The organism is Desulfosporosinus hippei DSM 8344, assembly GCF_900100785.1.
Classification (GTDB): domain Bacteria; phylum Bacillota; class Desulfitobacteriia; order Desulfitobacteriales; family Desulfitobacteriaceae; genus Desulfosporosinus; species Desulfosporosinus hippei.
The window spans coordinates 1-115,343 of record NZ_FNCP01000009.1 but is presented as its reverse complement, the minus strand read 5'-3'; the positions used below and the strand labels follow the sequence as shown (position 1 = coordinate 115,343).

General features: G+C 40.5%; 121 protein-coding genes and 1 tRNA gene (1 of these 122 running past the window's edge). 104 read left to right on the top strand and 18 right to left on the bottom strand.

All coding sequences use genetic code 11. From position 1 onward, the window contains the following. The 18 genes from dxs to BLS16_RS09845 all read left to right on the top strand — a co-directional run. A protein-coding gene (gene dxs, locus BLS16_RS09925) for a 1-deoxy-D-xylulose-5-phosphate synthase (RefSeq protein WP_092332815.1) crosses the window boundary here: on the top strand, positions 1–54 show its 3' portion. The gene continues 1,833 nt to the left of window position 1, outside the view; the window shows 54 of its 1,887 coding nt (coding positions 1,834–1,887); the start codon falls outside the window, past its left edge; the stop codon is at positions 52–54. A 32-nt stretch (positions 55–86) separates the two neighbouring features. Continuing rightward, positions 87–896, top strand: coding sequence for a TlyA family RNA methyltransferase (locus BLS16_RS09920; RefSeq protein ID WP_092332813.1), 810 nt, complete (start codon positions 87–89; stop codon positions 894–896). A gap of 5 nt (positions 897–901) precedes the next feature. After that, on the top strand, positions 902–1,720 hold the full coding sequence (locus BLS16_RS09915; protein WP_092332811.1) for an NAD(+)/NADH kinase: 819 nt from the start codon (positions 902–904) through the stop codon (positions 1,718–1,720). A gap of 105 nt (positions 1,721–1,825) precedes the next feature. Further along, positions 1,826–2,278: an arginine repressor gene (gene argR, locus BLS16_RS09910; protein ID WP_092332809.1), complete on the top strand. Its 453-nt coding sequence runs from the start codon at positions 1,826–1,828 to the stop codon at positions 2,276–2,278. A 10-nt stretch (positions 2,279–2,288) separates the two neighbouring features. Next, positions 2,289–3,962, top strand: coding sequence for a DNA repair protein RecN (gene recN, locus BLS16_RS09905; protein WP_092332807.1), 1,674 nt, complete (start codon positions 2,289–2,291; stop codon positions 3,960–3,962). A gap of 257 nt (positions 3,963–4,219) precedes the next feature. After that, positions 4,220–5,464, top strand: a complete 1,245-nt coding sequence (gene spoIVB / locus BLS16_RS09900) for a SpoIVB peptidase (RefSeq protein ID WP_092332888.1) — start codon at positions 4,220–4,222, stop codon at positions 5,462–5,464. A gap of 148 nt (positions 5,465–5,612) precedes the next feature. After that, positions 5,613–6,491 carry a sporulation transcription factor Spo0A gene (gene spo0A, locus BLS16_RS09895; protein ID WP_014901985.1) on the top strand — a complete coding sequence of 293 codons (879 nt, stop codon included), beginning with the start codon at positions 5,613–5,615 and terminating at the stop codon, positions 6,489–6,491. Between the two features lie 221 nt (positions 6,492–6,712). Beyond that, positions 6,713–7,246 carry an NUDIX domain-containing protein gene (locus BLS16_RS09890; protein WP_092332805.1) on the top strand — a complete coding sequence of 178 codons (534 nt, stop codon included), beginning with the start codon at positions 6,713–6,715 and terminating at the stop codon, positions 7,244–7,246. Positions 7,247–7,337: 91 nt separating this feature from the next. Further along, complete coding sequence (locus BLS16_RS09885) at positions 7,338–7,937, top strand: stage II sporulation protein M (RefSeq protein ID WP_092332803.1); 600 nt, start codon at positions 7,338–7,340, stop codon at positions 7,935–7,937. Positions 7,938–8,154: 217 nt separating this feature from the next. Next, positions 8,155–8,340 carry a hypothetical protein gene (locus BLS16_RS23560; protein WP_176786122.1) on the top strand — a complete coding sequence of 62 codons (186 nt, stop codon included), beginning with the start codon at positions 8,155–8,157 and terminating at the stop codon, positions 8,338–8,340. A gap of 2 nt (positions 8,341–8,342) precedes the next feature. After that, entirely contained in the window at positions 8,343–9,458 is a 1,116-nt protein-coding gene (ald, locus tag BLS16_RS09880; protein WP_014901989.1) for an alanine dehydrogenase, read from the top strand. A 174-nt stretch (positions 9,459–9,632) separates the two neighbouring features. Next, positions 9,633–9,833, top strand: coding sequence for a hypothetical protein (locus BLS16_RS09875; RefSeq protein WP_092332801.1), 201 nt, complete (start codon positions 9,633–9,635; stop codon positions 9,831–9,833). A gap of 67 nt (positions 9,834–9,900) precedes the next feature. Then, positions 9,901–10,809: a site-specific tyrosine recombinase XerD gene (xerD, locus tag BLS16_RS09870; protein ID WP_092332800.1), complete on the top strand. Its 909-nt coding sequence runs from the start codon at positions 9,901–9,903 to the stop codon at positions 10,807–10,809. 8 nt (positions 10,810–10,817) lie between these two features. Then, the gene (locus BLS16_RS09865) at positions 10,818–11,999 is read left to right on the top strand and encodes a phosphopentomutase (protein ID WP_092332798.1); all 1,182 of its coding nucleotides are present in this window, start codon (positions 10,818–10,820) and stop codon (positions 11,997–11,999) included. Between the two features lie 4 nt (positions 12,000–12,003). Continuing rightward, on the top strand, positions 12,004–12,834 hold the full coding sequence (locus BLS16_RS09860; RefSeq protein ID WP_092332796.1) for a purine-nucleoside phosphorylase: 831 nt from the start codon (positions 12,004–12,006) through the stop codon (positions 12,832–12,834). Positions 12,835–12,874: 40 nt separating this feature from the next. Further along, positions 12,875–14,176, top strand: coding sequence for a pyrimidine-nucleoside phosphorylase (locus BLS16_RS09855; protein ID WP_092332794.1), 1,302 nt, complete (start codon positions 12,875–12,877; stop codon positions 14,174–14,176). A 69-nt stretch (positions 14,177–14,245) separates the two neighbouring features. Then, positions 14,246–14,740: a CoA-binding protein gene (locus tag BLS16_RS09850; RefSeq protein ID WP_092332792.1), complete on the top strand. Its 495-nt coding sequence runs from the start codon at positions 14,246–14,248 to the stop codon at positions 14,738–14,740. 130 nt (positions 14,741–14,870) lie between these two features. Then, entirely contained in the window at positions 14,871–16,019 is a 1,149-nt protein-coding gene (locus BLS16_RS09845) for a D-alanyl-D-alanine carboxypeptidase family protein (protein WP_092332790.1), read from the top strand. A gap of 24 nt (positions 16,020–16,043) precedes the next feature. On the opposite strand, the gene sigF is transcribed toward BLS16_RS09845, so the two are convergent. From sigF to spoIIAA, 3 genes are read right to left on the bottom strand one after another with little or no spacing between them, the layout of a single operon-like run. Beyond that, entirely contained in the window at positions 16,044–16,853 is an 810-nt protein-coding gene (sigF, locus tag BLS16_RS09840; protein WP_092332788.1) for an RNA polymerase sporulation sigma factor SigF, read from the bottom strand. Positions 16,854–16,866: 13 nt separating this feature from the next. Then, complete coding sequence (spoIIAB, locus tag BLS16_RS09835) at positions 16,867–17,304, bottom strand: anti-sigma F factor (protein WP_092332786.1); 438 nt, start codon at positions 17,302–17,304, stop codon at positions 16,867–16,869. A gap of 1 nt (position 17,305) precedes the next feature. Then, positions 17,306–17,650 carry an anti-sigma F factor antagonist gene (spoIIAA, locus tag BLS16_RS09830; RefSeq protein WP_014901999.1) on the bottom strand — a complete coding sequence of 115 codons (345 nt, stop codon included), beginning with the start codon at positions 17,648–17,650 and terminating at the stop codon, positions 17,306–17,308. Between the two features lie 195 nt (positions 17,651–17,845). On the opposite strand from spoIIAA, the gene spoVAC reads away from it, so the two are divergent. From spoVAC to lysA, 8 genes are all read left to right on the top strand, one after another. Continuing rightward, the gene (spoVAC, locus tag BLS16_RS09825) at positions 17,846–18,313 is read left to right on the top strand and encodes a stage V sporulation protein AC (protein WP_092332784.1); all 468 of its coding nucleotides are present in this window, start codon (positions 17,846–17,848) and stop codon (positions 18,311–18,313) included. Positions 18,314–18,379: 66 nt separating this feature from the next. Next, positions 18,380–19,387 (top strand): stage V sporulation protein AD, encoded by a 1,008-nt coding sequence (spoVAD, locus tag BLS16_RS09820; protein ID WP_092332782.1) that lies wholly within the window; start codon positions 18,380–18,382, stop codon positions 19,385–19,387. A gap of 17 nt (positions 19,388–19,404) precedes the next feature. After that, on the top strand, positions 19,405–19,767 hold the full coding sequence (gene spoVAE, locus BLS16_RS09815) for a stage V sporulation protein AE (protein WP_092332780.1): 363 nt from the start codon (positions 19,405–19,407) through the stop codon (positions 19,765–19,767). 81 nt (positions 19,768–19,848) lie between these two features. Next, a complete protein-coding gene (locus tag BLS16_RS09810) occupies positions 19,849–21,327 on the top strand; it encodes a spore germination protein (protein WP_092332778.1) in 1,479 nt (492 codons plus the stop codon). A 96-nt stretch (positions 21,328–21,423) separates the two neighbouring features. Then, complete coding sequence (locus tag BLS16_RS09805; protein ID WP_092332776.1) at positions 21,424–22,539, top strand: acyl-CoA dehydratase activase-related protein; 1,116 nt, start codon at positions 21,424–21,426, stop codon at positions 22,537–22,539. After that, the gene (locus tag BLS16_RS09800) at positions 22,481–23,620 is read left to right on the top strand and encodes an acyl-CoA dehydratase activase-related protein (protein WP_092332774.1); all 1,140 of its coding nucleotides are present in this window, start codon (positions 22,481–22,483) and stop codon (positions 23,618–23,620) included. The genes BLS16_RS09805 and BLS16_RS09800 overlap by 59 nt, the downstream gene beginning before the upstream one ends. Next, positions 23,607–24,635 carry an acyl-CoA dehydratase activase gene (locus BLS16_RS09795; RefSeq protein ID WP_092332772.1) on the top strand — a complete coding sequence of 343 codons (1,029 nt, stop codon included), beginning with the start codon at positions 23,607–23,609 and terminating at the stop codon, positions 24,633–24,635. The genes BLS16_RS09800 and BLS16_RS09795 overlap by 14 nt, the downstream gene beginning before the upstream one ends. 163 nt (positions 24,636–24,798) lie before the next feature. Continuing rightward, the gene (gene lysA, locus BLS16_RS09790) at positions 24,799–26,115 is read left to right on the top strand and encodes a diaminopimelate decarboxylase (RefSeq protein ID WP_092332770.1); all 1,317 of its coding nucleotides are present in this window, start codon (positions 24,799–24,801) and stop codon (positions 26,113–26,115) included. A 54-nt stretch (positions 26,116–26,169) separates the two neighbouring features. Here lysA and BLS16_RS09785 read toward each other — a convergent pair whose 3' ends face one another. Continuing rightward, entirely contained in the window at positions 26,170–26,595 is a 426-nt protein-coding gene (locus BLS16_RS09785; protein ID WP_092332768.1) for a hypothetical protein, read from the bottom strand. Positions 26,596–26,822: 227 nt separating this feature from the next. Between BLS16_RS09785 and BLS16_RS09780 the strand changes: the two genes are divergently transcribed. The 9 genes from BLS16_RS09780 to scpB all read left to right on the top strand — a co-directional run bounded on the left by BLS16_RS09780 (position 26,823) and on the right by scpB (position 35,033). Further along, positions 26,823–28,040 (top strand): LCP family protein, encoded by a 1,218-nt coding sequence (locus BLS16_RS09780; RefSeq protein ID WP_345788522.1) that lies wholly within the window; start codon positions 26,823–26,825, stop codon positions 28,038–28,040. An 89-nt stretch (positions 28,041–28,129) separates the two neighbouring features. Then, complete coding sequence (locus BLS16_RS09775) at positions 28,130–28,471, top strand: hypothetical protein (protein ID WP_092332766.1); 342 nt, start codon at positions 28,130–28,132, stop codon at positions 28,469–28,471. 155 nt (positions 28,472–28,626) lie between these two features. After that, positions 28,627–29,085: a PspC domain-containing protein gene (locus tag BLS16_RS09770; protein WP_092332764.1), complete on the top strand. Its 459-nt coding sequence runs from the start codon at positions 28,627–28,629 to the stop codon at positions 29,083–29,085. Then, on the top strand, positions 29,082–29,381 hold the full coding sequence (locus tag BLS16_RS09765) for a LiaI-LiaF-like domain-containing protein (RefSeq protein WP_092332762.1): 300 nt from the start codon (positions 29,082–29,084) through the stop codon (positions 29,379–29,381). Before BLS16_RS09770 ends, BLS16_RS09765 begins: the two co-directional genes overlap by 4 nt. An 84-nt stretch (positions 29,382–29,465) precedes the next feature. Beyond that, positions 29,466–32,024 (top strand): CBS domain-containing protein, encoded by a 2,559-nt coding sequence (locus BLS16_RS09760; protein ID WP_092332760.1) that lies wholly within the window; start codon positions 29,466–29,468, stop codon positions 32,022–32,024. A 4-nt stretch (positions 32,025–32,028) separates the two neighbouring features. Then, a complete protein-coding gene (locus tag BLS16_RS09755; protein WP_242876248.1) occupies positions 32,029–32,679 on the top strand; it encodes a site-2 protease family protein in 651 nt (216 codons plus the stop codon). A 53-nt stretch (positions 32,680–32,732) separates the two neighbouring features. After that, positions 32,733–33,707 carry a tryptophan--tRNA ligase gene (gene trpS, locus BLS16_RS09750; protein ID WP_092332756.1) on the top strand — a complete coding sequence of 325 codons (975 nt, stop codon included), beginning with the start codon at positions 32,733–32,735 and terminating at the stop codon, positions 33,705–33,707. Then, complete coding sequence (locus tag BLS16_RS09745) at positions 33,708–34,475, top strand: segregation and condensation protein A (protein ID WP_092332754.1); 768 nt, start codon at positions 33,708–33,710, stop codon at positions 34,473–34,475. Positions 34,476–34,481: 6 nt separating this feature from the next. Then, complete coding sequence (gene scpB / locus BLS16_RS09740) at positions 34,482–35,033, top strand: SMC-Scp complex subunit ScpB (protein WP_092332885.1); 552 nt, start codon at positions 34,482–34,484, stop codon at positions 35,031–35,033. Positions 35,034–35,127: 94 nt separating this feature from the next. Here the strand turns inward: scpB and BLS16_RS09735 are convergent, their stop codons facing one another. Continuing rightward, the gene (locus BLS16_RS09735; RefSeq protein ID WP_092332752.1) at positions 35,128–36,036 is read right to left on the bottom strand and encodes a DUF4474 domain-containing protein; all 909 of its coding nucleotides are present in this window, start codon (positions 36,034–36,036) and stop codon (positions 35,128–35,130) included. Between the two features lie 366 nt (positions 36,037–36,402). Then, positions 36,403–36,528, bottom strand: coding sequence for a hypothetical protein (locus BLS16_RS24550; RefSeq protein ID WP_282433730.1), 126 nt, complete (start codon positions 36,526–36,528; stop codon positions 36,403–36,405). Positions 36,529–36,723: 195 nt separating this feature from the next. On the opposite strand from BLS16_RS24550, the gene BLS16_RS09730 reads away from it, so the two are divergent. From BLS16_RS09730 to BLS16_RS09700, 7 genes are all read left to right on the top strand, one after another. Continuing rightward, positions 36,724–37,368, top strand: a complete 645-nt coding sequence (locus tag BLS16_RS09730) for a DUF2953 domain-containing protein (protein WP_176786121.1) — start codon at positions 36,724–36,726, stop codon at positions 37,366–37,368. Positions 37,369–37,375: 7 nt separating this feature from the next. Continuing rightward, entirely contained in the window at positions 37,376–37,819 is a 444-nt protein-coding gene (gene ytfJ, locus BLS16_RS09725; protein WP_034597104.1) for a GerW family sporulation protein, read from the top strand. Positions 37,820–37,918: 99 nt separating this feature from the next. Beyond that, on the top strand, positions 37,919–38,500 hold the full coding sequence (locus BLS16_RS09720; RefSeq protein ID WP_034597102.1) for a nucleoside recognition domain-containing protein: 582 nt from the start codon (positions 37,919–37,921) through the stop codon (positions 38,498–38,500). Further along, entirely contained in the window at positions 38,497–39,036 is a 540-nt protein-coding gene (locus BLS16_RS09715) for a spore maturation protein (protein ID WP_092332748.1), read from the top strand. Before BLS16_RS09720 ends, BLS16_RS09715 begins: the two co-directional genes overlap by 4 nt. 52 nt (positions 39,037–39,088) lie before the next feature. Further along, positions 39,089–39,889: a glycosyltransferase gene (locus BLS16_RS09710; RefSeq protein ID WP_092332746.1), complete on the top strand. Its 801-nt coding sequence runs from the start codon at positions 39,089–39,091 to the stop codon at positions 39,887–39,889. Then, positions 39,874–41,277 (top strand): phospholipid carrier-dependent glycosyltransferase, encoded by a 1,404-nt coding sequence (locus BLS16_RS09705; protein WP_092332744.1) that lies wholly within the window; start codon positions 39,874–39,876, stop codon positions 41,275–41,277. Before BLS16_RS09710 ends, BLS16_RS09705 begins: the two co-directional genes overlap by 16 nt. 25 nt (positions 41,278–41,302) lie before the next feature. Then, positions 41,303–42,073, top strand: coding sequence for a pseudouridine synthase (locus tag BLS16_RS09700; RefSeq protein WP_092332742.1), 771 nt, complete (start codon positions 41,303–41,305; stop codon positions 42,071–42,073). Here the strand turns inward: BLS16_RS09700 and BLS16_RS09695 are convergent. After that, positions 42,068–42,580, bottom strand: a complete 513-nt coding sequence (locus BLS16_RS09695; RefSeq protein WP_092332740.1) for a hypothetical protein — start codon at positions 42,578–42,580, stop codon at positions 42,068–42,070. The two genes, BLS16_RS09700 and BLS16_RS09695, sit on opposite strands and share 6 nt — an antisense overlap. 205 nt (positions 42,581–42,785) lie before the next feature. Here BLS16_RS09695 and BLS16_RS09690 point away from each other — a divergent pair, with 205 nt between their 5' ends. From BLS16_RS09690 to BLS16_RS09645, 11 genes are all read left to right on the top strand, one after another. Then, positions 42,786–43,253, top strand: coding sequence for a hypothetical protein (locus tag BLS16_RS09690; protein ID WP_014902027.1), 468 nt, complete (start codon positions 42,786–42,788; stop codon positions 43,251–43,253). Positions 43,254–43,313: 60 nt separating this feature from the next. Next, on the top strand, positions 43,314–45,014 hold the full coding sequence (locus BLS16_RS09685; protein ID WP_092332738.1) for a LytS/YhcK type 5TM receptor domain-containing protein: 1,701 nt from the start codon (positions 43,314–43,316) through the stop codon (positions 45,012–45,014). Then, positions 45,011–45,769 (top strand): LytR/AlgR family response regulator transcription factor, encoded by a 759-nt coding sequence (locus BLS16_RS09680; RefSeq protein WP_092332736.1) that lies wholly within the window; start codon positions 45,011–45,013, stop codon positions 45,767–45,769. The genes BLS16_RS09685 and BLS16_RS09680 overlap by 4 nt, the downstream gene beginning before the upstream one ends. A 147-nt stretch (positions 45,770–45,916) precedes the next feature. Further along, positions 45,917–46,105, top strand: coding sequence for a hypothetical protein (locus BLS16_RS23150; RefSeq protein WP_143015520.1), 189 nt, complete (start codon positions 45,917–45,919; stop codon positions 46,103–46,105). A 165-nt stretch (positions 46,106–46,270) separates the two neighbouring features. Beyond that, positions 46,271–46,990 (top strand): FadR/GntR family transcriptional regulator, encoded by a 720-nt coding sequence (locus BLS16_RS09675; protein WP_092332734.1) that lies wholly within the window; start codon positions 46,271–46,273, stop codon positions 46,988–46,990. A 192-nt stretch (positions 46,991–47,182) separates the two neighbouring features. Next, a complete protein-coding gene (locus BLS16_RS09670; protein WP_092332732.1) occupies positions 47,183–48,916 on the top strand; it encodes an L-lactate permease in 1,734 nt (577 codons plus the stop codon). A gap of 257 nt (positions 48,917–49,173) precedes the next feature. Beyond that, the gene (locus tag BLS16_RS09665) at positions 49,174–50,823 is read left to right on the top strand and encodes an L-lactate permease (protein ID WP_092332730.1); all 1,650 of its coding nucleotides are present in this window, start codon (positions 49,174–49,176) and stop codon (positions 50,821–50,823) included. A gap of 190 nt (positions 50,824–51,013) precedes the next feature. After that, positions 51,014–52,402 (top strand): FAD-binding oxidoreductase, encoded by a 1,389-nt coding sequence (locus BLS16_RS09660; protein ID WP_092332728.1) that lies wholly within the window; start codon positions 51,014–51,016, stop codon positions 52,400–52,402. Positions 52,403–52,404: 2 nt separating this feature from the next. Then, positions 52,405–53,694: a (Fe-S)-binding protein gene (locus BLS16_RS09655; RefSeq protein ID WP_092332726.1), complete on the top strand. Its 1,290-nt coding sequence runs from the start codon at positions 52,405–52,407 to the stop codon at positions 53,692–53,694. Between the two features lie 122 nt (positions 53,695–53,816). Next, a complete protein-coding gene (locus BLS16_RS09650) occupies positions 53,817–54,530 on the top strand; it encodes a FadR/GntR family transcriptional regulator (protein ID WP_092332724.1) in 714 nt (237 codons plus the stop codon). A 185-nt stretch (positions 54,531–54,715) separates the two neighbouring features. Beyond that, positions 54,716–55,795 (top strand): 4Fe-4S binding protein, encoded by a 1,080-nt coding sequence (locus BLS16_RS09645; RefSeq protein ID WP_092332722.1) that lies wholly within the window; start codon positions 54,716–54,718, stop codon positions 55,793–55,795. Positions 55,796–55,829: 34 nt separating this feature from the next. Here the strand turns inward: BLS16_RS09645 and BLS16_RS09640 are convergent, their stop codons facing one another. Further along, the gene (locus tag BLS16_RS09640) at positions 55,830–56,099 is read right to left on the bottom strand and encodes a hypothetical protein (protein WP_092332720.1); all 270 of its coding nucleotides are present in this window, start codon (positions 56,097–56,099) and stop codon (positions 55,830–55,832) included. 129 nt (positions 56,100–56,228) lie between these two features. Between BLS16_RS09640 and BLS16_RS09635 the strand changes: the two genes are divergently transcribed. The 5 genes from BLS16_RS09635 to aroF (BLS16_RS09615) all read left to right on the top strand — a co-directional run bounded on the left by BLS16_RS09635 (position 56,229) and on the right by aroF (BLS16_RS09615) (position 59,906). Beyond that, a complete protein-coding gene (locus BLS16_RS09635) occupies positions 56,229–57,476 on the top strand; it encodes a BaiN/RdsA family NAD(P)/FAD-dependent oxidoreductase (RefSeq protein WP_092332883.1) in 1,248 nt (415 codons plus the stop codon). A 102-nt stretch (positions 57,477–57,578) separates the two neighbouring features. Continuing rightward, positions 57,579–58,019 (top strand): hypothetical protein, encoded by a 441-nt coding sequence (locus tag BLS16_RS09630; protein WP_345788521.1) that lies wholly within the window; start codon positions 57,579–57,581, stop codon positions 58,017–58,019. Positions 58,020–58,245: 226 nt separating this feature from the next. Further along, positions 58,246–58,662 (top strand): HutP family protein, encoded by a 417-nt coding sequence (locus BLS16_RS09625; RefSeq protein WP_092332881.1) that lies wholly within the window; start codon positions 58,246–58,248, stop codon positions 58,660–58,662. A gap of 13 nt (positions 58,663–58,675) precedes the next feature. Then, a complete protein-coding gene (gene aroH, locus BLS16_RS09620; protein ID WP_092332716.1) occupies positions 58,676–59,053 on the top strand; it encodes a chorismate mutase in 378 nt (125 codons plus the stop codon). Then, entirely contained in the window at positions 59,049–59,906 is an 858-nt protein-coding gene (gene aroF, locus BLS16_RS09615) for a 3-deoxy-7-phosphoheptulonate synthase (protein WP_345788524.1), read from the top strand. The genes aroH and aroF (BLS16_RS09615) overlap by 5 nt, the downstream gene beginning before the upstream one ends. Before the next feature lie 83 nt (positions 59,907–59,989). Here the strand turns inward: aroF (BLS16_RS09615) and BLS16_RS09610 are convergent, their stop codons facing one another. Further along, a complete protein-coding gene (locus tag BLS16_RS09610; RefSeq protein WP_092332712.1) occupies positions 59,990–60,694 on the bottom strand; it encodes a response regulator transcription factor in 705 nt (234 codons plus the stop codon). A 19-nt stretch (positions 60,695–60,713) separates the two neighbouring features. Beyond that, positions 60,714–62,393 carry an ATP-binding protein gene (locus tag BLS16_RS09605; RefSeq protein ID WP_092332710.1) on the bottom strand — a complete coding sequence of 560 codons (1,680 nt, stop codon included), beginning with the start codon at positions 62,391–62,393 and terminating at the stop codon, positions 60,714–60,716. Positions 62,394–62,774: 381 nt separating this feature from the next. Here BLS16_RS09605 and BLS16_RS09600 point away from each other — a divergent pair, with 381 nt between their 5' ends. From BLS16_RS09600 to BLS16_RS09560, 9 genes are all read left to right on the top strand, one after another. Further along, entirely contained in the window at positions 62,775–65,351 is a 2,577-nt protein-coding gene (locus tag BLS16_RS09600; RefSeq protein ID WP_092332708.1) for a molybdopterin-dependent oxidoreductase, read from the top strand. Positions 65,352–65,369: 18 nt separating this feature from the next. Then, a complete protein-coding gene (locus BLS16_RS09595; protein ID WP_092332706.1) occupies positions 65,370–65,948 on the top strand; it encodes a 4Fe-4S dicluster domain-containing protein in 579 nt (192 codons plus the stop codon). A 3-nt stretch (positions 65,949–65,951) separates the two neighbouring features. After that, positions 65,952–66,794 carry a dimethyl sulfoxide reductase anchor subunit family protein gene (locus BLS16_RS09590; RefSeq protein WP_092332704.1) on the top strand — a complete coding sequence of 281 codons (843 nt, stop codon included), beginning with the start codon at positions 65,952–65,954 and terminating at the stop codon, positions 66,792–66,794. Positions 66,795–66,823: 29 nt separating this feature from the next. Continuing rightward, the gene (locus BLS16_RS09585; protein WP_092332702.1) at positions 66,824–67,501 is read left to right on the top strand and encodes a TorD/DmsD family molecular chaperone; all 678 of its coding nucleotides are present in this window, start codon (positions 66,824–66,826) and stop codon (positions 67,499–67,501) included. Positions 67,502–67,907: 406 nt separating this feature from the next. Continuing rightward, positions 67,908–68,945, top strand: coding sequence for a 3-deoxy-7-phosphoheptulonate synthase (gene aroF, locus BLS16_RS09580; protein ID WP_092332700.1), 1,038 nt, complete (start codon positions 67,908–67,910; stop codon positions 68,943–68,945). After that, a complete protein-coding gene (locus BLS16_RS09575) occupies positions 68,935–69,855 on the top strand; it encodes a prephenate dehydrogenase (RefSeq protein ID WP_092332698.1) in 921 nt (306 codons plus the stop codon). The genes aroF (BLS16_RS09580) and BLS16_RS09575 overlap by 11 nt, the downstream gene beginning before the upstream one ends. A gap of 84 nt (positions 69,856–69,939) precedes the next feature. Next, positions 69,940–71,226 carry a 3-phosphoshikimate 1-carboxyvinyltransferase gene (gene aroA, locus BLS16_RS09570; RefSeq protein ID WP_092332696.1) on the top strand — a complete coding sequence of 429 codons (1,287 nt, stop codon included), beginning with the start codon at positions 69,940–69,942 and terminating at the stop codon, positions 71,224–71,226. A gap of 4 nt (positions 71,227–71,230) precedes the next feature. After that, positions 71,231–71,980 carry an AzlC family ABC transporter permease gene (locus BLS16_RS09565; protein WP_092332694.1) on the top strand — a complete coding sequence of 250 codons (750 nt, stop codon included), beginning with the start codon at positions 71,231–71,233 and terminating at the stop codon, positions 71,978–71,980. 29 nt (positions 71,981–72,009) lie between these two features. Then, positions 72,010–72,330 (top strand): AzlD domain-containing protein, encoded by a 321-nt coding sequence (locus BLS16_RS09560; RefSeq protein ID WP_092332692.1) that lies wholly within the window; start codon positions 72,010–72,012, stop codon positions 72,328–72,330. A 77-nt stretch (positions 72,331–72,407) separates the two neighbouring features. On the opposite strand, the gene cls is transcribed toward BLS16_RS09560, so the two are convergent. Next, complete coding sequence (gene cls, locus BLS16_RS09555; RefSeq protein ID WP_092332690.1) at positions 72,408–73,943, bottom strand: cardiolipin synthase; 1,536 nt, start codon at positions 73,941–73,943, stop codon at positions 72,408–72,410. Between the two features lie 165 nt (positions 73,944–74,108). Here cls and BLS16_RS23555 point away from each other — a divergent pair, with 165 nt between their 5' ends. Next, complete coding sequence (locus BLS16_RS23555; RefSeq protein WP_176786120.1) at positions 74,109–74,270, top strand: hypothetical protein; 162 nt, start codon at positions 74,109–74,111, stop codon at positions 74,268–74,270. Between the two features lie 81 nt (positions 74,271–74,351). Here BLS16_RS23555 and BLS16_RS09550 read toward each other — a convergent pair whose 3' ends face one another. After that, complete coding sequence (locus tag BLS16_RS09550) at positions 74,352–74,543, bottom strand: hypothetical protein (RefSeq protein WP_092332688.1); 192 nt, start codon at positions 74,541–74,543, stop codon at positions 74,352–74,354. Between the two features lie 92 nt (positions 74,544–74,635). On the opposite strand from BLS16_RS09550, the gene BLS16_RS09545 reads away from it, so the two are divergent. Continuing rightward, positions 74,636–75,289, top strand: a complete 654-nt coding sequence (locus BLS16_RS09545) for an HAD hydrolase-like protein (RefSeq protein ID WP_092332686.1) — start codon at positions 74,636–74,638, stop codon at positions 75,287–75,289. 34 nt (positions 75,290–75,323) lie between these two features. Here BLS16_RS09545 and BLS16_RS09540 read toward each other — a convergent pair whose 3' ends face one another. Then, entirely contained in the window at positions 75,324–75,581 is a 258-nt protein-coding gene (locus BLS16_RS09540; RefSeq protein WP_092332684.1) for a hypothetical protein, read from the bottom strand. A 91-nt stretch (positions 75,582–75,672) separates the two neighbouring features. On the opposite strand from BLS16_RS09540, the gene BLS16_RS09535 reads away from it, so the two are divergent. The 19 genes from BLS16_RS09535 to BLS16_RS09445 all read left to right on the top strand — a co-directional run bounded on the left by BLS16_RS09535 (position 75,673) and on the right by BLS16_RS09445 (position 94,668). Then, positions 75,673–76,398: a CPBP family intramembrane glutamic endopeptidase gene (locus BLS16_RS09535; RefSeq protein ID WP_092332682.1), complete on the top strand. Its 726-nt coding sequence runs from the start codon at positions 75,673–75,675 to the stop codon at positions 76,396–76,398. Positions 76,399–76,409: 11 nt separating this feature from the next. Next, positions 76,410–77,090: a (d)CMP kinase gene (gene cmk / locus BLS16_RS09530; RefSeq protein ID WP_427846373.1), complete on the top strand. Its 681-nt coding sequence runs from the start codon at positions 76,410–76,412 to the stop codon at positions 77,088–77,090. A gap of 3 nt (positions 77,091–77,093) precedes the next feature. After that, entirely contained in the window at positions 77,094–77,690 is a 597-nt protein-coding gene (locus BLS16_RS09525) for a lysophospholipid acyltransferase family protein (RefSeq protein WP_092332680.1), read from the top strand. Between the two features lie 82 nt (positions 77,691–77,772). After that, positions 77,773–79,755, top strand: a complete 1,983-nt coding sequence (locus BLS16_RS09520; protein WP_092332678.1) for a bifunctional 4-hydroxy-3-methylbut-2-enyl diphosphate reductase/30S ribosomal protein S1 — start codon at positions 77,773–77,775, stop codon at positions 79,753–79,755. A gap of 150 nt (positions 79,756–79,905) precedes the next feature. Continuing rightward, on the top strand, positions 79,906–81,060 hold the full coding sequence (gene ftsW, locus BLS16_RS09515; protein WP_092332676.1) for a putative lipid II flippase FtsW: 1,155 nt from the start codon (positions 79,906–79,908) through the stop codon (positions 81,058–81,060). Positions 81,061–81,110: 50 nt separating this feature from the next. Further along, the gene (locus tag BLS16_RS09510) at positions 81,111–81,737 is read left to right on the top strand and encodes a hypothetical protein (protein WP_092332674.1); all 627 of its coding nucleotides are present in this window, start codon (positions 81,111–81,113) and stop codon (positions 81,735–81,737) included. Positions 81,738–81,854: 117 nt separating this feature from the next. Further along, the gene (locus BLS16_RS09505; RefSeq protein ID WP_092332672.1) at positions 81,855–83,186 is read left to right on the top strand and encodes a DUF512 domain-containing protein; all 1,332 of its coding nucleotides are present in this window, start codon (positions 81,855–81,857) and stop codon (positions 83,184–83,186) included. Then, a complete protein-coding gene (gene der, locus BLS16_RS09500) occupies positions 83,179–84,510 on the top strand; it encodes a ribosome biogenesis GTPase Der (protein ID WP_092332670.1) in 1,332 nt (443 codons plus the stop codon). The genes BLS16_RS09505 and der overlap by 8 nt, the downstream gene beginning before the upstream one ends. Positions 84,511–84,518: 8 nt before the next feature. Then, positions 84,519–85,106, top strand: a complete 588-nt coding sequence (gene plsY / locus BLS16_RS09495) for a glycerol-3-phosphate 1-O-acyltransferase PlsY (protein ID WP_092332668.1) — start codon at positions 84,519–84,521, stop codon at positions 85,104–85,106. A 191-nt stretch (positions 85,107–85,297) separates the two neighbouring features. Then, a complete protein-coding gene (locus BLS16_RS09490) occupies positions 85,298–86,311 on the top strand; it encodes an NAD(P)H-dependent glycerol-3-phosphate dehydrogenase (protein ID WP_092332666.1) in 1,014 nt (337 codons plus the stop codon). Positions 86,312–86,556: 245 nt separating this feature from the next. After that, positions 86,557–88,041 (top strand): stage IV sporulation protein A, encoded by a 1,485-nt coding sequence (gene spoIVA, locus BLS16_RS09485; protein ID WP_092332877.1) that lies wholly within the window; start codon positions 86,557–86,559, stop codon positions 88,039–88,041. Positions 88,042–88,222: 181 nt separating this feature from the next. Further along, complete coding sequence (locus BLS16_RS09480; protein ID WP_092332664.1) at positions 88,223–89,041, top strand: EFR1 family ferrodoxin; 819 nt, start codon at positions 88,223–88,225, stop codon at positions 89,039–89,041. 562 nt (positions 89,042–89,603) lie between these two features. Continuing rightward, positions 89,604–90,182 (top strand): biotin transporter BioY, encoded by a 579-nt coding sequence (locus BLS16_RS09475; protein ID WP_242876247.1) that lies wholly within the window; start codon positions 89,604–89,606, stop codon positions 90,180–90,182. A 14-nt stretch (positions 90,183–90,196) separates the two neighbouring features. Continuing rightward, complete coding sequence (locus BLS16_RS09470; protein WP_092332662.1) at positions 90,197–91,081, top strand: energy-coupling factor transporter ATPase; 885 nt, start codon at positions 90,197–90,199, stop codon at positions 91,079–91,081. Beyond that, positions 91,074–91,850: an energy-coupling factor transporter transmembrane component T family protein gene (locus BLS16_RS09465; protein ID WP_092332660.1), complete on the top strand. Its 777-nt coding sequence runs from the start codon at positions 91,074–91,076 to the stop codon at positions 91,848–91,850. The genes BLS16_RS09470 and BLS16_RS09465 overlap by 8 nt, the downstream gene beginning before the upstream one ends. Positions 91,851–92,017: 167 nt before the next feature. Further along, positions 92,018–92,464 carry an ACT domain-containing protein gene (locus tag BLS16_RS09460; RefSeq protein ID WP_092332658.1) on the top strand — a complete coding sequence of 149 codons (447 nt, stop codon included), beginning with the start codon at positions 92,018–92,020 and terminating at the stop codon, positions 92,462–92,464. 770 nt (positions 92,465–93,234) lie between these two features. Then, a tRNA-Pro gene (locus tag BLS16_RS09455) sits at positions 93,235–93,311 on the top strand. Positions 93,312–93,440: 129 nt separating this feature from the next. After that, entirely contained in the window at positions 93,441–94,361 is a 921-nt protein-coding gene (locus tag BLS16_RS09450) for a tyrosine-type recombinase/integrase (protein WP_092332656.1), read from the top strand. Positions 94,362–94,416: 55 nt separating this feature from the next. Then, entirely contained in the window at positions 94,417–94,668 is a 252-nt protein-coding gene (locus tag BLS16_RS09445; RefSeq protein ID WP_176786119.1) for a type II toxin-antitoxin system PemK/MazF family toxin, read from the top strand. A 128-nt stretch (positions 94,669–94,796) separates the two neighbouring features. Here BLS16_RS09445 and BLS16_RS09440 read toward each other — a convergent pair whose 3' ends face one another. Beyond that, positions 94,797–95,654 (bottom strand): ATP-dependent DNA ligase, encoded by an 858-nt coding sequence (locus BLS16_RS09440; RefSeq protein WP_092332652.1) that lies wholly within the window; start codon positions 95,652–95,654, stop codon positions 94,797–94,799. Between the two features lie 191 nt (positions 95,655–95,845). Between BLS16_RS09440 and BLS16_RS09435 the strand changes: the two genes are divergently transcribed. Beyond that, positions 95,846–97,099 carry a DNA polymerase Y family protein gene (locus BLS16_RS09435; protein ID WP_092332650.1) on the top strand — a complete coding sequence of 418 codons (1,254 nt, stop codon included), beginning with the start codon at positions 95,846–95,848 and terminating at the stop codon, positions 97,097–97,099. Positions 97,100–97,284: 185 nt separating this feature from the next. Further along, positions 97,285–98,022: an HNH endonuclease gene (locus BLS16_RS09430; RefSeq protein ID WP_207649743.1), complete on the top strand. Its 738-nt coding sequence runs from the start codon at positions 97,285–97,287 to the stop codon at positions 98,020–98,022. Positions 98,023–98,291: 269 nt separating this feature from the next. On the opposite strand, the gene BLS16_RS09425 is transcribed toward BLS16_RS09430, so the two are convergent. From BLS16_RS09425 to BLS16_RS09415, 3 genes are all read right to left on the bottom strand, one after another. Beyond that, on the bottom strand, positions 98,292–99,032 hold the full coding sequence (locus BLS16_RS09425) for a hypothetical protein (protein ID WP_092332646.1): 741 nt from the start codon (positions 99,030–99,032) through the stop codon (positions 98,292–98,294). Between the two features lie 224 nt (positions 99,033–99,256). Then, positions 99,257–101,113, bottom strand: a complete 1,857-nt coding sequence (locus BLS16_RS09420; protein WP_092332644.1) for a DUF2075 domain-containing protein — start codon at positions 101,111–101,113, stop codon at positions 99,257–99,259. 66 nt (positions 101,114–101,179) lie between these two features. After that, positions 101,180–101,542 (bottom strand): nucleotide pyrophosphohydrolase, encoded by a 363-nt coding sequence (locus tag BLS16_RS09415; RefSeq protein ID WP_092332642.1) that lies wholly within the window; start codon positions 101,540–101,542, stop codon positions 101,180–101,182. Between the two features lie 324 nt (positions 101,543–101,866). Here BLS16_RS09415 and BLS16_RS24870 point away from each other — a divergent pair, with 324 nt between their 5' ends. From BLS16_RS24870 to BLS16_RS09355, 12 genes are all read left to right on the top strand, one after another. Next, on the top strand, positions 101,867–102,166 hold the full coding sequence (locus BLS16_RS24870) for a DUF5658 family protein (RefSeq protein WP_092332640.1): 300 nt from the start codon (positions 101,867–101,869) through the stop codon (positions 102,164–102,166). Between the two features lie 173 nt (positions 102,167–102,339). Further along, positions 102,340–103,068, top strand: a complete 729-nt coding sequence (locus tag BLS16_RS09405; protein ID WP_092332638.1) for a helix-turn-helix domain-containing protein — start codon at positions 102,340–102,342, stop codon at positions 103,066–103,068. 240 nt (positions 103,069–103,308) lie between these two features. Next, positions 103,309–103,935: a hypothetical protein gene (locus BLS16_RS09400; RefSeq protein ID WP_092332636.1), complete on the top strand. Its 627-nt coding sequence runs from the start codon at positions 103,309–103,311 to the stop codon at positions 103,933–103,935. Positions 103,936–104,038: 103 nt separating this feature from the next. After that, a complete protein-coding gene (locus BLS16_RS09395; protein ID WP_143015519.1) occupies positions 104,039–105,559 on the top strand; it encodes a DEAD/DEAH box helicase family protein in 1,521 nt (506 codons plus the stop codon). 170 nt (positions 105,560–105,729) lie between these two features. After that, positions 105,730–105,909 carry a hypothetical protein gene (locus BLS16_RS09390; RefSeq protein ID WP_092332632.1) on the top strand — a complete coding sequence of 60 codons (180 nt, stop codon included), beginning with the start codon at positions 105,730–105,732 and terminating at the stop codon, positions 105,907–105,909. 526 nt (positions 105,910–106,435) lie between these two features. Then, positions 106,436–106,918: a hypothetical protein gene (locus BLS16_RS09385; protein WP_092332630.1), complete on the top strand. Its 483-nt coding sequence runs from the start codon at positions 106,436–106,438 to the stop codon at positions 106,916–106,918. 51 nt (positions 106,919–106,969) lie between these two features. Beyond that, positions 106,970–107,404, top strand: a complete 435-nt coding sequence (locus tag BLS16_RS09380; protein WP_092332628.1) for a hypothetical protein — start codon at positions 106,970–106,972, stop codon at positions 107,402–107,404. 44 nt (positions 107,405–107,448) lie between these two features. Continuing rightward, entirely contained in the window at positions 107,449–108,156 is a 708-nt protein-coding gene (locus BLS16_RS09375) for a hypothetical protein (RefSeq protein ID WP_092332626.1), read from the top strand. Between the two features lie 43 nt (positions 108,157–108,199). Beyond that, complete coding sequence (locus BLS16_RS09370; RefSeq protein ID WP_092332624.1) at positions 108,200–108,892, top strand: hypothetical protein; 693 nt, start codon at positions 108,200–108,202, stop codon at positions 108,890–108,892. 30 nt (positions 108,893–108,922) lie between these two features. Further along, a complete protein-coding gene (locus BLS16_RS09365; RefSeq protein WP_092332622.1) occupies positions 108,923–110,017 on the top strand; it encodes an HNH endonuclease in 1,095 nt (364 codons plus the stop codon). A gap of 139 nt (positions 110,018–110,156) precedes the next feature. Then, positions 110,157–110,390 (top strand): DUF7662 domain-containing protein, encoded by a 234-nt coding sequence (locus BLS16_RS09360; RefSeq protein ID WP_092332620.1) that lies wholly within the window; start codon positions 110,157–110,159, stop codon positions 110,388–110,390. A 76-nt stretch (positions 110,391–110,466) separates the two neighbouring features. Then, complete coding sequence (locus BLS16_RS09355) at positions 110,467–111,519, top strand: hypothetical protein (protein WP_092332618.1); 1,053 nt, start codon at positions 110,467–110,469, stop codon at positions 111,517–111,519. Positions 111,520–111,620: 101 nt separating this feature from the next. On the opposite strand, the gene BLS16_RS09350 is transcribed toward BLS16_RS09355, so the two are convergent. Beyond that, complete coding sequence (locus tag BLS16_RS09350) at positions 111,621–112,493, bottom strand: tyrosine-type recombinase/integrase (protein ID WP_092332616.1); 873 nt, start codon at positions 112,491–112,493, stop codon at positions 111,621–111,623. Between the two features lie 912 nt (positions 112,494–113,405). Between BLS16_RS09350 and BLS16_RS09345 the strand changes: the two genes are divergently transcribed. Both BLS16_RS09345 and BLS16_RS09340 read left to right on the top strand, forming a co-directional pair. Next, positions 113,406–113,843, top strand: coding sequence for a hypothetical protein (locus BLS16_RS09345; protein ID WP_207649742.1), 438 nt, complete (start codon positions 113,406–113,408; stop codon positions 113,841–113,843). Further along, positions 113,840–114,844: an LVIVD repeat-containing protein gene (locus BLS16_RS09340; RefSeq protein WP_092332612.1), complete on the top strand. Its 1,005-nt coding sequence runs from the start codon at positions 113,840–113,842 to the stop codon at positions 114,842–114,844. Before BLS16_RS09345 ends, BLS16_RS09340 begins: the two co-directional genes overlap by 4 nt. The last annotated feature ends 499 nt before the right edge of the window (positions 114,845–115,343 follow it).

Genomic DNA, 115,343 nt, shown 5'->3' with positions numbered 1-115,343 from the left:
ATTATGCAAGCTGCTGAACGGCTAAGGCTATTTCGCAACGTTGCTCAGTCGTAAAATTTCTGCTCAAGGTTAAAGGACGGGATACAGTGGCTAAAGGAAAAGAACGAATTGATGTGTTAATGGTCAAGAACGGCTTGGCAGCCAGCCGTGAGAAGGCTAAAGCAATGGTAATGTCAGGAATTGTTTTTGTAGCCGGACAACGTGTAGATAAACCAGGGGTAGAAGTTTCTCTAGAAGCTATAATTGAGTTAAAAGGGGAGATCCTGCCCTTTGTTTCGCGGGGAGGATTAAAACTGGCCAAAGCACTGGAGGCTTTTCCGATCTCATTTAAGGACAAAGTAGTCGTAGATATAGGAGCTTCGACGGGAGGGTTTACGGATTGTGCTTTACAAAACGGTGCCAAACGAGTATATGCAGTTGATGTCGGGTACGGGCAGTTAGACTGGAAACTGCGGACAGATCCTCGCGTTGTCTCCATGGAGCGAGTAAATGCACGTTATCTCTCTAAGGATACCTTGCCGGAGAAAGTTGATTGGGTTGTCACGGATGTTGCTTTTATTTCAGTTACTAAAATTTTTGGAGCAATGATAGCAATCCTTAAAGATGGTGGACAAGTAGTAGCTCTGATCAAGCCTCAATTCGAGGCAGGGCGAGAGCATGTGGGAAAAAAAGGCGTTGTAAGAGATAGCGGCGTTCATAAGCAAGTTATTGCGACAGTTCTAAGTCAGGCAGAAGGTATAGGATTTCGGGTCTTAGGGTTAAACTATTCACCAATTCGTGGACCAGAGGGAAATATTGAATATTTAGCTTGGTTAGGTTTGCAAAATGAAGAGGGAATAGATTGGCATTCAGAGCTGGAACTTGTAGTTCAAAAGGCTCAGAAAGAGACGGAATAGTATCTATGCAAAAAATTGTTGGTTTGTGGCGTAATATGAGTAAACCGGAAGCCCTGACCTTGGCGGTTAAGATTGAGGATTGGTTTCAAGCTCGTGGTTGGCAGGTTTTAACCGAGTGGGAAGATATTATTAAGCATAAAATAGAGTTTCTAATATCCCTGGGAGGGGATGGTACTCTTCTTCAGGCTGCCAGAGAAGCTTCAACCTATGGAATCCCTGTGATGGGAGTGAATTTCGGAAAACTGGGTTTTCTCTGTGAAATTGAACGGGAAGAAGTCTACAGCGCTTTGGAAAAACTTCTGCGGCAAGAATATCAAATTCAAGAGCGTTTGATGTTTAATGTAGTTATTAACGGCGGCGGTCAAGACGGTGCTTCCTACAGGGTATTAAACGATGTGGTTTTCTCCAGAGAAGGCAGTGATGGAATCATTACATTGCAAGCAAACCTTTCCGGAGAACCTTCTGTCAGTTATCCTGCCGACGGCTTAATAATCTCTACGCCAACAGGATCCACAGCCTATTCACTTTCTGCCGGAGGGCCAATTGTCAGTCCAAATGTTCAAGCAATTTTATTGACCCCTTTAGCTGCACATTCTTTATCTGCTCGGCCTATGCTTGTTTCAGATGAAGAAGAAATCAAAATCCTCTTGGCTAATGGAGAAAAATGTGTAGTGACCTTTGATGGCAGACAAAGCACCTTAATTTATGCCGATCAAGCAGTTGTCATCAAAACAGCGCCAACAAAAGCATTATTGATTCGAATAGGCACTCGTAGTTTCCCTCAGGTCGTTCGAGAGAAGTTAAGAGATCGTTGGCATGATTAAACATCAAGGTGCGATGTTGATGCTCCAGGCATAAATTCAGATAGTATAAGCGGGGTTGGAGGTTGCGTTAAGCAACCTCACACTTTCGTGAAAGGAGGCTAGAGTATGAAAGCACGTCGCCAAATGAAGGTTCAAGAACTAATTACTAAGGAAATTATTCATACTCAGGAGGATCTTGCTGAAAGACTACGTTTAGCAGGCTTTGATGTTACCCAGGCAACCGTATCTAGAGATATCAAAGAAATGGGCCTAATAAAAGTCCCCAGCCAAGGAGAAGAGTATCGTTATGCAGTTGCAAGCGAAGCTCATCCGGCAAACTTACAAGATCGTTTAAAGAGGTTGTTAAGAGAAGCTATGGTGTCTATTAATGACACAGATAATCTTATTGTAATACGAACGATACCCGGAAACGCCCATGCCTTAGCAGCAATTATGGATAACAGTAACTGGGAAGAGCTTATTGGCACTGTTGCAGGAGATGACACAATTCTTTTGGTAATTAAGCCAAAGGAGGCCGTTCAGACGGTTCTTGAAAGGATAAGCGCCTTGCTGGGATAGGAGGTATTTTATGCTCGCGGAGCTTCATGTGGAGAATTTTGGACTTATGGAGACTGTTCGAATGGATTTTTGTCGTGGCCTAACAGTGTTTACGGGAGAAACCGGCGCAGGAAAATCAATGCTGATCGACGCGTTGGGAGTTCTGTTAGGTGGGAGAGCCAGCATCGATTTCATCCGGCATGGGGAATCCCGGGCACGGATTGAAGGTGTCTTTGAGGATCTTGCCCCAGAGTATTTACTTAGGCTCGAAGAAGCTGGCTATCCTGTTGAAGATGGACAGCTATTTCTTTTTCGAGAAATAAACTCTACAGGAAAAAACGTCTGCCGTGTTCAAGGCCGGTCAATTCCGTTAACTCTCTATCGTTCACTTTGTGTAGGGCTTGTAGATATTCACGGTCAAATAGAACATCTTTCTCTATTTCGCCCTGAAACACACCAAAATCTTTTAGATGCCCTTGGAGGCCTTCAAGGTGATGTTGATTTAGTGAGTAAAGCAGCCAGAGCCTACCAAAAGATTCTTCGCAAAGAACGCGACTTATCTATCTCAGAAGATGAACGACAAAAGCGGGAAGAGGTGCTTGCGTTTCAAATTGAGGAGATTGAACGGGTTAATCCGGTTCCTGGCGAAGAAGAAAATCTCTCTCAAGAAAGGAAACGACTCAGCAATGCAGAGAGAATTTCAAGTTTAGGCACTGAGGCTTATGAGACGCTTTATGAAGGCTCTTCTGGTAAGCCATCAGTCTTTGATATGCTAGGCCGGGTGCGTAAAGCCCTGCAGGAACTGAATCGCTTAGATGAGAGTTTAAATGTCTATGACCAAATCGAATCTATCTATTACTCCTCCGAAGATCTGGCTGAACAAATCCGGGCATATCGTGATAATTTTGAGTTCGAACCTAGTAGGCTCGACCAGATTGAAGAGAGACTGATTCTTCTCAAAAAGCTAAAGAGATTTGGAACTACAATTGAAGAAGTTTTAGTTAAGCGGGATACTATGCTTCAAGAACTGGATCAGATAACCCATGTTCAGGAACAATTTGAAACAATTAATCAAGAAAAGCGAGAAGCCCTCAAAGCTTATGAAAAAGTAGCAAAACAGCTGAGCTTAAAACGTCATGAAATTGCTAAGAACATTGAAAACGGACTGGCGCTTGAATTTGCTGATTTAGGTTTAGAGAAAAGTCGTTTTGAAGTCCGATTTACACCTAATGACGAGCCTACTACAGGTGGGTTTGAAACAGCAGAATTTTATTTTTCGGCTAATTTGGGAGAACCCCCCAAACCCTTGGCAAAAGTTGCTTCAGGTGGAGAAATGTCTCGTTTGATGCTTGCCTTAAAGAGTTTGCTGGCTAGAGTCGAAAGTGTAGGCACTTTTATCTTTGATGAGGTAGACAGTGGAGTCGGAGGCAGAACGATTCACCGAGTTGGTGAAAAATTGGCCAAGATTGCTCAAAATAAGCAGGTTTTCTGTATTACACATGCAGCTCAGGTCGCGGCTTTTGCCGAAGCTCATTATGGTATCGTAAAAGAAGTAACTGGGAAAAGGACTCGGACTCGAGTTGATATATTATCCGAGAATGAGCGTATTGAAGAACTTGCCAGAATGCTCGGAGGCGGAGAAATAGAGATAGCTCGTAAACATGCCCAAGAATTATGGCAGCGATCAGGACGAGGGTTAACCTAAGGTACGAGGCATGGGTACATTCTTCGATTTTTTTGAGATTGCGTAATTATAATTATGCAATCTTTTTATTTTGTCTAAACTGGAATTGTTTTAGTGAATCTGGAACACATTTGTCAGGATGAAAAAGAAGTGATTTGGATAATTTAAGATTAGAATTTCGAAACAACAACTTCACTAACTTATTATATTGACCGCTCTATAAACGAGGAAAAAAGGGGAGATTAAATGGGGAGAATAGAGTGGAGGATGATAAGAGAGTGAAAAAAAGAAGTGTATTATTAGTGATCAGTCTCTTGTATTGCACCTTCCTTCAACTATTAGTAGAATTGCCTCAAATGCATCAAGCTCAAGTTAATCAAGTAGAGCCAAGCCTCAGTGGAATTTGGTCAAAAGTTATTCAAATTGAAAAAACTTCATCAGTTTCCGCTTCTTCTTCTAGTTTATCTAATTCACAGGTTTCTCAAAAGCTAGATATAGCTTATAAGCTTTTTGGTATCTTTCCCTTAAAGACGGGAGAAGTTGAAGTAATGAGTCCTATGTCATTAATTCCTGGAGGCCAATCGATTGGTGTTACCTTGCAAACAAAAGGTGTTATGGTTGTAGGACAGGCTCCGGTAGTTGATAAGAATGGAAAGAATTCCTTTCCTGCCAAAGATGCTGGGATTCAAGTAGGGGATATTTTATTAAAAATTGAAAACCAAGAAGTTAAAACAGACCAGGAGGTATCCAATGCAATTGATGCTGCAGGTAAACAAAAAGGAACCGCAACTGTATTGTTTAAACATCAAGACCAAATGGTTGAAAAAGTAGTCACACCTATTTATTGTGTTGAAACCGGAAGATATAGAATGGGCTTATTTGTTCGCGATGAAGCTGCAGGTGTCGGAACCTTATCCTTTATAAACCCGGCAAATAATTTATATGGTGCGTTAGGTCATGTAATTACCGATGCAGATACTAATCAGAAGATCGAAGTTTATAACGGTAAGGTAATTGCCTCAACAATTTACGCAATTGAAAAAGGGAAACGTGGTCATCCGGGTGAGAAAATCGGTTCCTTTGTTCCCAACTCTAGTTTTAGTGGAACTATCGAAAAAAATACTATGACAGGTATTTTTGGTAAAATGAATGGACAAGTTGAAAATCCTTATTTCAAGGAAGCCATTCCGGTTGGATGGGAATCAGAAGTGAAAGTCGGTCCCGCTAAAATATATACGGTAATAAAAGGAGAAAAGATTGAGGAGTTTACTGTTAATATCGATCGAGTTATGCATAATCGAACAGATAGTAAAAATATGATTATTAGAGTAACCGATCCCAGACTGCTTGAGGTTACAGGTGGCATCATTCAAGGAATGAGCGGAAGTCCGATTGTGCAGGACGGAAAGCTTATTGGAGCAGTAACTCATGTCTTTGTGAATGACGCACAACGAGGTTATGGAGTGTTTATTCAGAACATGATCAATGACAGCTCTATGCCCGGTAAACAGGAAGCGGCTTAAGTAATTGAATATTTTTAGAGCAGCCATTTCGGCTGCTCTGATTCAATTTCGAAATAAAAAGTTAAATTTCTTGCTTGAAAAGCAGGAGTATTAAAACAGTTGTCGAAAATATAAACTGAAAGAGGCAGAATGAGGGGGATCCTGGGAAATGCAAAGGCCTATACGTGTCTTATTGGCAGATGACAACCGAGAATTTGTCGAGGTGGTCAAGGAATATATTGAACGGCAGGAGGATATGAGCCTTGTAGGGGTAGCATATCATGGAAATGAGGCTCTAGAATTAATTTCTCGGGAAGAACCTCATGTTGTGCTATTAGATATCATAATGCCCCATTTAGATGGATTAGGTGTATTGGAAAAACTTCAGAATGCATCCCTTAGACCTAAGATTATTATCTTGACTGCTTTTGGGCAGGAATCGATGACTCAGCGGGCAGTCAGTCTTGGTGCAAATTATTACATTTTGAAACCCTTTGATTTAGAGATTCTGGGGAAACGAATTCGTCAATTACAAGATGATTTTTCTAGTACCCTAAATAGTGCTTCCAATGGCAACAGAGCAGGTGCCATGAATTCGAGCGCTACTACAAATCCTAATATTAATACAGCGTCTAACAATAATCTAAATTTAAGTTCAAGTTCACAGATTTCCACCGGAATTTTACCACCTACTTCGAAAAATCTTGAAGTAGAAGTTACAAGAATGATTCACCAAATGGGTGTACCAGCCCATGTCAAAGGGTATCAGTATTTACGAGATGCAATTGTTAATGTAGTTACTGATGTATCCCTGCTGGGGGCGGTAACCAAAGAGCTCTATCCAATGATTGCCGTAAAATATCAAACAACTCCTAGTCGAGTTGAACGAGCTATTCGTCATGCCATCGAATTGGCTTGGGATCGCGGAAATGTGGATTTCATGAATCGCTTTTTTGGCTATACTATTAATGTGGATCGGGGTAAACCAACAAATTCAGAGTTTGTGGCAATGGTTGCTGACAAACTACGGATGTCGATAATGTACTAGAAGGAAGAAAAAGTAAATAATGGGTAAATAATTGACATGAGAGAATACTAAATCATTTTAAACTTTAGTTTAAAGAGAGTTAGTATTTTTCTTATTCAAGATGGTCTATAAAGCATTTGGAGAGAATCAAACAGATGCTTATAATGTCTTTAACATGTTGAATTTTCTCTAAGATATAGGGTAAGATGGAATTAAAGGAACTAAGAGAGGGAGAGTAATTATTGGAAAAGGACGATTTACAGGAAGAATACCTGGAAGGGGAAGTTATACTAGAGGGGCGCATAATTCGAGTTGAACGGGATTCTGTGCGCTTGCCAAATGGGCTTGTGTCAACGCGTGAGGTGGTTAGACATCCAGGCGCAGTGGGGGTAATTGCTGTATTGGATCAAGAAATACTTTTGGTACGTCAATATCGATATGCAATTGCTCAAGAGACCTTAGAAATCCCTGCAGGAAAACTAGATGCTAATGAATCTCCCCTGGAATGTGCTGAACGGGAACTTCAAGAAGAAACAGGTTATAGAGGCAGCATGGAAGGAGTTAGTACCTTTTATACCACACCAGGGTTTACGGACGAGGTTATGCATTTATTCTTGGCTCGAGATTTAATTTGGGATCCCCTAAAACCGGATGAAGACGAATTTTTACGAGTAGAAAGAATTCCCTGGGATAAAGCAGTGCAAATGGCGCGGCAGAACCTGTTCAAAGATGCCAAAACTATCCTTGGGATACTGCTTCTTCAAGGTCAAATTTGAGGGTCTTTGCAGACTATTTGGCAGAGTTGTGGACATACTTTCCCATCCTATGGAATAAAATCTTTTAGGGGCTAGGGGAGGGATATTAAGTATGTGGAAACAGCTTGGCGAACACATTCGGCAATATTGGGTTATTTATCTTACGCTTTCCAGTGTTTATCTTGCAGGTATGGTTTTTGGGGGAGTAGGGGTTAATGCTTTAGGAGTTTCCGAAACCTCTCAATTAGGAAATTTTTTGGAGACGCTTTTGAAAAGCCAACCAACAACATTTGAGCCTGCCTTTCTAGGACAGTTGGCCAGGGATATGTTCATTATGATGGCTGGAATTTGGATCTTAGGGCTTACGATTATTGGTGCGCCATTAATCTATTTGATTGTTTTTACTCGAGGATTCATTTTAGGCTTTACAATTAGTTTTATTATTGGTGCCAAAGGTACGCTAGGAATCGCTCTGGTATTAACGACTATGTTTGTACCAACAATATTCGCTATTCCTTTATTGCTTCTTGGGGCGGGGTTAGCTACAATCTTTTCGTTTCTATTACTCCGTGGTAAAGCTAGAGGAGAATCTTTAAGAAGGGAGTTTTTATATTATACTGCAGCCGCTGCCTTTGTTTCTGTGGGGGCTGTTGCCGTGGGAGTTGCGCAAGGGTATTTTTCAATCCTTGGTTTGCGCTTTTTCCATCTTTAAGTGATTATTATTAGATACCAAGGTTAACATATGGGCAATTCTAGGAAGCTGCAGATTTCAAGGCTTGCTATCGGGACAAGAGTTGCATTATAATACAACTATCAAGTGATTCTTAGCTTCAGATAGAGTTTGCCAAAGAGGAATACTTACTCCATCCGAAGCTTAGAAGAACTTATCCAGGGACGTAGCAGCCCTTATCTCATCCTCACCGCTAAAGTTGTTCTGTGTAGTTTGCGGTTCGGCGAAAGAAACCTGCGTCGTTATGCTTTTCTTTGGAGCAGGCGGCTTGGGCGAAACCCTCACCCGGGTTTCGTCACTGGATGCTTTCGTACTTATAGAAGATGGGAGTCTTACGGCTGGTAGTCATCGGATAAAAGTGCTAATGAGTGAGATGGAGGTTTAATCATGCTGATTGGAGTACCGAAAGAGGTTAAAAACAATGAGAGTCGTGTAGCTATTACTCCGGCAGGAGTCCACGCGTTTACTTTAACTGGGCACAAAGTATTCGTGGAAAAGGAAGCTGGAGAAGGAAGTGGCATTACCGATCAACAGTATATGGATGCTGGTGCTCAGATCGTTGATTCAGCCGAAGAAGTTTGGACAGCTGATATGATCATTAAGGTTAAGGAACCGGTTCAGGAAGAATACGGGTATTTTAAAAAGGGACAAATCTTATTTACTTATTTGCATCTAGCTAAAGAACCCGAATTAACCAAGATGCTCATGGAGAAACAAGTGGTCGCCATAGCCTACGAAACCATTCAATTAGATAATGGGTCACTGCCTTTGCTTATTCCGATGAGTGAAGTAGCAGGTCGTATGTCAATACAAATTGGAGCTGAATTATTAGAAAAACCCAAAGGTGGCAAGGGAGTCCTACTAGGAGGAGTTCCTGGGGTAACCCCTGCTAATGTAACCATCATTGGAGGGGGAATTGTTGGAACGAATGCAGCCAGGATGGCAATAGGCCTAGGTGCAGGAGTTACAATTGTGGAAAAGAGTACACAAAGACTAAGAGACATTGATGAAATGTTTAACGGCAGAGTTAGAACTTTAGCGTCTAACCCGTTCAATATTGCCAACAGTGTTGCTAAAGCCGATTTGCTCGTTGGCGCTGTACTTATACCAGGTGCCCGTGCGCCGCACTTAGTTACTGAAGATATGGTTCAAGCAATGTCACCAGGCAGTGTTATCGTTGATGTTGCAATTGACCAAGGGGGAAGTATTGCGACTATTGATCGTGTTACAACTCATGATGATCCCACTTTTATTAAATATGGTGTTGTTCATTATGCCGTTCCCAATATTGCCGGAGCAGTTGCTCGAACATCAACCTTTGCTCTGACTAATGTAACCCTTGGGTATGCACTTGAGATTGTTAATAAGGGGTATTTTAAAGCGATTCAAGAAAATAGATCCTTACGTAAAGGGGTCAATGTCATTAATGGTAAGTTGACCTATAAAGCTGTCGCTCAATCACTCAACATAATGTATACCCCCTTAGAAGAAGCCCTCCTCTAATTGATATTAGATCAATAGAATAATAGCTAAAGAGTTCGATTATTGTTTATCGAGTGGAATCCGTAACGGAGTTTCACTCGATTTTTATTTGGACCGATTTAATATGCGGTCCGTCTTTTTTTAGGATAAGGACAATCCGGAAGCGCATAGGTTTTAGAGATGGGGGGGAGCGTGATGCTACCAACAAGACACTGGTTGGATTTTTTTCTATATATCGGAAGAGTTTTTTTGCTTTTAATTTTACTTGCGGTGCTGCTGCCCAAGCTAGTCGCAGTGTGCAATAGCTTAATGTCAACCCTGTTACATAATGATCAGAATCCACATGGAAATCCTTTAAGGGTAGAAACAATTCTTTCCAGAGAGTTACATGTTTGATAGAATCCCTAAGAACAAGGAAAATCCCCTGCCTGTGTAGAACAATGTAAGAAAGGGGGGATAATAAGTGACCTCCGAAGAAAAGCTATTAAAAAAGTTCTTAACATATCTTCAGGTTGAGCGTGGGCTTTCGGAGAACACAAGGCAGGCGTACGAACGCGATTTGCGCCAGCTAAGGATTTATCTAAAGGAGCGGGGAACAGACCTTCTGGCATGTGAGGGAAATGACTTATTCTTATTTCTGTTACTATGTAAAGAAAATGGAAAATCACCTCGAACTATTGCACGTTGTAATGCAACTATACGAGGATTTTTTGCTTTTTTACTAGACGAAGGGCTACGCCAGGATAATCCAACGACCTATTTAGTAACTCCAAAGTTAAATCAACAACTACCAAAGGTGTTGTCAGAAGTGACGTTGGACAAACTACTAAAATCAGAGGAGGAATCGGATCTTTCACTCCGGAATCTGGCCCTCTTAGAGGTTCTCTATAGCTGCGGACTTCGAGTCTCAGAATTGATTGGATTACGTTTGTCAGATGTTTCATTGGATGTTGGCTATGTACGTTGTATTGGTAAAGGAAATAAGGAACGGATTGTACCTTTAGGCGAACAGGCTATTCAAGTATTGGAGCGTTACTTAAGTGGATCACGAAAACGTTTGTGTGGAAAAAAAACTACGGATATTCTTTTTTTGAACGTTCATGGTCGAGCTCTAACGCGACAAGGAGTGGTTTATATTCTAAAAAGATGGGGAAAAGAACATAATCTTGAGCAATCAATTTCCCCTCATATGTTTCGGCATAGTTTTGCAACTCATCTTCTGGATCACGGAGCTGATCTGCGTTCTGTTCAAGAAATGCTAGGTCATGCGGACATTGCAACTACTCAAATTTATACCCATTTGACAAGGCGCCGCTTGTTAGACGTTTTTCAAAAAGCTCATCCACGAGCGGATTATAAGCTTAAGGAGTGAAGGAAGGCATGCCTCGGAGAGTAATAATAATTGTTTTAGACAGTGTGGGAATTGGAGAAATGCCTGATGCAGCGAATTATGGTGATGTGGGAAGCTACACCTTGGGTAATATTGCTCGTCAGCGCGGGGGACTTAATCTACCCCATCTCCAAAAACTCGGTCTCGGGAATATTAATTCTATCACAGGGGTTCCGGCTACCCCTAGTCCTTTGGGAAACTATGGGAAGATGGCGGAACAATCCTTAGGTAAGGATACAACAACTGGCCATTGGGAGATGGCAGGGGTAATTTTGGAGAGAGCCCTTCCGACCTTCCCCAAAGGTTTTCCTAAAGAGTTTATTGACAGTTATGAGAAAGCTATCGGGAGAAATGTAATCGGGAATGAAGTTGCCTCCGGAACAGAAATTATTCAGCGCCTTGGGGATGAGCATGTTCGGACAGGAAAACCCATTGTCTATACCTCAGCAGACTCAGTTTTTCAAGTGGCTGCCCACGAGGAAATCATTCCTTTACCGGAGTTAATGCGCATTTGTCAGATTGCCAGGGATATGCTAACCGATGAATTACAAGTAGGACGTGTGATAGCGCGACCGTTTCTGGGTAAACCCGGAAACTTTTATCGAACCACAAATCGGCATGATTTTGCCATTGAACCTCCCCATAAGATATTGTTGGAATATATCAAGGAACGTGGGTTGGAAGTTTCTACGGTAGGAAAGATCAAGGATATTTATGCTGGTCGGGGCGTTACCAGCTCTGTACTTACCAAAGGGAATATGGATAGTGTCAATAAAATCTTGGAGTTTATGTCTAAGACAGAGAATGGCCTAATTATGGCTAATCTCGTTGACTTTGACATGTTATATGGACACCGCAATGATGTTGAGGGTTATGCCAGAGCCTTAGAGGAATTTGATGAGCGTTTGCCCAAAATACTTCAAGAATTGCGTTCAGAGGATATGCTGGTTATTACGGCTGATCATGGGTGTGATCCAACTCACCCTGGAACAGATCACACAAGGGAATATGTACCGCTCTTAGTTTTGGGGCCTAATTTGTCTAGAGGAGTTAATCTTGGTGTGAGGTCGACTTTCGCAGATCTAGGAGCCACCGTTACAGAATACCTAAATAGTGAACCGTTACTTAATGGAAAAAGTTTTTATGAAGAGATAGGGAATATAGGAGGATGATTCAATGATTTCCGAGAAGGAATATAATTCGAAATTAGACGAAGTGCGTAAATATATTACAGATAGAGTTTCCTCAAAACCTGAGCTTGGAATAATTTTAGGCTCGGGATTAGGAGCTTTTGCAGATTTGGTCAAAGATAAAGTGACAATCAGCTATAAAGATATTCCCCATTTTCCTGTTTCGACAGTAGAGGGACATGCCGGGCAATTAGTTTTTGGCAAGGTTGAAGAACGGGAAGTCGTGATAATGCAAGGGCGTTTTCATTATTACGAAGGTTACACTATGCAAGAAGTGACCTTTCCGGTTCGAGCAATGCAAGTTTTAGGAGTAACCGGACTGATTGTTACTAATGCTGCGGGTGGTATTAATCAGGAATTCCGGCCAGGGGATCTGATCATTATTAAAGATCATCTCAACATGTTAGGGGATAATCCTTTACGTGGTTCGAATCTATCGAATTTAGGGCCTCGCTTCCCAGACCTTAGTGATGCCTATAATTCCGAGTGGCGTAAAAGAGCCTTATCGATTATGCAGGAATATGATATTCAGCCTCACGAAGGGGTATATGCGGCAATGAGCGGGCCCAGCTATGAAACCCCTGCCGAGATTCGTCATTTGAGAGTGAGTGGTGCTGATATGGTTGGCATGAGTACAGTTCCCGAAGTCATTGTTGCCAATCATGGCGGAATGAAAGTTTTAGGGATTTCGTGTGTAACGAATATGGCGGCAGGCATTTTGCCGCAAAAATTGAGTCATGCCGAAGTTATGGAAACTGCTGAACGGGTTGAGAAAAAATTTGTTGATTTTGTACAGGGGATCTTGAGAGTACTGTAAAAATAAATTAACAGTTTATGGTTAGAAAGAGTGATTTCATATGCGAATGGTAGATCTTATTGAAAAGAAAAGAGATGGGGAACCCCTTACTAAGCAGGAAATTGGCTTTATCATTAATGGGTATGTGAAAGGAGATATTCCTGATTATCAAATGTCTGCTTGGGCAATGGCAGTGTTTTTTAGAGGTATGTCCCTGGAAGAAACTGCGGAACTGACTCTTTCGATGGCTAATAGCGGAGATAAGCTGGATCTTTCTGCTTTAGGGGGAAGATTTGTTGATAAGCATAGTACCGGTGGGGTTGGCGATAAAACCACCTTGCTCCTTGGTCCAATGGTTGCAGCCTGTGGTGTCCCTGTCGCTAAAATGTCCGGAAGAGGACTTGGACATACCGGTGGAACCATCGATAAGTTGAGTTCAATACCCGGATTTCTTGTTGAGCTTGAGCAAGATCAATTTTTAGCCCAAGTTAAGAAAATCGGCCTAGCCGTAATCTCACAGACAGGGAATCTTGTTCCCGCTGACAAGAAGCTTTATGCTCTGCGTGATGTAACCGGAACTGTCAGTTCTATTCCCCTTATTGCCTCTTCGGTGATGAGTAAGAAAATTGCCGCCGGTGCTCAAGGAATTGTCTTAGACGTTAAGTATGGCTCTGGGGCCTTTATGAAGACGGTTGAGGATGCTCGAAAATTGGCCAGAACCATGGTGGATATCGGAAAGGCTCTAGGACGTCAGACGATTGCTGTCTTGAGTAATATGAGCCAGCCTCTTGGCCGTGCAGTAGGTAACAGCCTGGAAGTCCTTGAAGTAGCAGATGCTCTCCAAGGGAAAGGGCCAAAGGACTTAATGGATGTGTGTTTCGAATTAGGGGCTTGGATGTTGGTAGCCGGCGACTCAGTAGCTAATGTGGGGGAAGGCAAGAAATGCTTGCGTCATAGTATTGAAACTGGGGCAGCGTGGAAAAAATTCCTGGCCTTTGTTTCAGAGCAAGGAGGAGACACCGAAGCGGTAGCTTCTCGACGCCTTAAAATTGCTCCGTGGAACTTGCCAATCCTAGCCTCTGAATCAGGATATGTGCAGCCCTTCGACGCCCATAAAATAGGGATCTTAGCTATGACTCTCGGTGCCGGTAGAGTCACTAAAGAAAGCCCTATTGATTTAGGAACAGGAGTCTTGCTTGTCAAAAAGGCGGGAGAGTGGGTTGAAGCTGGAGAACCGATTTTAGAGCTTTATGGAAGTGATAAAGAGAAGTTAGCAGAAGGAATTCTTTTTGCTAAAGAATTAGTTTCAGTAAGTAGTGAAGGGCCTGAACTTCCATCTTTAATTGATGAAGTAATACAATAGCCATTATACTCATAATATTCTCCTCTCAACGTATGCATAGTATAGGTACAACTGGGAGGAGGATTTTTCATGGCGAGGGAAAAGAAAATTTACCCTTTGGCTGATGGGTTATCGACTCAGGATACATTTGCGGTTTTGGGAGATATTGAGAAATTCAAAAAACATAAACATGCCTGGAAGGTTTGGCAGGCCTTAAAGGAATTTAGATGTACGGCATATCCTGTTGCGGAAGGTTTGGGGCGTTTAGATGGGAGTAAGGTCTACTCCACCTTAACTGAGTTGACGGATAAAGTAACAGTTATTGTCCCATGCTTACTCCCCGAAAAGCTTACATCCATAGTCCCGAATGCTGTAGCTGCAGGGTGCAGTAAAATTTGGTTTCAGGAACAAACCTGGTCTAAAGAACTTCAAGAAGAATGTGACAAGGCCGGGGTTGAGGTTATTCGAGGGTGCGTGCTTCGACATAGAATTTACCCCTCAAAAATAAGTTTGCGCTACTTAAGTCCCTGTTACTGGCATGGGCTGAGTGATGCCAAAGTACCTTTGAAACGGTATGGCAGGTAATCAATAAAAAAGCATTTGTTAGCTAATGTGTTAACAAATGCTTTTTTTCTATTTATCGGCGGGATTCAATATAATTTAAGTTTTCGGGAATAATAAATTCACACTAAATTTCATGAGGGGGGACAAAAGAATGCGTAAAATTATATCAATAGTTTTTGCTATGGTAATTGCCCTTGGGAACATAGGTCTTATGAACGTGCAACCGGTATTAGGAGTTGAGATCGAGACTGAAGCGACAAGCGCCATTTTAATGGACGCAGCTTCTGGTCGAATACTGTATGAAAAAGAATCGCATAAAGAGTTACCACCTGCCAGTGTTACGAAGATTATGACTTTATTGGTAGCGGCTGACGCAGTAGCTCAAGAAAAAGTTAAACTGACAGACACAGTAACAGCGAGTGAAAATGCCTGTAAACTTGGGGGTTCTCAGATTTATCTTGAGCCCGGTGAAACATTCTCCTTAGAGCAAATGTTAATTGCCATAGCAGTCGGGTCAGCTAACGATGGGTGTGTTGCAGTTGCTGAACACGTCAGTGGTACCCATGAAGCTTTTGTAGAAGAAATGAATCGCAAGGCACAAGAATTAGGACTGAAAAATACCCATTTTGCCAATGCTTATGGGCTGCCGGCTGAAGGGCATTATACAAGCGCTTATGACTTAGCAACCATATCTAAGGAAGCTCTAAAATACCCCCTTATCCGTAAACTGACTAGTATCAAAGAATATGACTTGCGCGAGGGTAAATTCAAACTTTGGAATACAAACAAGTTATTATGGTGGTACCCCGGAGCTGATGGGCTAAAAACTGGTTGGACTAATGAAGCTAAGTATTGCCTTGCTTCAACGGTTGAGAGAAACGGACTCAGGTTAATATGTGTTGTTATGGGTGTACCTCAAGTCAGAGGACATTTTGCAGAATCTATGAAAATCTATAACTATGGATTTGCTAAATATGAATTTAAACAGTTCGCTCCTGCTGAAGAAAAGCAAGGTGTGGTTAAGGTGAGTAAAGGGGTTGAAAATGAGGCTGTTGCTATCACAGAGAAAGCCTTGGGAGCAACCGTTGAAAAAGGGAAAGATAAAAATTTCTGGGTCGAGACAAAGCTTAACCCAGAGATAAGTGCACCTATTGAAAAAGGACAAAAGTTAGGGGAAGTTCTCCTTTACCAAAATGAACAACTGCAAGCAAGTGTCAACTTAATTGCGGATCGCTCCGTTGCCAAAGCAGGGTTGGTCAATCAGTTGACACGTACTATGAAAGGTGTATTTGGTTTTTGATTTCTAGTCCTGGCAGTTGATTGATTAGTCCGATTTATCACCGTAGTCAACGTCCGAACGATCATTTACCTGAGATAGCTGGCGAATTCTAAGAAGAGCGGCGCGTTCTATCCGCGAGATTTGAACTTGGGAGAGATTAAGCAGGCTAGCGATTTGACTCTGAGTTTTATCTTCGTAAAAACGCATTAGCAGGACGCGCTTTTCTCTTTCGGGAAGCTTGTCCAAGACCTCGTTAAGAGCAATTTTTTCAAACCAACCAGGATCCAGATCCTTTTCCTCAGAGAGTTGATCGAGAACGTAGATAGGATCAGAGTCGTCTTGATAGAGAGTATCATAAATAGAGGTAGGGCTTTGGATAGCCTCGAGTGCGGCGACGATCTCATCTCGATCAACTCCTATACTGTTGGCAATTTCCCCAATAGTGGCTTCTCTGCCTAGAGTGGCAGATAGTTCATCTCGAGCACGATTTACTTTATAGACCAGTTCTTTATAAGAGCGAGGGACCTTAACCGGGTGATCATCTCTGAGAAAACGTCGTATTTCTCCAATAATCATAGGGACGGCATAGGTCGAAAATTTAACTCCATAACTAAAGTCGAATTTGTCAATGGCTTTAATTAGTCCGATTGTACCAATCTGAAAGAGGTCTTCCAGTTCATAACCACGATGTGAAAAACGTTGAACCAAATTAAATATTAGTTTCAAGTTACAATTGATTAAACGTTCACGAGCCTCAGCGTCACCTTCTTTAGCGGCATGAAGGTATTCCATCATCTCTTTATCTGAGAGCAAAGGGAAATGGGGGAGATTCATTTCTGATAATCGTTGAATCATAATGCGCCCCCCCCTAATGAGAGGAGATGGGTGTTTGCTTGAGGTGCTTCTTCATGGTTACAGTTGTTCCCACTTCAAGCTTAGAGTCTACTTGAAGCTCGTCCATGAAAGATTGCATGAAGACAAAGCCCAGGCCCATTCGTTCAGGATCCGTACTAAAAGCGGGTTGCATAGCTTGCTCTACATCTGAGATGCCGCATCCTTCATCTCTTACTACAATTACCAAGCTATCTTTTGTGATTTCTAGATTGAGATAAACAATGTTATTAGGGTTACTTTTGTAACCGTGGATAATCGCATTGGAAACAGCTTCCGAAACAGCTACTTTGAGTTCTTCAATATCGTTTAGTGAAAGATCTAATTGCCCCCCTATAGAAGCAATGAGTAATCGGGCAATGCTTACATTTTCAGCGATACTTGAAAATGTGAGGGTTATTTGGTTAGATTTCATATTAAGCTCCCCTTCCTTCCTCATAGGCATGTGCTTCGTCTTGATAGAAGCTGATGATTTTTGGTAAACCGGATAATTCCATGATTTTATAAATGTGGGGGGGTACGTTTGTAATTTTCAACTTTCCTCCCAAAGGAAGTAGTTTTTTGTACCTACCCAAGATGACCCCTAGACCAGAACTATCGACAAACTGAACGTCTTGAAGATTAAGGATGACCGTTCGAATTCCCCGCTTTTCAATCTCATTATCTATGGCTTGTCGAAGAGTATGAGCAGTGTGCATGTCTAGTTCGCCGTCTATACGCAGTAGTAGGGTCAGGCGTTCTATTTTTTTTTCAAGGTTCAAGACCATTCCCCCTAATTATATGAGTATTTAAGATTTCGCTGTAATCCATAATTTTCCTGCTTTGATTTTGGGAATTCCTTGTAAGGCTATGTCGAATTTAGAAAGTTTATTCAATCATCTTAGTAAAAAGTATAATTTAGACTTATATGCCAGATAATACAATCTATCTGAGTGTTTAGAAAGGAGGGTGTTGTGATGGACGATCAATCTTCGCCTAAACCTGCAATTCCAGTGACCCCGGAGAAATATCAGAAATTAACAGAACAGTATACCCCTAAGCCTACCGTTATCAAGAATGTAGTATTAGCCTTTATTGTAGGGGGAATTATTTGCTCAATAGGGCAAATTATTATTAATTTGTTTATCTCTCTTGGGTTAGCGCGACTTGAAGCTTCCACTGCCGCAACAGCTACTATGATTTTTATAGGGGCTTTGTTAACGGGTCTAGGGATTTATGATGAAATTGGTAAGTTTGCGGGCGCCGGTTCAATCGTTCCGGTAACAGGATTTGCCAATTCAATTGTCTCCCCTGCCATGGAATTTAGACGCGAGGGTTATGTAATGGGTGTTGGGGCTAAACTATTCACCGTCGCTGGACCAGTATTAGTGTATGGAATTGCTACCTCAATTGTGGTGGGTTTTGCATACTACCTTTTACACTGAGGTAAGTATGAGGACAACGGATATTAAATGTGATTTAAACTCTACTAAAATGGGAAGGGTTAAATAATGAATCTAAAACGATTAGGAAACCAAACAGTTGTATTTGCTAACCCGCCGGTTATTCTATCATCCTATTCAGTGGTAGGTCCTAAAGAAGGACAAGGGCCGCTCGGGAAAAGTTTCGATAAGGTCTGGAAGGACGGAATAAATGGGGAAAAGTCTTGGGAGGTTGCCGAAAGCAAAATGCTTCAAGAGGCCATGCAGGGGGCTATGGATCAAGCGTCAATTCAAAAGGAGCAAATTGATTTTATGCTGGCTGGAGATTTGCTGAATCAGATTATTTCCTCAAATTTTACAGCTAGGCAAATAGCTTTGCCCTTTATTGGGTTGTACGGGGCTTGTTCAACGATGGCTCTCGGACTGGCTGTTGGAAGTATGTTGATTGATGGTGGATTTGCCAAAAAGATCCTTGTAGGGGTATCGAGTCATCATGACACTGCTGAACGACAATTTCGTTTGCCGACGGAACAAGGTTCTCAGAGGGCTTTGAGTGCCCAGTGGACTGTGACCGGAGCCGGCAGTGTCCTTCTCAGCAGCAGTGGTGTTGGGCCGCGAATTACCTCAGCGACGATTGGCAAAGTAATAGACTTTGCCGTAAAAGATGTAAATAATATGGGGGCAGCGATGGCCCCTGCAGTAGCCGATACAATCTTAAACCACTTTCAAGATATTCAACTCCAACCCACCGACTATAGTTTGATTGCTTCAGGGGATCTGGGGGGAGTGGGTTTAGGCTTAGCCTGTGAGTTATTAAAACAGAGCGGTATAGATACTGGCACCAATTTCACAGACTGTGGGGTTTTGATCTATGATCATACCCAGGATGTTCATGCAGGAGGGAGCGGGTGTGGCTGTTCTTCTGTAGTTTTTGCTGGGGATATTTTGCAGCGGATCAAAGCCGGAGAGTTAACCAAGGTTATGCTTGTTGGCAGTGGTGCCCTTCATAGCTCTACCTCAGCACTACAAGGGGAATCCATTCCGGGTATTGGACATGCTGTTGTTATTGAGAAGTAGAAGAAAGGATCTAAGGTATGTTTGATATGATTATTCCGGCTTTTCTAGTCGGTGGAACAATTTGTGTTATAGGTCAGCTTCTTATGGATCTTACCAAACCCTCATTTACTCCAGCCCATGTGTTAGTATCTTTTGTCTCTGGCGGAGCAATCTTAGGAGCATTGGGGCTATACGAGCCCTTAATGAAAATCGGAGGAGCGGGAGCCTCGATTCCTTTGTCTGGTTTTGGTTATTCATTAGCCAAAGGAGCCATGGAAGCAGTTGAGAAACGGGGGATAATGGGAGCATTCTCCGGGGGAGTTGAAGCAACAGCTGTAGGAATAGCTGCAGCTGTATTTTTCGGCTACTTGATGTCAGTGACCTTCAAACCCAAAGGATAACAAAAATATCCTTTAACCTGTCGAAACTACTAGCAACTGAGATACGAACTACGAACCACGCTTAGGGGGGAGTTGAATAGTATGGACAATAATTCCAGCGAAAAGAATATTCCGGTGAATAAGAACTATCAAGAGAACGTTGATTTTTTAAATCGGGAATTAGGAGTTCCGGATTGTTTTGATATCGTGCTCAGGGAAATGTCCATTGGTGGTAAAAAAGTTGCGATTTATTCTGTTAACGGTATGGTGAATTCGCAGGTAGCCAGCCTAATAATTGATGCTTTAATAGACTTAGAACGCTCTGACCTTGTCGTAAATGCTCTCGAAAAATTAGTTAAGGGACGCATTGTCAATCTTCAAGTTTCTGAAGCGCCAACCATGGACAAAGTACTCTATTTTATTTTGTCGGGGCCAATGGCGATCTTTGTCGAGGGACAAGATAAAGCAATTATTGTAGATGCCAGATCATATCCTGGCCGAACCCCTCAGGAACCGGATATCGAGCGTGTGACTCGGGGAAGTCGAGATGGATTTACAGAGACCCTTGTCATGAATACCGCCTTAGTACGCCGACGTTTAAGAGATCCTAAACTGCGCATGAAGTTAGTCCAGGTGGGAGGACGATCAAAGACAGATGTATGTCTGGCCTATATTGAAGATATCACCAACTTAGATATGGTAGAAAAAATCCAAAAAGACATCCAGGGAATCAAAATTGATGGGATTCCGATGGCTGAAAAGAGCGTTGAAGAGTTTATTTTGGGAAGCAAATTCTGGAATCCTTATCCCCGAGTTCGTTATACGGAACGCCCGGATGTGGCAGCTATTCATTTGCTTGAAGGATATGTTGTCATCATTGTTGATACTTCTCCATCAGTGATTATTGCACCGTCGACTTTTTGGAGCCATGTTCAGCATGCCGAAGAATATCGGCAAGAACCGATAGTAGGGGCATATCTTCGTTGGGTACGATTTGCGGGAATCTTTGCAGCTCTTTTTCTTTTGCCTCTTTGGTTAGCTGCAGCTATGAATCCACAGTTACTGCCAGAAGGGCTTCAGTTCATTGGTGTAACGGAGCAAGCGAAGGTTTCCTTGTTTGTTCAAGTAGTACTGGCAGAGCTTGGCGTAGATCTACTCCGCTTAGGTACAATACATACTCCGGGTCCATTAGGAACAGCTTTAGGTTTGATTGCTGCGTTTATGCTTGGCGATATTGCGGTTAAAGTCGGTCTGTTTTCACCGGAAGTTGTGATGTATATTGCTATCGTATCTGTGGGGACATTTGCTACACCCAGCTATGAACTAGGTCTTGCCAATCGCTTGTCGCGATTGTTTATGATCATTACAACGGGGCTTTTCAGCTATATTGGCTTTGGGATTGGAGCTGCTGCAGTATTTTTCCTCTTATGGCGGACAAAATCCTTTGGCGTACCTTATCTTTGGCCTCTCCTGCCTTTTGATGCCAAAGCAATGAAGGGGATTTTAGTACGGTCGCCAGTTACACTCAAAAATCAACGCCCAAGTATTCTAAAGCCACAAGACAAAGATCGGCAACCGTAACGGAGGAACGAGGTTCAGGAGTCCTGGGGTCTCGAAGGAGGCCATAACGTTTGAGAATTATTAAACTGGATGGAAATATGAAAGGATGCAAGTTTAGTGAAAATTGGTTTTCCTCGGGCCTTGTATTATTTTGATTACTTCCCATTTTGGTCTGGCTTTTTCCATAGTTTAGACATTGAGCTAGTGATATCACCGCCCACACATCGGGAGATTATGAACCAAGGTCTAAAGAAAGCAAGTGATGAAACATGTTTACCGCTTAAAATTTTAGCTGGGCATATTCAAGCTTTAGAAGATGTTGACTATATTTTCCTGCCTCGAATGGTTAGTGTAGAAGCGGATACTTACACTTGCCCGAAATTTCTGGGTATTCCGGAAAGCGTGCTACCGGCAGTTCCTGAGGGCCAGTCAGTCTTAACAGTTACATTGAATTGGCGTAATAGTAAACGTCAGGTTTTAAAGGATCTGGAGGTCTTGACCGAACAATTGGGCAAAAGCAAAGCTGAGATCCGACAGGCTTTTAACAAAGGAATGGAGTGGCAAAAAAAATATCAAAACTCTATGGGGGCAGAGTGGGATTTTGAAGACAGCCTTAATAAAATTGAGTCTGCTTCATGGGATTCCACTGAAAGTAGTAAATCCTCTGCCCCTCTTACCTGGAAAGAACGGATGATCTCAATAATTCCATTGACCAGCGATAAAGCTGAAAAGCAGAATTTACCAGTAGGGGAGAAATCCGACCGCTTGAGAATTGCCTTAGTTGGGCATTCCTATTTAACTCACGAATCCTATGCCAACTTAAACCTACTTAGAAAACTTCATGAAAAGGTAGATGTGGAATTAGTCCAAAATGTTCGACAAGAAGATATTGAAGGTCATCTGTCCGGGTTACGAAAGAAAATATTTTGGAGTCACTCTAAGCAAATTTTTGGAGCGGGTAATAAATATGCACAGGATCAAAGGGTCGATGGAATTATTTATCTTACATGTTTTGGTTGTGGAACAGACTCAATAATCCAAGAATTAGTTTCACGAAAAGCACGGGAGAAACATAAGCCATATATGTTAATTACCCTGGATGAACACAGTGGCGAGGCTGGTTTGGTTACTCGGCTGGAAGCCTTTTTGGATATGGTCGAAAGGAGGAGGGGCCATGAAGGTTACGTTTCCACATATGGGGAATGCCTGGATAGTGATTCAAACGCTCTTTGAATCATTGAATGTAGAAGTAGTGGTTCCGCCTTTTAATAGTAAACGGACTTTGAATTTAGGAACCAAATTATCTCCGGAATCAGCATGCTTGCCTTTAAAATTAAATCTGGGAAACTATATTGAAGCAGCCAATGAAGGGGCAGATACGATTGTAATCACAGGTGGAATCGGGCCTTGTAGGTTTGGCTACTATGGGGAAGTTGAACGCCAAATCCTTATTGATTCTGGGTATAACTACGAAGTAGTCACTCTGGAACCACCTGATGGAAGTTTGCTAGGGTTGGCTAAACGGATTCGTTTTCTGGCTGGGACGAAAAATTCTTGGGCTAAAATCTTAATGGCTATGCGATTTGCTTATTTAAAGAGTGTTGCCTTAGACAGAGTTGAAGATTTGATTCATGCGGCCAGACCGCGGCTTTCTAACCCCGCACTTACAGAAAAGTTATATGAAAAAGCTAAAGAGCAGCTGGTTCAGGCTATGACGGAAAAGAGAGTTAAAGATACAGTAGCTTGGGTGCAAGAGAGTATTCGAGAACGCCAAGAGGGACTTAACACGGAGAGTGTTAAACCCTTGCGAATAGGTATTATTGGTGAAATCTATACAATACTTGATCCGTTCAGTTCAGTGGGTATTGAAGAAGAATTAGGGCGTTTAGGGGTGGAAGTAGACCGTTCAATTTATCTTTCAGGATGGGTAGGAAACCATATTTTTCGAGGATTAGCACCGGGTTATCGATCAATTAAATCTTATCCTAAACATGCTAAACCATTTTTACCGCATTTTGTCGGGGGGCATGGTATTGAAACAGTAGGGGCAGCAGTTAAATTTGCTCGAGAAGGGTATGATGGAATCATTCAAGTTTTTCCGTTATCGTGCATGCCTGAAATTGTTGCCGCCAGCGTACTGCCCAAAGTACAAGATGCTTATAAAATACCAATTATGACTCTGATTGTAGATGAGCATACCGGGCATGCTGGCATACAAACTCGCTTGGAAGCGTATGTAGACATGCTCGAAAGGGCCCGGCTACTTCAGGAAAGCATTCAAACAAGAGAAGGAGTGTTAAGTGTTGGGGGATGATAAATACTTTCTTGGTGTTGACGTTGGATCGGTCAGTACAAATATAGTCCTACTGGGCCAGGACAATACCGTGAAAGAATCACTTTATCTAAGAACACAAGGGCGTCCTATGCAAATCATTCAAGAGGGGATTAGACTTCTAAGATCAAAAATCGGAAAGTCAGCAGAAATTATTGGAGTAGGAACAACGGGTAGTGCCCGACAGCTTGCGGCGACATTATTAGGTGCTGATGTTATTAAAAACGAGATCACTGCCCATGCCGTTGCTGCTTCCCGAGTTAATCCCCAAGTACAAACAATTCTTGAAATCGGCGGACAGGATTCGAAGATAATTATTCTCAGAGATGGTGTCGTTTCTGATTTTGCGATGAACACGGTTTGTGCAGCGGGTACTGGTTCCTTTCTGGATCAACAAGCATCGCGCCTGGGTATAAAGATTGAAGAGTTTGGACATTTGGCCCTTGAAGCAAAAAATCCTGTTCGTATCGCCGGACGCTGTTCTGTTTTTGCAGAATCGGATATGATTCATAAACAGCAGCTCGGGCACTCCTTACCAGATATCCTGGCTGGTCTCTGTCAGGCCATGGTTAGAAACTATTTAAATAATGTCGGAAAAAACAAAGAGATCCGCGGTCCTATTTTTTTTCAAGGGGGTGTAGCAGCTAACCCTGGTATCTGCAAAGCCTTTGAAGAAGAGCTGGGTCAATCCATCATAGTGCCTGAAAATTACAATGTGATGGGCGCACTAGGTGCAGCATACCTGGCTCAGGAAAAAGTTGGACTGCGGCAAGACATCAGAACTCAATTTCGTGGCTTGAACTTAGGTGATACACAGTTTCAAGCGAAAAGCTTTGATTGTAAAGGATGTGCAAACCGCTGTGAAGTCGTTGAGATTGCCCAAGATGGAAAGAGCTTAGCCAGATGGGGAGACCGATGCGGCAAGTGGTCTGTTGTAGGAGTACCTAGTCCGGGCACTAGAGGAGAAGAAACTAAAGAAGAGCAGCGAGGTGCGTAATCAAATTGACACTGTCATATAAGTCTGATATTATTAATCAAATTTTATATGCCTCATTCTCCTAGAGGTGTGGTAGAGATGTGAATAGGTAACAGAAGACCTCCTTCTGTTGCCGTTTTTATTTTGCTGACATAAGTGGATAGATAGATGAGGAGGAAAAAGCTTGAGGCTGCATGGAACACAAGTTGTAAATCGGCAGGGTCATCTAGAAATTGGTGGATGTGATACAGTAGAACTTGCTAAACAATTCGGAACCCCTTTATATGTAGTGGATGAAGTTCATATCCGGAAAATTTGTAAAGAATATCATAGTTATTTTGTTAAAGGTATGGATAATACCGAGGTCATTTATGCTTCAAAAGCCTTTTCAACCTTGGCAATGTGCCGGATTATAGAAGAAGAAGGTCTGGGTTTAGATGTCGTCTCTGGTGGGGAACTTTATACAGCCTTGCAAGCTGACTTTTCACCTGAACATATTTACTTTCATGGCAATAACAAATCACGAGAAGAGCTGTCAATGGCGATTAAATCCGGGGTAGGGAGGATTGTCATAGATAATTTTGGCGAAATGAGTGTGCTAAATGATTTAGCTAAAGAGCTGAATCAACAAGTAAGGGTACTCCTGCGTATTACTCCGGGAATTGAAGCGCATACTCATGAATACATTCAGACGGGCCAGATTGATTCAAAATTTGGTTTTACACTATCCGACGGGACAGCGGATCGTGCCTTTGATTTAGCATTGGCTTCCTCTAATCTCGAGGTTAAAGGACTTCATGCTCATATTGGTTCGCAGATTTTCGAATTAGCTTCCTTTAAAAATGAAGTTAAGATCATGATCAAATATATGGCTGATATCTATGGTCGTACCAATTGCTTGCTAGAGGAATTAAACATCGGAGGGGGATTCGGAATTTATTACGCCTCAGGAGATGAGCCTGCAAAAATTGCGGATTATGCTAAAGTAGTGGAGGCCGCCTTAGAGGATGGTTGCAAAAGCCATAATTTCCCCCGGCCCAAAATTATTATCGAGCCGGGACGGTCGATTGTGGGGACTGCAGGAATAACCCTGTATACTATCGGTTCTATTAAAGAAATTCCCGGAGTTCGAAAATATGTTGCAGTAGACGGAGGGATGACAGATAATCCAAGGCCTTCTCTTTACCAAGCGCGCTATGAGGCTATTTTGGCTAATCGTCCCCAAGAAGCCGTGTCAGAATCTGTTTCAGTTGCAGGAAAGTGCTGTGAATCAGGGGATATGCTTATTTGGGATATCGATTTACCTAAAGTAACTGCCGGAGACTTATTGGCAGTATCCGCTACAGGTGCCTATAATTATTCCATGTCTTCAAATTACAATCGGTTGCCACGACCGGCGGTAATCCTTGTTAAGGATGGGCAGGCGGATATAATAGTAAGGCAAGAAACCTACTCTGATTTATTGAGAAATGATGTTTTACCTGATCACTTGAAGAGATAGGAGTTTACTCTGGCCCTGTCTGGTATTAGCGCTGAAATTTGAGGATAGCTCACCTTAGATGTTGGATTTCGTTTGATAGGCTTCAGACCTGTGTTTTTGGGGACGGACGATTACTAAGTCAAGAGCAACTAATACAAGGGTTGCGATCATAACAATCACTAATCCTTTAGATGAAACCGTCGGAGCATAAGAATAAGTGGGAACAGAATAAGAAGAGAATGGAAGCGCTGAAGAGATGGGATAACTAGTTAAATTATTATTATAAGGGTTAGAATAATGAAAGTAGGGTGAAGGGGATTGGGAACGGGGATACAGGTTAGAACGGGGATATAGGTTAGAATAGGGATTATATCTATTAATTGTTGCAGAAGCTGGTTTTGGAGTGGGGTAATAAGTGGGAGTCGGACGAATCATGTTTTGTTGAAAGAGGCAAGGACTTCTTAATGCAGGTGTATGGCCATGGGAGTATTCGTAATTCAATGTTAGTCTCCCCCTTTCGCTAAAAAGATTTAGCATGAAATTGCGCTAATTCACATGGGGTATGCCTTGATCACTGGTATTATATGTAAATAAAATGTAGAGGGTGTACTCTGTATATGGAATAAAGGGAATTGATAACAGAAAATGGATTTAGCTTAACAAAAAAGTCCCGGGAAGGGATTTTTTTTGTAATTTTTTTGAGATTATCTAGAATATTTCCGAGGAGAATGTTTGATGCTAAGGATAAAGTGATTAGATTGGAGTGGACTCGGATGAAAGAAAAAAAGCATTGTTTGAAAACACTTTTCCGGGTCATCGGGGCCTACAAAAACTCACTACTTCTCGGATTTCTACTGGGTATACTTCTAGTAGTGGGTGATTTTTTTGCAATTCAACAGTTTTTTGGATTGGAAAGACCACCTCTTACTTTGGCTAAAACAGAGGTGGAATTGCGAAGGGACGAAAAAACAATACCGGAATATAATAGTTTAGAAACGAAAAATGAAGGGTTATTAGAGTCTAATAACAAAGGTGAAAATAAGGTTCGTGAAAATGAACTGAATAATCCAGATCCTGTCAGTGAGGTTACCGATTCTGATGTTCCAAATCAAGATCATATCGGTAATAATCTTGATGTAATTATCGAAGAATCTATCCCTACCATTAATCAGAAGCAGTTCACGGTGCTTTTAGTTGGGGTTGATCAAAGACCAGGTGAAAAATCATATAGTAACACTGATACTCTTCTGGTAGCCAGTATCAACACGGTAAATGGCCAAATCTCTTTGCTTTCTATTCCCAGAGACACTCAAGTCAATATTCCCGGCTATGGTAAGGAAAAAATTAATGCAGCAGCTCGTTTAGGGAAAGGACTAATAACCACTCAATCCTTAGTTGAAGAAATCACAGGTCAGCCCATTGATGGGTATGTTTTGACAAATTTCAACGGTTTTAAGAAAATGATTGATACTTTGGGAGGAATCACCGTTACCGTAGAGAAAGATATGTATTATGTTACTGGGGACAAGGAAGATGGAACTATCAACCTTAAAAAAGGAACTCAGCGCTTAAATGGGACACAGGCTTTGCAATATGCCAGGTTTCGCCAAGACGCCTTGGCCGACATCTCAAGAACTTCTCGTCAGCAGGCAGTTCTTAAAGCAATGGTAAAGGAATTGAAACAAGTTAAAACTCTGCCAAAATTACCTGCCTTGATTGCCCAAATGACAAAATCCATGGAAACAAATCTTTCAGCCGGTGAACTATGGTCACTAGCCAATATTCTTAGCCACTTTAAAAATCCAGAAGTCATTTCCCAAACATTACCGGGGAATTTTCTCATTGAGGATGAAATTAGTTATTGGAAGGTTGACCCTTTGAAATCCCATGCTATTATTAGACGCTTTTTAGACGAAGGTAAAACAACCTCTGTATTTTTTCAGTGATTTTAACACGGAAATTTAAACGCTTGTTATTTTATTTAAAGGGTTATATACTATATAAGATTAATTTAGGTTTTTTTGGAGGGTGAACATTGGATAAGCTGCTTGAAAAGTTGAAAGAATACTTACACATGGATACGGAAATTCCTTTCGAGGAGTTTTCTGAGTACTATCGGACTCTAATTGCTGAGTTGAACCAGACATTTGGTGATCTTGATAAGGATACTCGCGTAAAAGCTCTTTATATTTGCTCAATTGTACAGTCAAATGCTGAAGCAAGGGCCAAAGAAAGTAAAGCCAATCCCAAGGCTTATAAAAAGATTAGTGCTAAATGTGCTTTCTGGTCAGATGCAATTAAATTTAATTTGGGCAAAGATGGGATGTCTCTTGAAGAGATTGAGCAAGCTACCGAAGAGATTAATACCAATATTTAATTTTTTCTAACGTAAATGATAGAAGAAGCTTAAGCCACAGGCTTAGTCCTTCTTCTATTTTTTTTATTTCCTTCATTTTCAGTGAAACATTTCTACTCCTTGTTGCGTAATACAATTGTAAACACTAATCAATAAATAATAGGGGGAACAGAAAAATGCCAGAAAGAGTTTACCGGTCGGTACGAGATAAAATGATTGGAGGGGTCTGTGGAGGTCTGGCAGACTATTTCAGAGTCGATGTTACATTAGTTAGGCTTATCGCTCTCATTGCTTTATTTGCCGGAGGAGTAGGGTTTTTAGCCTATATAGCCGCCTGGATAATTATCCCGGTTGATTCTGCTGAGCATGATAACTTCGTTAACTATAAGCATGATGTTGGAGATGGAGGGAAGGAGATTATTGCTGATCTAAAAGAAGAGGCTAGAGATTATGGAAAGCTAGAGAATAACCCACGTGAAAATCGTTCAATAGTTGCAGGGGGAGTTTTAGTTGTTTTAGGAGTCGTTTTTTTACTTCAACGCTGGTTTCCGTATTGGTTTGATATGAGTAAAATGTGGCCGATATTTCTTATTATTATCGGGATATTTATTATTGCGCGGGGTGGGAAAAGATGAACAGAGTCTTTGATAACGTAAGCCGAGGACTACTTCTAATCACTTTAGGAGTTATCTTTTTCCTGCTCAATTATGGTTTCCTATCTTGGAGATTATGGGCTCATGTCATAGACTTGTGGCCACTAATTTTAATTTTGGCGGGAATTGGATTGCTGTTTAACCGTAGAATACCACTTGCTACCATTTTGCTGATTTTTCTTTTGAGCATGGTTGGATATTCAATAATTGTTGGAGATAAGCTTGTCCCGGAGAGAATTTTTAATAACTTTCAGGGGATGTATCATTATCGTATGTAGGCTGAAGGCATTCAAGTTGCTGTGAAGAGGCCATCGATGATATAATTTAAAGATAATTACAAGGATAGGAGATTAGGATGTAGAATGGACATCATTTTGGCTCACCGCCAAATCGATTTCGATGCGTTGGCTTCGATGGTAGCAGCTCAGAAGATTTATCCGAACAGTGTTTTGGTTATGGATGGAAAACCGAATGTTTTTGTTCAAGATTTTCTGGCATTGTCTCGAGATCTATTGCGGTTCCGCAGGGCTCAGGATATTGATTTGGAGGAGGTTTCTCGGGTAATTTTAGTAGATACCCATGAGCTTCGTCGAGTAGGGTTTTTAGGGGAGAAGGTGGCTAGACTCCCTGGTATTGAGGTAGAGATCTATGACCACCATCCCTATGCAGGTACACTTAAAGCAGGTATGGTTATCGAACCGGTTGGTGCCTGTGCGACCCTTCTTGTGGAAAAGTTAGCAGGAATGGGGTTGCCGCTTAGTAGTTTTGAAGCAACATTAATTGCTATAGGGATTTATGATGATACCGGAAGTCTATTGTTTGATAGTACCACAGTACGTGATGTTCACGCTGTGGCTTATTTATTAGAACAAGGTGCGAACTTAGGGGTGATTTCTAATAACTTGCGTCGCCCTCTTACTGAGGAACAAAAAGATCTTCTGCAACAGCTCTTAGATTCTGGACAAACAGAATTCTTTGATGGATTACCAGTCTATATTTCCTATGCTGAGATTAAGGATTATGTGGGTGGCTTGGCTCTATTAGCCCATCGAGTAGGAGAGTTAGAAGGGGCAGATACCTGGTTTCTTTTGGTAAGGATGGAAAATCGGGTGTATATTGTGGGCCGCTCAAGAGGCCGGGGTTTGCCGGTTAACGGTTTGGTTCAATTATTTGGAGGAGCAGGCCACGAAAGAGCAGCTTCCGCAACTATTAAAGATGCAAAGCTGTCTGATATATTAAAGCAACTGCGTTCAGCGATTAAGAGCCGGGCAAAACGCCCCCATCTAGTCAGAGATATCATGAGCTATCCGGTTAAGACTGTATCTCCCGAGACAAAACTAGGTGAAGTAGAACAAATCTTATTGCGCTACGGTCATACCGGGGTGCCGGTCACAGAAGACAAGAACTTAGTGGGGATTATTTCCAGGCGCGATGTGGATAAGGCTATTAAGCATGGCTTAAAGCATGCACCTGTCAAAGGCTTTATGACTACTAAGGTATCTACAGTAGAAGCAGATGTTCCTTGGGATGAAGTTCATAGATTAATGGTTCAGCATGATATCGGGCGTTTGCCCGTTGTGGAAGACGGCAATCTTGTTGGTATTGTTTCACGTTCAGATGTTTTGCGTCTTGTTCACGGCACGTCAATTCCTATCGAAACTCAACTCGCTCGAGAGAGAAGCGCAGCTATGCGCCAAGATATTTTAGATTTGCTAGAATGTTTGCCAAAAGAAACCCAAAATCTTCTTGAAGCAGTAAGAGATACGGCAGAGGAAGAAGAGTGTTCAGTCTATGTTGTAGGAGGATTTGTTAGGGATTTGCTCCTTACTGTCCCTACCCAAGATCTAGACTTTGTGGTAGAAGGTAGCGGTGGCCAATTTGCCCAGGCCTTAATGCGGCGGATACCGAATGGAAAGCTGACTCAGCATATAAAGTTTGGAACAGCTCAGATTATTTTTCCTGATGGAAGTCATGTTGATATAGCAAGTACGAGATGGGAGCATTATTCTTTTCCGGGAGCACTTCCTCAGGTAGAAGAATCATGTCTTCGGGATGATTTGTTCCGACGTGATTTCACCATTAATTCTATGGCGATTTGTCTCAACACAGATCGTTACGGAGAACTTGTTGATTATTATGGCGGTAAACAAGATTTACAACAGAGGAAAATACGATTCCTGCATAATATCAGTTTTATCGATGACCCTACCCGAATGCTCCGGGCAATACGTTTTGCCGAACGATATCAATTTGATTTTGCTAAAGAGACTCTCGATGCTTTACATACTGCAATAGATACCGGTGTTCTTTCTAAGCTGAGTGTGGAACGTTTTACTGAGGAGATTCTACTTATCTATAAAGAGGTAAATTACTTGACCATGGGGCAGCTTTTAGTGAACAGCGGTTTATTTAAGGCTTGGTTCGGTAAGGATCTGGCTTGGAATTTTAACTTGGAGGATGCTGTAGGGAGTGCGGAATGGTCGTTGAATTTGCGCTGGCTGATTTCTCTTTCCAAGATGGACTCTTTAGAAATCGATATTGTTCTTGAGCGAGTCATTTTGAATAAATCTCTGCGTGATGAAACAATAGCCTATGTGCAATTGCGGGAATCCTTGCAAAAGCCGTTAACCATCAGTGAAATGGATCATCTTCTAAACAAGGCACCTAAAAGAGTCGTGACCACTTTAGCCCGGGATGGCAGATATAATAAACGAATAACCGAGTGTATGGAAGCCGGGCAGAGAATTAATATGGCGCTTGATGGCAAGACTCTTATTCAGATGGGTTTAAAACAAGGTCCTGAAATTGGAGAAATTCTAGCTCAAGTACGGATGGCTTGGCTTGAGGGCAGAATTAGTACTGCAGAAGAAGAGCAGGGAATTGCTCGTCAATTGGTTAATGCCCAGGTTAGAAGGAGGTAGAGATTTGTTCGATATCAAGTTAGCGACTATTATCGCAAACATTCCTGCTTTGATGATCGGGTTTGCCTTTCATGAGTTTGCTCATGCCTGGGTTGCCGATCGCTTAGGAGATCCGACACCGCGAAGTCAGGGACGTTTAACCTTGAACCCGTTTGTCCACTTAGATCTGTTTGGGACTTTAATGGCACTCTTATATCGCTTTGGTTGGGCTAAACCCGTTATAACCAATCCTCATTATTATCGGGGAGATAAGAGGCGCGGGCAGATGATGGTTTCCCTAGCCGGTTCTATCATGAATTTGATTACGGCTTTTGTGGTTATGTTAATATGGTTCTTAACAATGCTTTGGTTAGAAGCCTCTGAGTGGAGTGGTATACTTTCATTAGTGTTTCAATCCACTGTTCTGATGAACTTGGGATTAGGAGTTTTTAATCTCTTGCCGATCCCTCCCTTGGATGGATTTGGTGTACTGGGAAGTCTGTTGCCTGAACGATTTGCTCCTCAATTGCAAATGATCGAGCAGTATGGATTTGTAATCCTAATTGTCCTTCTCTTTACAGATGTTCTTGGAAACATACTGTCTCCGACAGTAATTGGGATATTTGATGTTTACCAGAAAATTATTTCACTGATACTAACCCCATTTTTAGTGTAAAGTGATAGTAATATAAATTACAATAGACCTAAGAAACAGAAGGGATTGTTAATATGAAAGGTAGAATATTTAGCGGAATGCGCCCAACTGGGGCTTTGCATATTGGGCACTTGAGTGTCATTCAAAATTGGGTGACCCTTCAGGATCAGTATGAGAGTTATTTTTCGATCGTTGATCTACATGCCTTGACGACGGGATATGAAGATAAATTAGACTTTCCAAGTTTACGTAGAGAAATAGCTTTGGATTGGCTCAGTGTCGGGATTGATCCTCAAAAGAGTGCTATCTTTCTTCAATCTGATGTCAAAGAACATGCGGAACTTCATTTACTTTTTTCAATGTTCACTCCTCTGTCTTGGCTTGAAAGAGTACCCACCTACAAGGATCAGATTCAACAATTAAGTCAACAGGGTAAGGAACTGGGTACATATGGTTTCTTGGGGTACCCTCTTTTGATGGCAGCGGATATTTTGGTCTATAAAGCAGATGTTGTACCTGTGGGTGAAGATCAAATTCCGCATGTTGAACTTTGTCGGGAAATTGCTCGTCGTTTTAATCATCTTTATGGAACCGCCTTTCCTGAACCGAAGGCTTTAATAGGCAAAGTGCCTCTCCTGCCGGGGGTAGATGGGCGGAAAATGAGTAAGAGCTATCATAATGCCATATCCTTGACGGCCTCTCCTGAGGAGATTAAGACCCGGGTGCAACAAATGGTAACCGATCCGGCTCGGCTGCGTAAAGATGACCCTGGACATCCCGAAGTGTGCGTTGTTCATAAATTTCATAAAATCTACACTCCTGAAGTAGCAGACATCGAAGAAAAATGTCGAGCCGGAAAAATAGGCTGTGTCGCTTGTAAACGGAATCTGGCAGAAAATCTAGAGAAGTTAATTAGTCCGTTTAGGGAAAGGCGTTCCTATTGGGAAGAACCCGGCCGAGTTGAAAAAGTTCTAGAAGAGGGTGCTATACGCGCCCAGGAAACAACCTCACAGACAATGAAAGAAGTTCGCCACCTCATGGGGTTATAAATGGAACGTGAAAATAATAGCCCACAAGTTGAACTTCCTGCCTACCAAGGCCCCCTTGATTTATTGTTAACACTCATACAACAAGAAAAAGTTGATATTTACGATATCCCTATTGCCCGAATTGCTGATCAGTTCGTAGATGTCGTGCGTCGGATGGAATCGATGGACATGGAAGTAACCACTGAATTTCTGGTTCTTGCAGCCCAATTACTTTATATCAAATCAAGAGAACTCTTGCCGAAACCACCAAAGAGTGAAGAGAGCCCCAGAGAAGAAGAAGATTTACGCCAGGAACTGGTTGAGCGCTTGATTGCTTACCGAGCCTTCAAACAAGCGGCTAAGGTTTTTGAAAGTATAGAAACCTCATCGGGACGATCTTACTATCGAGAAGTTAATATTGAGGGGTTACTAGCAGATGTCAAGCCGGAAGATCCATTAAAGGGGATAAGCTTTGACGATCTTTGGCAAGCATTTTGTCGGGTTATCGAACGGGCTGAAAAAGGGGAAGAAATCACCTATGTTGAACCTGATGAAATTGCCATTGACCTTATGCTCGCGGATGTATTGCGCCGTGTTCTACTTCATCCCAAAGGGCTTCGCTTCAATCAGCTTATGAGGATTGGAACGCGCATGGAAATAATTGTATCATTCCTGGCGCTTTTAGAACTTTTAAAGTTAGGAAAGGTGCGTGCTGAGCAAGCAACGCTGCTCAGCGAAATAATGCTGTATCCAACAGAAAAAGCTTGGGAATTTACAGAAGAGGAGTAGATGGAATTGCTGTTTAGGGAGCCGGAAACAGCTGCCTTAGAGGCTCTTTTATTTGTTGCCAAGGATCCGCTTACCCTTGTACAGCTCGGTGAGATTCTGGAGTTGGACATAGCCAAAATTGAAGAGCTTCTTTATGAATTACGAACGCGATATGCTATAGACTCTTGCGGATTAGCCTTGTTAGAAATGAATGGCGGCTTCAAATTAGGAACTAAGCCAGAAGTGGCCCGATATATAGAAATCTTATATAAGCAGCCCGCCCAGGCATTGTCTAATGCAGCCTTGGAAGTGCTTTCTATAATCGCATACAAGCAACCTGTGACAAGGGGTGAAGTGGACTTCATTAGAGGAGTCCAATCTGATCGGGCCCTAGCAACTTTAGTGGAAAAAGGTCTTGTTAAAGATGTGGGACGCAAGGATGGCCCCGGGAGACCTATTCTTTATGCTACAACAGAGCAGTTTCTCCTGCATTTTGGGTTGCGTTCCTTAAATGATTTGCCTGACTTAGAAACTGAGTATTTAAGCAATGATGAGGTGGCAAGCACACAAGAAGAGTAAATCTTGTATTTCCAAAAAGCAATCTCCAATTAGGTTTTCTAAGAGGAGATTGCTTTTTCATATATAGAATAAGTTGCAGGTATTTCAGGAAATACTAGTTATCTTCACTGAGTACTCGAGAGGCGAGGTAGGTCGCCACTGCAACCAGAAATACTAGTAATACGGTTTCGTAAATCCCAAACAAGGGTTTTGCCTTGCCCATTTTAATTATTTTTTGATAAAGCTCCGGGGCCTGTTCTTCAATAGCGGCTACTCTATCTTGCAGATTATCAAGACCTTGGGTGATCTCTTGATATTTAGCACAGAATAATTCGTTTTTTCTTTGTATAATCCGGTCAGTGGCAACCGTACGAGTTACTGGTTGCTCGGAGTGAGGAGTAGCATATAAAAAGCTAACTGAGTTTCCGTTTATCGTTAAGTCCGCCTTTGAATACCCAGCATTATAAAGGCCGGCAATAAAGGCATCACGCATAAGCCTGTTTTTTAAATTAATATTTATATCCATAGTTAAGTCTGAGGGTTCGGAGAATTCGCCAAGTTTAAAGCCGGTTAACCACCAATGTTCTCCTTCTCGTCTAAAAAGAACCTTTCCTTTCTTCTTCAATACAAACGACATTTGCAGAAGATCAGAATCGCTTGCACAATTGTAAAAAGTACCTGTAAAAAATCCAGGTATTTTTAAATCAAATGCTTCGGTGTAAACTCCAATTTCTCCTCCGGAAACTAAATCATATTGTCCTTTCCACAAGCCAATCATCCATTTTTTGTTGTTATATTCGAAATGAATAGGTTCACAATCGATGATCATTCCTAAAGGAGCTGCCGCTTCATCAAAAAGGCGACAGTATCCAATTTTTCTCTGCCATGGATTCATCGTTGAATAGAAAATATCTTGCACTGAATCATAATCGTATCCTGCTATTTCAACAACTTTATCCAATTCTGAGTTCGTCATTCCCTTTGCTATAAAGCCGGAATTGTCATTATTTATTTGAATGGACATACTTATCCCCCCTTAGTACATATTATTGGCTCTAGGCATACTAAGGTGCATGAAATTGTCAGATTTAATAATTTAATCATGCTTAAGGGATTCATTATAAGGTTCTCTAAGGCTTTATCCGATGACTACCAGCCGTAAGACTCCCATCTTCTATAAGTAGGAGATAACGGCTGCTACGTCCCTGGATAAGTTCCTCTAAGCTTCAGCTGGAGTAAGTATTCCTCTTAGGCAAACTCATCTGAAGCTAAGAGTCACTTGATCGCAGCAAACAAGTAATTCAATAGAAATTCCAGAAAGATGAGAGTGTAACATGTTTAAAATGTTATACTCTCATCTTTCATACTTGTAGATTCCATGTTGATTAAGCTAATATTTTCTTTCAATTGCCATGCCCAACATTATCATTCCAACTACAGCAAACACATGAAAAATAAACCAGCCCGGCTCAAGAAAACTAAATGTGCCAGGATCAACTTTTCTTAATCTCATCATATTTGAAACCTCCATTTCTCCTAATTTGCGACAGGTTAGTTTTTGTAGTATTCGGGTTAAAATACAGATGTTAGGAAGGAAATACTTTCTAGATAGATACTACATTTGTTTATTGAATAATTAAGCTTTATTTGGGGAATCTTACCCTTTTAGGGTTAGTCACCAGGACGATGTATGATGTGCGGAGGGGTTGGAGTGCGGGTTTTAGCTTTTTTGCTCGCGATGCTTATATTACTTCTAATTGGCTTTGCCTTAAAAATACGAGTAGATTTTCGTTATAGACGCATTGCAGAAGAAGATCATATAGATATAAATTTTAGGGCCTTTAATGGAATTTGGCGAGCATATTATCAAATTCCAACCCTTCAATTGGAATGGGAAAAAGGACCTCAAGTTGAATTTGAGCAGGTGGCAGAATTAAAAGGTGGGGTTCGCAAGAGTACAACCAAAGCTCGTGTCCGTTATATACGGCGAGGCTTTCTTAGTAGGCTGTGGCAGAACATTCCACTAATTACTAAGCATTTAAAGCACCTTAAAAGCCAATTCTATAGAGGGATCCATTGTAAGTCTATCGATTGGCGAGTAGAAATTGGATACAAAGATGCTTGCCATACGGCAATTGCAGCTGGGTCTTTTTGGACTATGTTTGGGTTTGCACTTTCCTATCTTTATCGACAAGTGACTATGGAAGTAAAGTCTCCAGCAATAGTAGTCGTTCCTCAGTTTAAAAAAGAAGGCTTCTTTTGTGACATTCAATGCATATTCCATCTCAGAATAGGCCATATTATTTTTGTAGGACTGAGGTTATTACGAACGTTCAAGCGGGGTATAAGGGGGTAGACAACACATGGGGAATCATCCGATTGAATCATTAATGAAAACTGCTATGGAAAGCATCCAGCAAATCGTTGACGTAAATACTATTGTCGGCGACCCGGTTGAGAGCCCGGATGGCTCTGTGATAATTCCAATTTCAAAAGTTTCTTGCGGATTTGCGGCAGGCGGAAGTGAATTTGCTCCGCCGGATGACAAAGATTCCGGACATTCTGGGGGTGGTACGCCTGGGCAAGGACCAGCGCTGCCATTTGGTGGAGGTGCCGGAGCCGGAGTATCCGTTCAACCGGTAGGGTTTTTAGTAGTAGGCAACGGCAACATCCGACTTCTCCCAGTCGATAGTAATGTAGTAGTTGATCGACTGATTGATACTGTTCCGGATTTATTGGAGAGAATCGGTGGAATGTTTCAGAAGAAAAAGAGAACCACGGACGATATTATTATCGCCCGCGACTAGAATAAATCACCACACCATTAGAATAAGATTAGCAGAAAGAACGGGGTATCTCGTTCTTTTTTGTTTGTCCTTTTCATACATTTAGGCAGGGGGTGGGAAATGGTTAATCTCATCTGGCTTTTAATGTTGGCAATTGGTATAGTCGTCGCTGCCTTAAACGGACACATTGAATCTGTCACCACATCAGCAATGAAGGCAGCAGAACTGGGAGTAGAGGTTGCTATTGAACTAATCGGAGTAATGAGTTTATGGTTAGGTCTAATGCGTTTGGCTGAGGAAGCAGGTTTAGTTAAAGGAATTGCCCGGATTTTTGGGCCTGCAATTCGTCGTCTATTTCCATCTCTCAAACCAGATAGCAAAGCCCTAGGTGCCATAATTATGAATCTAAGTGCTAATATATTAGGGTTAGGTAATGCTGCAACTCCTTTTGGACTTAAGGCCATGCAAGAACTTCAAAAAGAAAACCCGACACCTGATGTGGCAAGTCCTGCGATGATCACTTTTCTGGCCTTGAATACCTCTTGTATTACTCTAATTCCGGCAACGATTATTGGAGTTCGCTTAAAAGCTAATTCCGTTAATCCTACTGAGATTATTGGAACAACTATAGTTGCGACAGGATGCGCTATGTTCATGGCCATCCTTGTAGATTACTTAATTCGTCGCAGGAGGAAGCTATGAACATAATCGCAGAGATATCCAGATGGGCCATACCACTCCTCCTTTTACTTGTACCTATTGTAGCCTACTTTCGAAGAGTCCCTGTTTACGAATCATTTGTAGAAGGTGCGGAAGAAGGATTTAAAACAGGTGTGCGAATTTTGCCATTCTTAATTGGGATGTTGGTCGCAATTCGGGTGTTCGTTGATTCCGGGGCACTTAATATTCTATCCCATTGGCTTCGGCCACTCATCAACATGCTAGGATTAGATCCTGATTTTGCAGCGATTATTCCGTTAGCAATTATGCGACCGTTAAGTGGTTCAGGTGCCTTGGGCGTGGCAACACAGTTAATCAATGAATATGGTCCGGATTCCTACATCGGTCGTTTAGCATCAACATTGCAGGGAAGTACGGATACAACTTTCTTTGTGTTGACGGTGTATTTTGGTTCAGTGGGTATAAAAAAATATCGATACGCCCTAAAGCTAGGTTTACTTGCAGATATTATTGGTTTGATCGCTTCAGTTTGGATAGTTACTAAAGTGTTTTATTGATACGTACTTTGTGCATACTAAACAATGAACCTAAAAAGGGGGCATTGTTAGTATGCTATATATTGTTTTGCCAGCGTATAATGAGGATCAAGCACTTGCTGAACTATTAGAAGATATCAGAACAAACTGTGCACAGATTCCTCACCAGATCGTTATAGTTAACGATGGAAGTACAGATCGTACTTTAGATATTGTTCATCAGTATACTCAAGACTACAACAACATACACGGAGTAAATCATGAGCAAAATAAGGGATTGGGGGCTGCTATTAACAGTGGCTTCCAATATGTTTTAAATCACTCTTATCTCATTAAAGATCAAGACAAAAAAACTTGTGAGAGTAAAATCTGTCCGGATATTGTCATCACGATGGATGCAGATAATACTCAACCAGCAGATTGTATTCCCCTGCTTTATGAGGAAATCTGCTCAGGCTCAGACCTGGTTATTGCTTCGCGGTATGTCCAAGGAGGAGAACAACATGGCCTTTCATTAGGGCGTCGGGGATTATCTTGGGGGGCTGGGAAAGTCATGCAATTATTTGCTCCTATCAAAGGTGTCCGCGACTATTCGTGTGGATATCGGGCTTATCGCCTTAAGCTTCTGGCTGAGGGAACCCGCCAATATGGGCCGGATATAATTGTGAGTCGAAATTTTTCGGGGATGGTTGAATTGCTCTTAAAGATTGCTCCATTCGCAGAACGGATAACAGAAGTCCCCTTAAAACTTCATTATGAACTTAAAAAAGGTGCCAGTAAAATGCGAATTTGGGCTACAATCTGGGGCTACTTTCAACTTATTTACCGATTAAAACGTAATAAGTGGAGTACAGTAGAATGGGCCGAGGAATAAATCGTTTGTTTTTAGCAGGAATTTTACTAATGGCTTTAGGACTTCGTCTGCGTGGAATTACGAATCCATTGCTTGATGATCAAGCGTGGAGACAGGCAGATACAGCTAGCATGGCTACTCATATGCTAGGGCATTTATTGGATTTTCCAAAGGTTTTCTTACCGCAGCTTAATTATGATGGGGTTATACCACAACATGTTGAGTTGGAGTTTCCCTTTTTACCCTATGTATTAGCATGGACTTGGACAATTGTCGGTTGGACGGACTTATGGGGGCGGATCTGGTCAGTCTCTTTAGCGTTGTTTACGGTGCTAGGAATTTATGACCTGGGCCGAAGGATATTTAGTGAGCGGGTTGCACTTTTTGCCGCAGCGATTTACTCCCTGATGCCTTTGTCGATTTACTATGGAAGAGTTGTCATGCCTGAACCTATGGCTCAAGCATGGAGTATCTGGGCGCTGGCTATGGTTTGGAGATGGAGAACTTCGACAAAAGAGACTGGGAGTTGGCAAGCAGGCTTATTAATGGCTGGGGCAATCTTAGCTAAGCTTCCCCAGCTTATGCTGTTTCCCGTTGCCCTCCTATTAGGTTTTTGGCCATTGCAAGAAAGGGTAGGGCAAATAATCCGCTACAGTTTGATTGTGCTTATTCCACCAATGGTTTATTATGTATGGGTACATTTTAATGTTGATTCTTCTAGTCAATTTGTTTCGGGAATATTAACAGAGCAAGTTGCCGGCTCAGCAAATATCAATTGGGAAGTATTGGGGAAAAATGTCGAGCGTGGGTTTACAGATATTGTTTTATTTCTCTCTGGCCTGGGGCTGCTACGCCTCTGCTTTTTTCGTTCACCGGCACGTATAGCCTTTGGGGTTTGGGGGGGAATCAGCATTTTGTATATAGGGATAGTTTGTGCCCGTATTCCCTTGGATTATTACTTAGTGCCTGTTTTACCTTTAGTCGCCCTATTAAGTGCTTATGCTATAGACGGTATTACTAACTTACCTGGTACTGTTATTGGGATTGTGCTTTTGGCCTTGATTAATAAGGGTTCCTATAGTGATTTAACCCCTAAGTATCAATGGAACCAAGAATACCTAAGTCAAGCACATTGGATAAAAGATCATACGGAAATCTCAAGTGTGTTAATATTAAGCGATCCTCCGCCAATGACATTTTATTATGCTAAGAGAGTTGGATTTAGGTTGAATACTGTTGATGACCAAGCCTCTTTCAATCTTTTGAAACAGTTTCCCGGGGATTACCTTGTTCGTCTTCCCCAAAGCGGGCAGAACGAAAAATTCTGGAAAAGTGTGCAAAGCCAGTATTCTGAAATTGGGCCGGGCATCTATGATCTCAGATTATCCTCCGAATTATCAAAACGCTAGCAGCGAAAATCAGAAAGGAAGAATAATGAGCCAAGAGAAAGAGGATGGAGAACGTCTTCAAAAAGTAATTGCTAAAGCAGGCGTTGCATCCCGCCGACATGCAGAACAGCTTATTCTTGAAGGTAGAGTAAAAGTAAATGGGGCAATGATTTCTGTTTTAGGCTATAAAGTTGGGGTGGATGATTCCATTGAAGTTGATGGAAGGCCTATCAAACATACAGAAAAACTGCACTATTACCTTCTTAACAAACCTGTAGGTGTGATTACTAGTGCTCAAGATCCCCAAGGTCGCCCTACGGTTATTGATTTATTAAAAGAAGTTTCAGCGAGAGTATATCCGGTTGGCAGATTGGACTATGATACCTCCGGAGCGTTACTACTTACTAATGATGGAGAGTTGGCACATCGTCTGATGCATCCTTCCTACGGAGTGGAGAAAACCTATCGCGTTTGGATTAAAGGTCCAATGGGGATTAATGCCATAGAAAGCCTTAGACAAGGCGTTTTACTTGAAGATGGAAACACCGCACCTGCTAAAGTCCAGCGAGTATGCGGTGTTTCGAAGAGAGGCAACGAAAAGCTTAAACCTAATCATATTGAAATTTTAGAAGTGACAATTCACGAAGGGCGAAATCGTCAAATTCGTCGTATGTTTTCCGCTGTGGGATATCCGGTCTCTAAACTGGAGAGGATTCAATTTGGATCTCTTAGTCAGGGAAACACTCTTCCCCCTGGTGCGTACAGAGCTCTAACAAAAGAGGAAATCAAAGACTTGCGATCTCAAGTAGGATTATGATTTAGGGTAGACAGGATGATCAAGCTCCTTATTCCATTTTTCAATATCTCTACCGCCATAAGACTGTAAGGTGTTGGCAACAGCATTGATTTTTTCGTGCTCTGTTTGGATTAGAACTAACCAGTGTCCGGTACGAACTTCATTCTCGTAGTGTCGCGCCCGTATTTCTGAAAGTCCATAGCTTAAAAGGACTTCTGCTAGTCCACGGCTGGGAGGCTGATGCATAAGCTCGCTGGCCAGTGGACCTGCTACAATTACCTCCCCTAGATTTGGAACAAAAAAGGGTGGTGCTTGGACAAGCCAGGTGTGATATTTGTCGTGATTGGTTTCACTCGGGTAATATGCCAACTCGTTGGCGATTTCTTCACGGTATTGACCTTGATGGAAGTATTCACTGCGGATAATAACTGATACTTTAGAATTTGCTAAGGATTCCCCTTGTATTTCTTCGATAGCTTCTTTAGTTTGTTGTTGTCCCTTGAAAATTGCAACTGCAGTTTTAAGCATGTAATTTTATCCTCCTTGTAACTATACTACCTGTTGAAGTTTTCTTAGTATGTCCATAAATTCTAAGCCTAAAGCAAGGCCTGCAGGATAAAATTAAACCCATGGAGAATATTTTATAGGATTCATCTAAATATAGGCGTTTTATAAAAAGCGGGGCCTTAAATTTAAGTTGAACGATTATGATGGGGAACGGAGAGAACCAGTAATGAAGATTCGGATTGGAGATGAACTCCTAACAGAACACATCCGCGTACGGATTCGAGTGGATTTTCGCGGTGAATCGAAAACTGGACGCTTTTTCTTTGGAGGAAAGAGCAAGGAATTAGTAGCTGAAACGATGCGCGAGCAACAAGTAGCCTTATTGCGCAATGTTCCACTACAAGGAATCATCATCGAAGATATCGATCTAAGTTTAGATATCTACACTGTCGCTGAAGAAAATGGACGTCGTCACCACGACGAAGTTGCTTATGCACCAATTATTTTAACTCTGAGGGTTGAAAATATTGACGACTTGCTGCCCTTCCTAGTTAAACCAGAATTTCGCAAAATTGAATTTTTAAGCCCTGAAAATATTTCTCTGCACCGGCTGGATATGGAGAGATTACTATTTCGGCTTAGTCAGTCCTTTCAACAAGAGTTGAGATTGCTTGAACAAAAGTATTCCCGTTGATAGTATCGAATAGTAAAAGTAAAATGATTCCTGTTTGGCTACGAAAAAGAGGATGAATCTATGGATTTAATAAAGATATTAGCTGAAAGGCTCAGTATTATTGTGACCATAGCATTACTAATGACAAAGAGTCAGGTCTTTCGCCGATATTTGAACTCTCAACTAAACAAGCGTCAGACCTTAACCTTAATGCTGATTTTTGGCGTATTCTCCATGGCAGGAACCTATTCGGGAGTTTCTATTAATGGCGCTAATGCGGCTAATACGAGTGCTATCGGAACAGTAAGTGCAGGTATGCTTGGCGGGCCACTGGTTGGTTTAGTCGTTGGCGCAATTACAGGCTTGCACTTTTACATATTCTATGGAGGGTTTACTGGTTTAGCTTGTGCAATATCTCCAATATTGCAGGGCTTGCTGGGAGGGCTCATTTATTGGCTGGCAAGGGATAAAAACGATGATTGGAAGGTCGGCGTGGGGCTAGGAATAATAGCTCAAATAATGGAAATGGCTATTATTCTTATGATTGCCCGTCCTTTTGAGGAAGCATGGAGCCTAATCATGGTCATTGCCATGCCAATGGTTATATTTAATGGGCTTGGAGTGGGTCTTTTTTTATATATTATTAAGACAGTTTATCATGAGGAAGAACAGATTGCCGCCCTACAAGCCCAGAATGTCTTGCAAATAGCCGATATAACCTTGCCTTATTTTCGGAAGGGTTTAAATTTAGAAAGTGCTCAAAAAGCTGCTGAAATTATTCAAAAAATTTCCAATGTTGCAGCAGTGGCAATAACCAATAAGCAGCAAATAATCGCTTATGTCGGTTTAGGATCGGATCACCATTTTATAGGACAACCATTTATGACTGAGGCAGGGCATAAAGTCTTACGAGATGGTAAATCTATGCAGATATCTGAAATGGAAATTGAGTGCAAGTACCCGAATTGTCCTCTGCGCTCAGCTATTGCTGTCCCTCTGCGCCCTGGTGAAAAGACAATCGGAGCTTTAATTCTATATCGTGCTCGGCGGGGTAAATCAATTATCGACGTAACTTTAGCTGAAGGACTGGGGAAACTTTTTTCCACTCAACTTGAATTAGCCGATCTTGAACACCAGAAAGAGTTAAGCGTTGCATCTGAAATTCGAGCACTTCAAGCTCAGATCCAGCCTCATTTCCTATTTAATACCTTAAATACTGTAGTCAGTTTAATCAGGAGTCAGCCGGAAAAAGCGCGGGAGGTTCTTATTTTTCTGGGTGAATTCTTACGCCGCAATATGCGTCAAGGGGTTTCATTCCACACTGTACGGGAAGAATGTAAACATGTCGAAGCCTACATGGCTATCGAAGAGGCTAGATTTTCCAACAAGTTAAAAGTAGATATGAACATTGAGACAGGAACTGAGAATATTATATTGCCACCGCTAGTCTTGCAGCCACTGGTTGAAAATGCAGTTAGACATGGACTGTTACCTAAGGATAGCGGGGGTACAGTTTCAATCCATGTCCACAAAGATGGTGATAGCATACAAATTATAGTTCGAGATGATGGAATAGGCATATCTAGTTTTAAGCTGCGCGACATTTTTGAAGGAGTTGAAGAGGAAGATGCTGAGATAGGAATCGGTCTAAAGAACGTACATCGACGTTTATTAAGACTCTACGGACAGGGACTACTGATTGAAAGTATCCTTGGTGTGGGAACGATTATTTCCTTTCGAGTACCCATTTCAAGAAGTGTACTTAGAGGAGTGACATTATGATCAAAATAGTACTAGTAGACGATGAACAACCGGCGCGTGAAGAACTAAGATTTTTGTTGGAGAAAAATTCTGAAATGGAGATCATCGGTGAGTTTTCAAGTGGGGTGCAGGCTATTGAAGGAATTCCCAACCTGCAACCGGCGGTTATCTTTATGGATGTCCATCTGCAAGATATGGATGGTATTGATGTTGTTCGAGCTCTTCAACAGTTGGATATTCGGGCATCCGTTGTTTTTGCTACCGCTTATGATGTTCATGCTATACGCGCTTTTGAACTTAATGCCGTGGATTATATTCTTAAACCCTTTTCTCTGGAACGTTTGAAAGTTACAATTGATCGTATCCTACAACGTTTACAGCCACATGACCAGGAATTGTCGCAAAAAATATCACGTTTAATTCAAGAAATAGGGGTTAAACAACGACCGCGCAAACTTGCAGCTACCTCTAAGGGACGAGTTGTCTTGATTGACCCGCAGGAATTGCTTTATGTAGTTGCTGAAGGTCGCTATGCCAGTTTGGTAACAGAACACAAAATGTGGCCCACGACGTTCAGTTTGCACGAAATTGAAGAGAGATTGGATCCAGCCCAGTTCTTGCAAACTCACAGAGCTTACATTGTTAACTTGGATCGTATTAAAGAAGTAATTCCTTGGTTTAACTCAACCTATAAGATTATCATCGATGAGAATGCAACAGAAATTCCAGTTAGTCGAACTTATATCAAAAAACTAAAAGAACGGCTTGATGTTTGAGTGTTCAATAAATGAACACTTTTTTTGTTTAAAAATGAATATGCAAAACATTACGTTAATTCATAATTTCATGTCAAATTTTATGTGTTTCATGCAAAGAATCTAGAGAATTTTCACACAATACTATATTCTTTGTTTATTACTTAAATGATCGGGTTCAATGGTCTGATGACCATCCATTCTCTTCCAGCATTGACGGCAGCTATAGCTGGGAAGTCGAGTCCGACCATCAAAGGAACAGCAGCTGCAGCAGGAGTACCGACCTGCTGCGGCAACATACAACAATCAGGTGAATCAGGTCAAGACCTGCTTCACTTTTTATCGAAGAATAAATAGTCGGGAAGGATTGCCTGGGATATAGATCGGTTCATGAAGGCATGAAAGAACTTGTTATTTGCTGGATTTAATACAGCGTTTTACTCTATAAAACAGTAACGGCCTTCGACTTAAAACCAAAGAGGTTTATTTTGAAACAACCCGATATGCGAGGAGAGAAAAAGGGTGATACTTAAACCCATCAAAACCCTAAAAGTTTATGAACAGATTGTTGATCAGATCAGCCAACAAATTGCCCAAAGTCATCTAAAACCCGGAGATCGCCTGCCTTCAGAAAGGGAATTAGTAGAGCGGTTTAAGGTAAGCCGTGCCTCGATAAGAGAAGCTCTTAGTGCTCTTGTAATGATGGGACTGGTAGAAGTTCGTTCCGGAGAAGGAACATATATCAGGCGGGTAAATGCAGAATCCGTAGTAACCCCTTTAGCCTGGATGTTGGTGATCGAAAAGAATACAGATTTGGAACTTTATGAGTCACGAAAAATTATAGAGGTACAGACTGCCGGTTTGGCGGCAGAGAGAGCAAATATAGATGATTTGAACGACATGTCCGAAGCGCTGGAAATTATGAGAAAAGATTTAAAATTGCATCAATTGGGTGAAGAAGCAGATCATAACTTTCATTATGCAATTGCCAAATCAGCCCATAATAAAATTCTCTTTCGTTTGATGACTACTCTTTCAGATACTCTTCGAAAGAGCCTAAAAAGCAATCGAAGTAAGCTTTTCGAACATGAAGATTCTCCACAGAAGTTATTTAATGAGCATTTTAACATATATGAGGCTATAAAGAATCGGGACGTTGAAAGTGCTCAAAAAATGATGTTGGATCATCTAGTAGGGGTAGAGAACAATCTTAGAAAATACATAGTTAATGACAGTAAATAAGGAGTCAGATCATTAAAAATCCTTAAGCTGAAATTTAACAATAACAAAAGTGATTCCTGGTAAATTTACAATACTTAGGAATTTAAGTAGGTCTATGGGTAATTTGTAAGGAGGAATGCTTGGAAAAGATTTAGTTTACTCGGACTTGTTATTCTCATTAAGGACGTCATATTTTGGAAGGAGGATTTATCATTGACCTATCTACAGAATTATAACCCGACAGGTAACTTTTGGTTCTCTGTATTCTTAGCAGCTGTACCTATTCTGACTTTACTCTACTTTTTAGCCCTCCACCCTCATAAAGCTAAAAACGGTGAAAGAATCTTAGGAATTTATGCCCCCTATGCAGCTGCTATTGCAGTTGTTGTTACTTTTTTCATATGCGTTTTTGTTATGAAGATGCCTGCAGCTTCAACTGCCGCGGCCTTTGGGTATGGTGTGATAAGCGGATTGTTTCCTATTGGCTGGATTGTTTTCGGGGCAATTTTCTTATACACAATGACAGTTGTTACCGGTAGGTTCGAAATAGTTAAAGACTCAATTGCCGGAATTACACCGGATCGTCGTTTACAGGCCTTGCTCGTTTCCTTTAGCTTCGGTGCCTTTATCGAAGGGGCTTCGGGTTTTGGTACTCCCGTAGCAGTGGCTGGTGCTATCATGGTTGGTTTAGGTTTCCGTCCCTTGACAGCTGCAGTTGTCTGCTTGATTGCCAATACAGCGCCGGTTGCGTGGGGAGCTATCGGAACACCCGTACTCACTCTTGCAAAAGTCACTGGTATCCCGGACGGCATGATTACTATGATGGCAGGCAGACAATTACCGTTTTTCTCAATCCTCATTCCCTTCTGGTTAGTCGCAACACTGGTAATAATGGAAAAAGGCAAACTTAAGGAAGTCTTTGAAGTATGGCCTGCAATTCTCGTTACAGGAGCTTCCTTTGCTGTCACCCAGTTCCTGATGGCTGAGGCTCAAATGACGATGCTTGTAGATATCGGTTCTGGAATTATGAGTATTATTATTACCTCAATCTTCTTGAAAATTTGGAAACCAAAAAATGTTATTACCAACGAAATGGCTTATGCAAAATTAGAGGGCAGAGATCCCGGCAAACCTAAAGTTATACCAAAACATCCTCTTCCAGTTCTTCTTCAAGCTTGGATGCCTTGGATTTTCTTAGCGATCTTTGTAGCAATGTGGGGTGTCCCCGATATCAAGGCTTGGCTGACATCTCTCTTTAATCCTAGTTTTAACATTCCCTATCTTCATGGTTTAGTGTTCAAAACAGCACCGGTAACTGCTGGAGCTGTGGCTAAAACCGGAGAAGCAGCGGTATTTAGCTTCAATATATTTACTATGGCAGGAACAGGGATTCTCATTGCAGCCTTCATTACCGGAATCTTATTTCTCAGGGTCACAGCAGCTCAGTGGAAAGAAATTCTTGTTACGACAATTGTCCGTTTGAAAATTCCTCTTTCTGTTATCTCTTTAGTTATTGGCTTAAGTTACATGACAAAATATGCAGGAACTGACGTTATCCTTGCTTTAGCCTTTGCGAAAACAGGGACATTCTATCCCTTCTTTGCAGTTATGATTGGATGGCTGGGGGTTTTCCTTACCGGTAGTGACACAGCGTCAAACTCGCTCTTCGGTAACCTTCAGTTAGTAACCGCTCAGCAGTTGCATCTTGATCCCCTCCTCATGGTTACTGCTAACAGTACAGGTGGAGTTATGGGTAAAATGATCGATGCTCAGAGTATTACGGTTGCCACGGCTGCTTGCTATGCTGACGCTGACGAGGGGGTCAGAAATATCGGAGTTATTTTCCGGAAAGTATTCTGGCACAGCGTTGTGTTAGCAATGTTAATGGGTGTTTTAGTCTGGCTGCAAGCCTACGTATTCACCTGGATGATCCCAGTAATGAAATAAAAAAATCCAACAGGGCTGGCCTAATTTATTTAGGTCAGCCCTGTTAATTTAGTGTAAATAAAGTATTTGATACTACCTACCGGAATTGATGAGATTAAAGCCTTAGAAATTAGAAGACTGAAGCAAGCTTCAGTCTTCTAATTTCTAAGTTTTATAAACAAAAAATGAATATTTAAACTGAGAAACGTAAACAATTCCATAATAGTTAGAATTTCGAACACAGCAAGTCAAAACATAATGAAAGGTGGAAGTTATAAATGCAATGGACACAAAACTATTCGGCGCTAGGAGGTAGTATTGGACTTACCGCATTAGTGGTATCTTTGCCTATATTCTATTTACTATGGGCCTTAGCGGTAAAACGCATGAAAGGGCATATAGCTGGAGTAACCACGCTGATCTTTACGAATATTATTGTTATTCTAGTATACAAGATGCCACTGGGAGTTGCGCTTTCAGCAAGTGCCCTTGGAATACTAAATGGGTTATTCCCGATTGCTTGGATTATAGTAACTGCAGTGTTCTTGTATAACTTAACTGTTGAAGCAGGTCAATTCGATATTATTAAGAGTTCAATCGCTTCTTTGTCCAACGACCGTCGTCTCCAAGCACTTCTAATTGCTTTTTCCTTTGGCGCTTTTTTAGAGGGTGCTGCTGGATTTGGTACTCCTGTAGCAATTACTGGTGCGATTTTAATCGGTCTGGGCTTTGAACCCCTCTATGCGGCAGGCCTTTGCTTGATCGCCAATACCGCTCCGGTAGCCTTCGGAGGAATTGGCGCTCCGATTATTGCCGCTGGTGCAGTAACCGGTGTCAATGCAGATATAATTTCTGCTGCAGTGGGTCGTCAACTTCCCTTCCTTTCCGTTTTTATACCATTATATTTAATTATTTTAATGGCTGGCTGGAAAGGTGCTAAAGAGGTTCTGCCTGCAATTGCGGTTTCAGGTTTTACCTTTGCAATAGCCCAGTGGTGGTCTTCTAACTATCTCGGACCAATGCTACCCGATATTATTTCTTCACTGATTTCACTAATTGCTACTGCAGCACTGCTTAAAGTTTGGAAACCGAAGAACATTTGGCGTTTTCCAAATGAGAAAAGTGAGAAAATCGAACAATATAAAAAGTACTCCAGCGGTCAGATACTTAAAGCCTGGTCTCCATTTTTAGTTTTGACTGTTATGGTTGGAATTTGGGGTACAACAAGCTTCAAAAATTTTGTCACCAAACAGCTGGAATGGTTTGTTAACATTCCCCATTGGCCTGGGCTTGATGGCTTGGTTATAAAAACTACGCCAATTGTCACAAAGCCAGCAGTTTATTCAGCCTATTACAAATGGGACTTCTTTGCCGCAGCTGGAACTGCGATTTTAATCTCTTCAATTATTACAATGTTGATTCTCGGTGTTAGTCCAGCCAGGGGAGCAAAAGTAGCACGGTCAACTTTAAAAACTCTAATCTATCCGACCATTACAGTAAGCTCTGTACTTGGCTTTGCCTACATTGCTAACTATTCAGGATTATCTTATACACTTGGGATTCTTTTTGCGGGAACGGGTCATTTGTTTCCCTTCTTCGCTCCAGTTCTCGGTTGGCTCGGCGTATTCTTGACAGGGTCAGACACTTCGGCAAACGCCTTGTTCGGACAACTTCAAAATGTCACGGCTCAACAGGTTGGAGTAAACCCTGTTCTGACTATTGCCGCTAATAGTTCAGGCGGAGTTGTAGGAAAGATGATATCTCCACAATCTATAGCAGTAGCGACGGCCGCTACTGGTTTAGTGGGTAAAGAATCCGATCTATTCAGGTTTACATTCAAGCATTCAATCTTTCTCTTACTGCTAATTTGCATTATGACCTATCTACAGGCGTATGTCGTACCGGGAATGATTCCAATTATTCAATAAAAGCAAATAAATGTAAAAAATGAATAAATAAACCTAAAGTGGGGAAAGGATATTTTTAACCTTTCCCCTTTATTTGAAATAAAATGCGTTTTACATATTGAAATACATTAACAATTGAATTAATATATGGTTAGGTGGTCTGACTATCAGACGAAATTTATAGTTTAAAAATACTATAGGGGGTAGATGAATGCTAGCTCGTGAAGTTATAGAAGATCTAATTAAAGTATTGGGTAAGGAAAACGTCCTCACGGAGCAGGAAGACTTACTGACCTATGCTTATGATGCGACGGCTGCGATGAAACATCATAAGCCGGGTGTCGTGGTTTCACCCCTTAATGTCGAGCAAGTTGCAGAAGTTGTAAAGATAGCTAATCGCTATAAGATTCCGGTCTATCCACGTGGTTCGGGCACGAACTTAAGTGGAGGTACTATTCCTTCTGAGGACAGTATCGTTCTATCAATGCTTAACCTGAATAAAATCCTGGAAGTGGATCACGATAATCTAACGGCAACGGTTCAGCCTGGAGTAATTATTCAAGATCTGAATAACGCTGTACAACAGTTTGGCTTAATATATCCACCAGATCCAGGGACAGTCACAACGGCTACTATGGGCGGTTCAGTTTCTGAATGCTCTGGCGGATTGCGAGGACTCAAGTATGGTGTTACTAAGCATTATATTATGGGTTTGCAAGTAGTCTTAGCGAACGGGGAAGTCATTCGCTGGGGTGGAAAAACAGTTAAAAACGTTACTGGCTATGATTTAGTAGCTCTCTTTACCGGTGCAGAAGGAACCTTAGGAATAATCACCGAAATTCTCGTGAAGTTAATCCCTGCACCCGAGGCTCGTAAGAGTATTATGGCTGTTTTTGATGATGTTGACAAGGCTGGAAAAGCTATAGCGTCGATTATCAGAAATAAGATTATTCCTGCTACACTTGAGATTATGGATAAGGTTACGATCCAAACCGTTGAACATTTTGTTCACGCTGGACTTCCTTTAAATGCTGAAGCAGTTTTGCTAATTGAAGTAGACGGGTATAAAGAAGTTGTTGAACGGGAAGCCGTTTTGGTCGAGCAGATTTTAAAAGAAGAACAGGCTGCCGATGTCAAAATTGCTAAGGATGATAAAGAGCGGGATCTATTATGGTTGGCACGTCGAAGTGCGCTTCCAGCGCTAGCTCAAAAAAGGCCGACCACGGTTCTGGAAGATGCTACCGTTCCCAGAAGTAAAATTCCCGATATGATCAAAGCAATTCGTAAAATCGCTGACAAGCATAAGCTCAACATTGCTACCTTCGGTCATGCCGGAGATGGCAACCTACATCCAACGATATTAACGGATGAGAGAGATCTCGACGAAATGAAGCGTGTTCACCTAGCCGTGGATGAGATATTCCAAACTGCGATTTCTTTAGGCGGAACTCTTTCCGGGGAACACGGAATTGGAGTTGCTAAAATGAAATACCTGGATTGGGAATTTGGCGAAGCCGGTGTTGCATTACTGCGAAGTATGAAAGAAGCCCTGGATCCCAACTATGTGTTGAACCCTGGGAAAATAGTGAGGAGGGACTAATCGTGTCCGTATATAATTCTCTGGATTCGATTACCGAAGAACTCCATAAATGCATGAAATGCGGAAACTGTATGGCAGTTTGTCCTATTTACAAGGAAACTCGCCAAGAAGTTGCAGTGGCAAGAGGAAAGATCAGCTTAGTCGAATTCCTCCTTTCAGGAGAAGCTGAAATGACTCAAGGGCTGGCAGAGCGTTTTTCTCTGTGTACAACCTGTATGGCCTGTAATAATAACTGTCCCTGTGGAGTTAGATTTGACAAAATTATTTTAGCTGCTCGGGCTGAAGCTGTTCGTAAAAAGGGTCTGCACCCTGTCAAAAAGATTGCCTTTACGGCGCTTAAGATGCAGCGGATGTTTGATTTTGGAATGAAAACAGGCAGTATGTTTCAAGGTGTGGCCTTAAAACACGTACCTCATAAAAGTGATCGTATTGCCAGAATGCGTTTTGATATTGGGATTGGCACGGATAAAGTATTCCCCATGTTAGCCAGTAAGACACTGCGTTCGGAGTTTCCGGAAGTTGTTAAAGTCGAAAAACCGAAGATGAGAGTGGCCTTTTTTACCGGATGTATGATTAATTACTTCTACACTGATATTGGGAAAGCGGTTGTAGAGGTTCTTAAAGAAAATGATATCGAAGTTGTAATTCCTAAGGGGCAGGGATGCTGTGGAATTCCCGCCTCAGTAAATGGAGATGTTGCCTCGGCCAGTGCTTTAGCAAAAAGGAATTTAAGAGCATTTGAGAAGCTGGGCGCGGATGCTTTGGTTGTGGCATGTTCGTCCGGAGGAACTGCTTGGAAGCATGTCTTTGGTGAACTTTTAGACAATGATCCGCAGTTTAAGGCCTTAGCCGATAAATGGGCTGGCAAGTCCTACGATATTTCCGAATTCCTGATTCACAAAGTACCTTTCAAAAAAGAAGGTTTAGGACGAGTAAATCGTAAAGTGACTTATCATGATCCCTGTCACTTGAATCGTGGACAAGGGATTAATAAGGAGCCGCGAGAAATCTTAAAGAGTATTCCGGGTGTGGAATTGATTGAAATGAAAGAACCAGGGCGTTGTTGCGGGATGGCTGGATCTTTCAGCCTTGTGCACCCTGATCTCTCTGTACAGATCTCTGATCGTAAGACAGCGGATATTGAGTTAACCCACACTGATACAGTGGCAACAGGTTGTCCAGCATGTAGGTTACAGCTAAAAAGCGGAGTGGAAAATGCCGGAATAAATGAAGAAGTTGTGCATACTGTCCAAATTTTGGCGGAATCATACCGAGCTGGCAAAAAGAAGTAAATCAGGGTGTTGAAAACATGGGAACACTTTAAGAATAAAGTGTTCCCATGTTTCATATAGTGGATAGCTATGGTAAACTAAGTACATGGTTTTACAACCAATGTGCGAGGAGTGAAAAAAGGGTGATTCTAAAACCCATTAGAACCCGAAAGATCTACGAACAGATTGTTGATCAGATCGGTCAACTCATTGCCGAGGGCCAACTAAAGCCTGGTGACCGGTTACCCTCAGAGCGGGAATTAGTTGAACGGTTTCAGGTAAGTCGTGCGTCTATTCGGGAAGCGATCAGTGCCCTAGAGATGATGGGCTTAATAGAAGTGCGTTCCGGCGAGGGAACTTATATTAGGCAGGTAAATATTGAATCTGTAGTAACCCCTTTGGCCTGGATGCTTTTTATAGAAAAAGACACTGACCTGGAACTTTATGAGGCAAGAAAGATTTTAGAAGTTCAGGCTGCCGGATTAGCGGCTGCGAGAGCGGATGAAGATGAAATACATGAAATGTTTGAAGCGTTAGAAATTATGCGGAAGGATCTCGAATTACATCATCTAGGTGAAGAGGCTGATCATTACTTTCATTATGCAATTGCTAGAGCGACCCATAATAAAATCCTCTTTCGCTTAATGAATACCCTTTCAGATACAATGAAAAAGGCCCTTAAAACCAGCCGCAGTAAGCTTTATGAACACGCAGACACCCCTGAAAAGTTGTTTAATGAGCATTTGTTAATTTACGAGGCTATTAAGAATCATGATTCTGAAAAAGCTAAAAAGCGGATGTTGGATCATCTAGTTGGGGTAGAGAACCATCTTGCTAAGTATATGATTGAGGATTAAGAATTAAAGAGGCAGAAACAAAACAACAGTTTCTAGCCTCTTTTGACACTGCTAGCCAGAGCAACAGGGATAATAAGAATGAGAGAGTTAGCCTACGGTAATCCTAATTATGTAAAGATGAATTAAGAAAGCAAGCAAGAAAGAATTGTGATGGACAAGAAGTAATTAATAGTGAGGATACAACTATGACATGTCAAATGGTTTATCACAACGGTAATTGTCTTAACACGAAAAGACCCTTTGCTCGTTCCTGTAAGCTCTGTATTGAGAGTTGTCCCCATCAAGCCATCTCAAACTATCGTGAACTTGATCCTAAGAGTTGTACAGAATGCGGAGTCTGCATGGCTGTCTGCCCAAGTGGCGGCTTTGTCGATCATTCCATCGATAAATTCTATCAATACCTCCAAGAGGCTGAAGAAATTGTTCTGAATTGTCCCAAAGCAGTCCCTGGTGGCTTTGAGATACCTTGCTTGGGAATGCTGGATAGAGATAGCTGGATGACCCTAATGTTGTTGGCTAAGGAAAAATCAGCAACAATTAGCACAGGTTCCTGTGCAGACTGTCCTGATCGCCAGGCCTGTGCAATTAGTGTTGAGGCCTTTAATGGGGTGCATGCGGACTGGCCCACACATCCTGTGATTCATATTAAGGTTCGACCAGATCAAGGGTCTCATGAGGGGCATGAGGCTACTATTAATAAGGCGCCAAGGCCTGGCATTCAAAAGGACTCTTCCTTGGGATGGCGGCAGAAAAGTCGAGAAAAGATCGAGGAATGGCTGCCTAGCCTGACGGCAGATGAGACTTATCATATTCCAAAATCTCGTCAGTGGATGATTGAAACCTTCGGGGCTTCCACAGAAGAGAAGATTCCCTTTCAGGCTATTTCAATTGCTGATTCCTGTACAAGCTGTGGAGTTTGTGCAGCGATATGTCCTCAGGGAGCCTTACAGAAGCGAGAAGAAATGAACTCAGATTCTAACGGGGAAGACGATTTGACTAAAGAGGATAAGATCACCTCCCTGCGGCTGATTTTTGAACCTATGAAGTGTGTTCAATGCCATCGTTGTATGGAGACCTGTCGCTCTCAAGCCTTAACGTTTAATTATCAACCATTGTCTCATCGATTAATTACTGGCAAAATACTAGTCCACGAAGGCAGCCCCAAGTATTGCACACGATGCGGTAAACGCATTTTCGATAATGGGGACTTGTGTTTAGTTTGTGCTACTAGTGGCCCTGAAGGTGGAGGGTTCTTTACTCGCTAATTTAAGTTTAAAGCAACAGCCTAGGGGGATAATACTAAGCATGGTGCCCGCCGCATCCACAGTGGGCGCTATGCTCGTGTGCTTTTTTCTTGCTTTCACGTAAGATTTGATCCGTCATATGAGTTACATGAGATATTGGTTGCTGTTGAACCTCTTTAGCCAAGCTGATAACTTCCTGGATCTCTTCTTTGGTTAAACCGATATTTAATCCTTCGGTTATTGATAGGCGAAGTGCTGCCAGGGCATTGCAAGCAACTGCCGCAGAAATTTGCGAAATAATTGTTGTGCGTTGATCAAGACTCATAATGAATTCCTCCCAAATGATTATTAGTATTAGCTTTTCTCAATCTTAGCACATAATAGTTTATGGGGCAAAATGCACGTTACATATCAAATGCTAATTAGTATCCTGGGTCAGAGAAAGGAATTAATAATGAACGAGTATCAAGTTATTGTAGTCGGCGGTGGCGCTGCCGGTATGATGGCTGCCGGACAAGCAGCCAGCGAAGGCGCAAGAGTTCTGCTTTTAGAAAAGAAGGAACGTTTAGGGCGAAAAATTGCGATTTCAGGTAAAGGACGCTGCAATATAACCAATGTTGAAAATGTGTCCGATTTTATAAGCCATTATCCTGGAAATGGCCGCTTTTTGCATGGCATTTTGAGAGATTTTGATAATGTGGCCTTGAGAGAGTTTCTTGCTAATTATGGCGTTGAGACAAAGGTTGAGCGAGGAGGAAGAGTTTTTCCGGTCTCGGATGACGCGGAAAAGATTGTTGAAGCATTTATTATCTTTCTCAAGAAAATGGGGGTTATTATTAAATCAGGTATTAGTGTGGAAGAAGTTCTGGTTGAAGATGGGCATGTGGTTGGAGTAACAGGAAATGGAGAAAAGTACTCAGCTCCCCATGTGGTTATTTGTACGGGTGGGACTTCCTATCCGGCAACCGGTTCAAATGGGGATGGATTCCGATTTGCTCGAAAACTTGGACATTCAGTTATTCCCCCCAGACCAGCGTTAGTTCCACTTAAAGCTGCAGAAGGCTGGGTTAAAGAACTGCAAGGTCTTGCTCTGCGCAATGTGGAAGCATCGCTATTGATCGGAGGAAAGAAAGAGCATTCGGAATTTGGGGAAATGCTGTTCACTCATTTTGGTGTGTCAGGTCCTATTATTTTGACGCTGAGCCGACAAGCGGGAGATGCACTTCGTGAGGGGAAGAAAGTCCAATTAAAAATAAATCTTAAACCAGCCTTAACAAATGAACAATTAGATCTTCGAGTTCAGCGGGATTTTCAAAAGTATAGCAATAAACAGTGTAAAAATGCCCTGGATGATCTGATGCCTCAAAGCTTAATTCCTGTCTTAATCCGCCTGAGTGGGATAGACCCGGATGGGGTAGTTCATCAAATTAGTCGGGACGAACGCAAGGCTTTGGTTAAATTGTTACAGGAATTAACCATCACTATTACAGACACCCTTTCTATGGAAACCGCTATCGTAACTGCCGGGGGAGTTAATGTCAAAGAAATCAATCCAAAAACAATGGCTTCGAAATGTGTTCAAGGACTCTTTTGGGCCGGTGAAGTTGTGGATGTTGACGGAATAACAGGTGGCTATAACCTTCAGGCTGCTTTTGCCATGGGCTATAGAGCGGGCCGGGCGGCAGGAAATGTTATAGGATAGTTCGTGGATATTAGAGGTCTGATTAATTAGCTTCCTGCATAAACTCTTTTCGAGGTGATATACGTGCGTCGAAGAGGAAGTTTAATTGAGTTGATATGGAATATGATCCAGCGAGGAGAACGACGGATAATTAGGGTTATGGTTTTAGCATCTGTTTTGCTTTTAGTAATGCAATTAAGCGCTGTAAGGGATCCCCTTGAATTCTACGTTTCTGTAGCGTCCAAGGTAGAAGCGCCTCCTTTAGAACTGCCGGCACTTGCTAATGCAGATCTTCAACAGTCGGCAAAAACCTGGATGATTACCTTAAAGGCGACTCCTGCTGCTCCGATTAGGGTGGTTCAAAATGGAACAGTTATCGCAAATTTAGCCAAAGGAGAACAGCAAATTGCCATTCAATCCAGTCAAATTCAACTTGACGGAATAGGTATTAATCAGACCGTAAAGGTACAGGTTATAAAAAAAGATAATCTTTTGCTTGAGCCGCGTCAAAATCAGATTTTCATAGTCCAAGGCAATATTCAGAACATGATCATCAAGCAGTAGTGTTGCAAAGCACTCTTGGTGGTACTATAATTATTGGTAATAATTGTTTGAGTTTTTCTCATAGATTAAAGATGAGAAAAGGAGGGTAGTATGGTAGGATGGTATGGGCATAATATTATAATTGAAGAATGGTGGGATGGTTTTTACAAAAATCAAAGGCACTGAGAAGTGTCTTTTTCTACCATTATGGTTGATTAATTTTAGTTTTGGAGAGGAAGGGCGCTTAATGACACAAAGCAAAAAAATCGCACTTGCTGCGTTGAAAATGGCTATGAGCGAAAGTCGAGAAGAAGAAACCCATTTGAAAGAGTCTTATCTCAAAATGGGGGTTAAAACAGCTGCTGTTGATTATGGTGGCGAGTATATCGCTTCTGTTCGCAAGATTGTAGAACGTGCTATTGTAGCGGCCAAACGCGAAGGGGCAATCCAAGAGACTCATGGGGACGAGGGAGCTGTTGCTGGGGCCACGCGCGAAGCCTTAAGTCAAATAATGAACAAGGCTATGGGTTTGAATATTGGTGGAAAAATTGGTATTGCTCGTCAAAATGATCATTTGAGTGTGGCAGTTTTTTTTGGAATCGGGCTCTTGCATTTAGATGAGGTGGCTGTTGGTCTGGGACATCGAGTTGCTCCCAAGGAATAAGGGGGGATGAACGATGGTGCGAGGTATAAGGGGTGCGACCACGGTCGAGCACAATGATGCTGCAGAGATCAGAGAAGCAACCCAGGAATTATTGCAAATGATTCTCTATGAGAATTCACTTTGTACAGAGGATTTGGTTAGCGCTATATTCACGGTAACCTCAGATTTAGATGCTGATTTTCCGGCATCAAGTGCCAGGGCAATTGGCTGGCAGCTAGTACCGCTGCTATGCTCCACAGAAATTCCGGTTCCCGGTGCACTTCCCTATTGTATTCGCGTTCTGCTGCACGTTAATACTGAACGCAGTCAAAAGGAGATTCGCCACATTTTTTTGCGAAATGCGGTCAAATTACGTAAAGATCTTCTAGAGGGTGATCTCGAAAAAGATTAAAACACCAAGCTATATTAGGAAGAAGGAGAGCGCGATGAAGCTAATCGCTCGACGGAAGGAAGAACAACAAGAAACCACTACGGTTCGAGTGGGGGATGTTATCATCGGGGGCCCTCAGCTGGTCGTCATTGCCGGTCCCTGTGCCATTGAAAGTTATGACCAGCTGCTCAGTACAGCACTGGAGGTTCAACGTCTTGGTGCTACGATGTTAAGAGGCGGTGCTTACAAACCAAGAACTTCTCCGTATTCCTTTCGAGGTAAAGGTGTGGGAGGCTTGGAAATGTTAGCCCAAATCAAAGCATTAACCGGTCTGCCGGTAGTGACAGAAGTAATGGATGCTCGAGATATTGAACGAGTTGGGCTAGTCGCTGATATGTTTCAGATTGGTTCTCGTAATATGCAAAACTATACTCTCTTAACTGAGATAGGGAAAACCAAGCATCCCGTCTTTCTTAAAAGGGGTTTAGCTTCTACTTTGGAAGAATGGATTTATGCTGCAGAGTATATCATGGCAGAGGGCAACGATCAGGTAGTATTATGTGAACGAGGAATTCGAACCTTTGAAACCTATACCCGTAACACAGTGGACATTACAGCTATACCTGCGTTAAAGGAACTAACTCATCTGCCTGTTTTTTTAGACCCGAGTCATGGTACGGGAAAATGGTCATTGGTTAACCCTGTTGGCTTGGCTGGAGTTGCTGCTGGTGCAGATGGATTAATGATCGAAGTGCATCCTCAACCAGAGCTTGCATTAAGTGATGGAGATCAGTCGCTGAATTTCAAACATTTTGCTGAATTCATGGATAGACTCAGACCGGTTGCGAAGGCTGTAGGACGAGAAGTATTATAGCTCAAATTCCTTCAACATCTTTAAACATGGAAGAGACCCGATCGCTGGCAAGTGGGCAATCGGGTCTCTTCCATGTTTAAAGATTAATCGCAAAATTTATAACCTACTCCCCATACAGTGAGAAGATACTCCGGATGGGCAGGGTCAAGCTCGATTTTCTCTCGAATTTTCCTAACAAAAACTGTGATGGTTCCTGGATTTCCTAAATACTTTTCTCCCCACAGATTATCAAAAAGCTGCTCTCGCGTAAACACTTGGCCGGGATGTTCCGCCATAAACCATAGGAGTTCAAATTCTTTGGAGGTAAAGTCAACTTTTTCCCCCCGTACTTGCACCTCAAAACTCTTATTGTTAATTTCTAAATCCTTAATCACAATACTATCTTCTTTTATGGAGGAGCCGGCGGACTTCTCTTTTAAAGAGGCTCTGCGAAAGATAGCCTTTATGCGTAAAGTCAGCTCAATGGGACTAAAGGGTTTAGTAATATAGTCATCAGCCCCCATGTTGAACCCCACACTCTTATCGACAATATCCCCTTTGGCCGAAAGCAAGATGATTGGAACATTACTGATTTGACGAATTCTTCGACAAACTTCGAAGCCATCAATTTCGGGAAGCATGACATCAAGAATAATCAGATCCGGTTTTTTGAGGGCAAACATTTGCAAAGCTTTTTCTCCGTCGGCAGCATAAGAAAAGTCATACCCCTCTTTTTGAACAAGATGCTCTACTATGGTATGAATTCTTTCATCGTCATCCACCAACATCACTTTTAAACGCTCCAGCATTTTCACCCTCTTTTTCACTTTATTCAATATCCCAGACAGGAAGACCGACAATAAAAGTACTACCTCCGCCAGATCTACTTTCTACCTTAATCCAGCCTTGATGGAGTTCTACTAATTCTTTGGCTAAAGCAAGCCCCAAGCCGGTTCCTCCGTATTTTCGCGAAGAAGAACTATCGGCCTGGGTAAACTTTTCAAAAATATAGGCTTGATATTCTTCTCTAATTCCTATGCCATTGTCGGTCACTCTAATAATGATTTCTTTACTTAGATCATCCAATTGAACTTGAATTCCAACCCTGCCCCCTTTTTCTGTGAACTTGACAGCATTTCCAGCCAGATTTTCCACAACTCTGCGTATCTTCTCCGGATCGGCTTTAGTTAAGGGTACATCGGGAGCGACTTGAACCTGAAATGCCAATTCTTTGCTTTGGGCTAAAGGGGCAATGACACTCTCCACAGAAGCTACTATGTCGGTCATATCTAGCACTTCTAACACGAGCTGATCTTTACCTGCTTCAATTTTGGCCAGATCCAGAATGTTATTGATCAGCCTTAGCAGGATTTGGCTGTTCTGGAGTACTTCCTTCAGATAGTATTGCTGTTTTGTATCTTTTGGAGGAATTCCAACAGAGATGAGTTCGGCGAAGGCCATGATCGATGTAAGAGGAGTCCTTAACTCGTGGCTCATAACAGCTAGAAATTCTGATTTATAAAGATTGCTTTCTTTTAATCTGAGATTTACCTGTTCGAGCTCCTGTTTATGCCTTTGTAAAAGTAAATTGCCTTTTTCTAATTCATCCGTTCGCTGTTCTACTTTTAGTTCCAGGTTCGTATATAAATCCTTCAGCTGTTCAATCATAGTCTGAAAATGTTTGGTCAGCCTTTTTATTTCTCCCTTGGCCTTCAGATTAGTTAGATTTACATCCCATTTGCCTGCTCCTACTTGAGCAACAGCCTGCTCCAATTCACCCAGAGAACTTGTCACCATTTTGGTTACTAAAGAATAAATACCAGTGACACACACTAAAATTAGAATGACGGAAAAGAAGCCATTGCTAAATAAACTTCTCTTAGTATTGTCCATATAGATATCCATGGGCATTGTCAGACTAAGGGCTCCGGCAAAATCCCCGATAGCCAGACCTTCCTTGGCGAATCCGGAGATGTCGAGTTCTCCTTGAGGCTGTCCGTGGCAGTTTAAGCAATTTTCGTCGATACTTAAAGGGGACATATAGCGAAAAACCATTTCTCCCTTTTCTTCTTTGATAGCAAAATATTCAGTTGTGGAGGGATTTTCCTTAAGCCTGGTCAGACCCTCAATTTCAAATTCATCTGGGGCATTTAAGACGTTCCTATATTGTAGATTGGTTGGGTTTATCCTGTATTCCGTTTCGCTGGCCAGCATCATCCCTACTCCCATAGCCACCGTGGAACAGCTTAAATGCTTGAACTCAAAGTTGCCTTTAGAATCGTAATTGATTTTATTTTGATTGATAGCTACGAATTCCATCAAAGCTTTTTGCTGCTCTGAGATAATCTGAGCTTTTTCTATTAGCTCTCGCTCAGTCTGTTTTTTCTCTTCAGAATAATCCCAGGAAAACTTAATTCCCATCACAGTAATAATTATGATAACTGTAGCCAACATGAAACGAAACGTTAAATTATCCCTTACTCCCCCGAAAAATTTGCTATTTTGCATAGCTTACCCCTCTTTGCCTTGTATTATTATCCCCTGTTCGGGTTACCTGTTACTTCAAGTAAGGGTTTAGTTGGTATTTATTGTTATAGAAAAAAGTAATTACGATTATTAAAAAGTCTATCATATTCTCGGCGTTTTGTAATTTTTTATTTTTAGGAGATTTGTCTTTAGTATCCAATTTAACTAATTAAAAAAATAATATTATATTAATAATCTATTAATATTTAACAATAAGATCATTAATATCTTTGTGTTAAGCTAGAAATTAGTACTACTTATAAAGTTTAAATGTATCTATTATTAATAAAGGGGGGCAAACTAGATCCTCATATGTGAATTTTTTAGCTTTCTACTTGGTTTATAAGGAGGTTAATTCAACAAATGGCTAATTTCATGGATAAAGTCAACAGTCTAAACCTTAGTCGAAGAAGTTTCATTAAGGCCAGCACGGCGGCAGCTGCCAGTTTATCCTTAGTGGGTTGTGGCAATACATTAAAGACCGCGGGTGTTGATAAAGCAGCAAGTCAGGAAGGTAAGTGGATAACTGCGGCTTGTTGGCACAACTGCGGCAGCAGATGCTTGAATAAAGCATTTGTAATTGATGGTGTGGTTATTCGTCAAAAAACCGATGATACCCATCCGGATACTCCGGATTTTCCCCAACAAAGAGGTTGCCTACGCGGACGTTCTCAACGGCAGCAGGTTTTTGGTGCCGATCGTTTAAAGTACCCTATGAGACGAAAGAACTGGGCACCTGGTGGTGGACAGAAAGAGCTGAGAGGTAAAGATGAATGGGTCAGGATTTCTTGGGAAGAAGCGTTAGATTCCATTGCGGGTGAAATGAAACGGATCAAAGCAGAGCATGGGAATCGAGCCTTCTTTGCTGACGGAGGTGCTGTATCTAAGACTCTATCATTGTATGGTGGTTATGTTGGCAATTGGGGCACAACCTCTCGAGGTTCTTGGCATGCTACTAATGGTCCTATTGGTTTTACTCCATCAGCAGTTGAAGGTATCAATGACCGACTAGATATGCGTAACTGCGAAACCGTGATTATGTTCAGCATGAATCCAGCTTGGAGTTCTGCGGGAAATCCCGCTTATAATTTTCTGCAAGTTAAAAAAGCAGGCGCAGAATTTATAGGAGTTGATCCCTATTTTAATGACACCTATGCTTTATTAGATGCCGATTGGATTCCTTGTCGTCCTTCTACGGATACGTCTCTGCTCTTAGGAGTAGCGCATACCTTGATTATAGAAGACAATCCCATTACGAACCCATTAATTGACTGGGAGTTCTTAAAAAATAATACCATTGGTTTTGATGCAGACAGTATGCCGGAAGGTGCTGACCCTAAAGAGAACTTTAAGGACTATATTCTCGGAACCTATGACGGAATTCCGAAAAATGCGGAATGGGCTTCGGAAATTTGTGGGGTAGAGCCTGATCGTATCCGTTATCTGGCCAGAGCAATGGAGAAAAATAAGAAAGTAGCTATTATTTTTGGCTGGGCCTCTGCGCGAACTCAAAATGCGGATAGTCTTCCTCATATGGTGATGACAATTGGGGCTATGACCGGTCATATTGGAAAATCAGGTCATATGTGTGGAGTAAGCTGCCATACCGGTTCCAGTAATGGTGGACCAGCATTGGTAAATGCCGGCAAGGACGGTTTACCAAGCGTGAAAAACCCTGTCGATGATAGTATGAATCACACAGAAATGTGGAGAGCTATACTTGATGGTAAATATAATTTTACAGGGAATATGCAATGGCTCAAAGGCGAAATGCGTGATATTGACATCCATATGATCTATCACGACCAGAATGCCAGGCTGCAAACGGCTGATGGGATGACTAAAGGAATCGAAGCTCATCGCAAGGTTGACTTAGTCGTGAGTCATGGTCAGTTTTTGACGACGAACGCCAAGTACTCAGACTTCGTTCTTCCGCTGACCACAGAATGGGAAAAACCCGGTGGATTCTTAACTGGCAACCGAGAGATTCTGATTATGTATTCTCAAATCACAGAGCCAATGTATGAATGTCACGATGATGAATGGATAGCTATTGAATTAGCCAAACGTCTGGGGGTAAATCCGGTAAAGGCATTTCCAATTGATGCGGTACAAAGATTGTTCAATCAAATAGCTGGATGTACGGTTGTTTTACCTGACGGCAAAAAGAAAGCACCGTTAGTTACCATTACCGAAGCAGATATTGCGGAATGGGGTACTAAGGGCAAACCTCAAGAAGGTCAAATTAGTTTAAAAGAATTCCAAGAAAAAGGGATTTATCAAGTGGAAAGAAAACCGGGAGACAATTATGGCTTTATTGCTTTAAAGGAATTTAGAGATGATCCGGCAGCTAATCCACGTACAACTGATAGTGGCAGACTGGAGATCTATTCAAAAGCCTTAGCAGATAGAATTAACAATATGGGATATAGCAAAATCCAACCCATTCCCACCCATACTCCACCTGTTGAAGGATATGAGGCTACCTTTAAGGATTGGAAGGGAAAAGTGAAAGGGGATTATCCCTACCAAGTAATTAATCCTCATTATTTGCGCCGTTCACATTCTGTTTTCGATAATGTTCAGTGGCTCAGAGAAACTTGGCCTAATCCTGTCTTCATTAGTGAAAAAGATGCTAAAGAATTAGGCATCAGCGATGGCAATACGGTCTTGTTGACCAGCCAGCATGGCAAGACTTTACGTACAGCTTTAGTGACCGAGCGTTTTATGCCAGGGGTCATTGGCCTACCTCATGGTTCTTGGGTAGATATGGATGAAAAAACAGGAATTGATACCGGGGGAGCGGACAATATTCTTTGTGGTCCTGTATCGACAGGTCAAGGCGTATCAGGCTGGAATAGCTGCGTGGTTAAAATGGAAAAATATTCAGACACGCCATTAATACCCGACGTTAAAAAACCTCAAAGAATTATTTTCTAGAAGGGAGAATGGGCGAGAATGAAACATATGGGATTCTATTTTAATATGACGACGTGTATAGGCTGTCGAACTTGTCAGATTGCTTGTAAAGACAAAAACGACTTAAAGATAGGTACTATCTTTAGACAGGTAAGAAATTTTGAAACGGGTGTTTTTCCGAGTCCTGGCGTGTACCATTATTCTGGAACCTGTAATCACTGCTCTAACCCCAAATGCGTAGAAGGATGCCCTACCCGTGCTATGCATATTGATGTCGATGGGACAGTACAGCACGACAAAACCAAGTGTATCGGCTGTCGTTATTGCACTTGGGCCTGTCCTTACGGGGTTCCTCAATTCATTGAAGATTTGGGTAAGGTAAGCAAATGCGATGGGTGTAAAGATCTTCGTGATCAAGGAGCAACTCCTGTTTGTGTGGAGGCCTGTCCTATGCGTGCTCTGGAATGGGGAGATCTGGATGAACTAAGAGTCAAACACGGCAGCGACACCACAAGTGATCTGCCGATTCTTCCTCCTTCCTCTACAACCAACCCATCGGTACTTATTAAAGCAAAAGCCATAGCCAGGCAAAAAGATTTCCGAAAAAAGGAGATTTAGAAAATGGACGAAACAGCTTTATTGATATTTACCCTTTGTCTGCAGGCTGCTATCGGCAGCATGATCTTTATTACCTTAGGGAAGCAGCTTTATAAAGACAAACAGTTTAAAGTTTCCGCACTAATCTCAGCGTGCTTAAGTGTTGTAGGAGTTTTGGCATCCTTCGTGCATTTAGGGCAACCCTTTTCGGCTCTGAATTCCCTGTCTAACTTAGGAAGTTCTTGGTTAAGTAAGGAAGCTCTGCTGGCAGGAATCTTCATGGGTATCACCGTGTTATACGCCTGGGTCCAATACTACAGACCGGAGAGCCAAGGCCTAAATACTGTTTTGAGATGGGCGGGAAGTGTTCTCGGTTTAGTCACCATCTTTTCCATGGTTAAAGTGTATACCATGGCCAGTGTTCCGGTATGGGATGGAACCAACACCTTTGTGGATTTTTATGCTACAGCCATAGCTTTAGGTGCGCTTATCTTTTTAGTGTCCAGCTTTAAGGAGCTGAACGAGGCGAATCAAAGACTTTTCCCATTCATTGTCTTAGCTACCGTGGTTATTCAAGTTGCTGCAGCTGTTCCCTATGCGTTTAGCTTAGGACTAAACGGGATGGCGGCTCAAGCTAGTGCTGAGGTGCTTAGTGAGATGGGCGTAGTCATTGCCCTGAAATGGCTGCTTATTCTGGGAGGGGCCGGACTTCTTCTTTGGCCGGCCATCCAGAAAGCCGGCGCGACGGGGGCTAAATCTGCTTCAGGAATTATTTATGTGGCGGCAGCCATCTTGTTAATCGGTGAGATAATAGGGAGATATGTTTTCTATGCTTCAATGATCACCTCTCATATTGGTTTGACTTAAAATGACGGAATAAAGGGAGGTTCCAATCGATGAAAACCGAATCTAGGCAGGATGATATTGCAATACTTTTGGCAAACAGAACCTATCTATATCGTTTACTGCAAAACTTATTTGGAAATGAACCTGCCCTAGAGACAATCCAGATTCTAAACAACGATCATACTCAGACCTCTCTGACTCTGCTGTCTTTAGAAGATAGCCTGGATCTTGTCAGAGATTTCACGGAGCAATTAGAAAAGAATAAAGACGCTGCTCTGGACGAGGTTCGCACTGAATATACGCGGTTGTTTCTCGGTCCAACTAAATTGCCTGCTCCTCCTTGGGAATCTGTTTATGTAAGTAAAGAGAGGCTGTTATTTCAGGAAAGCACCTTAGAAGTACGCAGATGCTACTTGAAATATAACTATCTCCCTGCTCGATATCGTTTTGAGGCCGATGATCACTTGGCTTTAGAATTAGATTTCATGTATAATCTCAGCAATCTTGCTGAAGCCGCTTTCCAAGGAGAGGATCTTAGTGAGTTTAGGGAAATTTTAAAGGATCAAAAGATTTTTTTGGCAGAACATCTACTTGTCTGGGTTCCACAGTTTGCTTTCGATTTGGAGTCTGCTACAACCCATTCCTTCTACAGAGGTATAGTCTCTCTATTAAAGAAATACCTCAAAACAGATATAGAGGTTATTGATGAAATGCTCGCGAGCCTTTAAATTTTTCTTTGAAATTTATTTACTTTATACGCAATAAAAAGGGTGGACTTCATTTTCTAAGGAGTCCACCCTTTTTTGAATTTGCGAGAACATTAGAGCCAAGGATATACAATAGGTAATAATTATAGAATATTTTATTTTTCTAAGGGGTTGTAGAGACAGCCCATTCTATGTTAAGATAGCTCTAATTTAATTTTAGCATATCTTTGTATAAACAAGCTTTGTTAGGCAAAGCTTAAGTAGGATGGTTTTCCGTTATCGCGTGTGCGAGTCTAACGGAGTTGCCGGATGGGTTGTTAGAATAGTAGGATGGGAGCAATTGGGAATCAAGGCACCCTCTATTCAGGGTGTCTTTTTGCATCCAAATTAAATAAATAAATGTAGGATGGTAGAAAGGGGTATTAAGATGATTGTAGTAATGAAAACGGGTTCAACGGCAGAACAGATTGAAGAGGTTTCCACACGATTAACTGAGGAGGGCTTTAAGATTCATCTTTCCCAAGGGGTAGAAAAGACAATTATGGGGGCAATTGGAGACCGTAGTCGTCTTGAAGCCCTCGACTTAGAAGCATTGCCTTTTGTAGAAAAAGTTGTGCCTATTTTAGCCCCCTATAAATTGGTGAGTCGAGAATTTCATCCGGCAAACAGCATTATTCGTATTGGCGATCAAGAAATTGGCGGTAATAAGGTTCATGTCATGGCTGGGCCATGTGCGGTTGAAAGCAGGGAACAAATTCTAGAAACAGCTCACGCGGTGCGAGAAGCAGGGGCGACCTTTCTACGTGGGGGTGCCTTTAAGCCAAGAACCTCACCTTACTCTTTTCAGGGACTTGAAGAGGAAGGATTGCGTTATCTAGCCGAAGCACGGGAGAAAACCGGTCTTTTAGTAATTACTGAGGTTATTGATGCTCGAGATGTTTCTTTAGTGGCGGATTATGCAGATGTACTTCAAATTGGGGCTCGTAATATGCAGAACTTCATTCTTCTTAAAGAAGCGGCCAAGTGTGGGAAGCCGGTTCTTCTCAAAAGAGGACCGTCTGCAACCTTGGAAGAGTGGATGATGGCGGCAGAGTATCTTATGGATGGCGGGAATTACCAAGTTATGTTTTGTGAGCGTGGAATTCGAACTTTCGAAAGCTACACTCGAAATACTCTGGATTTGAGTATGGTTCCGGCCTTGCATACACTTTCCCACTTGCCGGTCATAATTGACCCTAGTCATGGAACCGGAAAGTGGCATTTAGTCCCTCCTATGGCAAAAGCAGCTCTGGCTGCAGGAGCCGATGGCTTAATTGTTGAAGTGCATCCACACCCGGAAAAAGCGGTTTCAGATGGCAAACAATCTTTAACACCTGAAAAGTTCAAAGTCATGATGGACGATCTGGCAAGACTGACTTCCGTGTTAGATCGTGAGTTAGGGGAAGTGAGTAAGCGTGCTGAGTGACGTATCTATATTTACCAAGAGTGAAAAAGAATTAACACCGGGATGGTCAGGCCTTCGAATACCGAGGGCTTGCATTTTCGGTCTGGGTCTCATTGGAGGATCTTGGGCGGGAGCTTTGCATAATGCGGGATGGGATGTTTCAGCAATCGATTCTGAAAAGGCCAGTATCGAGGAAGCAGTAGGGCGGGGCTGGCTGCAGGATGGTTGGACATCTGTGCCAGAGTTTTTAGATGTGGATTTGATAGTATTGGCACTTCCGTTACAAATATTGGAGGAAGGGCTTGAGCAATTGACGGGAAGGATTCCTAAGGGAGCAGTTGTTACGGATGTGGGAAGCCTAAAGAGAGGTATTTGCAGGAAATCAGGAGTTGACACCCAGACAGATTTTCCAGAATTCTATTTTATTGGCGGACACCCTATGACCGGTTCCGAACAGTCGGGATTTGGAGTGGCGGATCCTAACCTTTTTCAGGGTTACCCTTACGTCCTAACACCTGACAAGTATTGTCCTCCTCATGTCTTTCAAAAACTAGCCGCTACTTTAAAAGGATTTGGCGCCAAAGTGGTATATCGGGAACCTCTTGAACATGATGTGGAAGTGGCAATGGTTAGTCATATCCCCCATTTGTTAGCCGTTGCCTTAACCTTAGCAACTCAAGATGCTTCCAAAGAAGGTAAAGAGCCTTTTGCTTTAGCCGGTCGTAGTTTTCGTGATATAACACGCATAGCAGACAGTTCTCCTGAAATGTGGAAAGAAATAATGGTCAAAAATGCTGACGCAATTTTAGGAGGACTTACTTTATGGGAACAAAGAGTCCGGGAGTTGAAGGAGTCCCTTCTGCAAGGGGATGGAGAGGGGATTGCCGAAGCCTTTCGTAAGGCTCACCTGGCGAGGGAAAGTCTTAATTAAGTAATATCGTATGTGATTGATAAGTTTTTTCGGTTATAATGGAGACTACCAATGGTAATTGAATGCGCTGGGAGGTAATCATTTATGGGAGGCGTGTATATAAAGCCGATCACCAAACTGAGAGGCGAAATCAGAGTTCCTGGCGATAAGTCTATTTCTCATAGGGCAGCACTTTTTGGCGGGATGGCTCATGGAGAAACACATGTATCAAACTTTTTATTGGGCCAGGACTGTTTAAGTACCCTTCGATGTTTGAAACAATTAGGAGTATCTTGGGAGAGACAGGATACTGATGTGTGGATAAGTGGTGAGGGCATTGAGGCTTGGAAGGAACCGGACGATGTTCTTGATGCGGGTAATTCCGGAACGACCATGAGACTGATGCTGGGTGCCCTGGCAGGAAGTCCTTTTACTGTTACCATGAGCGGTGATCACTCTCTTCGATCACGACCTATGCGCAGAGTTACCGATCCTCTTAAGGTGATGGGGGCTCAGATAATGGGGCGCAAGGATGGGAATTTCGCTCCCCTTACTATGCAAGGTGGTCAGTTAGAGGGTCATAGCTTTAAAACCCCTGTTGCTTCAGCTCAAATAAAATCTGCTATCCTTTTAGCTGGGTTAAGAGCTCATGGAGAGACTAGTGTGGAGGAACCTGTGCTTTCTAGAGATCATACTGAACGTATGCTCCGAGGGTTCGGAGTTGACGTCCAGAGCAATAAGACCCTCGTCAGGATCCAAGGTGGAGGAAGTTTAAAAAGTCAAGCTGTTTCTGTACCGGGGGATATTTCATCAGCAGCCTTCTTCCTAGTCTTGGGAAGCTTAGTAGGGCAAGGGGAGATTGTTTTACCCAATGTTGGCGTCAACCCAACTCGTACTGGAATCTTAGATGTATTGAAAGCTATGGGTGCAGATATCGAATTAATTGATGCCCAAGAATTATGTGGTGAGCCTAGAGCTACTATACGTGTCCGTCCTGCTAAACTTAAAGGTGTCGAGATTGCTGGGGACCTGATTCCCCGCCTGATTGATGAGATACCTATACTTGCCGTAGCAGCGAGTTTGGCTGAAGGAGAAACTATTATTCGGGACGCGGCAGAACTGAGAGTTAAAGAAACGGATCGGATAAGTACTGTTGTTCAAGGCTTAAGTGCTCTGGGAGCTAAGGTTGAAGAACTGCCTGATGGTCTGCGAATACATGGTCAGACTTCGTTGAACGGAGGACAAGTTAGCAGTTTAGGTGATCATCGCCTGGCTATGGCCTGGGCTATCGCCGGTATGTTATCAAAGGAAGGAGTTAGTGTGGAAGACATGGCCGCGGCTGATGTTTCATACCCTGACTTTTTATCTGTTATAGAGAAAGTAGCTGGATGACTTAATGTCTTACAAAGCTGATACGTCTAATGGTACTATTGAAAAAGGTTTTACCTACGGCTTAAGTCAATCATTGACAATTGCAATTGGATATGCACCAGTGGCTATAACCTTTGGTATTCTTGCGACGCAGTTCGGTTTAACCTTTTGGGAAGCCGGATTGATGTCGCTCTTTGTGTATGCCGGTGCTTCTCAGTTTATTGCGATAGAAATGATCCATCAAGGAGCAACCCCTTTAATGATTGGTGTTACAACCCTTATTTTAAATATTCGACATTTTATCATGAGCTTGTCGGTTGTTCCTTATTTCCCGGAGAGATCACTCCCCTGGTCACTGGGTTTAGCTCAAGGGCTTACCGACGAAACATTTGTGCTTAATACAAAGGTTTTGAAGAATGTTGAGGGAGAAGAAAACCGTCGTAGAGTTATGCTAGGGATTAACCTAGGAGCTTATGCAACTTGGGTAAGTTTTACAATCCTAGGGGGGATAATTGGTAAATGGCTCCCTATTCAGTTCTCGGGTTTTCAATTTGCCCTCTTAGCTTTGTTCATCATCCTAACAACATCCTCTTTGTCAAAGAAGAATTATTTGACGTATATCTTGGCTGCAGCTCTGGCAGTTTTTTTAAAGCTTCTGATTCCCGGAAAAATTTACTTAATTATTAGTGTGGTTGTTGCTGCAGGCATTGGGGCATGGTGGCGTGGGAAGAAAGCGTCTGAAAGTGTAGGCTGTGATAGCCAAAAGAGTATTTAAGAGGTCTAGCATGAGAAGGGAAGATATTCATGTCAATCCAATTGCTTGAAACCGTTTTATTAATGACAATTGTTACATATGGTTCGCGGGTACTACCTTTTCTATTATTTAAAGGAAAGAATGTTAAGGGGTTTGCTCGAGATTTTATCGAGCTTGTCCCCATCGCCTTACTTGCTGCCTTGGTTGTTCCTGAGCTAATAACACCGAATGGAACAATTGTTATTGTAAATAACCCCTTTCTCTGGGCGGGAATTTTGACATTTCTCTTTTCAAAATTCGTACCGAATTTATTTTTAGGAATCCTCTTTGGGATGAGTGTGTTCTGGGGGTTGGATAAATTACTCGTGTAAGAATAGCCGCGACTTAATTAAAATATTCTCCTCAAAAATGATAACCGTGCAGACGTTACTGCACGGTTATCATTTTATTACATAAGCGGGGCGAAAACACGCAGAACAGAACGACCTAGACGCTTGTACCATTTGACAGCCCGACAGTCCGCCAATGTGACAGGTTGACATCGTTCTAAGGTCGTAAGAAAATCCTTAGTTACTTCCAAAACGCTTTGTGTTTGGTAAAGCCAGACCCCGCATTCGAAATGTAAGAATAGACTGCGGTAATCTAAATTAATTGTTCCGACAACAGCCAGCTTGTCATCAATCACCAGGGATTTGGCGTGCATAAAGCCTGGGGTGTACTCATAGATCTTTACGCCGTTTTCCACAAGGGCATCATAGTTTGCGCGGGTCACAGCATGAACGTACCATTTATCCCAGATGTGAGGGGTTATGATTCGAACATCTACATTTCGCTTAGCTGCAGAGCAAAGGGCAGTAAGCATCACATTGTCGAGAATGAGATAAGGGGAATAGATATAGACATATTGCTCAGCTGTGTTGATAAGATTCAAATAAATGGTTTCTCCTAACGACTCGTCGTCTAATGGAGTGTCGCCAAAAGGCTGAACATAGCCATCCGAGGAGAATTCCTTTATATCCTTGGTCATAGGTTTGAAGTGTTCATAGTCTTCATCTGTATTTCGCTGATGACTCCATAGCGACAGAAACATTATAGTAAAGCTCCAAACAGCATCTCCTTGAAGAAGGACAGCTGAATCTTTCCAGTGTCCATATTTATTATAAGCATTGATATACTCATCTGCGAGATTGATACCGCCTGTAAAGGCCGTATAACCGTCGATGACTGCTATTTTTCGGTGATCACGATTGTTCATTCGAGTCGATAGAACTGGGATAAAGGGGTTAAAAGCACAGCACTTGATTCCCATTCGTTCAAGTTGTTTATGATAGCCATATGGTAACGTAAAAAGACATCCGACATCATCATAAATGACACGAACATCCACTCCTTGACTTACCTTTTCGATTAGAATATCCAGTACGGAATTCCAGAAGGTTCCTTCTTCAATGATGAAGTATTCCAGAAAAATATATTTTTCCGCCTTGGTTAGTTCCTCTAGTAAGCGTTCATACATTCGCTCTCCTGGTGTAAGATACTCAGAAGTCGTGTTTTGATAGACCGGACAGAAGGAATAGTTTTCTATATAGTATGACTGATTGGATGCACTTAAGCTTTTGGCTTTGATTTCCTGGCTAAGCATCTCGTTATGACCAAGTAATTTGATCATCTTCTCCTGAATCGCCTTCATTTTTCTTCTTGAACGCTTACTTAATTTCTTACCGCCAAATAACAGATAAAAAAGTCCACCAAAGATGGGAAAGAGCATAATTGGAACAATCCAGGCGATTTTATAGGCGGGATTTACCTTGCCGCTTAATATCCTTAGCAGGGCTACTACACTAAGTAATGTACAAATTGCATAAAAATAAACAAAGAAGTTACTGAATTTCCAAATGACAAGGACTAAAGCAAATACTTGGATGAGAATAGGTATGCCGACTAAAAAGATCCTGTTAAGTAGAAGCTTCAATATCCTTTTCATACACACCTCTATACTATAACTTACTTATATATTGACTAAATAAAGTATACTCAATAATATATAGAGAGTAAATATACCCATACGTATTGTGCGGAGGTCAAACGTAAATGGAACGTCCTTGAGAATGAATTTGGGACTTTATAAGACCTAGTAGGGTTAACAATAATGCAGACTCGCATTTTCGTTGAAATAAAGGATAATCTCCCCCATTCCAAAGGAAGTTGGGTGGGAATGCTGGGCTCTCAGGTAACGGTGGACGTGAACTTCAATCGGTTGCTCACTGAAATGGCTAATTTAGTTATTATTAAAATGAAACTCCGAGAATAATCTCGGAGTTTCATTTAGGTAATCTAGGGTAGGTGCTATAATATATTAAAGTTAGAAAGACTTTTGAGGAAACAAGTTGATTTATTGGGGGTAACTATTAGTTGGCGTCGAATCACTCATTATTTCCATTTCATCGTCATCTTCATAGCAACCGCACCCTCGCGAAACTATGGTTAAACCATACCTCTCTGATTTACGTCCCAGAATGAAAGCTAAAATCAGACTAACAAAAAATAACATTCCATGGGTATGATAGTGTTTTTGATGAAACATTGATATCCCTCCTTTAGTTTTAGAATAGCCGCAATAGCTTAGATTCATCCCGGAAATTTAAGGAAATAATAAAATCTAATTTGGAGGTTTATATGCGCTACGATATTCTGCTCTGGGATTTAGATGGAACTTTAACAGATTCGAAAGAAGGGATTACCCGCTCGGTGCAGTATGCGTTAAGTCAGTTAGGTTATCCCATACCTAAAGCAGATGATCTCGAGTGGGTCATTGGGCCGCCGTTAAAAGAGAGTTTTAAAATACTACTAGAAACTCAAAATGATGCTCTGTTAAATGAAGCAGTGTTGACCTATAGAAGGCGCTTTCAAGAAATAGGACTCTACGAAAATGAAGTTTACTCTGGAATCCCAGAGTTATTGTTGCAGTTAAGAGAAAAGGGTTGTAAACATTTTTTAGCAACATCCAAACCTAGAATTTTTGCAGAAAAAATTCTTCAACATTTTTTACTAGCAGAGTACTTTGATGTTATCATGGGAAGTGAGTTAAATGGTCAATTGGCGGAAAAGGAGACAGTCATTAAAGAAGTTCTGAAAACAGCTCCTGATGCTTCACTGTCAAAAGCAGTAATGATCGGTGATCGGAAATATGATGTTTATGGTGCTCGAGAAAACAAAATTGATGTGATAGCTGTTGGATATGGGTATGGGACTGCTGAGGAATTACAAGCAGCAAAGCCTGACTTTATTGCGCCAAATGTTGAGAGTTTAGGAAAGCTGCTTTTAAGTTAATCCATGGTCTGCGGCCTCTTCTCGCCATCCCTGGCTACAGAGGCACTCGGCCATCCATGGCCATCGGATACCGGACGGCTGCGTCTAGGTAGACGTAGTTTTCATCTCTTTCTTGACGAACCATTCCGACGATACCGTTATCCTTTGCTTCTTCCAGGTATTTATGAACTACAAATTGATAGGCCCGCTCATCCCAAGGATCTAGAAAATCTGTGACTGTATTGAAATAGGTTTCAATGGGAATTTTAAGATGATGATGATAGACTTGTAAGGTTATCTCTGACGAATCCATAAAAATTCCTCCTTTAGGGTTTAGTCTAGGAAAAAATTAATTGAATTATGTGCTCAGACATTTTGCCCGCTAAGAAGAAGGAGAGTGAGTAATGGACAATAATGGACTAAATCTAACAGATGGTGAAAGTCCACGTTGCGATCGAAAATTAAATTGGGTCGACTTAGTCTTGGTATTAGGTGGAGTTATTAGTATTTATGTTGGCTTAGCTTTTGGTACGTTTTGGTTGATGGATCTTTGGCCCCACGAACGGGTTTTAATGTATTTGAACGCTTTTTTGACACAGTTATCTTTCGCCCTGTTAATCTATTTTCTAAAACGTGTCAGGAGCTGGACATGGGCTGATTTTGGCTGGAGGGATGTACCTTTACGAGTGATCCTTTCCAAGGTTTTAGGATTATACGCTTTAACATGGGTGGTTAATATTTGTTACGCTATTGCGCTTTTTAATTATGGGTTTACACCTCCCGAGACGGATGTATACTCCAAACTTCTAGGTGATGTTTCAGGGTATACATTGATTCTTAATTTGCTGTTGGCAGGCATTTTAGCCCCCCTTGTTGAAGAAACCTTGTTTAGAGGAGTTATCTTTGGAGGTCTGCAAGCCTACTTTGGAAAATGGACAGCAGCAGTCATAAGTGCGATTATTTTCTCCGCGCTTCACTTCCAGGCCTATGGATTTTTCCCACGCTTTGTTTTAGGAATAGTGCTTGTTTATCTTTACGATCGATACAAGTCCCTTTATCCTTCCGTTGGACTGCATGCTTTGAATAATATAGTTGCTACACTTATCGCGGCTAAAATAATGATTGAGTAAAAGGAGCAAATATGATGATGAAAAGGCAACAGCACGCCTTACAGATTGCCCTTGATGGCCCTGCAGGTGCAGGGAAAAGTACAGTTGCCAAGATTGTAGCAGAGAAATTAAAGCTTTTTTATGTTGATACCGGGGCAATGTACCGAGCAATTGCTTATAAAGTGCTTAAAATAAATGCACCAATCGACGATGAAACTAGAGTTAGTCAGATTGCTAAAGAGACTGAAATTGTCCTAGATCATTCGGATAAGAGGATTGTTTGGTGTGATGGAGAAGAGGTTACTGAGGAAATTCGTTCCCCTGACGTATCCCGTGCTGTTTCAGTTGTGGCCTCTTACCCTGGAGTCAGAAAACGTTTACTCGAACTTCAGCGCCTAGAGGCTAACCGGGGCGGAGTGGTTATGGATGGTCGGGATATTGGTACTTATGTTTTGCCCGAAGCAGATTTTAAATTCTTTTTGACGGCTACACCTGAGGAGCGAGCAAAGCGTCGGTGGTTAGAACTTGCGAAAATAGGTAAAGAAGTGCCCTTACAAGAGGTTACTCAAGACATGGTTGAACGCGACCGTCTTGATACAGAGCGCGAGGTCTCTCCACTTAAGCCTGCTGAAGATGCAATTATACTCGATACAACAGGAATTGGTATTGACGAGTTAGTTACTAAGATTCTGACGCTGGTGCAGGGAGGTTGAGCAATGACGTTTTATAGTTTTGCTAAGGGAATCTTTCGTCTGCAATTTCGGCTAATGGGATGGAGAGTGCAAGGGGTAGAGAACATGCCTTGTGAAGGTCCGGTCATTTTAGCGATTAACCATGTTAGTATGTGGGATCCTGTTGTAGCAGCTTGTAGTGTTCCTCGTCATGTCTCTTTTATGGCGAAAGAAGAGTTATTTTCCTTACCGATTTTGGGAAAAATTTTCTCAAGGCTTGGTGCTTTTCCGGTTAAACGGGGGCATGGAGATATGAATGCGATTCGACAATCTTTGGCAATTTTAAAAGGCGGAGGGGTCTTAGGGCTTTTTCCCGAAGGAACTAGATCGAAGACTGGAGAAATTCAAAAGGGTATGCCTGGAATGGTTCTTCTAATGGAAAAAAGTCAAGCCTCGGTTGTTCCCGTAAAGGTAAGAGGGACAAAACACATGTTTACTAAAGGTTGGGGGAAAATTACTATCGTGCTTGGTCAGCCTCTGACCGCACAGATGCTTAAAGCTCCGGAAGGTGTCGAAAACCGTCGGGAATGGATTGCTGATCGTATAATGCAGGCGATGATTGAGCTGCCGGAAGCAAAGTAAAATGTTTCTCTATTAAATTGGCAGGATTTTTAGAACAGTATAGAGAATTAGTTCTTTACAATTTTTAGGGGGGTTCTAAATTTTGAAAGTCGTACGCGCAGCGAAGGCTGGGTTTTGCTTTGGCGTGAAGCGCGCCCTTGAAATGGCTGAACGGACATCGGAGACATCTCATGCAGTATCACTCGGCCCACTCATACACAACCAGCAGGTTGTTAAACGCTTAGCGGAAAAAGGCATCCAGGTTGTAGATGATTTAAAAGAGGTCACTAATCAACAAGCCCTGATTATTAGGTCTCATGGTGTAGCGCCGAGTGTTTATCAAGGGGCGGAAAACATAGGGGTTCAAGTGGTGGATGCTACCTGCCCTTTTGTCCAGAAAGCTCAACGCTTGGCGGCGATGTCTGCCCAAGAGGGGCAGCAAGTTATTGTCATGGGGGATAAACTTCATCCTGAGGTACAGGGAATTCTCGGCTGGGCTGGGGATAAGGCAGTCCCTATCCAGACGGTTGAAGAAGCAAAAGAGCTTCCATTTTATCCTCATCTGGCTGTTTTAGCACAGACGACCCAACTAGCAGAGAATTTTGCTAAGATAGTCGAGGAATTACAAAAACATACGGATGATTTAATCGTACACAATACAATTTGCAATGCTACAGCTGAGCGGCAAAAAGTTGCCAGTGAGTTAGCAGAAGTAGTCGATGTCATGGTAGTCGTGGGCGGACGGAATAGTGCGAATACCCGAAAATTAGCGAGTATCTGTGCTGAGCGCACAAAAACCTATCTGATTGAAACAGCGGATGAACTAGAAACTGTTTGGTTTGAAGAAGCTGAAATTGCAGGTTTAACTGCAGGTGCTTCTACCCCAGATTGGATAATCGAGGAGGTTTACAAAAAAATGACGGAAATGAATGAGCAACAAATGGATATGGCGAGTTGGTTAGACAGTTGTCCGGAACTACATAACGGCACAAAAGTAACTGGTACCGTTGTGAAAATTACCAGGGAAGAGATCTTTGTTGATATTGGCTGGAAATGTGAAGGTGTTATTCCTTTGGGTGAGTTATCGGTATCCCGAAAAACTCGCCCGGAGGATACTGTATCCATCGGAGATCAAATTAGCGCTGTAGTTGTTCGAGTGGAAAACGAAGAAGGGCATACTGTTCTTTCTAAACGAAAGGCTGATGAAGAAGGAGCTAAAGATCGTTTAGAGAAGCTAGTTGAGAGTAAAGAAGAAATTCAGGCCGAGGTTGTTGAGGTTGTAAAAGGTGGATTAGTAGTAGATGTAGGGCTGCGAGGCTTTGTGCCTGCATCCCAGATTCAATTGGGATATGTAGAAGACTTGGATCAATTCTTAGGTCAGACTCTCCGTTTGCGCTTGATTGATTACGATCCTGCAAAGCGCAAGGTTGTTCTTTCGCAAAAAGTAATCTTAGAGGAAGAGCGGGCAACTAAGCGCACACAGCTGCTGGAATCCCTCAAAGATGGTGATGTGGTGAATGGAACTGTTAAAAGGATGGCAGATTTCGGTGTATTTGTAGATATTGGCGGAATCGATGGACTTCTGCATATTTCAGACATGGCCTATACTCGAATTAAGCATCCATCGGACATGCTTAAGATTGGGGATGAAGTGGAGGTTCAAGTATTAAAACTTGAACAACAAACTGGGAAGGTGTCACTAGGTTTGAAACAGCTTAAGGAAAGCCCCTGGGCTCAAGCAGCTAAAAACTTCCCGATTGGGACTATTGTTAATGGCAAAGTAATGCGGATTACTCCTTTTGGAGCCTTTGTGGGACTTGGAGATGGGGTAGATGGTTTAGTTCATATTTCTCAATTGGCGGATCATCGTGTCAATAAAGTTGAAGAGGTCGTAAAAGTTGGAGATATGGTGTCTGCAAAGATTATAGACTGTAAGCCCGACGAGAAACGAATCAGTTTAAGTATACGCGAGGGAATTGCAGATGCTGCTAAGGCCAGCGATCAAGAAGCCTTAGACTCACAGTCTGAAATAAAACCTATGACAATTGGTGATGCCTTAGGAAAGGAATTCCCTACTGAAAACTAAGATATGCCTTGAATTCTGGCTCAGCTTTAGTGTAAGAATCTAATGACTTCCTGTTTCTAAAACACGGGAAGTCATTTTACTGACCTATACAGTTGTAAGTGTTTGGGTTGTTGGTGATTTTGGATTTAGCATAGAAGGAAGGAGATTCAAATGCCTAAACGAAAACCGACGCTGCCTATTGATTTTCCAATATTATATATTGCCTTAGCTGTCTTAGCCTTTGGCTTAATTATGGTATTAAGTGCAGGGGCAGTGCGTGGTTTCAATGCAACTCAGAACTCGTATTACTATTTCTCACAGCAATTAAAATGGACACTAGTCGGTTCTGTTTTCGCTATTATAGCTATGAAAATTCCCTACACGTTTGTGCGCCGGTTCGCTGGAATCGGGGTGATTGTTAGTTTGGTGCTGCTTATTGCAATTCTTTTTACGGACGCCGGTAAAACAGTTAATGGTTCGGCCCGTTGGATTGTAGTTGCAGGAGTCACTATCCAACCTTCAGAAATTGCTAAGCTGGCTATGGTACTCTTTTATGCACATGTCCTTGATCGTTATCCCATCCAACGAGGCAGCGATTGGCGTATTCCCTTGGGCATACTTGTTCCTTCCACTGTCCTTGTTTTAGGCCTAGTGTATAAGCAACCTGATTTGGGGACAACGATGGTTATTGCTTTAACCTGTGCAGTAATGCTTTTACAGACGGAAATCCCCACGATCTGGTTTGTTGCTGCCGTGCCGACTTTGGGGTTGCCTCTCTTCTATTTTATTCGTGCTACAGAGTATCAATGGGAACGGATTATGGTTTGGATGGATCCCTGGAAATACGCTATGGGTAAAGGATATCAGATTACAAATGCAGAGATTGCCTTTGGCTCGGGGGGGTTATTTGGGGTTGGCTTAGGACGGAGCTTGCAAAAATATGGCTTCCTGCCAGAAAACCATACTGATACCATCTTTGCTATCGCTGGAGAAGAATTAGGTCTACTGGGCACGACACTTTTGTTATGTCTCTTTGTTGCCTTATATGCTCGAGCGTATCAGGTTCTGAGAGAATGTCCTGATCGTTTTGCCAGGTTGCTAGGGTATGGAATAACCTCTTCTTTAGCAATTCAGACAACGATTAACTTGGCAGTTGTTACGGGAGTTTTACCTGTGACAGGAATTACTCTGCCCCTTATCTCTTATGGCGGGGCCTCACTTGTGATAACTTTAGTTAAAATTGGGTTGATATTGAATCTTTCTCGCTATCGAAAAACAGCCTCCAAGGAGAGAAATGTTAAAACCCTCACAGATATTTCTGTGTAAACCCTCTCGAAACGGGAATAATATGGTAAGCAACGTTTAGGAGGGGTACTATGCCTTTTCCATTTGGCGAATGGGTTATTCTGTTCCTTACATTTATCTCTTGGGCAGAAAAACGAACTACAAGGTACTTTTTTTCGCTGTTGACGATTGCCTGGCTCATTGGAAAATGGGCAGAGACTTATTTGCTTGTCAATATGCCTTGGCGTTGGCAACTTTCACGCCTGGCAGTTATGACAGTTTTTTGGCTTTGGGCGTTTCGCAGAGCTGAACGTCGATTTTTACCACTGTTCTTCGCTAGTTTAGTTGCCTTTGTACAAACCTTGTTTTTTGTTAACGAGCCTGGGGTGTTTCCCTTCGGAGAATGGTTTTTTGCAATTGCCATGGTGTTAGTGGCTTGGTTAAGTGCTAAGTCTTTTTGGGGAACCGCCGCTGCTTTAACTGGAAGTGCCCTCTTGAACCAAGTGTTTATTCGTTTTACTTATGATGGTATAATAAGGTTTGCTAACTTACCCGACGATTTCACCTGGAATTTGGGCGTCGGCTTATTCTCGACTTGGACAGCCCTGGCCTATGGCTGGAGGTTAAATACCGAGAAGAAATCGAAAAGAATGACTCAGGATCTTGTAGTGGTTCAAAATTTAGCAAACTGTGAATCCTCAGAAGAGAAGGAGCTTTAGGAGAGTCAGAAAGCTGATTTTTAGGGAATATAGCAGTTTGATAGTTATTTATAGTATACTTGTAAAGATTAAGGCCGAGAGTGGGCTTTTGATTATATGGTGGGAGGATGAAATGTTTTGCCTAAAGGGCTTGTGGTCGCAGCGGTCCATCCAGGGAGCATCGCTGAAGAAATGGAAATTGAGGTTGGGGATCGTGTTCTTGAGGTGAATGAACAAGAGCTCAATGATATCATTGACTTTCAGTTTGGTGTATCTGAAGAAGAATTCCTACTACTTATTGAAAAGCCTGATGGGGAACTATGGGAGCTTGATATTGAGAAGGGATCAGGAGAGTTCTTAGGTTTAGAGGTCGAGACAGTTAGCACTAAGGGTCTAAAGAAATGCTCTAATAATTGCAGCTTTTGTTTCGTAGCTCAAATGCCTGAGGGGATGCGTCCGTCTCTTTACGATAAAGATGATGATTACCGCTTATCTCTTACGCAAGGTAGTTTTATAACTTTGTCCAATCTAAGCGAGGAAGAGGTATCTCGAATCACGTCTTTACATTTAACTCCGATGTATGTTTCTGTGCATGCGTGGAACCCGGAAGAGCGTGTTAAACTCATGAAAAATCCCCAGGCGGGGAAATTGCCTGAGCAGATTCGTCGCTTCGCAGATGCCGGAATAGTGGTACATGCTCAGATAGTATTAATTCCTGAACACAATGATGGAGAGGTTTTGAGAGAAACTGTTGAGAGGTTAGCAGAGCTCTATCCCTCTGTCCAATCAATCGCTGTAGTTCCCGTAGGGTTGACGCGCTATCGTGATAAGCTGACCCCTTTGCGTGGCTTTACAGGTGAAGAAGCAAGTCAGCTGCTAGATCAGGCTGACAAATGGCAAAAGGATTACTTTGCCAAGACCGGACGCCGCATAGTCTATTTTTCCGATGAGTTTTATGTGCTGGCCGGCAGAGAGTTTCCTGAGTCTGCAGTGTATGATGATTTTCCCCAATTAGAAAACGGCGTAGGTATGGCCCGGAAGTTTATCACAGAGATTGAATCCGGGTGGGAATTATTGCCCGCTGAAGTTACTGAACGTAATGTGCATTTGATAACCGGAGCAGCAGCAGAAGAGTTCTTCCGCTCATGGCAAAAACGTTTGATGGAGCAAATTAGGGGCTTGCGAATCGTGGTACATAAGATTGAAAATGAATTTTTTGGATTGACCGTCACTGCTGCAGGACTTCTGACAGCCCGAGATATAGCTCAACAGTTAGGGGATCTGCAAGGGGAAGAGTTTCTGATACCTCGAACAATGCTCAAGGCTGATGAGGACATCTTTCTTGACGATCTAAGTGTCGAGTGGTTAGAACAGCAGGTCAATGGCAAAGCGCGCATTGTTGAAAACAATGGCTTTGCATTTTTGGAAAATGTTATTGGATATTCATTGGAGGTAGAAAGCATTGAGTAAACCTATTGTAGCCATAGTTGGTCGTCCAAATGTCGGAAAGTCTACATTATTTAACCGAATTACGGGCGGACTGGTAGCTATTGTTGAAAATATGCCCGGAGTAACACGAGACCGTCTTTATCGTGATGCGGAATGGCTAGGGAGAAAGTTTGCCTTAATTGATACCGGCGGAATTGAGTTTAAAGATGAGGGAACACCGATTTCTTCGCAGATGAGGCGACAGGCGGAAATTGCCATGGAGGAGGCAGATGTCGTCATATTTGTAGTGGATGCCCAGATCTCTCCAACCCCTGAGGATGATTTGATTGCTCGGACGTTACGCCGTTCGGGTAAGCCTGTTTTGCTGGCGGCGAATAAAGTCGAAGATTTTACGAAGATCGATGGTCAATTATATGACTTTTTAAGTTTAGGGTTGGGAGATGCAATTCCAATCTCTGCGGTTCATGGCATGAACACAGGGGATTTACTTGATTCAGTAATTTGGAATCTTCCAGAAAATAATGACGATGAGTTTGATCCGGATGTCATTCGGATTTCAGTTATCGGACGTCCTAATGTGGGGAAGTCATCCTTGGTCAACAACCTGTTAGGCAAAGAACGAGTAATTGTCAGTAACATCCCCGGAACTACCCGGGATGCCATAGACACTCCTTTTGAACACGAGGGTAAGCATTATATCCTTATAGATACTGCGGGAATGCGGCGCAAATCACGCATAGAAGAGCTGACAGAGCAATATAGTGTTGTACGCTCACTTCGAGCTGTTGATCGCTCAGATGCGATTCTCATGCTTATTGATGCTGTGGATGGAGTTACAGAGCAAGATAAAAAAATTGCCGGCTACGCCGAAGAAGCTGGCAAGGCAATTATTTTAGTCGTCAATAAGTGGGATCTTGTTGAAAAAGATGAAAAGACCATTAATAAATTTGAAAAGTCGATTCGAGAAGAGCTGGGATTTTTACAGTATGCACCAACAATGTTCATCTCCGCAAAAACCGGACAGCGAGTCAACAAAATTTTAGACCTTGTGGATTTTGTGGTGGAGCAAAATTCAACTCGTGTAACTACTGCAACCTTGAATACTTTACTGAGAGAATGGGTGCACCTCAATCCTCCTCCAACGGACAAAGGCAGACGCCTGAAAATCAGATATATAACCCAAGTGGGAGTTAAACCGCCAACCTTTGTTTTCTTTGTAAATGATCCGGAACTAATGCATTTTTCTTATAAACGATATCTGGAGAATCAGATGCGAAAGCACTTTGGATTTGAGGGTACTCCGATCCGAATTGTAGTTCGACAAAAAGATGAAGAAAAGGAGTAGGTCATTTGATGTCGCGTTACCTTATTTTTATCTTGGCGTATTGCTTGGGTGCCATTCCTTTTGCGTATTTAGCAGGCTCGTATAAAGGAATTGACGTACGTCGGCATGGTAGCGGAAATATCGGGACAACAAACGCCTTTCGACTCTTAGGAGTAAAACTGGGCATCATGGTGCTTCTTGGTGATTTTTTGAAAGGTGCTTTATCTGCCTTCCTCGGTTTGTGGGCTTTTGGACCTTGGGGAGGTATTATAGGCGGGTTACTGGCAATGGCAGGTCATAGCTGGAATCCGCTTTTCGGCTTTCGACCCAGTGGAAAAGGGGTTGCCGCCGGATTCGGGATTATTACAGTATTAATGCCAAAAGTCACTTTGATTGCAATCTCAGTCTTTGTCCTGGTGGTCTGGATCACTCGCTATGTTTCCATGGGTTCGGTCACAGGTGCACTTACGGTTCTAATTATGGTCTTCGTGTTTCCCCAACCCTTTGCCTATCGGGTTTTTGCGGTTGTTGCTGTTTTTGCAGTTTTAGTTCTCCATCGAAGTAATTTTAAGCGAGTATTACAAGGAACCGAGCATAAATTTGGAACAAAGAAATAGCGAGGCTCTAAGTTCGAGGCTCGAAAGACTGAACTCAAAGGTATCAGTTTGAACATTAAAGGCGCGATGCTCGATGATTGGGATTCTAGTCAGAGTTCGAATGTTCGATCAAGGTTCGAGGGTTAACGAACTTGGTCGAATCGATTCGAACTACGAACATCGAACCACGAACATCGATTAGGGGGGATTAGATGCCGAAAATTGCTGTTTATGGGGCTGGAAGTTGGGGGAGTGCTTTAGCGGTTTTATTAGCCAAAGCGGGTCATCAGGTTTCGCTTATTGGTCGTCATGCGGATGAAATGGAAGAAATGAAAAGGCAGCGCGAAAATAAGCGATATTTACCCGGTGTTCCGTTGCCTTCAGGGCTGTTGCCGACCACGGATCTCACCTTGCTTAAGGCGGATATGGTTGTTTTTAGCGTGCCCTCTCATGGCGTGCGAGATGCTGCACGCTTGGTACGACCTTACTTGAGTGAAGGGTGTATTGTGGTCAATACTGCTAAAGGGATGGAGGAAGGGACTCATCTTCGCCTTTCTCAAGTGTTAATTGAAGAACTTCCATATAACCCGGTTGCAGTTCTGTCAGGCCCAAGTCATGCGGAAGAAGTGGGCAGGGATATGCCGACAACAGTGGTAGTGGCCTCAGAGGTCGAGACTGCTAAAGCAGTTCAAGATATGATGATGACCCCAAGCTTTAGAGTTTACACTAACCCTGACATTATCGGAGTTGAACTTGGCGGGGCCTTAAAGAACGTCATTGCCTTATGCACCGGGATTGCCGAGGGTTTAGGTTTTGGAGATAATACTAAAGCAGCTCTAATGACTCGGGGATTAGCTGAGATTGCCCGTTTAGGCGTGGCCTTGGGTGGAAATCCCCTGACCTTCGCAGGATTGTCAGGAGTTGGAGATCTCATTGTGACCTGTACCAGTCTCCATAGTCGTAATCGTCGAGCCGGTGTCGCCCTGGGTCAAGGCAAGGCTTTAGATACTGTTCTTAGAGAGGTAGGGATGGTTGTTGAAGGAGTTAGGGCAACTCGAATTGCCCATAACCTGGGTATTGAAAATAACATTCCCATGCCCATTACAGAACAGGCTTATAAAGTCTTGTTTGAAAATGCTGATGCCAAAGTGGCAGTTTCGGACTTAATGCTGCGGGGTAAACGTCATGAACTTGAAGAAGTTTTAGAGATGAATTGGTTAAGTTAAAGTTAAAATAGCATACATATTTTTGTGATTAGGAACATAGACGTAGAAGAGGTTGTTTTAAAAGCCTTTTCTACGTTTTTTGTTATGTAGTCATATTTACCCAAAATGGCCAATATACTTATACTGCTTAATGTGCTAGTCCAGTAATGGGAATCCACGCGCTACTGGGAGGTGGAAGGGGAGATAAGGTGGAGGCCCTTCCCCAAATTTTGGGACAGCATTCAAAAGGGAGGGAAATAATACTAATGGAAAAATTAGACATTTTCAGGGATATCGCGGAGCGAACTGGGGGCGATATCTACCTCGGTGTTGTTGGGCCAGTACGTACGGGAAAGTCCACCTTTATCAAACGATTCATGGACCTCCTAGTTCTACCCAACATCCAAGATGCCTTCGAGCGGGAACGAGCAAAAGATGAACTGCCCCAAAGCGGGACAGGGAGAATGATTACGACAACTGAACCAAAGTTTATTCCATCAGAATCTGTGGAAATCATTGTTAAGGATTCAATTCATATGAATGTCCGCCTGGTGGACTGTGTCGGGTATAGTGTGGAAGGTGCTTTAGGTTACGAATCGGAAGATGGGGAAGAGCCTCGCATGATGAAAACGTCATGGAGCGATGAGCCAATGTCCTTCCAAGATGCTGCTGAAATGGGCACACGAAAGGTTATTTCTGATCATGCTACAATAGGGGTTGTAATAACAACGGATGGATCCATAACGGATATTCCCAGAGAAGCATACCTGGATGCAGAAGAGCGTGTTATCTCTGAGCTGCGTCAATTAGGGAAACCTTTTGTCGTAGTGCTAAATACGACTCGCCCCTATGCAGAAACCACCCTGGAATTATGCCGCTCACTTGAGGAAAACTATGGGTTACCTGTTATTCCAGTCAATTGTCATGATATGACCCAAGAAGATCTGACTCAGATTTTGGAAGAAGTACTTTATGAATTCCCTGTGGCAGAAGTAAATATCGACCTTCCAAAGTGGGTTGAAGAACTTGAACCCTCTCACGGAGTCCGTGCAGCTTTCGAGGATTCTGTTCGCAAAGCAATCGACGGTGTAAGACGTCTGCGTGATATTGATCAGGCTTTAGATGCCTTGACAGAATGCCAATATGCTCAAGATGTTCTTCTTAAAGAGATGAACCTGGGCAATGGAGTCGCCAATGTGGAAATTACGGCTGTTGATGGGCTATTTAAGACAGTTCTGCAAGATCTTACAGGAATTGAGATCGAAGGGGATCATTCTCTGTTGCGCTTGGTCTTAGACTATAGTAAAGGCAAGAAAGAATGGGATAAATTATCGGAAGCAATAAAAGAGGTTCGTGTCAACGGTTATGGTGTAGTCACACCTCAACTTGAAGAAATGTTCCTTGATGAGCCAGAACTGGTTAAGCAAGGAGGACATTATGGAATTAAACTTAAGGCAAGTGCTCCGTCGCTCCATATTATTAGAGCAGATGTAACTACTGAAATTACCCCTTTGATTGGTACAGAGAAACAAGCTGAAGAACTCGTAAAGTATATGCTGGACGAATTTGAAAGTGATCCTAAGAAGGTTTGGGAATCCAACATTTTCGGCAAGTCTCTTCACGACTTAGTTCGGGAGGGAATTCAGAACAAGCTTTATAAAATGCCGGAAAATGCTCAGAACAAGCTTCAAGATACTTTGCAAAGAATAGTTAACGATGGCAGCGGTGGTCTGATTTGTATTATTATTTAAACGGATCTAAAATGTTCAATGTCTAAATAAAGTTAAACTAATAGAACGTTTGAAGCGCGGTTTAGAAAAGCTGCAAATCGAACGTTCTTTTAGTTTTAATGAAAAAATATTTAGAATTATATAACAATAGCCTTTGGAAAGAGGTATAATTAGTTATGTTTTTAATAAGGGGGCAGATGTTTTGAATAAGCAAATTAATGCAATGTACTTTAGTCCCACAGATACTACTAAAAAGATTGTATCTGGTATTGCCGAAAAAATCTCTGAAAACCTTGACGATGGAAGAGGGATTAAATCTATTGATTTTACTTTACCTGAACCAAGGAAACAATTAATCTCTTTTACACAAGAAGATATAGTTGTCTTAGGAGTTCCGGTCTATGCCGGAAGAGTTCCCAATGTACTCTTAAAATATTTGAACACTATTAAAGGTAATGGTGCCTTAGCGGTTCCTGTAGTTGTTTATGGAAACAGAAATTATGACGATGCCTTAATTGAACTGAAAGATATTCTTGAACTAAACGGCTTTAAACCCATTGCCGGTGCGGCATTTATCGGGGAACACTCATTTTCAAGAACCCTTGCCAAAGATAGACCTGATGATAGAGATTTGGTAATAGTAAAGGAATTTTCCAGACAAATATATAAAAAAATAACCACTCTAGATAATTTTCAAGCATTAGTTGTAAAGGGAAACCCAGACTACAAAAGCTATTATATGCCAAAAGATAAAGAGGGGCGGCCAGTAGATATAAGAAAGGTTACCCCGAAAACTAACAGTGATTGCACTAATTGTAAGCTTTGTGTGCAAATATGTCCGATGGGTTCTATTGATCAAGAGGATGTCTCTAAATTGAACGGTATTTGTATCAAATGTGGAGCATGCATTAAAAAGTGTCCTTTTCAAGCAAAGTATTATGACAGTGAAGACTATTTAAGACATAAATACGAATTAGAGGTTGAATTTGCCTCAAGAAAAGAACCGGCATTATTTATATAAAGGGAAAATTAATTTTGGTTTTTAAAGCAATAGAATAATCGGATGGCGAGAGGAGTTTTCTAGAGTAGCTTTGACTTTCGGATTGATTTTAAAAAGTAAAGGTTGGGAGCATTTAAGGGCTCAATAAGGGCGTATGGAGATCAAATCCCATAGGCTCTATTATTTTAGGCATTAATTTGGGCAGTGTCAATTTTGAGATCTTGATGGAGTGATGGTAAGTTCGAGCTTGGCAAAGAATTAGGGGGAGTAAATTATTTCCACACTAGTGACAAGGGGATATTTGTGGGCTACCCCTTGTCACTAGCCATCAGTAGTGAGAACACTGGTACAGTTGCTAAATCAAGAGTTAGAATATATGTAAACCTAATCGTATAGATATGGTTGACAATATAAATTGATAACATTATACTTATTGCAATATCACCTTGCTTATAAATATACTATCTAAAGTGATAGGGGATTTGCGACAGGAAGTTTTCTGTCCTAAGTCCCCTATCACGTTTGGGAAAGCCTCGAGGAGAAGGCCGTTATGGAACTAATTTAATCTTAATTCGAAAGAAAAATGAAACTAGACGAGAAAGAACGAGAAAGAGGGATTAAAGAGATGGTTAAAACTAATAGTCCTATTCGGCGAATGGTTTACGCTGCTATGTTTGGAGCTTTGACAGCAATCGGCGCATTAATAGTCATACCCTTGCAACCTCTGCCCATTACACTGCAAACTCTTTTTACGGGTTTGGCGGGGATAGTTTTGGGTGGATATACAGGTGCATTGAGCCAGATTGTCTACGTACTTTTGGGTATTATCGGATTACCTGTCTTTGCCGGTGGAAAAGCTGGTCTTGGAACACTATTGGGGCCTTCAGGTGGTTATCTTATAGGCTTTATTGTGGGCGCATTCATCATCGGCAAACTTGTAGAATTCAAAAAGGAACCGGGTATTGCCTGGACGGGATTTTCTCTGGTTGTGGGCAATTTAGTGATCTATGCTTTTGGGGTTACCCAGCTTGCGTTAGTGGCGCACTTATCTATAGCCAAGGCCCTGATGGTAGGAGTAGTACCCTTTATTATTGGTGACTTGCTCAAGTTAATTGCCACAGTTCTAATTGCCTCTAAATTACGAAAAGTTATTAAACGTTAGGGAATTGTTAGGACATGAAAAATTTGATTAGGGTTCATAACCTGACCCACGCTTATGAAAAAAGTCGACAACCTGCTCTCAAAGAGATAAATCTACTAATAGATCAAGGTGAATACATAGCCATTATCGGCCCCAACGGCTGTGGCAAGACTACTCTCATAAGGCATTTCAATGCCTTGTTGATTCCAACATCCGGCGAGGTACAAGTTGATGAGTTCCCTACCAATGACCCGAAACGCCTTTTAGAAATACGGCGCCGTGTAGGTATGGCCTTTCAAAATGCTGATAATCAAATTGTTGGAATGAGCGTTGAGGAAGACGTTGCCTTCGGGCCGGGTAACCTCGGTCTACCAACTCAAGAAGTGCGCAGACGAGTTGATCAGGCACTTGCTATAGTAGGCCTGACTGCAATGCGAAGTCACTCTCCCCATAGTCTTTCCGGAGGACAGAAACATCTTCTGGCGTTGGCAGGTCTGCTGGCTATGGAACCTAAAGTTATTGTACTCGATGAGCCCACTGCTTCTCTGGATCCAGAAGCCAGAACAATGGTTTTAAAATTATTACGGGAGTTAAATAGCCGAGGGATTTGTATCGTTCACGTCACCCACAGTATGGAAGAGGCAGCTCTCGCCGAGCGAGTGCTGGTGATGGATAAGGGTGAATTGGTTGCCGATGGAAGTCCTGATCAGATATTGAACCGAGTGTCTTGGCTTAAGTCCCTGGGCCTGGCTCCCCCTATTATTACTGAGTTGATGTGGCGGCTCCAAGAAAACGGTTTAAACGTGAGTTCAAGTGTCTTTACAATTGACGCTGCGATTGAAGAAATAACTTCCTTACTAGAACAGCTTAGGGGCTCAAGCCAGGCATCTTTAACCCGGGAGGGGGATGAAAATGCTTAGGCCAGGATACGCATATCGGGAATCACCTGTGCACGATCGAGATCCTCGGGTTAAACTCATAGCAGTTATAGCATTAAGCATAATAATATTTAAAGTGAATTTTTTTGGCCTCCTAGTAGTCAGTATGATTACCCTAGTTATCTCGTTACTTGGCCGTTTATCCCTTAGGTCAGTTCTAAAAACTGTTTATCCTGTACTCCCCTTCTTTATCCTGCTATTCTTGATGTATATCTTCTTTACTCCAGGTCGTCCCATACCACCTTTTCCTATAGGACTACTACAGATAAGTTACGAGGGTTTAAACCTGGGGATTTTACAGATTTGGAAGTTTCTTTTGTTAGTTGTGGCAGCAGCTATTTTGACCATGACTACCAGCCAATCTGGGATTACTATGGGTTTGGAACGACTGTTAAGACCTGTAAGAATTGTAGGAATATCATCTCATGATATTGCCATGCTGATATCACTTGCCTTAAGGTTTATGCCAACGTTGCTGGATGAAATGAACAGTATTAGTCAAGCTCAGTTAAGTCGAGGAGCTAATTTTAACCCTCGTCGATTAAGCGGAAAAATTAGGGCAATTGGTTATCTAGCAATCCCTCTGGCGGTCAACGTCTTCCGCCGTTGTGATGAGTTAGTGGATGCCATGGAAGCTCGAGGATATCAGCCTGGTCACCGTACCTACCTGCACGAGCTGGCCTTATCTCTCTTAGACTATTGGTTAATAGTAGGGATTATTGCGGCATTGGTTTTAGTGGTAATAGTATAATGAACGGTTACTATTTAGTATAATGATCAGTAGCTATTTGACTCACAAGTTTGGAAATCAACCCCTCGAGTTAAATGTCCATTTATTATTGCAAAGCTCACGCAAATTAGAATATAATATCTATGACATAACAAAAAAGGATTGTGGGAATAGATAGGAGAGATTAGGTGGCTGGCAAGACAAATGAGTTTCTTATTGTCAGTAAAAGTATTTTGCCGGAAGCCATTTTAAAGACTGCACAGGTGAAAGAACTCCTTGTAAAAGGAGATGCCAATACTATTAACGATGCTGTTGAACGTGTGGGGCTTAGTCGAAGTGCTTTCTATAAATATAAGGATGGCGTATTCCCCTTTTATGAGGCTAGCCGCGAAAGAATTATTACTATTTCCTTAATTCTGGAGGATAAAGCAGGAGTGCTTTCTCATGTACTTAACTTCATTGCCTCTGTAAAGGGCAATGTTCTGACGATTAATCAGGGAATTCCTCTGCAAGGTGTTGCCAATGTCTCAATTTCTATAGAAACTGCAGGTTTGGCAGATACTCCAGAAAACCTTTTAGCTGGGTTGGGGGAAATTGTTGGAGTGAGAAAAATTGAGGTAATCGGGCAGACTTAAGGGTTGTTTATCTGTGTTCAGAAAACTAATGAATTGCCATCTTTAAAAAGGGAGATTTAGTAGGGCTTGCCAGAGGCCGATGGATTCGGCATGGTTATATATAATAGTAAGGAAGCTTTTTGTCCAAACCGAGAGGGCAAATGGTGCACCGGTGCACCATTTGATTTACTCTATGTGCACGGTTTTTACGTCAAAGGCTTTTTTCCATGCACATATTTATTAAGACACTAACCGTAAAACCTTGCAAAGTCTAAACTTTGCGATAATTAGCAAGCCCTAAGTAAACTTTAGAAACTTAAATAATTATTAAAAAAAACTAGCCTTAATATAATGGAAGTTCGAGTTTAATAAGTAGTTTGTAAAAAACATCCTTCATTCTGGATGTTTTTTATTTAATCAAAAAAATTCTGGAGGTTCGCCTTTGTTGCTGCAAACTGGCATAGTTATATAGATGGCATGAATGTTGCGAACGGTATATTTGAAATATGTTTTAATATAAACGCTTTATGTGTGGTAGGCGGAGGTGAAAAGGAGAAGTAGTCATGCGCAAGGCTTAATAACAGAACCCAAGAGAAGGCATGACGGCCTTTATTGGGAAAACGCAGAACAAATTTTAACTAACCAACCATACATTCCAGAGATTAAGTTAGGGGAGGTTATAAAATTAGAGAAAATAATTAAGTAATCGGGCAATATAGGGTAAACTTAGGGGTTGCGATTTTAGTTCTAATATGGTATCCTATAAAAGCCTTCGAAAGAGGGTTGTAAGTCGGGGCGTGGCTCAGCTTGGTAGAGCGCTACCTTGGGGTGGTAGAGGTCGCACGTTCAAATCGTGTCGCTCCGACCAAATTAGATATATCAAGGGTTTGATGCGATTCATTACTTCTTTTTCGGAAGATGGTCGCAGACTTACACGTTTTTAAATAGTTAGACCACTTAACAGGAGTACTACTACTCTAGATGGGAAGTGGTCTTTTTGTTGTTCAAATTTGCGGTTAAGGATTTTATTGATGACAGGGAATTTAAAAATTTATCTCCGAAAACAATCGAGGGATACAAATTGGGTTTGCGAAAGTTTCAAGACTTTTTGACGGATGAAGAAATAGTTGATGTAGAGGAAGTTACAGCAGGAGTTGTTAAACGGTATCTTTTAGACCTAAAAAACAATCGCAGTAATAACCCAACAAGTCTTAATACAAAGCTTAAAAACTTAAAAGCATTTTTCAACTATTTAGTTCAAGAGGAAATTATTGAAGAAAAAGGCAACCCCACTAAAAAGGTAGAGTATGTTAAAGAGGATATTAAAATTGAGGTTTTTACAGATAGCCAAATTAAGCAGATGATAACCTATTTTCAAAGGACTATGTCGAGAGACAAGACTTTTTTTGCCTACAGGGATTATGCAATTATTGTAACTCTGTTAGGTACTGGTATGCGACTGGGGGAAATTTGCAACTTACAGTGGAGGCACGTTGACTTTGAAAACCTTACAATAACAACCTATGGCAAAAAAAGAGAGTATTCATCAGTGCCTATTACCGACAAATTAAAGAAGGAGTTAAGAGAGTTTAAGATTTATCAAACTAAATGTTTCGGTAAAGAAACAGAATATGTATTTACAAATCAAACTGGAGGTAGGCTTAGCGAAAATGCGGTGCAAAATGTGTTTAAACGATTAAAGACTATCATGAACTTCAAGGGAGTCAGGGTATCTGCCCATACATTTAGGCACACCTTTGCCCACAGATGTTTAATGGCAGGAATGGACGTGTTTACTCTCCAACGAATGTTAAGACATTCAAAAATAGACATGACACAGAGGTATTTAGCTCTTTGGGGGACTGCTTTAAAAGAGCAGAATGACAAGTTTAACCCCTTGAACAATTTAAATATCTGAATAACAGAAAGATGTGTTAATAAATGGAAACAGGGATATTTATCTTTTAAAATGGATGTTAGATGTTAGATTAGAGGGGACAAGATCTGTTGCCCCAATTTCGTCTTATACATCCAAGAATTTGCTTCCTTCACATGTTAAAATTGAAGCAGGGCAAGGAGGTCTGGTTAGGGATTGTCTAGTAAAATTAGAACAATCTATTAGAATGGCAGAAAACTCATTAAAGCAAAAGATCGGTAGTGTGAGTGCTGAAATTAAAGATAAGCTTATCGATTCTTTTAATGATATTACTGGGCAAAAAGAATAAACTGTCTTCTTTGTAACATCCCGATTGATACTGTAGTTAAACGCCTTAGAACGTCCTTTATGAGCGTCTGAAGGCGTTTTTTATATCTATACAGATAATTGAGATAAGAGTTGTCATGCAACCGTAAATTAACTAGCAAACTTAACAAACGAAGGCAACCTCAAATGTCCTGCCTTGGTTAAAGCTCTATACTTAACATTGCACTTCAATGCCTCATTTCCCTTTGCAAAGTAAACATAATCATCAACTTCTTCACACCCTACCATTTTAGCAAATTCATAGACAAACTTTCGAGCATCGGCGGGAACACCAAGTTCCATAACACCTGCTGACTTACCGTCAGGAAATCGTAGTAACCAACCAAATTCAGACTTCCTAGACCCAACAATTTCTACCGTTGAATATTGGTAGTTTATAACTTTTAGCCAATTGCTTGACCTCTTACCAACTTCGTAGTTTGAGTCCTTCTTCTTTAGGACGATTCCTTCAAGTTGTTGTTGCATAACTAAATCAAAGAGTGCTTTCCCATTACCGTTGATAGGCAAGACTTTAGTGATAAACGGTAAATCCTTGGGCAGTATCTCATCAAGAATCTCCTTTCGCTCCATAAGGGGTAGATGGCTTACTTTTTTACCCTTACTATAAAGCACATCAAACGCACAGAATGTCACTGGCTTAGACCTAGATATCATTGGTATACGCCTAGAATTAGTAACCTGAAACCGACTCATCAATTCTTCAAAATCAGGCTTACCATCCTTATCGGAGATAATAATTTCACCATCGAGAATTGTTCCTTTAGGAATCTGACCTGTAACTAGTTCTGGGAAACGCTCTGTTACTTCATTTTTATGTCGAGTATAAAAATTGACCCCACTCATAGTAGAGTAGAGAAACCGTATCCCATCTAATTTCAACTCACTAAGCCATTCATCGTCATCAAATGGGGTATCCACTTTGTGAAGAAGCATCGGGCTAATAAACATATATTCCACCTCTACTGCAAGTCTAACATGGGAAAAGCTTACAGTCAGGTGGGAAGTGTTGGATAGAATAATGAGTTAGTATTTTATCTATGTCATAATAGATTTTCCTATATTTGGAGAGTTCAACCTTCTTTACACAGAACGTAAGCACCTATATAATAGGAACATACGTTCTGTTATGAGGTGGTGCTATGAGCAAACGAATAATATTCCATGTGGACGTTAATTCTGCATACTTATCATGGGAAGCTGTTCATAGACTTCAGCATGGTAATCCACTTGACCTAAGGACTGTACCATCAGTTGTAGGTGGTAACCCTGAAACACGTCATGGGATTGTTTTGACAAAATCGATTCCTGCTAAGAAATTAAATATACAAACAGGGGAAACAATCCACTCTGCTTACGCCAAATGTCCTGAGTTGGTTATAGTACCACCAAACTATGGATTATATATGCAGTGTAGCAAAGCTTTTGGTGATATCCTACGTGAATATTCGCCTTTAATTGAGCAGTATAGTATCGATGAATATTTTGTGGACTTCACCAACATGGAACGCCTATATAAAGACCCAGTAGAAACGGCATACTTGATAAAAGATCGAATAAAAAATGAGTTAGGTTTTACGGTCAATATCGGAGTTAGTACGAATAAAATTCTTGCTAAGATGGCATCTGAGCTAAAGAAACCAGATAAGGTTCACACAATTTTCCCAGAAGAGATTGCAGAGAAAATGTGGGTTCTGCCCATAGAGGAACTTTTTATGGTTGGGCGGGCAACCGCAAAGAAGTTGAAAAGCAGGGCAATCAATACGATTGGAGATCTGGCTAATTATGACCCTAAGTTAATCAAACTATTTTTGAAGAGTCACGGTATGCTAGTTTGGAATTATGCCAATGGGTACGAGGCAAGTCCAGTTCGTGAGAATCGCCGACCACTAATAAAAGGCATGGGGAACTCCACAACAATTGCTTTTGATGTAGAGGATAGAAGGACTGCACATTTGGTTTTGTTGTCATTGACGGAGACTGTAGCCACAAGGTTAAGACAATCAGGTTATTGTGCTAGATTGGTATCTGTTTCTTTAAGAACAAATGAGTTTTATAATTGCTCTCATCAGCGAAAGATCTTCTCTGCAATTGATTGCACTAACGCTATTCATGAGATTGCTTGTGAATTGTTCGATGAGCTTTGGAAAGGTCAACCTGTTAGACATCTTGGAGTAAGAGTTTCAGAGTTATGTCAAAACGACTTTCAACAGATATCATTATTTGAGAAGGACTATGAGAAGCAGAGAAAAGTTGATCGAGCAGTAGACTCAATTCGTGAGAGGTTTGGAAATGGTTCTGTTTTCAGGTCATCTTTTCTTAATAGTGGGGTGCGATTTAGTAGTGGAGGGACAATGGATGATGAAGAATATCCGATGATGTCAAGTATATTGTAGTCAATAACTGAGAAATTGCTTAAATTTCATGATCTGTTACTTCAAAGCAAAGAGCTTTCTGTACATATTCACAAGAATATCTACTTGATCGGAGATAGAATCCCAAAAGATGCTTCTGCTCAAAATTCAGATGGATAATTGTGAAACATCAAGGAGAATTCATACAATCTACAGAATAAGTAGGTATGAAGAATTTTGAAAAGAGGATAAAAGATATGAGAAATCCCCCTTGGGCGAGGGACGAATTGATTTTAGCGTTAGACCTATATTTTAGAAATAATCTTACTCAAATGGACAAAACCAATGATGAAGTTATCAAGCTTAGTAAGATTCTTAATTCCTTGCACATTCATAGTTCTATACCTGATGAGACACTTTTTCGAAATCCGAATGGAGTGACTATGAAATTAGCAAACTTCATGCGTTTTGATCCTAAGTCCCACGGATCAGGGTTGGCGAGAGGTGGAAAATTAGAAGAACAAATATGGAATGAATTTGCGAACAGACCTGATTATCTTAGAAAAGTCGCTCAAAGTATTATTGATAATGGATCAATACGCGAATCTGAAATACTTGATGATGAGGAAGAGGGGTTTTCTGAAGGGACAGTGTTATTTCGCAAGCATAAAGTAATTGAGCGTAATCGTAAAATAGTAAATGAGGTAAAATCAAAAGCTTTAGCAGAAGGAAATTTAAGATGTGTCGTGTGCAAATTCGACTTTTTTAAAGTATATGGAGAGGTCGGATACGGTTATATTGAATGTCATCATACAGTTCCAGTGTCCGAATACACGAGCAATATGAAAACCAAGGCAAAAGACTTGGCGTTGGTTTGTTCTAATTGCCATCGTATGTTGCACCGTAGAAGACCTTGGTTAACAATTGATAGCTTGCAAAACTTAATCAGTCAAGATGAGCATTGAGGATTAGTTTGGTGAGGTCAAAATTGTCATGTTACCATATCAAACACACAGAACGTCACAGGTTTTGTCTTAGATAATACTTGTTATACGCTTAGGATTAGTAACTTGAAATGACTCATCAAAATGAGGCTTGCCATTTTTATAGGATAAAGCAAAATAAAAAGCATGTTTAAAATTTAAGATGAGAAAATTGAGATTAAATATTAGCCGTCTAAATGTAAAAAATTCAAACTGGTTTCGGGAATCCTAACATTACATGAGATTACTACTCAATGTTTTTCAATAAATTTGAAGATTTTATTTATGAGTCGAAAAATGTCTAAATCATCTCCAGATTCTGGTTCATATCGTAGAACGAAATGTTCATTAGCTTGATAAAAAACATCTTTTTCTTTGTCTTTAAGTCTCTGTTTTTTCTCAAGGTGTTTTTTTTCATCGCATTCAATGATCAGGATATCGTTAATAATATAATCTGCTCTAATTTTATTCCTTTCAAAGGAAACGGATCGCTTAATATCACAAATTCCTTCAAAGGTTGTATTTAAAATTTCGCCAAGTCTATTTTCATTTGACATAAAGTCCGTTGTTGGAACTTCTTCTAGATGTACTTTTAACCAATCGTATGGAAATATGTAGATTTCGATTCTTAGTTTTGTAGAAATTTGACTACTCTTTAAATGCTTACAAAAGGCTATTACTGCTTCCATAGGAAATAGCCATATTTCACCTGCATTGGATGCTCCGTAAAAGTCTTTAAAGCTACGGAGTATAGAACCCTTAATTTTTCTTGCCCCATGATTGAAAAAGCGGGCTTTGTTATTATCAAATACGCGATACACGCTATCTTTTTTTACTTCATAGTACTCCGATATTTCCTTAATGGTCATAACTTTGTAAGGAATTTCACCAAATGATCCAGCATTCATTGTGGTATAATCGGGTGATTTAACTCGCTCAAGTAATTCTAAACAGATTTCATCAATTTGCTTAATCGAAGTTGGTTTTTCCATGTATTTCTCCTCAGGGCAAATTTCGTTTTATTTTGGCACAGAGTCTTAGAATATACATAAATCGTTAGATGGGGAAAAAAGTTAAATTTCTTTTCGTTGTCGAGACTTTTCTCTAAGGTAAGAGAATATGGTCGTGAAATATGGCTTGCGGATGCGGATTACTCTGCTAAAAATAAGACCTTTTAAATATAAAGGAGTCCTTTCTGAGGACTCTTGTATAAACACTAAGGCTGAAGTCTACTTTTCAGAAAAGTTTGTAAGTTTTTATCCCTACAATACACATAACAACCCTTCATTCCACGACTCAATAATACCTTGTAAATATTTTTAACTAGAGAGGTTAATTCCTCAGGTTTACTCTTTAAACCCTTTTTGCCCGTTGTATCAAAGTAATCATTATAACTCGAATAAAGTTCCATTTTTGATGGGTTATATTTTAAGTCATTACCAATAATGACACCCACGTAGTCAAATTCTAAACCTTGAGACGTATGTACGCAACCAATTTGATTTGCTTTTTTATCATCAATTGCCCATGAATAAGAATTTGACCTGCTATTCCAAGGCATTTTGAAGTTGTGTTCAGAGATGTCTACATCAGATACCTCTGCATTTGCGTTACCATTTTTTTCAGCTGTCCATTGCCAAGCAAAACCTGCAAGTATCCTTGCTTTAAATCCTTGTGTGTTTTTTTCTTTAATTTTATCCAATAGAATATTAGGTGAGTCAACAATTTGAAATTCAAATGAGCTAACATCCCAACCATCAAAGTTCGCCGTATCCTTAATTTGAAAATTATGATCAACCCAATTTAAAAATCCTTCAGCACCTGAGCAACGGAATTGAGCTTCTAATTTAACTTCCACAACCTCTGAGCCATATTTAGTTGCCACCTCTTTGACAGCTTTAATTGTACCAATATCATCAGGTCTTATTCGCTGATTATCATCAATAAAGAACACATTTACTCTTGATGCTTTTATGATATCCTCAATTTGATTTTCGCCCTTGTACATGTATGCACCTTTACCCTTTAATCTGTGGGCTTCATCAACAATAAGGACATCAAATTCGTCATTTAACGCATTATAGAATTGTCCTGAACCTGCAAAGAGGATATTAAGACGTTGCTTACTATGCTTCTTATTATTTGATAGCATACTGACCATAGCAGTTCTAAAAGAAGCATTAGGAGCGATAAACTTTAAGTTCTTTCCCCTCTTTAGGAGTGCAACGAAAGCGTTCATTGCTACAACAGATTTTCCTGTGCCAGGGCTTCCATTAATGATAATAGTCCTCTTTTCTGGGGCAGTTGTTGCATATGTAATAATGTTCTCATAGGCTAATTTTTGCTCGTCCAGAAGTGTGTAAACAGCATTACCATCAAACATATCAGCTACATATTCAATGAATTTTTTTGATGGCTTAATCTTCCCATTTTCAATTTGATACAGAATGTCTAATCCATTTCCTTTTCCTACATATTTGTGGATAAAAGATTCTAACTTGGTGTTATCCTCCGAAAAGAAAATGGGTGTACCTGATAAGATATAAGAATATTGAGGGAGAGTTAGAGGTTCAGGATTCTTTTTAACGTAGTTATGTAAATATGCACACGCATATGGCGTTAAATTGTTCGTGTATACAGCCTCATTCATATCTGAAATGTATCTTTTGTAAGACAATGCTTGATAGGAAGGATGTGCTATTTCCCTGACTCGACCTCCCACATATGCAGTTACAATATCTTCTTTTTCAGTTGCTTCAGCTTTATCCCATTGTTTGAGTTCGATGATCACAAAATTGTTATTATTGCTTTCGTCCTGACCAGAAATAATGAAATCTATTCTTTTGCTTGTTGCTGGTATGTTGTATTCGATCAAAACACCGCAATCATCAGGAACAGCAGACTTTCTGATTACTGTTTCCATGAATTTTAGAGAGTTATTCCATGCTCTTTTTTCGCCTTGACCTACTCTTCTGCCGAATTTGGAAATATATTGAGTCTCAATATCAGGGACTATTTGATTGTTATCTACAGCATTCCGAAATCCAATCGCACTATTTTGATATATAATCAAATATTTACACATCCAATCTGCTTTTGATAGCGAATATGCCTAAGTTAAGACAACTGTTTAGAATAGTTAAACTTCTGAGTGCTTTTTATTAGACCCTTTGCACTTATCGATGGGATATTTTGCGTTATTAATTTGGATTTTTCTAATGAGTTCAGCAGTTAAGTCAATATCAAACATTTGGGCAAATCTTAAAACGAAAAAAAGGACATCGGATAATTCCTCAGTAATTTTTAACTTCTTAATCGAATCGTTAAACATTTCCTCAATTTCTGAAGAGGACTTAAATCGAAAGTGGTCAAGCAACTCAGCAGATTCTGTGATTATTCCGATAGATAAGTCCTTAGCGTTATGAAATTGATCCCAATCTCTCTCTACGCAAAAAGTCTTAACGATTTCTTTAAGTGCGGACAAAGTAGTATCGTTATCCATAAAAATCCTCCTAATATTGGTCAAACTAAGTGCTACATATTAACATCTCTAGCTCTATAGCTCTAGCTTATCACAAATTGTTCCAGTTGAGCGATGAAATTGCCTCCTTATGTTAAGGAGTGCCGAAATGTAACTGTAAGAACCCAAATACAAAAAGTATAGAGTAGAAGCTTGCAGTCAGGTGGAAACTGTTCCAGTAGATGAAAAAGTCAAAACCAGACTTGATGTGATCTGTAAGGAAGTGGATGTGAACCTATGTCGCTTTGTTAGAATAAGTGAGATTGACTAGGAGGGTGTCACCTGAATAAAGTATATAAGCTACTGTTGCTCTTCTGTGCGTTAAACATCATCGATTACTATACAACTATCTTTGCTATTAGCCATGGGGCAATCGAAGGAAATCCATTGGCAGGTTACTTTGTGGATCGTAATGCTCTTCATTATTTCAAATTCGTCGGAGTTACCTTTCTTTGTATCTATCTGATTCATGCCTCAAAACGGAATCGGAAAAGCCAGAAGAGAGTAATTAGGGTGCTATGGGGGGTAAATTTGGCGTACAGTGTACTTGCTATTTACAACGTAACTGCATGTTTTATCCAGAAGTATGATTTTGCTTTGAGGTAAAGGAATTGATTCGGTATATGAACAACAAGAACATTGAATGTCAAGGACATTCACAAACCCTATCGACTAAGGGTTTTGTTTTTTTGCTTGCTTGACAGATTGAATCTGTCTAAGTATAATGAGGTTATAGCAGACTCAATCTGTCTAATGATAATCTTTAGGGGGAATTTCAAGTGATTATTGGTCTAGAATACATTGCAAAGATTTTTCAAGTAGAATACAAAACAATTGCAGAAATCTTAGGTATTAGCCCCAAGACTGTGAATGACTGGGTTAAGGGAAGAAAAAATATACCAGAAAATCGTCTTAAACAACTTGCCCAACATTTTGAACTTAAAGAAGAATATTTCCAAAAGGAACTATCCAAGCCTGAGGCGATAGAGGTACAAATAAAAAATGTAATACGTCAATCGCAAAATGTAGATGTTGAACGAACTATTGTTGACGAACTAGGAAAGGAACATTTAGTTATTGAAACAGTTAATGACTCTGAAGCTTTAATCCAACTACTTAATGAGGAAAAAGCAAGGGCAAGTCTATTGTCAGAAATAAGCAAGATGGTTGATGTTGACAACGGAAAAGAATATAATCTGAATTTCTTTCAAGACTTAGTTCGCTTGATCAAAGAGGATAGATCTAAGCGTTTAGTATTCTTACTCATAGGGTCTATGAGTCGAGCTATAGGTAATGCTAACTATGGAGTAAAGGAAAATGAAGAAGAAGTTGAATTTATTAAGGCGTTTAGAGAGTTGCTTCCGTTATATGGTTTAAAAGGTAAAAAAGGAGAAATTGTCAAACGTAAAAAGGTATTACCTCCAGAGGAAATCTGTTCAACTAAAAGTAGGAGGAAGGGTGAACGGGATAAGAAGTTTTTGTTAGAGGGAAAGGATCAAGAAATTTAAATTATATTAGTAAAAGCTTTGGTGGGCAATTTCTATCCGAAATATGATCGGCATTTGATTGTTAATCGTATTTAATTAACTATGAAGGGGGGCGATGTAGATGGTATTATCTTTTTTTGAAAAGTGTTTTGGGTTCGGTTAGATATATCTAAATAAAAATTACATGAAATGGTTTCCAAATATTTTGGCTTACATAATCAAGAAAATTGATCGCATTAAAAATTAGGAGGAAAGAAGAGAATGGGCAAGAAAAGGAAGGATCTCACAGGTCGTAGGTGTGGAAGGTTAATAATATTAAAATCTAAGAGAGAACGTAATCATATTTTTTGTTACTGTACATGTGATTGTGACAGTGGAACAAATAAAAGACTTGTACATAAAATTAAAGAATATCAAATAAAAGAGATGGGTAGAAAATCATGTGGTTGTCTCCGTGGTGATAAACCTTCAGAATATGGTTCAACTTACTTAGGTGAAATGCCTAATTATATAACGCTACAGAAAAAATGGGATAGTTATTGGAATAAGTGCTATAATTCAAAACAAAATTGTGATTATTCAAAAAAGGGCATAATTATGTGTTCCGAATGGGCTGATAAAAAAGATGGGGCATTATTATTTTATGCGTGGGCTATAAAGCGTGATTTTGAAGATGGCGATCGTATAAAACGTATCGATAAAAGTCTTGGCTACTTCCCAGAAAATTGTATGGTTGTTAAAAAACAATCTAATAATGCTCTAATGAAAAAACAATTCATAGCCAAGGGAAAAAATATAACAGATCGCATAGATAAGACACATAGATACGACCAAATCAATGTTTTTCACAATTCAAAGGTTAATATTCAATATCTTACAGCAAGATGAAAATAGGTAAATTTTTAATAATATTAGTACTTATAAGATTGGGAGGATTGGCATAATAATATACCAAAATTTGGGACGCTTATAGAGTTCGGAATTTTCTAATATGAATAGCAATCCTCCTATCTATCAGGAGGAGAATATCGAAGATATGAGGGTTAGTGAAGTTGTAACAATAGAAGAGATAAATAACTGGAATAATGGTGATACGATCACAATTAAAGCAGGCACAGGGGCAGGTAAATCATACTTTATTAAAAATATACTGTATGCTCTCGCCAAAAGAGATGGTTCAAGGATTTTACTGTTAGTTCATAGGACTAATTGTAAAAATCAATTTATAGAAGAGATTAAAAGAGATGGTAAAACAGATGTTATACATATTGAAACATATCAGAAGCTAGAACATAATGAACTTATAAAAAAAGACTGTGATTTTTCTACATATAAGTATATCGTATGTGATGAGTTTCATTATTTCATGTCAGATGCGGCTTTTAATAAAACAACAGATATATCATTAAATTTAATTCTAAAACAGGACTCTGGAATTAAGATCTTCATGTCTGCTACAGGTGACAATATGAAATCATATATAAATATGATTAAAGGTACAGACACTATAGATTATGAGCTACCTATAAATTATGACTTCATAGAAAGTTTAGCATTCTATAATAAAGATGAAACACTAGATTTCCTAATTGAAAAGGTAGTAGAGCAGAAGTACAAAGCTATATTTTTCGTTGACTCTGCTAAAAAAGCCTATGACTTATATAGAAGATACCCAAAACATTGTTTGTTCAATTGTAGTAGGAGTAATAGCGAATTCTATCACAAAGTTGACCAAACTAAAATAAATAACATGCTCAGAAATGAGCGTTTCGATGAGCAAATCTTAATTACAACAACTTGTATGGATGCAGGGGTCAATATCATTGATACTAACCTAAAGCACATAGTATGCGATGTTAAAGATATTGGAACATTAGTTCAATGTATCGGTAGAAAAAGAATACAAAACAAAGATGATAAACTCCATCTATATATCAAAAATATTAATAATAAATCATTGGGGGGCAAGGAAACTAAACTTAATAAAAAAGTAAAGATGGCAGATTATTTGCAAACTCATACAGTCAAAGAATTTATTGAAGAGTATCATAGAGAATATGATGCTAGTAATATTGTCTATGATGACACTGTTAACGACGATGATAAAGGAACAAAGAAAGTAAATGAATTAATGTTCTTTAAAGTCAAAAATGATCTGGCTAATATAGCTGAGATGAAGAACTATGGTGAGCATGGGTACTGTAAATATATGCAACATATGTTTGGCGTTAAAGCATACAAAGTTATTGAGGAAGATCATCAAATAGATAAAATAGTCAAATATGTAGACCAAGTTGTTGGTAAAAAGTTGACTAAAGAAGAAAGACAGGAACTAATTGATATAATTGATTTAAGAGATTCAAGAAAGAGACAGCAAAAATCAATTAAGTCATTAAATACTTATTTTGAAACGAATAATATGAGGTATTTAATTGTCAATAAATCATCTAGTGAGATGATTAACGGAAAAAAGAAAGGGTATCGATATTGGGAAATCATTAAGATAGCCTAAATTAAAATTACCTACAAAAATAGGAATAAGCTTTATAATAGCCTTATCAAAAATTTGTAGGTAAGGATAAATTATCAAATAAATTTAATATGTTCATGATGTAGGAAAGCATCGTTAATTCATAATTGGCATTAGGGAAGTATCCCTAATAATTTTAAGGAGAGATTCTAATGAAAATACATTGGCATGATTGTATAGAGAATGAAGCTTCTTATTGGGAGTGGACTAAAGATGGTCGCAGAATAGGGGTAAGCTACGGCGAATATTTCTTTAATAATAAACCGATAAAAGTAACCAGAGATGAAGATGGCGAAATTATCAACTTTAAGTATATAAACGATGAGAATTAAGAATGATAGATAAGTCATTTAAGGGATATATAACGTAGATATATCCCTTCCTTATTTTGTGAAGGTAAGATTAGGGCAGTACAGATGTCTTTTCAAGATATTTAGCGTTGATAGCTAAAGGGAAATTGTTGATACCTCTAAGACTTGTGGATGATATTGTGAACCCTGTTATATTAATCGAATCATTAAAACCTACTGATTTTTGCTGTAAGCCTTTTCCAGTTTGACTAAGTAATTTATTGTGAACTCAAGAGTTAAAAACTACATAATGATTGCTTTGAGAGGATAAAACCTTATTAACGATTAATTCTTTGAATATTATACGATGAAGACATGACTAAGAAGTTCTGTAAGTGAATTTATTTGTAACAAAAATTGCTAGCCTGATAGTTGAGCCGTTTTTGTTTGTACATAAAGGTAAAAGGTAAATACTTGTCGAATTGGAACATAATATATTGAGTATGGTAACTTGCTAAAATTGAACTACTGAGAGTGCATTTATGGGTATACATAAAGGAGTTACAGCATGCCAATCGATGAAACTGAAAAGTTGCCTCAAAATATCCAACATTTACTCATGGAAATCGGCGAAAAGTCTGTTCTTTTTAGATTATACTTGCTGACAAAAAGTACTGGATGGGAAGTCTATCAGAACTTAGGAGAATCAGGATGTGACCTAATTTTATTGAATAGCAAGAGCGGAGATAAAATTAAGATTGAAGTGAAGACGAGACAACGATTATACACGACAAGCAAAAATGCTGTGGGGACAGTCCATTTCACATTAACAGAGAACGAGTATAAAAACTGTAATTTTCTGGTTGCTTATTGGGTTGAGAATAATTTCTTTTTCATTGTTCCTAAGCACGATCTTAAACCAATGAAAAGCAACGAAAAGACGCTATATAAATTTATTGTTAGAGAGAATAAAATTGGGACATTAGATTCTAATAGTCAACATTACTTAAATGATTGGAAGCCAATACTTGAAGCAATTGGAGCATCCTAAAGTAACTGGGCTGTATCAACTGATGAACTAAAATATATGGAGGGGTCTAGCGTGGCTGATACGTCAAAATTGAACGAGATAACAAAGTACATCCTTGAGGAATTAGGCAAAGAGTTTGACACTAAGTTCATTCAGAAGAAAGTTAAAGTTGGATCAAAGGGTGTGGAAAGAAAATTCTCAGGAGTATCTGTTGACTCCAAAATAATTGTTCAAATTTGTCATCATAGTGGCAGGACAAAAGGTGGTAGTTTACCTGTTGGGAAGATTCATGGGTTATATGCCAAATGTTATCTCATGGAGAAAGCGAAAGCCGAAAAGAAATTTATTTACTTTACGAATAAGCAATTCTATCAAATCTTTACTAGAGAAAGTGAAGGAATTATTGAGGGGATTGAACTTAAAGTATATGAGGAGTTACCTTTAAAGTATCAAGAGATATTAAATGAAGTGATAAAAGGTGCAAGTGATGAAATGGCTATTGGATGATTAACTCTGCAGACAACTGATATTGTAAAGGAAGTATGTGTGATATGAAGTCAGAAGAAGAATTGTTAGAACTTTTAAAAAACGAAGGTTTTTACAGTTACAGAGTCCATACTACTGAAACAGAAATAACTCATACTTTACAATTAACGAGCATGGAGGATTTGCTAGATTTTTCGTGTAAACATAAAATTGACACAATGTTTTATAGTTATAATTTGATTGACAAAGATGTGTTAAGTATAACTGATGAAACAACATCTCAGCTTAAATTAGGTGAGGATGAATTGTTAATTTTACAAGAAAAGTTTGATGAGTATAATGATCGTTTATCTGAAGTTGATTATAGTAAACCCGTAGCCCTAAATGTTTATTGTATATATCAAGGAGTTATTTTCTTTATTCAAGAAGAGGATTACTGGTTTCTTGAACAAGGATTTGGAATGCCAGAAACAGTTTGTATAGAATTAGCAACTGAGAATTTTGAAGACATTCTAAAAGAAAAGGAAAAGAGAAAACAAAACATTAATGAGGGCAGAAAGGACTTACGTCAGCAGATTTTAAATGACGAAGAGTTTCATAGATGTACTAATCAAGAACTAAGAAGACAATTTGCAAATAAAATGTTTAGGAGTAATAGTGTAAAGCAACAACTTTTTTATAGTGAAAAAGAAGGATTATATGATATTTCAATAAATTCTTTCGTGGAAGATATTTGGAGAGAATACAAATCTTCACTAAAAAAGCATCTGTAAAGAAATAGATATTATAAACAAAGTATTGCTTGGAGGGTGAAGATTGTTACATAAGGTTTTGAAGTTTTATAAAGCAGAGGTTATGACTTATAATTTAATATTTCGGTATTATAAAGGAACATACTTTTCCTTTTGGATTTCATATTGGCTATTTTTCATTGCAATTTTACTAATATATTTCAGCATCGTATTAAAAATATTTACATTCTGGATATTAGTACCACTTATGATATTAGGAGCATTTCTTGTAGGTTCATTTTTAACTATAAACTCCAAAGCAAAGAAAAAGGTTTTGGAATATGGAATACAACCAGCGGGCTTTTTATGGAAGACAGACGGTTATAAATCTTATCAAGTTGATCTATTGCAAGGTTTTTTAACAAACCATAATATTCAATCTGAAGCTAAAATTAAATTGCTAATAGATTATTTGTATAAGGAGATTGAAGATAATAAATTACCTTCATTTGTCACTCCAAGTGCTTTTTTAGCATTGTTCGTACCTCTTTGGATACAGTTCATTACTTACGTTTTCAAAGGGGTGTCCAGTATGGAGATGGCAGTAGCAACTACTATGGGTTTAGCTGTGATAATTCTAATATTGATCGCTTCACTTAACATAATAAAAATTTCCTTTATCGAGATTAAGGATTCAGTAATAAGCAGTAAAATCCAAATGATGAGAGATCTTGCAAAGCTACTTGAGGATTTATTGTTAAGGAGTCCCATATCTTAGGGTGAAGTAAGTAGTCTGGAGTGTAATGATATGAGTATCGATAAATCCTTTCCAGAGCTTAAACCTGATGAGAGAGACAGAGAATATAGAAGATACACAGAGGAGCTTAGAGACAGGGTTATATTTGAATTCTTATTCAACGGTAGGTCAAATAGATGGATTGATGAAAACATCCTGCTCGAAAATCAGGAATATTCACGAGGTTGGTTTTCGATGGGAATATTACACCATTTTGGTTTAAGAAATCCTCACAAAGGGTTTTTCAGTAAATACGATATGAATGACGCTATCAAATATCTTACTGAATTAAATAAAGATCAATATAATCCTATTATTGGAGCTTTGAAAAGATATGCTTTAGGAACATATGACTTATACCTTGAAAATAGCCTAGAGATGTTTCTCGTGAATCGTGAATCCAAGAAGTTACTAAAGAAAGTTGGTAACTCCCAGTATACTGATGGTGTCAGAATAGACAAGGAATTCCATGAGATATTCAATCCAGAAGATAGTAAGTTTTTTGTGCCACGAGGAAAAGCCAGAGAAATTAAGGTGTTATTTAACAATAAGATATTCTCTGCCGAATATAGATTTGAAGATCAGACAGACAAAAGCATTGTCTTGCAGAGTATTAGATTCAGAAAAGAGCTGAAAAAAGAATTTGAGAAGGTATTTCCAACTCCTGAAGGTGAATTCACAATAGAAGTTGGTTCGGATTTATGCCATTTTATCTTTAGCCACATTGCAGTAACAATTGAAGAGGATCTTGATCCTGAATGTAAAGATGAATATTCAGAGGGCAAAGAATATTACCGTTTGCATAGAATGCGTGAACGCAAGTCTGGTGTAGTAAAACAAGCCAAGAAGCTATTTATTAAGAAGCATGGCAGATTATTTTGCGAGGTTTGTTCAGCTGATTTCCCTAAAATATACGGTGATAGAGGGAATAACTTTATTGAAGGTCATCATCGCAAACTTGTTTCAGAAATGAAAGAAGGAGATAAGACCAAAATTGAGGACATTGCGATGCTGTGCAGTAATTGTCATCGAATGATTCATAAGAAACCGATAATTTCTGTAGAAGATTTGGCTAAGGTAGTTAGAAGACAAACAAAAGTACAATAATGCAATTTGCTTGCCAACATTTAGGTATTGTAGGGTTTTTCTGTTCTAGTTTGTTTCACACCATGTTTCGCTGTCAATCTGGAATAAAGTGTCTTTAAGGATGTTATATCGTCTATTTAGTTATTCTGGGGGTGTCAATATGGATAAATATCGACCATTACAGCAGTTTCTCGAAAAATGCAAGGGACAAACGGTTACTCTTACCTATGAACAAATGGAAGGGATCATTGGAGGTAAACTTCCAATGTCCGCTCATAAATATCCTGCTTGGTGGGCGAACGGAGGACATTATTATGCTGATTCTTGGTTAGAGGTCGGTTGGAGGGTTGATGAAGTTCGATTTAGTGAGTCGGTGACTTTCAAGAAACAGTAGAAATACAAGGTGGGTTGGTTATATGGATGAGTAAAGGTAGTGAAAATAGTAAGTAGTAATGGTAGGTGATCATGCAATGGAAGATTCTATAAAGTATTTCAGAGAACTTCAGCGTAACTGTTCTAGCCAGCTATATGGAAATTTAGAAGAAGTATTGATGTATAGAAAAAAGCAGTTAAATCTTAACGATAAGAAGCTAAAAAAGATTGTAAAGAAGTTTAAAAATCGTTCATTCTTAAAATATGAAGAAAAATTGTATAATCAGAAGATTGCGAAGCCTTTTCTTGATGTTCTTCCCCTTGAGGTAAGCGAAAAGTTAAGAGATGTTTATATTGGAATATTACCTACCTATAAAATTAATGCTTCGGCGACGAAAGCACCACATGGAAAACCAATTATCAAATTGCATTGCCAATTAATGACAGCAATAGCACATTATAATGAAACACAAATGTTATATGGTGAAATTTCAAAGAATAGTGAAGCAAATGATGATTTTTTATGTAAGTCTTATTTAGAAATATGTAATTGCTTTATTTATCAACCTTATTTACCAAAGATGTCTTTATTACCGCCATTGTTAAATCAGGAAAAATTACAATTGGTATATCGTAAGACTTTTTTGCATGAGTTATTTATAATTGCTCATGAATATGCACATATCTATTTAGGTCATTTAGAAATAAAAACAGAAGATAAAACATTAATGCAAAAATGTGAGTTAGATGCGGATTTGCAAGCAGTTAAATGGATTTTTGAAGCAATTAATAATAAAAAGATGAAGGGATTCCAGTCACTGCCATATTACTTTGCGATTGAGATTTTTGTGTTATTCCATATATTGGAGGTAAACTCAAGCACTTATAACGATGATAAAATTATTACTGATTTACATAAAAAATTAACTCCTGAAGAATATTGTATGAGAAAAATGAACTTAATAAATGAGTATATTAACTTAATAAATAAAGATTTGATTACTAATGATCATGATCATCCAAAAGCAGTAGTGAGGTTAGTAAATATTCTTGTTAACACAAAGGATTTAATTGATGAAGAAGGACAGAGGTTTCTATTAGGTATGCTTCATAATGTTGTATATTATGAAACTTTTAAATTAAACTCTTAGTTTTTAATAGTTTGTTTCAATAGGACATACTTCATGAATCTTCACGAAACATATTTCAAAACGGCATTGAGAAAGGTAGGGTTAGCCCCTACCTCTTTACTTTATAAAGAATTAACTTTTTCGATCATCTTAGTACGACTTGGATTAGTATAAATGAGTGTTGTATGAATGTTTGAATGACCTGCGATATTAGCAACTTCAGCCACAGTTAAACCTTTCTCTAAGGCGTGAGAGCAAAAGAAGTGCCGTAGTTGGTGAGGGGTAATACTTTTAAGTTTTGCACCTTTACAATATTTATCAAGCATTTTATTTACTGTAATACGGTCTAGGCAAGAGTTTTTATTTGAAACAAACAAAAACGTACTGTCCAGTGCAGTTTTATAAGTGCTTCTCTCATTAGTAATGTAGTCTTTAAGGCTAGAGAGAACCTTATCATTGAGGTAAACTGTTCGTTGTTTATTCCCCTTGCCGTTTCGGATCATCAGTTCCTTGGTCTGGTATATATTATTACATTCAGATAAGGGAATAGATAAGGCTTCGGAAATCCTTAGCCCAGTATAAGCAAGAAGATTGATTAAAGCATAGTCTCGTTTTGAACCTTGCTCTAAAATCGCCTGTCTTAACTGATTTACATCTTTCTCAGTTATTGTAGCAGGGGAGGCGTATTCTTGTTGAACCTTGAGCATCATTTTATCGGTAATAATAATATCATTCTGTATACCACTATCTACGAGGAATTCATTGTACTTCTTTAAGCTACTTAACTTATAGTTAATGGTTTTAGCGTTTTGGCGTTTTATGGTTTGCAGGTAGGATCGGAACTCATCGATGTTTTGCTTAATCAATTTAGTTGGTTCTTTGCCGTAGGAATGAGAAAACCAAGTGAAATAATCCTTAATAGATCGAATGTATCCTTCAATAGTGCTATGAGATTTGTTCTGAGTCATAAGATATTCCTTGAATTTGTCAATCATTTGGACTCCTCCTAAATTGTGTTTCGTCCAGATTTGCAGAGCTTTATGTAAATTGTGTTTCGTTTTCTATAGTTATTGTACCTCTTTTAACAAGAAAAGTAAACACAATTGATGTTGTGTTTGCTTTGTGAATGTGTGGTGATTCCCTTGATAACTATCATTACAACCTAACATCAAAGCGAAATCTAACAAGGATAAGAATAGTTAATCTAAACTCTAAGCCAAGCTCATCAACCTTTCTTTTATTACGGTATATAAAAGAAAGGATCATTTATGAGGTGGTGGGACATTAACAACAGTTTGACACTGTTTTAGTCGCTAAAACATGCATAGTACACCTTCATCCATCGGCAAGATATTTGAGGGCTTCTACCGAGTTTGTCTTAAAGTTATTATATTTAATGATATGGAGCAATTGAACTAGTGATGAGCCATTTCGTTTATTGTTTGGAGAATGGGAGATGATGGATGTCAGAGTAAACCCCTTTGTTAAGTGTGATTGTGTGTAGTACATCTACTTCCATAGGAGGTCACTTTTGACTACAGTAAATTATCCAACAGTAGTAACAAGAAATTTAATCGATTTTCTAAATTCAATTCGTAAAAATTCAGGGATTATAGATATGACTGTTAGATTTGGTCTAAGGAAAAAGGCAATAGTAGTGTTTCTGATGCACTTTATGGACAAAAACATTAAGTCAAATTAAGAATCTTTTATTCCTTTGGATAAATAATGAGCGGATTACAGAAGGATATAGGACACAATTGTAAATGAATTAAACTATTTAAGGCTTCGAGAAATAATCGTATCTCCCTAAGGTATATATGTTTTAGCCAACAAAAGTAAATAAAAGTGAACGGGCAGGAAACAACAGGGAATTTGGCGAATAATTTGTCACAAGTATTATACGATTGGACGTGATGAAGCAAATGCCAAATATTCCGTATGACCGACCAGGAAGGCAAAGACAATATCTGAGTATTCAAAAACATCATCGAACAAGTCGCAAGAAAAATGCTAGTAAATGGGAGTCTGTAATAAAGGAAAAGGAAAACTTTGATATCGCCGATTTCGGCAACTTTAGTAAAACCTTAGGGAATCAGTCATGGGAAGATGATAACCAAAACCTCTGGGGATTTTTGCCCGATTTCGAGGTTGTTGGTACAAGAGGAGAGCAATTTGGATTCTTCCCTAAACCCACAAATACACACGATAGGTGGCACGGTTACCCGATTATACCATTTAAAGGTGGACATAATATTTCAAGTAATTTACTTGAGGTGTGGATAGATCAGGAATTAATTGATTCCGATGATGTTAGCACTTTGATGGGTGGGAAAATACTATGATTACTAATGATAATAGTCCACTAAACCATACCATTACGTCGCTTCATTGTTACCATAATTCTTTGTTTGTAGCCTATTTAAACGGAAAAATTGAAATTATACCACTGTACAAAAACTTTTCTGGTTACTTTTCTAGATTAACACCATTTAACATAGATAATTTGAACAACGATAGCATAATCATTGACATGCAGACGTATAGAGAAACATTATTTACTTCAACTCATCAGTTTCTATTTAGTTTCGACTTAAGAAATAATAATCAACCACAACAAGTTTTCGAAAAGCGTATCCCTTTTTGCACCAAAATCAAAATAAATCATAAACGACGGTTACTGTTTGCTTTGTCTGAAACTAGAGGGTTAGTCGTATTGAACATTTTCAATCCTAATAGTCCCCAATATCTAACAGATATTGAAAATAAGATTATCGATAAAAACGGACATAGCTATGTTACTGATATTGATGTCAATGATAATACTATTTTCCTTGCGTTACGTAGTAAAGGTATAGTTAGAATTGACTTCCTTCAAAATGAATTTAGCGTACCCTCAGTGTATAAACAGATTAAGAAAATTTCGCTGACTGAACCCCAAGAGATCAAATATTCTTCATTGACTAAGTTGCTGTATATTATTGATGCCAGCGAAGGTTTGATTCTTTTGAATACATCAAATAATGAAGTATTGTTCAGTAAACGGTTACCTCAAAATGATATGCCAAGGAAAATAATACTACATTATAAAGATGCAGTCATTCAGGGGAGAAAGGGTGTATATTACTTTAATTTTAAAGAGGAGACCCTTAAAATGATATTCAATTTCAAAATAGGCACAATGACCAAGTACCACAAACAATTAGTCTACTCAAAGCAAAACAGTTTAAACTTATTAGTTTTAGGTAAATTAGATGAACCCAAAAAGACAGAATTGATTGATTCAAGTGCCAGGTTTACACGAATTGATAATTACTTTAATAACGAATTAACCCCTTTAAAATAATTAATGCCGAAAGTAGAGTTTAAATATTTTAGTGTACGATTATTCTTTACTCTTTTTATTGGGACACGGTACGGTTGATACTCAAAAGACGGGTATAAAAACGCCTTCTTTTGTTGATAAGAGGTGGGCAGTACTTCACAACAATTAGACCTTTTTAGACCAGCTATAAAGTTCATAGTTCATCTGTGTCAATCATAAAGTTATCTGAAAAACTTCGACTTTATCTTTGAAAGCTACTTCAAAACATTGGACTTCGATATTCTTTCATCAGATCAAGGGATTGCTTGCGGATCTCAATAATAATAATGTAGCGTGTAACACTCACGCTGAAGCCATTAAGGCTCAGGCGATTATTACTAATGCAATGCGTCATATCCCTATTATTTGTAATGATGGTAACATGTTGTGAATGGTAAAATAAACTGATCGGTTTTCGGACAGGAAAACGGATCGGAATTTGGCCACAAACTGATCGCTTTCATCTTGAAATAATACAACT

Excerpts from the sequence above, each read along its gene's own strand:
- BLS16_RS09425 (WP_092332646.1), bottom strand. The coding sequence starts at position 99,032 with ATGGAAAAACCAACTTCGATTAAGCAAATTGATGAAATCTGTTTAGAA.
- BLS16_RS09440 (WP_092332652.1), bottom strand. The coding sequence starts at position 95,654 with ATGTTTATTAGCCCGATGCTTCTTCACAAAGTGGATACCCCATTTGAT.
- BLS16_RS09560 (WP_092332692.1), top strand. The coding sequence starts at position 72,010 with ATGTCAATCCAATTGCTTGAAACCGTTTTATTAATGACAATTGTTACA.
- argR (WP_092332809.1), top strand. The coding sequence starts at position 1,826 with ATGAAAGCACGTCGCCAAATGAAGGTTCAAGAACTAATTACTAAGGAA.
- BLS16_RS09915 (WP_092332811.1), top strand. The coding sequence starts at position 902 with ATGCAAAAAATTGTTGGTTTGTGGCGTAATATGAGTAAACCGGAAGCC.
- BLS16_RS09355 (WP_092332618.1), top strand. The coding sequence starts at position 110,467 with ATGGAAGATTCTATAAAGTATTTCAGAGAACTTCAGCGTAACTGTTCT.
- trpS (WP_092332756.1), top strand. The coding sequence starts at position 32,733 with ATGAAAGGTAGAATATTTAGCGGAATGCGCCCAACTGGGGCTTTGCAT.
- spoVAE (WP_092332780.1), top strand. The coding sequence starts at position 19,405 with ATGTTTGATATGATTATTCCGGCTTTTCTAGTCGGTGGAACAATTTGT.
- BLS16_RS09635 (WP_092332883.1), top strand. The coding sequence starts at position 56,229 with ATGAACGAGTATCAAGTTATTGTAGTCGGCGGTGGCGCTGCCGGTATG.
- BLS16_RS09735 (WP_092332752.1), bottom strand. The coding sequence starts at position 36,036 with ATGTCCATTCAAATAAATAATGACAATTCCGGCTTTATAGCAAAGGGA.
- BLS16_RS09765 (WP_092332762.1), top strand. The coding sequence starts at position 29,082 with ATGAACAGAGTCTTTGATAACGTAAGCCGAGGACTACTTCTAATCACT.
- BLS16_RS09810 (WP_092332778.1), top strand. The coding sequence starts at position 19,849 with ATGGACAATAATTCCAGCGAAAAGAATATTCCGGTGAATAAGAACTAT.
- BLS16_RS09565 (WP_092332694.1), top strand. The coding sequence starts at position 71,231 with ATGTCTTACAAAGCTGATACGTCTAATGGTACTATTGAAAAAGGTTTT.
- BLS16_RS09720 (WP_034597102.1), top strand. The coding sequence starts at position 37,919 with ATGGTTAATCTCATCTGGCTTTTAATGTTGGCAATTGGTATAGTCGTC.
- BLS16_RS09395 (WP_143015519.1), top strand. The coding sequence starts at position 104,039 with ATGAATAGCAATCCTCCTATCTATCAGGAGGAGAATATCGAAGATATG.
- spoVAD (WP_092332782.1), top strand. The coding sequence starts at position 18,380 with ATGAATCTAAAACGATTAGGAAACCAAACAGTTGTATTTGCTAACCCG.
- BLS16_RS09855 (WP_092332794.1), top strand. The coding sequence starts at position 12,875 with ATGCGAATGGTAGATCTTATTGAAAAGAAAAGAGATGGGGAACCCCTT.
- BLS16_RS09475 (WP_242876247.1), top strand. The coding sequence starts at position 89,604 with ATGAAACTAGACGAGAAAGAACGAGAAAGAGGGATTAAAGAGATGGTT.
- BLS16_RS24550 (WP_282433730.1), bottom strand. The coding sequence starts at position 36,528 with ATGATGAGATTAAGAAAAGTTGATCCTGGCACATTTAGTTTTCTTGAG.
- BLS16_RS09865 (WP_092332798.1), top strand. The coding sequence starts at position 10,818 with ATGCCTCGGAGAGTAATAATAATTGTTTTAGACAGTGTGGGAATTGGA.
- BLS16_RS09340 (WP_092332612.1), top strand. The coding sequence starts at position 113,840 with ATGATTACTAATGATAATAGTCCACTAAACCATACCATTACGTCGCTT.
- BLS16_RS09610 (WP_092332712.1), bottom strand. The coding sequence starts at position 60,694 with ATGCTGGAGCGTTTAAAAGTGATGTTGGTGGATGACGATGAAAGAATT.
- BLS16_RS09535 (WP_092332682.1), top strand. The coding sequence starts at position 75,673 with ATGGACAATAATGGACTAAATCTAACAGATGGTGAAAGTCCACGTTGC.
- BLS16_RS09465 (WP_092332660.1), top strand. The coding sequence starts at position 91,074 with ATGCTTAGGCCAGGATACGCATATCGGGAATCACCTGTGCACGATCGA.
- BLS16_RS09415 (WP_092332642.1), bottom strand. The coding sequence starts at position 101,542 with ATGGATAACGATACTACTTTGTCCGCACTTAAAGAAATCGTTAAGACT.
- BLS16_RS09445 (WP_176786119.1), top strand. The coding sequence starts at position 94,417 with ATGTTAGATGTTAGATTAGAGGGGACAAGATCTGTTGCCCCAATTTCG.
- BLS16_RS09600 (WP_092332708.1), top strand. The coding sequence starts at position 62,775 with ATGGCTAATTTCATGGATAAAGTCAACAGTCTAAACCTTAGTCGAAGA.
- BLS16_RS09430 (WP_207649743.1), top strand. The coding sequence starts at position 97,285 with ATGAAGAATTTTGAAAAGAGGATAAAAGATATGAGAAATCCCCCTTGG.
- BLS16_RS09490 (WP_092332666.1), top strand. The coding sequence starts at position 85,298 with ATGCCGAAAATTGCTGTTTATGGGGCTGGAAGTTGGGGGAGTGCTTTA.
- aroA (WP_092332696.1), top strand. The coding sequence starts at position 69,940 with ATGGGAGGCGTGTATATAAAGCCGATCACCAAACTGAGAGGCGAAATC.
- BLS16_RS09645 (WP_092332722.1), top strand. The coding sequence starts at position 54,716 with ATGACATGTCAAATGGTTTATCACAACGGTAATTGTCTTAACACGAAA.
- BLS16_RS09435 (WP_092332650.1), top strand. The coding sequence starts at position 95,846 with ATGAGCAAACGAATAATATTCCATGTGGACGTTAATTCTGCATACTTA.
- BLS16_RS09665 (WP_092332730.1), top strand. The coding sequence starts at position 49,174 with ATGCAATGGACACAAAACTATTCGGCGCTAGGAGGTAGTATTGGACTT.
- BLS16_RS09360 (WP_092332620.1), top strand. The coding sequence starts at position 110,157 with ATGGATAAATATCGACCATTACAGCAGTTTCTCGAAAAATGCAAGGGA.
- BLS16_RS09525 (WP_092332680.1), top strand. The coding sequence starts at position 77,094 with ATGACGTTTTATAGTTTTGCTAAGGGAATCTTTCGTCTGCAATTTCGG.
- BLS16_RS09695 (WP_092332740.1), bottom strand. The coding sequence starts at position 42,580 with ATGCTTAAAACTGCAGTTGCAATTTTCAAGGGACAACAACAAACTAAA.
- BLS16_RS09625 (WP_092332881.1), top strand. The coding sequence starts at position 58,246 with ATGACACAAAGCAAAAAAATCGCACTTGCTGCGTTGAAAATGGCTATG.
- ald (WP_014901989.1), top strand. The coding sequence starts at position 8,343 with ATGCTGATTGGAGTACCGAAAGAGGTTAAAAACAATGAGAGTCGTGTA.
- BLS16_RS23555 (WP_176786120.1), top strand. The coding sequence starts at position 74,109 with ATGCAGACTCGCATTTTCGTTGAAATAAAGGATAATCTCCCCCATTCC.
- BLS16_RS09715 (WP_092332748.1), top strand. The coding sequence starts at position 38,497 with ATGAACATAATCGCAGAGATATCCAGATGGGCCATACCACTCCTCCTT.
- BLS16_RS09630 (WP_345788521.1), top strand. The coding sequence starts at position 57,579 with ATGATCCAGCGAGGAGAACGACGGATAATTAGGGTTATGGTTTTAGCA.
- BLS16_RS09875 (WP_092332801.1), top strand. The coding sequence starts at position 9,633 with ATGCTACCAACAAGACACTGGTTGGATTTTTTTCTATATATCGGAAGA.
- BLS16_RS09365 (WP_092332622.1), top strand. The coding sequence starts at position 108,923 with ATGAGTATCGATAAATCCTTTCCAGAGCTTAAACCTGATGAGAGAGAC.
- BLS16_RS09470 (WP_092332662.1), top strand. The coding sequence starts at position 90,197 with ATGAAAAATTTGATTAGGGTTCATAACCTGACCCACGCTTATGAAAAA.
- BLS16_RS09845 (WP_092332790.1), top strand. The coding sequence starts at position 14,871 with ATGCGTAAAATTATATCAATAGTTTTTGCTATGGTAATTGCCCTTGGG.
- BLS16_RS09760 (WP_092332760.1), top strand. The coding sequence starts at position 29,466 with ATGGACATCATTTTGGCTCACCGCCAAATCGATTTCGATGCGTTGGCT.
- BLS16_RS09850 (WP_092332792.1), top strand. The coding sequence starts at position 14,246 with ATGGCGAGGGAAAAGAAAATTTACCCTTTGGCTGATGGGTTATCGACT.
- BLS16_RS09550 (WP_092332688.1), bottom strand. The coding sequence starts at position 74,543 with ATGTTTCATCAAAAACACTATCATACCCATGGAATGTTATTTTTTGTT.
- BLS16_RS09595 (WP_092332706.1), top strand. The coding sequence starts at position 65,370 with ATGAAACATATGGGATTCTATTTTAATATGACGACGTGTATAGGCTGT.
- ytfJ (WP_034597104.1), top strand. The coding sequence starts at position 37,376 with ATGGGGAATCATCCGATTGAATCATTAATGAAAACTGCTATGGAAAGC.
- recN (WP_092332807.1), top strand. The coding sequence starts at position 2,289 with ATGCTCGCGGAGCTTCATGTGGAGAATTTTGGACTTATGGAGACTGTT.
- spoIVA (WP_092332877.1), top strand. The coding sequence starts at position 86,557 with ATGGAAAAATTAGACATTTTCAGGGATATCGCGGAGCGAACTGGGGGC.
- BLS16_RS09690 (WP_014902027.1), top strand. The coding sequence starts at position 42,786 with ATGAAGATTCGGATTGGAGATGAACTCCTAACAGAACACATCCGCGTA.
- BLS16_RS09585 (WP_092332702.1), top strand. The coding sequence starts at position 66,824 with ATGAAAACCGAATCTAGGCAGGATGATATTGCAATACTTTTGGCAAAC.
- BLS16_RS09885 (WP_092332803.1), top strand. The coding sequence starts at position 7,338 with ATGTGGAAACAGCTTGGCGAACACATTCGGCAATATTGGGTTATTTAT.
- BLS16_RS09705 (WP_092332744.1), top strand. The coding sequence starts at position 39,874 with ATGGGCCGAGGAATAAATCGTTTGTTTTTAGCAGGAATTTTACTAATG.
- BLS16_RS09660 (WP_092332728.1), top strand. The coding sequence starts at position 51,014 with ATGCTAGCTCGTGAAGTTATAGAAGATCTAATTAAAGTATTGGGTAAG.
- BLS16_RS09590 (WP_092332704.1), top strand. The coding sequence starts at position 65,952 with ATGGACGAAACAGCTTTATTGATATTTACCCTTTGTCTGCAGGCTGCT.
- BLS16_RS09510 (WP_092332674.1), top strand. The coding sequence starts at position 81,111 with ATGCCTTTTCCATTTGGCGAATGGGTTATTCTGTTCCTTACATTTATC.
- BLS16_RS09710 (WP_092332746.1), top strand. The coding sequence starts at position 39,089 with ATGCTATATATTGTTTTGCCAGCGTATAATGAGGATCAAGCACTTGCT.
- BLS16_RS09375 (WP_092332626.1), top strand. The coding sequence starts at position 107,449 with ATGAAGTCAGAAGAAGAATTGTTAGAACTTTTAAAAAACGAAGGTTTT.
- BLS16_RS09390 (WP_092332632.1), top strand. The coding sequence starts at position 105,730 with ATGAAAATACATTGGCATGATTGTATAGAGAATGAAGCTTCTTATTGG.
- BLS16_RS23150 (WP_143015520.1), top strand. The coding sequence starts at position 45,917 with ATGATCGGGTTCAATGGTCTGATGACCATCCATTCTCTTCCAGCATTG.
- sigF (WP_092332788.1), bottom strand. The coding sequence starts at position 16,853 with ATGATTCAACGATTATCAGAAATGAATCTCCCCCATTTCCCTTTGCTC.
- spo0A (WP_014901985.1), top strand. The coding sequence starts at position 5,613 with ATGCAAAGGCCTATACGTGTCTTATTGGCAGATGACAACCGAGAATTT.
- BLS16_RS09745 (WP_092332754.1), top strand. The coding sequence starts at position 33,708 with ATGGAACGTGAAAATAATAGCCCACAAGTTGAACTTCCTGCCTACCAA.
- BLS16_RS09700 (WP_092332742.1), top strand. The coding sequence starts at position 41,303 with ATGAGCCAAGAGAAAGAGGATGGAGAACGTCTTCAAAAAGTAATTGCT.
- BLS16_RS09605 (WP_092332710.1), bottom strand. The coding sequence starts at position 62,393 with ATGCAAAATAGCAAATTTTTCGGGGGAGTAAGGGATAATTTAACGTTT.
- aroF (WP_092332700.1), top strand. The coding sequence starts at position 67,908 with ATGATTGTAGTAATGAAAACGGGTTCAACGGCAGAACAGATTGAAGAG.
- spoIIAB (WP_092332786.1), bottom strand. The coding sequence starts at position 17,304 with ATGAAATCTAACCAAATAACCCTCACATTTTCAAGTATCGCTGAAAAT.
- BLS16_RS09385 (WP_092332630.1), top strand. The coding sequence starts at position 106,436 with ATGCCAATCGATGAAACTGAAAAGTTGCCTCAAAATATCCAACATTTA.
- BLS16_RS09770 (WP_092332764.1), top strand. The coding sequence starts at position 28,627 with ATGCCAGAAAGAGTTTACCGGTCGGTACGAGATAAAATGATTGGAGGG.
- BLS16_RS09545 (WP_092332686.1), top strand. The coding sequence starts at position 74,636 with ATGCGCTACGATATTCTGCTCTGGGATTTAGATGGAACTTTAACAGAT.
- BLS16_RS09685 (WP_092332738.1), top strand. The coding sequence starts at position 43,314 with ATGGATTTAATAAAGATATTAGCTGAAAGGCTCAGTATTATTGTGACC.
- spoVAC (WP_092332784.1), top strand. The coding sequence starts at position 17,846 with ATGGACGATCAATCTTCGCCTAAACCTGCAATTCCAGTGACCCCGGAG.
- BLS16_RS09860 (WP_092332796.1), top strand. The coding sequence starts at position 12,004 with ATGATTTCCGAGAAGGAATATAATTCGAAATTAGACGAAGTGCGTAAA.
- BLS16_RS09680 (WP_092332736.1), top strand. The coding sequence starts at position 45,011 with ATGATCAAAATAGTACTAGTAGACGATGAACAACCGGCGCGTGAAGAA.
- BLS16_RS09780 (WP_345788522.1), top strand. The coding sequence starts at position 26,823 with ATGTTTGATGCTAAGGATAAAGTGATTAGATTGGAGTGGACTCGGATG.
- cmk (WP_427846373.1), top strand. The coding sequence starts at position 76,410 with ATGATGATGAAAAGGCAACAGCACGCCTTACAGATTGCCCTTGATGGC.
- plsY (WP_092332668.1), top strand. The coding sequence starts at position 84,519 with ATGTCGCGTTACCTTATTTTTATCTTGGCGTATTGCTTGGGTGCCATT.
- BLS16_RS09640 (WP_092332720.1), bottom strand. The coding sequence starts at position 56,099 with ATGAGTCTTGATCAACGCACAACAATTATTTCGCAAATTTCTGCGGCA.
- BLS16_RS09540 (WP_092332684.1), bottom strand. The coding sequence starts at position 75,581 with ATGGATTCGTCAGAGATAACCTTACAAGTCTATCATCATCATCTTAAA.
- ftsW (WP_092332676.1), top strand. The coding sequence starts at position 79,906 with ATGCCTAAACGAAAACCGACGCTGCCTATTGATTTTCCAATATTATAT.
- aroH (WP_092332716.1), top strand. The coding sequence starts at position 58,676 with ATGGTGCGAGGTATAAGGGGTGCGACCACGGTCGAGCACAATGATGCT.
- BLS16_RS09350 (WP_092332616.1), bottom strand. The coding sequence starts at position 112,493 with ATGATTGACAAATTCAAGGAATATCTTATGACTCAGAACAAATCTCAT.
- BLS16_RS09800 (WP_092332774.1), top strand. The coding sequence starts at position 22,481 with ATGAAGGTTACGTTTCCACATATGGGGAATGCCTGGATAGTGATTCAA.
- BLS16_RS09400 (WP_092332636.1), top strand. The coding sequence starts at position 103,309 with ATGGGCAAGAAAAGGAAGGATCTCACAGGTCGTAGGTGTGGAAGGTTA.
- cls (WP_092332690.1), bottom strand. The coding sequence starts at position 73,943 with ATGAAAAGGATATTGAAGCTTCTACTTAACAGGATCTTTTTAGTCGGC.